This is a genomic window from Amaricoccus sp. (genome assembly GCF_047602525.1).
Classification (GTDB): domain Bacteria; phylum Pseudomonadota; class Alphaproteobacteria; order Rhodobacterales; family Rhodobacteraceae; genus Amaricoccus.
In genome coordinates, this window is record NZ_JASGHB010000001.1 from 140,001 (window position 1) to 252,196 (window position 112,196).

Consider the following 112,196-nt stretch of genomic DNA (forward strand, 5'->3'; position numbering starts at 1 on the left):
CGTTCGAGCGGCGTTCCCTGTTCAGCCGGTTCGTTTCTTCCGCATAAGCGCGCATGGCATCCTCGACGATCTCCGGCGCCATCATCCGATCCTTCAGGCCGGTGAGCACGCGGGCTTCCAGTTCGTCCTGACGGATGGTTCGGCTGTTGTGTTGTCGCAGGTGCCCTTGCTGATGTGGTTCGAGCAGGCGTAACGCTGCGGGCCGCGAAGCGAGTAGGGGCCGTCGCAGCAGCCGCAGAAGATCAGGCCGGACAGAAGCGTGCGCGGCCGACGCGCGCCGTTCAGCCGGTTCTTCTTGTGATGCGCGCGCACGGCCTCGGTGACATTGGCGAACTTCTCGGCGATCTCGCCTTGCCGCTCACGGACGGCCTGCCAGAGTTCGTCGTCGACGATGCGCAGGTCTGGAACGTCCTTGACGATCCATTCCGATTCCGGGTTGAGCCGCGAGACGCGCTTTCCCGTCGATGGGTCTTTGAGATAGCGCAGCCGGTTCCAGATGAGGCGGCCGACATAGAGTTCGTTGTTCACGAGGCCCGTGCCGCGCTTCACATGGCCGCGAATGGTGGTGTCGCTCCAGAGCCGACCTTCGGGGCCGGGGACGCCTTCCTCGTTCAGTGTGCGGGCGATGGTGCGCGGGCCGATGCCTGCGGCAAACTCGCGGAAGATACGCCGCACGACATTGGCCTCGGCTGCGTCGATCTCGCGGTCGCCCCGGATCGGATCGCCGCGCGCATCAAGCTGCTTCACGACCTTGTAGCCATAGCAAAGACCGCCGCCCGACTTGCCATCCTCGACACGGCCACGGATGCCGCGATGCGTCTTGGCCGCAAGGTCTTTCAGGAACAGCGCGTTCATCGTGCCTTTCAGCCCGACGTGAAGCTCACTGATCTCGCCTTCGGCCAGTGTGACGATGGGAACGCCGGCGAACTTCAAATGCTTGAACAGCGTCGCCACATCGGCCTGATCGCGGCTGATGCGGTCCAGCGCCTCGGCCAGCACGATATCGAACTGGCCCGCCTGCGCGTCCTGCAACAGCATCTGGATACCGGGGCGCAGGATCATGCTCGCGCCAGATATCGCCGCGTCCCTGTAGGCGCCGACCACCTTCCAGCCTTCGCGCTTCGCCTGTTCCCGGCAGATGCGGAACTGGTCTTCGATCGAGGCAGAACGCTGCTTCTCGTCGGAATAACGGGCGTAAAGCGCAACGCGGGTCATGGCGGCCTCCTTCATGCAACCTTGTCAAACCGGCTCGGCCGGATCAGCACCTCGGCCGAGATGCCGAGATGGTCATGCAACTGCCGGATCATCTCGATCGACAGGCCGCGCTTGCGGTTCAGCACATCGGCTACCCGGTTGCGCGGGCCAATCATCGGCTCCAGATCCCTGCGGGACAGTCCCTGCTGCTCCATGCGAAACCGGATCGCCTCGATCGGGTCCGGCGGGTCCATCGGATAGTGCTTCGCTTCATAGACCTCGATCAGCGTCGCCAGCACGTCGAGCCGGTCGCCTTCCACCGTGCCGCTCTTCGCGCCCCACAGCCGTTCCACCTCGGCAAGCGCCGCATCATAATCCGCCTCGGTGCGGATGGGTTTCAACTCAGTCGCCATGTCTAACCTCCGTCACGTCGATCCTGTCATAAGCCTTGTGGGTGCCGATCCACTTGATCCAGACGATAGCCTTCTCGAAGTCGACCGCCACCACGAGGCGATAGTCATTGCCCTTGATGTTGAAGACGATGCGCTCGGCGCTGACGATGCTGGCCGTCGCATAGAGCCGCTTCACATCCGCCGAACTTTTCCAGTCCGCCTTGCTCACTTCGTCGAACCAGGCATCGAGCGCGGCCTTGACCGCCGGCTGGTCCTTCTGCCCCGCGAGGCTGTCGATGAATTGCCGCAAGGTGCGTCGGGCAATGATCCTCATAGGTCACCTATATCATGGGACCAAAATGGTCACAAGGGGAATATGCAAATGCCCCGGCGCGGGTGTAGCGTCGGGGCGATAACCGACTTGCCGGGCGCTCTGATCGCCTACCGGAGCAAGGCGTCCAGCGGCGTGAACCCGGCGTCCATCTCCGCACATTCAACGGCGTCGATGACGACATCGACGGCTTCCGCCGTGCGGTGGCGCCGCTGCGCGGTAGCCCGGAGCCAGTCGTAGTGATCGACGGACATCAGCACGAACGCGCGCCGTCCGTGCCGGGCGATCTCTACTGGCTCTCGCTGCGCTCGATGCAGGAATTCTTCGGGACCGCGCTGGAATATGACAGAATCGACAGTAGGCATGGGGGCATCCTGAACAAATCCAGCGCCCGAAACCATAGGTGCTACGCATCCTCGCCTGCCGGGCGCTTCTTCTGCGCCCTCCGCTCCAGCGCCATCTTGCGCTCGAACTGCTCGCGGGCGATCTGGCGACCGAGCAACCGGGCGAGGGACCGGATGGCGGCGTCGGCGCGCGCAGGATCGTTCCGGCCCGTTTCCGGCTCGGCCGAAGGTCCGAAGACCTCGATGCTGATCCTGTCGCGTTTGAGCGCCATCGTCTCCAAAGTTCCCATGCCCGGAAGGGGCTGGAACCATCGAAGAACCGTCCGGCAGCAGAAGAAAAGACCCGCATCGTAGCCGTGCGGCATATGGGATACTGTAGCGTAAAACAGGGTTGGTCCGTGATCGGGAGACTACCGCGCCATGGAGGTCGACAAGGACAAGATCGACGACGCGATTCTCGCGCTGCTCTACCTGACGCTCGACCGCGACGGCTGCGCCTGGAAGGGATTCGACTGGAGCGCGATGAGCCGGCTGCACGAGAAGGGCTTCATCGGCGATCCGGTCAACAAGGCGAAATCCGTCTGGCTGACCGACGAAGGGATCGCGCGGTCGGAAAAGCTGTTCCGCGAGATGTTCACGGTCGAGAGGTGAGCCTGACGACCTCAATGCCGGTGGAGTTGCGTCTGCTCCTCGACGGCCTGTTCCAGAATCCGCCGATAGCCGGTTTTCGTCATCCACTTGGCGCGGGCGAGATGGCTTTCCCAGCAGCGCCACGTGCGCGCCGGATCGGCGGCGGGATCACGATGCAGCACGATCCGCGCCACCTCGGTCCAGTCCGCGCCTTCCTTGTCCGCATCGAGCAGGCGCAGATAGGTCACGAAATGCTCTTCGTCGTAGATGGTGATGTCGGGGCCGGTCGGCGCTTCGTCGTCGACATCGGGATCAAGTTCGGGCCGGATATGCATCGGCTTGTTTCCCCTGTCTGAAAGATGGTGTTCGCGGTGCGCCCCCGCAAACTATCCTCACTGACTCTTGGTGATCGGGAAGTTCGAAACCGTACCAGACGGCCCCGTGGCCTTTAGGCGGGCAGCCCTGGACATACGCCACGGGCTCCCCGACCATAGGTCAAGGAGTGTGGTGTCGTCACGGCCGACACCAACCGCTGGTAGGGGTTTCGACGCCCCGGAGCAGCGCGTCTGCTCCGGCTCCAATTTATCCAGTCGAGAGCGGAAAGTAATACCAACCCGCATTGATCAGAACCCTTGCGCCCAGTCCCGACGGCCGATGGATCGGATGCGCCAGGGTTGGTCGACGAGGTCGTTCCAAGCGGCGCAGCAGTGGGCGACGATGTCGTCGTAGCCCTTGAAGACCCGGTTCGAGAGCCAGTTGTCGCGCATGAACTGCCAGATGTTCTCGACCGGGTTCAGCTCGGGCGAGCGGGGCGGCAGTGGCAGGATGGTGATGTTCTTCGGCACGATGAGGGCGCGGGCGAGGTGCCAGCCGGCCTGGTCGAGGATGAGGATGGCGTGGGCACCCGGCGCCACCGCGGTGCTGATCTCCGCGAGGTGCGTCTGCATCGCCGGCGTGTCGCAGAACGGCATGACGATGCCGGCGCCCTTGCCCTCGGCCGGGCAGATCGCGCCGAAGATGTAGGCCCAGGCGGTGCGCTGGTCGTGCGGCGCCCGCGGTCGGGCGCCCCGCCGCGCCCATCTTCGGGTGAGCTTGTTCTTCTGCCCGATCCGCGCTTCGTCCTGGAACCAGAGTTCTATGCGCTTGCCGGGATGCGCGGCGCGGACCTCCGCCACGCGCTCCGGGAGACTTTTTTGAAAGCCGCCGCCGCCTCCGGATCCTGGGCGTAGTGCCGCGGCCGCGCCGAAAGCTTGCGGAAGCCGAGCGCCCGGAGTTCCCGTCCCACCGTCGCCTCGCTCACCGACACCCGGAACGCCTCCCAGAGCCACTGCACCAGGTCGATCCGCCGCCAGCGCACCACCCCGTCGCGCCAGGGCTCAGGTCCCGCCTCCACCACCTGCGCCAGCGCCGCCCGATGCTCTGCCGTCAGTGTCGGCGCCTTGCCGGGGGCATGCCGGTCGATCAGCCCCGACGGGCCTTCCGCGTTGAACCGCAGCACCCAGTCCCGCACGATCTGCAGCCCGACCCCGCCGACCCGCGCCGCCTCCGTCCGCGTGCCGCCCTCCGCGATCACCGCCAGCGCCAGCAGCCGACGCACCTGCTTCGCATCCCGGCTGTCCCGCGCCAGCCGGCGAAGATCGTCACCATCCAGATCACCCCGAAGCCCGATCGCTGCCGCCATGGAAAACCCCTTCGTTCTCCATGATGAATCACGACAACGCCCTCAGGGGAATCCCCCGCGTGAGTCAGGACCTATGCGCGCTGGTATAACCCGGTTTTTGAAGGCAGGAGCTAAGGGCGCTGCCCTTGCGCGCCGCAAGAAAACTCTTCGGCCTTTCGCGGCATAAACGGCCTGCTCCCCGCAAGCGGGTCCCCTCCAATTATTCCACGGTGCCAAAGACTTGTCTGGCGCCTTGCTACCCCGGTCTCGCCGACGGGCAGGGTTTCAGGAGCGGCGCTTCGCTGCCCTGAATCCCAACCCCAAAGGAAACAGAACCATGACCGGCAACGCCAACACCCCCCGCAACGTGATCTTCAATGCCGATTGCATCCAGGCGATGCGCTCTTTCGACCGGGCATCCGTGGACTTCATCCTGACCGACCCGCCCTATCTGGTGAACTATCGCAGCCGCGACGGCAGGAAGGTGGCGAACGACGACAACACCCGTTGGCTTCGCCCCGCGTTCAACCAGATGCACCGCGTCTTGAAGGATGGCGGTTTCGCCGTTTCCTTCTACGGCTGGAACAAGGTCGATCTGTTCATGGACGCATGGAAGGCGGCAGGCTTCCGCGTTGTCGGGCATATCGTGTTCCGCAAGCGTTATGCGTCATCGGCGAAGTTCCTACGCTACCAGCACGAACAGGCTTACTTGCTGGCGAGGGGCAATGTTTCCCTGCCCGAAAATCCCATCCCGGACGTGATCGACTTCCCCTATGCGGGCAACAAGCTGCACCCGACGCAAAAGCCGGTGGAGGCATTGCGCCCGTTGATCGAGGCTTTCACGAAGCCCGGCGACCTTGTGCTGGACCCGTTCAGCGGCAGCGGCTCCACCCTTGCGGCGGCGCAGCAGCTCGGCCGCGACTGGATCGGCGTTGAGCTGGACAGCCGGCACCACGCGACGGCCAGCAGGCGGCTTGCATGGATGCAGCAACAGCGCGGCAGGGCGGCGGCATAGGCCAGCCCGCAAAGAGCGCCCGCCAGCGCGGCGGGCGCCGCGACTCCACACGAACACGGAAAGGATTTCGATATGCGCTGGATTGTTACGGTTGACCATCATGGCGGTTGCCTTGGCATGGGAGAGGATGCGGACGGCGTGCCCGCCCGTGGGACGCCGGAGCGGGGCGACGCCCTGCCGATGGAGTTCCGGCTATATGAGGCGAACGGCAATCTGCTTTTCGAGGGCCGATGCGGTGACATAGACGCGGATTGGTGGAACGGCTTTGAGCCGTTGATCTACCTATGGCAGCCGTTCCGTTGCCGCCGTCTGCATTACCGCCGAGCAGGAACCAAAGAGCCTTGGCGGCCTCTGCGCCCGTAAGGTAAGTGTCAGACCTCAGCATCAGGGCCGCCGATCCAGATGGACCGGCGGCCGTCGCGCGTCCGGTTGAGGGCGTGCCAGAAAATCGCGCTCGCCGGGCATGGCGCCCGGCTCGCCGGCTCTTGCCAGAGCCGGGAAAGAAGCTGGCGCTGATAAGCCCACGCTTTCAATTGATAATGCTGGCCCTGCTAGTCCTGGCAGGGCGTTTCCCTGACTCTTAATTCTGGCGCACGCTTGAAGCGCCCGCATAGAGAGGTGACGCCATGCTGTCAGGCATAGATTGGCGTGCATCGGTGGCCTACAGGCACGCGAAAACGATCCCCGCCGCCGGTTTTGCCTGGGAATATCTCATACCAGCGCGCATAGGTCCTGACTCACGCGGGGGATTCCCCTGAGGGCGTTGTCGTGATTCATCATGGAGAACGAAGGGGTTTTCCATGGCGGCAGCGATCGGGCTTCGGGGTGATCTGGATGGTGACGATCTTCGCCGGCTGGCGCGGGACAGCCGGGATGCGAAGCAGGTGCGTCGGCTGCTGGCGCTGGCGGTGATCGCGGAGGGCGGCACGCGGACGGAGGCGGCGCGGGTCGGCGGGGTCGGGCTGCAGATCGTGCGGGACTGGGTGCTGCGGTTCAACGCGGAAGGCCCGTCGGGGCTGATCGACCGGCATGCCCCCGGCAAGGCGCCGACACTGACGGCAGAGCATCGGGCGGCGCTGGCGCAGGTGGTGGAGGCGGGACCTGAGCCCTGGCGCGACGGGGTGGTGCGCTGGCGGCGGATCGACCTGGTGCAGTGGCTCTGGGAGGCGTTCCGGGTGTCGGTGAGCGAGGCGACGGTGGGACGGGAACTCCGGGCGCTCGGCTTCCGCAAGCTTTCGGCGCGGCCGCGGCACTACGCCCAGGATCCGGAGGCGGCGGCGGCTTTCAAAAAAGTCTCCCGGAGCGCGTGGCGGAGGTCCGCGCCGCGCATCCCGGCAAGCGCATAGAACTCTGGTTCCAGGACGAAGCGCGGATCGGGCAGAAGAACAAGCTCACCCGAAGATGGGCGCGGCGGGGCGCCCGACCGCGGGCGCCGCACGACCAGCGCACCGCCTGGGCCTACATCTTCGGCGCGATCTGCCCGGCCGAGGGCAAGGGCGCCGGCATCGTCATGCCGTTCTGCGACACGCCGGCGATGCAGACGCACCTCGCGGAGATCAGCACCGCGGTGGCGCCGGGCGCCCACGCCATCCTCATCCTCGACCAGGCCGGCTGGCACCTCGCCCGCGCCCTCATCGTGCCGAAGAACATCACCATCCTGCCACTGCCGCCCCGCTCGCCCGAGCTGAACCCGGTCGAGAACATCTGGCAGTTCATGCGCGACAACTGGCTCTCGAACCGGGTCTTCAAGGGCTACGACGACATCGTCGCCCACTGCTGCGCCGCTTGGAACGACCTCGTCGACCAACCCTGGCGCATCCGATCCATCGGCCGTCGGGACTGGGCGCAAGGGTTCTGATCAATGCGGGTTGGTATAAGGGCGGAAGATTCCAGCTCGCAATGGTCCGGATACCGGGGGAAAGGTCAACACCGACCAGCCCTCGCCGCGCAGGAGCACGTGCAGGCGGCGATAGCCGAACCGCCGCCGCTGGTCGGCGAGCTCGCGCGGCCGGACGACGCAGGCCTGCGTCGTCCGGCCGCCGGCTTCGGTAGCGGACCACGCTCCGGTCCGCCGCGATCATCGTGCACGCCCGCCGCTCGCTCACCTCGAGGCTCTCCTTCAGGTGCGCGACCGCTTCCCGCCTGGCGGCGGGCGTCACCATTTTTTTGCCAGCAGCTCCTTCAGCCCGGCATTGTCGAGCATCGCGTCGGCATAGAGCCGCTTCAGCTTCGCGTTCTCTTCCTCTAGCGCCTTCAGCCGCTTCGCGTCCGACACGTCCATCCCGCCGAACTTCGCCTTCCACGCATAGAAGGTCGCCGACGACATCCCGTGCCTGCGGCAGAGCTCGGCCACCGCCGCACCCGCATCATGCTCGCGCAGCACCCCGATGATCTGCTCCTCGCTGAACCTGCTTCGCTTCATCTCCGGTCCCTCTTCCTCGGTCCGGATTCCAGCCACCTGCGGAGGAGAAACAAGGGGTCACGTCAACGTCAATCCAGGCCTCGTCGGTGGCGGCGTCGCGGTCGGGAAGTACGGCCCCGCACCGATGTGGGTAGGCGCTGCGCGTGCTCGACGTGGCGCGTGTAGTGCTTACCGTTAGAACAGCGGATTCATCACCACCCGGTCGTTGCGACTATCGACGGCTTCGCGCGCGGCCGCGCCGGTACATCGTCCTGGGCTCACCATCCAGCGCATCATCGCTCAGCCGCGCTGGCCACTTTTACCTAAACTTCACTCAGTAAGCGGAAATTTGCCGCGACTTTGCCTGTTTCGTGAGTAACGAGGGAAGAATGAACGGTTGGGCGCGAGCATCCATGCTCGATGCAATAGACACGCTTGTGCGATCGGGGCGGAGCGATCTTGCCAGCGACCTGAACCGCATCACAGCCAAGATCGACTTTGATACGCTGGACGTACTCAGGTGCCCCGGGACAGAGCGCATCGCGGACGCGATCCTGGGGGCGGATGACTTCTCGTCCCTCGTCAGTCAACTTGGCCGACTTGCACGAGCGTTGGGGGTCTCGCATTGCACGTTGCACGTGGTGGGGGAGGGGCCGGCGACGAACTTCGCGACAAAGGTTCTCACGACCTATCCCGACGAATGGATTACGCGGTATGTGGACCGGCGTTACTCGTTTGTCGATCCGATCGGCCCCGCGTGCCTGGCGTCCGCCCATTCTTTCTTCTGGGACTCTCTGCCCCGTAGCAGTCCCTGTCTTGCCGCGTTCTGGCAGGACGCGGCAGCTCACGGCGTCGGACCCTCCGGCTGCACCCAGCCCATCACGACGGAACGAGGCGATACGATCGGCATTTCCGTCTGTTCGGCGATGGATCCGGAGACATTCCGGAATCACTTCGAAGGCTACGAGAGCGACCTCCTCAGTCTCGGGATCTTTCTGTCGGACGCATTCTGCCGGCTCGCGTCCGATGATCGTCCGGACACGTTCAATCCCACCGACGATCAACTTCATATCCTTCGAGCCATCGCGGAGGGCGCATCTGACATGGAATTGCGGACCCGCATCTACCAACACAGCTCGTACGCCCACCTCGAGCGTTCGATCTGCGCCTTGTTTCGGACCCGAACAGTGGCTCAGGCCGCAGTCCTCGCAGCAAGGATCGGCCTTCTGGCCGAGGCGCCTCTCGTCAAGGCGGACGTCTTTACGTCTCCTGTCGAAGCCGCGACCGTGGTGGCAGCCCGGCCGAGCGGCGCGTCCTTGCGCCGCCTAGCCCGCATCCGCACACCAGTCATCGACGAGGATTCCACCGATGAGGACGCGCGTGTCATTGCGCCTAGTGGCTTCGGGGAGTCTCGGCCTGAGCCCATGAGGGGCTGAGGCTTGGCGTGCGGGGGGTTGCCGGCTCGACCACCCAGAGCGACCGGATTCTGCCGCGACCTAGAGGATGAAGTCCGCGGCGCCCAGCCAATGGCCGTCCGCGAGCTTGATCTGGAAGTCTGCGATCTTGTCACCGTTCTGGTCGCCGGAAATTGTGCCTTCCTTGTACTGCAGCTCCCCGGCGACGCCGCTGAACGACTGCGCCCCGATGAAGGTGAAGGTCTGGTTCCCCGCCACTTTGGTGCTCGCGTCGATATCGGTGAGATCGATACGGTCTCCCTGTGTCCGCCAGTAATCGGTCATGACGTCACCGTTGGCATCGGCCGCGGTCCCGAAGACGAAATGATCGGCTCCGGCCCCTCCCGTAAGCGTATCCGCACCGGCGCCACCGACGAGGACGTCATTGCCGTTCCCGCCCTTCAGGACATCTGTGCCCGCCCCGCCGACGAGCGAATCATCGCCGGCGCCCCCCTGGAGAGAGTCGTTGCCGGCGCCGCCGAGGAGGGTATCGTCGCCCTCGTTGCCGACCAGGATATCGTTGCCTTTAAGTCCTGCTAGCCTGTCCGCCCCGGCGCCCCCGGTCAGCAGGTCGTCGCCCGCGCCGCCCTTGGTCGAGGTGTCGGCGCCGGTGTCGATCGACTTGCTCCCGACCTCGTATGCGCCGAGGTCGACCGCGCCATCGCGGATGACCCCCAGGAGATCCTTGATCGACGCGCCGACGAATTTGATGCCGGCATCGACTGCCACGGAGTCCTTGCCGATTTGGAAGCCCTTCAAGGTATCGATGCCCGGATCGACGCCCAGCAGATTGCCATCGGCCGCGCTCGGCTTTGCGTTTCCGTTGGAGGTCATGATCGCAATATTCCCGACGACGCCGTTGTACGTAAGGTTGTTCCTGAAAGTGATGTCGTCATTGACGTCAGTATTGAAAGAGACGTTGGCGATCCCGGTATGATAGGCGAGGCTGCCGTCTGCAACCGTGACGTTATTGATGAAGTCGTTGCCGCTCGAATTCATGTTGGTGATCTCTCCCTTCCACGTTCCAGTGGCGAGAGAGTCGAGATTGTTGTGCCAGGCGGTATTGTTCAACACCGTCACGTTGTCGCTCCACGCCGTCTTGATGCCGGAGCCGCCATTGCCGTGGACGAGGTTGTTCTCCACCAGCACCGGGAAGCCGAAGGTCGTCTCCTTGTCGTTGCTGTCGATGATGATGCCGTTGCCGTCGCTGTGCGCCCCGGTCTTGGTGACGTTGTCGTAGGAGATATTCCCCCTGACGACGATGCGGTAGCCCTCGGTCGTGGTGTCGCCGGAGACGTTCTCGGAGTGGAAGATCGAAATGCCTGAGCGAGCGCCCTCGCGGGCATTGTGGTAAGTGGTGTTGCCCTCGACCAGCACGAACTCTGACCGGCTGACCGAGATGCCGTTGCCGAGGCTGTCATGGACTACGTTGTTGGTGATCTCGACGTGGTGAACAAGGTTGGCGGTAATACCGGCCTTGCCGCCGGACACCTCGAAGCCGTCAATCGTCACGTAGTTCTTGAGGATCGCGAAGCCATAGTCCTTGTCGGCCGGTGGCTCGATCTTGACGGTCCCGGGGACTTCGGCACGGATCGTGATGTTGCCCTCGGCAGAGCCACCCTTGGTGACAAGCACCTGTTCCTTGTAAGTTCCGGCCTTGACGACGATCTCGTCACCTGCATGGAGCTTGGCGCGCAGCGCCTGGGTGATCGACCTGAAGGGGGAGGAGGCGCTTCCGGTTCCGGAGTCGCTTCCAGTCGTCGCTACGAAGTACGTCGTCATCTCTCGGTTCCCTCTTCGCCGGCGTCATGCCCGCGGGACAGCCCCTAAGAGATCGAAGAACGCTTTCCATGAGATTTCCCGAAAGCATTTAAATGTATGTTTAAGGATGACTATTACAGACTACGTCATAACTGATTGTTTTAAGGGCGGATCCATAATGTAGTTTATAAATTATTCATATCAGTATTAACAACGTAATAGAATGTTCCTGATTGGTTCTTATAAAATTAGCCGAGCTTGGCCGAACATTGTAGGAACTTGTTAAATCTCATGCGGCTATAGTCGCTAGATGGCCCCCCATGAGGCAAGAATGTTTCTCGCAATCGACGGATCGGACCTGAATTCGATGCCGATGCTGCGCCGCTCGATGTTCGTCGATCGTGCCGACCAGTTCGTTCATCGACATGGTTGGCCGCTCCCGCTGGACGCGGGCGGTCTCGAGATCGACGAATACGACGGCAGTGGCACCACCTATTGCATGATGATGCGGGAGGGCCGGCACCTGGCATCGGTTCGCCTCCGGCCCGAGGCGGCCGGATCCATGGTGGAGCGCCACTTCCCTGCGCTTTGGCGAGAGGAGTTCCGCAATGGCACCGAGATCACCCGGTTCTGCGTGTCTCCCCGGGTCAGGAGCGATCCGCGGTCAACTCTTGTCCCGGAACTTCTCCTTGGGCTCTGCCGCCATTGCCAGCGAGCTGGTATCGACTCGGTATTCGGCGTCGTGTTCCCCTCCGTGTTGCGGGTCATCAAGCAAGCGGGCTGGAGTGGGAGCGTGCACGCCAAATCCGAGGACAAAAGAAATGCTCTGCTGCTGGTGGAGTGGATTCCGAGTTCAATCGTCGCTTGGAGGCTTCAGGAACAAATCGGGGCGCGTGAGGTCGTGCCGGCCCGCGGTACTGGCCTCCGAAATGTACTCGCAGCATAGCCTGCAGGACGGGCAAGTCAGGATCGTGCTGCAAGGTGGAGCGACAAAGATCGTGTCCCATTGCGTGGTGTAGCTGGCGGTGCCAGCGCGAGCTCCGGCGTGTTCGGGTCGATCAGTCTGCGATTGGCAGGCCGATGGCGGGATCATCGGCGACGGGGGCGATGGTCTCTGACCTACTCCCTTGCGATCCCTCGATCATTGCGAGAGCCCTTTGGATTGATAGCGGGGTTCTGGCCCCGACGGTAGCGGCCGGCCGTCGGAGCGGTTGGGGTGGCGGAGGCAGCCGGCCGCGGGGTCGTTGCGAACCGCGTCCGGAGTCAGGCCACCGTGGGCCGAGTGGGGCCGGACGAGGTTGTAGTCGAGCCGCCAGCGCTCGATGACGGCGCGGGCTTCGGCGAGGGTACTGGAGGCCCGCCGCCAGCGCGCGATCGGGGCGCTTGACCGGATCGTAGCTGTGCGGGCCTGTGCATTCGGCGAGCATGCAGAGGTCGAGGTGATCCTGAAGGTTCTCGCCAACCCCCGGCAGGTCGTGCACCACCGGAAGCCCGAGCGCGCGCAGGTGATCGGCGGGGCCGATGCCCGAAAGCAGGAGAAGCCGCGGGGAGCCGATGGCGCCGGACGAGAGGATCACCTCGCGGCTCGCGTTGATCCGCTCGCCCGACAGGAGCTCGATGCCGGTCACGCGGGCGCGCGACGTAACGAGCTGCCGGACGGCCGCCCCGGTCCGCACGGAGAGGTTCGGCCGGTCTTCGGCGGAGGCGAGGTAGGCCACGGCCGTGGAGGATCGGCGCACGTCGCGCTGGGTCAGCTGATAGAAGCCAGCGCCGGCTTGGGCCACGCCATTGAAGTCAGGGTTGTAGGGAAGGCCGTATTCCTGCGCCGCGCGCAGGAAAGCATCGCAGATCGGCAGTGTCGCCTTCGGCATCGAGACGCCGAGGGGCCCGCCGGTTCCATGGTAGGGGGCACCGAAGCGTTCGTTGTCTTCGGCGCGGCGGAAATAAGGCAGCACTTTCCGGTAGGACCATCCTGGGCAGCCGCACTCATCGGCCCAGCCGTCGTAATCCTGCCGGTTTCCACGCGCGTAGATCTGCGCATTGATCGTCGAGCCACCACCGATGACCTTGGCCTGGGTGAACCAGAGGGAGCGGTTGCCGAGGTGGCGCTGCGGCACGGTCGACCAGCCCCAGCTGCCCGCGCCCTTCGTCATGCGCGCGAAGCCGGCGGGCCAGTGGAAGAGAAAGCTTCGGTCGCGCTCCCCCGCTTCCAGGAGGAGGACGGTGGTGTGCGGGTCTTTGCTCAAGCGCGAAGCCACGACGCAGCCGGCCGAGCCGCCGCCCACCACGATATAGTCGTAAGTCCCTCCCATAGGGTGATTCCAGTATATAACCAGTTTGTTACTTAACTGCTGAACTCTGGCCATTGTTCTGTCAAGGGGCGAGGTTCGCGAGGCCGGAGTCCGCTAGTGTAGCTGGCCGGCCGCCCAAGCAAAAGTCTGCCTGCGCGGCCCCCGGAAGGGCCGCGTTTTCCAAAGGCGGCATGGCAAACGCCTCAGGTCGGGACGGGTGCATCCTCGCGCAGGAGGCCCTGATGCTTGAGATCCGCCCAGAAGTCGGGCGGGATCGGATGCGAGAACCAGGCGAGGTTCTGCTCGAGCTGCCCGACGGTGCGGGTGCCGGCGCAGAAAGACGGGATCGCGGGATGCGCCACGACGAACTGGAGCGCCGCGGCCGGCAGCGGCACGCCATGGTCGGCGCAGACCGCCTCGATCTTCGCGACCTTTTCCAGAATGGCGGCGGGGGCGGGAGCGTAGTTGTATTTCGCGCCCGACGTCGCCCCGGTCGCGAGGATGCCGGAATTGAACCCGCCGCCCACCAGCACGGCCGCGCCACGTTCCTCACAGAGCGGCAGGAAGGCGTCGAGCGCATCCTGTTCCAGAAGCGTGTAGCGGCCGGCGAGGAGAAAGGCATCGAAGTCACGCTGCTTCAACGCCTCAAGGCAGACTTCCCATTCGTTGACTCCGACGCCGATCGCCTTGACCACGCCTTCGTCGCGCAGGCGCTCCAGCGCGCGCCAGGCGCCATCCATCGCCTGCCGGAACACCTCGGGCTGGTCGGCGCCGCGGGTGAAGACATCGATGTCGTGGATGAAGACGATGTCGATATGCTCGAGCGCCAGCCGCTGAAGGCTGTCTTCGAAGGCGCGCATCGTGCCGTCGTAGCTGTAGTCGAATTCCATCTCGAAGGGCGCTGCGTTTACCCAGGGCGCGAAGTCGATCGACGTGCGGCGCGCGGGCTTCAAGCGGCGGCCGACCTTCGTCGCGAGTACGAATTCGTCGCGTGGGCGCCAGCGCAGTGCCTGGCCGGTGCGCAACTCTGAAAGGCCGTGGCCATACATTGGCGCGGTATCGAAGAAGCGCACACCCGCGTCCCACGCATGGTCCACCATCCCGGCCGCGGTTGCCTCATCGATCTCGCGGAAAATGTTGCCGATCGGCGCGGTGCCGAAGGCAAAGGCGGTCACGTCAAGGTCCGCGCGGCCGAAAGGCCGCTTGTCGCCCGGTTTCATATCCGGAATCCTCCCATTTGTAACTGTTTAGTTATCTCTATGCACGGATTTGCGGAGCGCGCAAGCTGGTCGTTCGTGGGGATCAAACATTGGGGGTTGACCGGTTCGCGGTCTCGATAATAATGTAACTAGATAGTTACAAAAATGGGAATTGGGGATGGACCTGACAGAGACGCAGGCGCAGGCGCGCGACATGGCGCGGGCCTTCGCTGACGAGGTGATCCGCCCGGCCGCGGAGGGGCTCGATCGTGAGGAGCGTTTCCCGGCTGAGATCTACGACGAGATGGCCAAGCTCGGCCTCTTCGGCATCGGGGTACCGGAGGAACTGGGCGGGCCCGGTTTCGACACGCTCACCTATGCCCTGGTGATGGAGGAACTGGCGCGCGGCTATGCCAGTGTCGCCGACCAGTGCGGCCTTCTGGAGCTTATCTCGACGCTGCTCGTCCGGCACGGGACCGAGGCACAGAAGGCCCTGCTCCCCGACATTCTCGGCATGCGGGCCAAGGTCGCCTACTGCATCACCGAGCCGGAGGCGGGAACGGATGTCTCGGGTATCCGCACCACGGCGGTCCGCGATGGCGCGGGCTGGGTGCTGAACGGCGGCAAGATCTGGATACACAACGCGCCGGTCGCGGATCTCGGCTTCGTGCTAGCGCGGACCGACAAGGAGGCGGGCAACCGCGGCATGTCGATCTTCGTCGTCGACCTGCATGCCGCCGGCGTCGAGCGTGGGCCGAAGGAGCACAAGATGGGCCAGCGCGCGAGCCAGGTCGGCGCGCTCACCTTCACCGATGTGCGCCTGCCAAGCGAGGCGCTTCTTGGCACCGAGGGACGCGGCTTCCACATGATGATGAGCGTGCTCGACAAGGGCCGCGTCGGCATCGCCTCGCTCGCTGTTGGCATCGCCCAGGCGGGGCTTGAGGCCGCCGTCGACTATGCCGGGACGCGCAAGCAGTTCGGAAAGGCGATCGCCGAGTTTCAGGGCGTGCAGTGGCTGCTCGCCGACATGGCGAAGGACATCGAGGCCGCGCGGCTTCTGGTCCGGTCCGCAGCAGGGCATATCGACGCGGGCAGGGACGCGACCAAGGCCTGTTCGATCGCCAAGTGCTTCGCGGGCGACATGGCGGTGGCACGCACGGCAGATGCCGTGCAGGTCTTCGGTGGCTCGGGCTATATCCGCGGCTTCGAGGTGGAGCGGCTCTATCGGGATGCGAAGATCTGCCAGATCTACGAGGGTACCAACCAGATCCAGCGAATGATCATTGCCCGCGAACTCCTCAAGAAGGGCGCCAGGGCGTGAGCGGGGTTGCGCTCGTCACCGGCTCGTCGCGCGGCATCGGGCTCGCGGCGGCCGAGGCGCTGGCGCGCGAAGGGATCGCAGTCGCGCTGAACGGGCCGGCCGACGATGCCGAGCTTTCCGCCGCCGCCGACCGGGTTGCGGCCCTCGGCGTGCCGGTCTTTCGCGCGGCCTTCGACGTGACCGACATCGCCGGCCACGATGCGCAGCTTGCCGCGATCGAGGCGGCGCTCGGGCCGCTCACCACGCTCGTCAACAACGCGGGCGTCGGTGTGCTCCGCCGCGGCGATCTGCTGGAGGTGGGCGAGGAAAGCTGGGATCGCTGCCTTGCGGTCAATGCCAAGGCGCCTTTCTTCCTGTCGCAGGCCTTCGCCCGGCGGCTGCTGGCGCGGGACCGGCCGAAGGGCGTCTTCCACGCGATCGTCAATGTCACCTCGTCCAATGCGGTGGCGGTGGCGGTGCAGCGGGCGGAATATTGCGCGTCGAAGGCCGCCGCCGCGATGGTCTCGAAGGCGCTCGCGGTTCGGCTCGGGGCGGAGGGCATCGCCGTCTATGACGTACAGCCCGGCCTGATCGCCACCGGGATGACGGCGCCGGTCATCGACGCCTATCGCGCCCGCGCAGAGGGAGGGCTGACGCTTTTCCCCCGCATCGGCACACCCGAGGACATGGGCGCGATCATCGCCGCCCTTGCCACCGGGCGGCTGCCCTACACCACCGGACAGGCGATCTCCGCCGACGCCGGGATGCTCGTTCCCCGTTTCTGAGGGTTCTCCGATGCAGATCCTGCTTCCTGACAGCGGCGGCGCGCGCCGCGCCTATACCCTCGTCGGCACGCCGGTCGCCGGGGCGGTGCTGCCGCCCGATGCGGTGCGGGTCGTCTATTCCGCCGCGCATGTGGTGGCCGATCCCTTCACGGCCAATGACCCGACCGGGCCCGCGACGATCGACTGGGAGGCGACGATGGCGTTCCGGCGCCACCTCGCCGGTCTCGGGCTCGGCATCGCGGAGGCAATGGATACGGCGCAGCGCGGCATGGGGCTCGACTGGCCCGGCGCGCTGGAGCTGATCCGGCGGACGCGCACCGAGCTGCCCGAGGCGCGGGTGGTCAACGGCTGCGGCACCGACCAGCTCGATCCGGGCGCGGCCCGGGGCATCGACCACGTGCGGCGTGCCTATTTCCAGCAGCTGGAGGCGATCCAGAAGCTCGATGCGCGGGTCATTCTGATGGCCTCGCGAGCCTTGGCGCGCGTGGCGTCGGGGCCGCAGGATTATGTCAACCTCTACCATGAGTTGCTTGCGGCGAGCGACGCGCCAGTCGTGCTGCACTGGCTCGGCGAGATGTTCGATCCGGCGCTGGCCGGCTACTGGGGGGCCGCGACGTTCGAGGATGCGCTCGATACGGTGATCGCGATCATTGCCGAAAACCCCGTGAAGGTCGACGGCATAAAGATCTCGTTGCTCGATAAGGATAAGGAGATTGCGCTCCGCCGCCGCTTGCCGGCGGGGGTCAAGATGTTCACCGGCGACGACTTCAACTATCCCGAGCTGATCGAAGGCGACGCGGAGGGCTTCAGCCACGCGCTTCTCGGCATCTTCGACCCGCTGGCGCCGGCGGCTGCGCAGGCGGTCGCGCGGCTGGGGCAGGGGGATGGGCCTGGATTCCGCGCCGTGCTTGACCCGACCGTTCCGCTGGCGCGCACAATCTTCCGGGCACCGACGCAGTATTACAAGACCGGGGTCGTGTTCCTCGCCTGGCTGAACGGATTCCAGGAGCATTTCGTAATGCTGAACGGGGCGCAGGCCGCGCGGTCGCTGCCGTATTTCACTGAGGTGTTCCGGCTCGCCGATAGCTGCGGCCTGCTTCGAGATCCTGAACTGGCGGTGGACCGGATGCGGAAGCTGCTGGCGCTCTACGGGGCTTGAGGGATGCGGGACTTCGGATCGGACCTGTCGGCGGTCGCACTCAACACCGCGACCCTCGGCCACAACATGGCGAGCGCCGGCGCGGGCTGGTCGCCGGAACGCACCATCGACGCCTGCGCGGCACGCGGTTTCGGCGGCATCGTCTTCTGGCGCCGGGAAATCGGGGACCGTGCTGTGCAGATCGGCGCGCGGGCGCGGGCCGCGGGGGTGGCGGTGGCGGGCCTTTGCCGCGCGCCGTTCCTCGTCGGGCCGCTGGCCCCGCCGGGACGGGCGGCGGTGATGGATGAATTCCGCGCGGCGATCGACATGGCGGCGGCGCTGGAGGCGCCGGTGCTCACCATCGTGACCGGCGGTGTCGAGCCCGGGACGAAAGGTGTGACCGAGAGCCTGCGGCTGGTGGCGGACCGGGTGGCGGAGGCCGCCCCCTACGCCGCGGCGCGGGACGTGTGGCTGGCGCTGGAGCCGCTGAACCCGGTCTATGGCGGCGACCGATCCTGCCTGACGACGCTGCGCGATGCGCTCGATCTTTGCGACACTATCGCCGCGCCGAATGTCGGGGTCGCGGTCGATGTCTATCACGTCTGGTGGGACACCGATCTGTCGCGACAACTGGTTCGGGCGGGTGCGCGAATCCTCGGGCTGCATCTCTGCGACTGGCTGGCCGAGACGCGCGACGTGCTGCTCGACCGGGGGATGATGGGCGAGGGGGTCGCGGATATCCGGGCGATCCGTAGCGCGACGGAGGCGGCAGGCTATGCCGGCCCTTGCGAGGTCGAGATCTTCTCGGCGGAAAACTGGTGGAAGCGGGATCCGGCCGATGTGCTCGACGTGATGGTCGAACGCGTACGGACGGTCTGCTGAGGGAGGAAGGCGATGAAGATCCTCGTGCCCGTTAAGCGGGTGATCGACTACAACGTGAAGGTTCGGGTGAAGGGCGACGGGAGCGGGGTGGATCTCGCGAACGTCAAGATGAGCATGAACCCCTTCGACGAGATCGCCGTCGAGGAGGCGATCCGCCTGAAGGAGAAAGGCGCCGCCACCGAGATCATCGCCGTGTCGATCGGCGTGAAGCAGGCGCAGGAGACGCTGCGCACCGCGCTCGCCATGGGCGCCGACCGGGCGATCCTCGTCGTTGCCGCCGAGGACGCCGGCACGGACATCGAGCCGCTCGCCGTCGCGAAGATCCTGAAGGCGATCGTCGATGCCGAAGGCCCGGGTCTCGTGCTCGCCGGCAAGCAGGCGATCGACAACGACATGAACGCGACCGGCCAGATGCTGGCCGCGCTGCTCGGCTGGGGCCAGGCGACCTTCGCCTCGAAGGTCGAGGTCGGCGACGGCAAGGCGACCGTCACCCGCGAGGTGGACGGCGGGTTGCAGACGATCGCCGTCGCGCTGCCGGCGATCGTGACCGTGGACCTGCGCCTGAACGAGCCGCGCTATGCGAGCCTGCCGAACATCATGAAGGCGAAGAAGAAGCCGCTGGAGGAGAAGACGCCGGCCGATTACGGCGTCGACGTCACGCCGCGGCTGACGGTGGTGAAGACCGTGGAGCCCGCGACGCGCAAGGCCGGGGTCAAGGTCGGCTCGGTGGACGAGCTGATCGCGAAGCTCAAGTCCGAGGCGGGGGTGCTCTGATGGCGGTTCTTCTGATTGCCGAGGTGAACGAGGGTGCGCTGGCCACCGACGCCGTGGCCAAGGCGCTGAGCGCGGTCAAGCCGCTGGGCGAGGTTCATGTCCTCGTCGCCGGTCAGGGCGGCGACGCGGCGGCGGCCGAGGCGGCGACGCTCGACGGCGTGGCCAAGGTGCTGTTCGCCGGGGACCATGCGCTGTGCCACGGGATGGCGGAGCCGACGGCCGCGCTGGTCGTGGCGCTGGCGCCCGGCTATGGCCATATCGCGGCGGCCTCGACGGCGTTCGCCAAGAACCTGCTGCCGCGGGTGGCGGCGCTTCTCGACGTGATGATCCTGTCGGACGTGACCGGCGTCGTCGATGCCGACACCTTTGAGCGGCCGATCTATGCCGGCAATGCCATCCAGACGGTGAAGTCCGCCGATCCGGTCAAGGTGATGACCATCCGCACCGCGAGCTTTGCCGCCGCGGGGGCCGGTGGTTCGGCGCCGGTGGAGCCGGTGGCGGCGCCCGCCGATCCGGCGCTGTCGTCGTGGGTCGAGGACAAGGTTGCGGCCTCCGACCGGCCGGAGCTGACCAGCGCGAAGATCGTCGTCTCGGGCGGCCGCGGCGTCGGCTCCGAGGAGAATTTCGCGATCATCGCCGGGCTCGCCGACTCGCTCGGCGCCGCGGTGGGTGCGAGCCGGGCGGCGGTCGACAGCGGCTTTGCCCCGAACGACTGGCAGGTCGGCCAGACCGGCAAGGTCGTGGCGCCGCAGCTCTACATCGCCGTCGGCATCTCGGGCGCGATCCAGCATCTCGCCGGCATGAAGGACAGCAAGGTCATCGTCGCGATCAACAAGGACGAGGAGGCCCCGATCTTCCAGGTGGCCGACTATGGCCTCGTCGGCGATCTGTTCACGCTGGTGCCGGAAGCTCAAGCAGAAGCTGTGAGCAGGGGGAAGTCCAGGCATGCTCATTTCTCAGGTTGCCGTTTCAAGCGCGACCGCCCTGCGCCTCACCGCAGCTGCCGTGGCGGAAGCCGAGCGGCAGGGGTGGCGGATCGCCGTCGTCGTGGTGGACCGGGCGGGAGTCCCGCTCGCGCTTGCGCGGATGGACGAGGCGACCCCGCCAGTTCTCGAATTCGCGGCAGACAAGGCCTATACCGCCGCCACGATGCGCCGGAGCACGGAGGCGTTCTTCGAGCGGATGACGAGTTCGCCCTCGCTGGCGCTCGGCTTCCAGAACCGGCCGCGGCTGATGGTCTGGGGCGGCGGGCTGCCGATCGTCCACGAGGGCGCGGTCGTGGGCGGGATCGGCGTCTCCGGCGCGCAGGATTTCGAGGACATCGCCTGCGCCAAGGCTGCGTTGGCGCAGGAAGGTCTCGGCTGGGAGTCCTGACCCTCAGGTCGGATCAGCGGGCGACCAGGCGAAGGATCGTGTCGATGTTGAAGTGGATGCGTTCGGCGAGCGCCTCCTTCGCCATCAGGTCGCGCTCGAAGACGATCGAGCCGGTGAAGCGGTTGGTCAGGTAGTAATAGCTGATCGCCGCGATCGTGATGTTGAGCTGGACCGGGCTCACCCCCTCGCGAAAGGCGCCCGAGGCGACGCCGCGGTCGAGGATATCGGCGACCATGCCGACGAACTTCCGGCTGACGACCTTCACCACCTCGGACTTCTTCAGGTGCTTGGCGCGGTGGAGGTTTTCGCTGTTGACGAGCGTCAGGAACTCCGGGTTGCGCAGGTAATAGTCCCAGGTGAAGCGCACCAGGCGCGCCAGGGCTTCTGGCGGATCCAGATGGTCGAGGTTCAGCTTCTGCTCCGCGCTGCGGATGTCGACGTAGGCCTCCTCTAGCACCGTCTGGAAGAGGTCCTCCTTGCTGCCGAAATAATGGTAGATCATCCGCTTGTTGGCGGACGCCTTGGCGGCGATGTCATCGACCCTGGCGCCCCCGAACCCGTTGCGCGCGAATTCGCGTTTCGCGGCAAGGAGGATGCGCGCCTTCGTGGCCTCCGGGTCGCGGGTGCGGGTCTTCGTGGCAGGCTTTTCGGCCGGCTCCGCGTAGCCCGTTTCCCGGGACAGTGTCTCGTTCTCGGACCCGTCTTCCATGCTGTTCACCCATGAGGGGCGGGCGTCATTGCCGCGCCTATCCGCGGCCATCATGGAGCGACCCTGTCGGTTTGTCCATTAAGACCCTTGACTCACGTCCGGTCAAGAAAGTAACCAGTTAGTGCATAATGTGAGATGGGCAAGGGCCTGCGAGTGTCCGACGCCCACCGGAGATCGCGGCCACGCCGTGGGCCAAGGGGAAGGAAAAGACCATGTCCACTTTCATTCGGGATACCATCGAGCGCGCGACGGTCAGCCGTCGCAACCTCCTGCTCGGCGCCGCGGCCGGGGTCGGGGCGATGGCCCTGCCCATGGCTCTCGGGCGCGGGGCCGCACACGCCGCCTTGACCGATCCGGCCATCGCCTGGAGCTATCGCGACCGCGCCTCCGCCTACTGGAACGCTATCGTCTCGGGCGGCGAGAGCTTCGTCGAGTCGATCGGCCGGCCGAAGGACACGCTCGTCAATCTCATCAACGAAGGATCGTCGGAGAAGTCGCTCGCTGACATCAAGGCATTCCTGAGCAAGACCGGCGGCAACTGCGCCATCGCCTGCGACCCGAATGACAGCCCGAATGCCCGGCCGGTGGTCGAGGCGGTGGCCGCGCAGAACGCCTTCATCTCGACGATCTGGAACAAGACCGACGACCTGCATCCCTGGGATTTCGGCGACAACTACGTCTCGCACATGACCTGGTCGGACGTGAAGCCGTCCGAGCAGACGGCGGAGATCCTGTTCAAGGCCATGGGCGGCAAGGGCGGCATCGTGCATCTCGGCGGCATCCCGGCGAACAACCCGGCGGTGCAGCGGCTGCAGGGGCTGAAGAACGCGCTGGCCCGGAACCCCGACATCACGCTGCTCGACGCGCAGCCGGCGGACTGGGACACCCAGAAGGGCGCGGCACTGATGGCGAGTTTCCTCACGCGCTACGGCGACGAGATCAAGGGCGTGCACTGCGCCAATGACAACATCGCCTATGGCGTGCTCGAGGCGCTTCGCGCCGAGGGGATCGAGGGGATGCCGATCGTCGCCTATGACGGCAATCCCGAGGCGGTGAAGCTCGTCATGGACGGCAAGCTGCTGGCGACGGTCTTCACGAACCCCTACTGGGGTGGCGGCATCACCGCGTCGCTCGCCTATCACGCGGCGATCGGCAGCTTCAAACCGTCGGAAGAGCCGCGCGACCACCGCGAGTTCTACGGGCCGACCGTGCTCGTCACCGCCGAGGACGCGGCGGCCTTCAAGGCGAAGTACATGGATGCGACTCCGGCCTATGACTGGTCCGACTTCTGGGGCCCGTCGAACGGCGGCATCGCCTACAACTGATCTCCCGAGGCTGGGTCCGGCGCCCGCGGGGCGCCGCGCCAGCCCGCATCCCCACAACCGTAAACGATAGGGAGCTGGGCCGTGCCACGCCTTCCCCGTGAAGTGCTGACCAAATGGGCGCCGGTGCTGGTGCTGCTCACGCTGGTGATCCTGTTCACCGCGATCAACCCGACCTTCTTCTCGGTGCGGAACTTCGCCCGCATCGCCATCGCTTCGGCGCCGGCGCTGATGGTGGCGATCGGCGTCACCTTCATCATTGTCATGGGGTCGATAGACCTTTCGATGGAGGGGACGATCTCGCTGACCGCGGTGCTCTTCGCCTACATCTTCCTCGGGCTCGGCGGCACGCTGCTGCCGCTCGGCTGGCTGGCGCTGCCGGCGGTGCTGGTGCTCGGTGCGCTCATCGGCGCGGTGAACGGCTTCATCCATGTGCGCCTGCGCATTCCCTCCTTCATGGCGAGCCTCGCGCTCGGTTTCGTCGGGACCGGGGCCGCGGTGCTGCTGACCGGAGGGGACATCGTACGCATCGAGGACGAGTCCTTCCGTGGCCTCCTGACAGTGCGCTGGTTCGGCTTTCCCCTGATGGTCTATGTCGCCGGGCTCGGCCTTCTTGTCGCCTGGTTCATCCAGGAGCGCACGACGCTTGGCCGGAACTTCTACGCGGTCGGCGGCGGCGAGGATCTCGCCCATGCCTCCGGCGTCAACGTGAAGCGTGTCCGCATTCTCGGCTTCGCGCTCGCGGGGGGCTTCTACGCGGTCGCCGCAGTGCTCGTCCTCGCCCGGATCGGGCAGGCCGAGAGCGTCACCGGCGCGAATTTCATGTTCATCTCGATCACCTCGGCGGTCGTCGGCGGCGTCGCGCTCTCGGGCGGGGTCGGCGGGGTCTGGAACGCCCTCGTCGGCGTGCTGATCGTCGGCGTCATCAACAACGGCATGGTGGTGATCGGCCTGCCCGACTTCCTGCAACAGGGCGTCCTCGGTGTGCTCGTGATCGTCGCCGTCGTCCTCTCGACCGATCGCCGGTCGGTCTCCTTCGTGAAGTGAGGGCAGGGGCCATGTACGAACTTCGCAATGTCGAGAAGCGCTTCCCCGGCGTCCATGCCCTGAAGTCGGTCAACCTTGAGATCCGGCGCGGCGAGGTCGTGGGCCTCGTCGGCGAGAACGGCGCCGGCAAGTCCACGCTGATGAAGGTGATCTACGGCGCCTATCAGCCGGACGGCGGCCAGATCCTCATCGACGGCAAGCCCGTCGCCTTCGCCAATCCCCGCCAGGCGATGGAGAAGGGCATCGGGATGGTGTTCCAGGAACAGTCCCTGATCCCGAACCTGACGGTGATGGAGAACATCTTCCTCGGCTATGAGGCGCAGTTCGTGCGCTTCGGCGTGATCGACTGGAAGGCGATGGCGGCGGCGGCGCGGGCGCAGCTCGCCAAGGTGAAGCTCGACATCGACCCGGGTGTTACCACCTCGACCCTCTCCTTCGCCCAGCGCCAGCTCGTCGAGCTCGCCAAGGTGCTGACCTTGGAGGAGCGGGTGAAGGGCGATCTCGTGATCCTGCTCGACGAGCCGACCTCGGTCCTGAGCAAGGAGGAGGTGCAGCTCCTGTTCAAGCTGGTGCGCGAGCTGACGACGCGCGCCTCCTTTATCTTCGTCTCGCACCGGATGGACGAGGTGCTGGAGCTCTCCGACCGGGTCTATGTGATGAAGGACGGGCAGGTCGTCGACGTGGTGGCGCGCGCCGAGGCGAACGCCGAGTTGATCCAACACAAGATGGTCGGCCGCGACGTCGACCGGGAATATTACCGCGAGCGGCGGCAGAAGCCCTACGACCCGGACCGGGTGCTGGTGGAACTCGACCGCGCGGTCTTTCCTGGCCGCGGGATCGCCACCTCGCTCAAGCTCCACGCCGGCGAAGTGCTCTGCCTCGTCGGCACCGAAGGCTCGGGCCGGGCGGCGATCGTGCGGGCGATCTACGGGATGCTTACGCCGCGTGCCGGTAGCGTCGCGATCAAGGGCCAGCGGATCGGCCGCTTCTCCGCCGAGAAGTCGGTCGCGCTCGGGGTCGGCTACGTGCCCCGCGAGCGCAAGATCGAGGGGATCGTGGCCGGCATGTCGGTCTATGAGAACATGACCCTGAGCCAGCTCGACAACTACGCCACCGGGGGTGTGCTCCGCGTCGCCGCCGAGAAGGCGCTGGCGCGAGACTGGATCAAGCGGCTCTCGATCAAGGCGCATTCCGAATATGCCGACTGCGGGAATCTCTCCGGCGGCAACCAGCAGAAGGTCGTGCTCGCCAAATGGCGGTCGGGCGGGTCCGACATCATGTTGCTCGACCACCCGACCCGCGGTCTCGACATCGGCGCGAAGGAGGATGTCTACGATATGGTGCGCGACATGAGCGACGACGGCGTTGGCATCCTCCTCGTTGCCGACACGCTGGAAGAGGCCATCGGACTCTCCCATACGATTCTTGTGCTGCGCGACGGGGAGGTGCGCCAGCGCTTCGACTGCGCGCCCTGCGCCAAGCCGACCCCGTTCGATCTTCTGCACTACATGGTTTGAGGGCCCCGATCATGGACATGACCCGTCTCAAGCCGCATCTGCCCTGGATCACGCTCCTCGTCCTCGTGGTGATTGTCGGCATCGCGCAGCCGGCCTTCCTGCATCCGGCGAACCTCCTGTCGCTCGCCGGCGACATCGTGCCGCTCTTCATCATGGCGCTGGGGCTCACCTTCGCCATCTACATCGGCGGCATCGACCTTTCCGCGCAGTCGATGGCGAACATGATCACCGTCATCGCCTCGCTCTATCTTGCGCATCTCGGAATCTGGGTCGGGCTGCTCTGCGTGCTGGTCGGTTTCCTGCTCGGAACGCTTTCGGGCGTCGTCACCACCCGGCTCAGGGTGCCCTCCTTCATCTCGACGCTGGCGGTCGGCGGCATCTGTTTCTCGATCGCGCAATGGCTCTCGGGCAACCGCGCGCTCAATATGGACGCGGCCGAGCGCAACGCGCTCTTCGGCTGGATGATCGGGCGCACCGGTATCGTTCCGAACGAGCTCTTCATCGCGCTCGGCCTGCTGATCCTCTGCCTCTTCATCGAGCGGCGGACCGTGCTTGGCCGCGTACTGAAGGCAGTCGGTGCCGGCGAGCCCGCGGCGGCGGCGGCCGGGATCAACGTCCGGCGCTACAAGGTGCTCGCCTTCGCGATCTCCGGCGCGCTCGCCGCCGTCGCGGGGCTCCTCTTCGCGGTGAAGCTCTCGGGCGGCGCGCCGACGATCGCGAATGGCTTTCTCCTTCCGGCGATCGTCGCGGTGCTGGTCGGCGGCACGCCGCTGACCGGCGGTGTGGGCGGCGTGCTCAACACCGCGATCGGCACGCTGATCGTCGCGGTGATCCGGGCGTCGATGCTCTATTTCGGCGTCGAGGCGACGCAGCAGCAGATGCTGTTCGGCCTCGTATTGATCCTCGCCATCGCGCTGACCATGGACCGTGCCAAACTCCGGACGGTGAAGTGATGGAACGGATGCGCGCCGCAGTTCTCATCGAGCCCCGCCGCTTCGAGATCCGCGAGGTGCCGGTGCCGGCCATCGGCCCGCGGGATGCGCTCGTCCGCGTCAGCCGGACCGGCATCTGCGGCACTGATATCCATATCTGGAACGGGCACTATGCCGCCGACCGCCTGCCGCTCGTTCCCGGCCATGAATTCTGCGGGACGGTCGCGGCGGTGGGCGATGCCGTGCGCCACCTTGCACCGGGCACGCGCTGCGTCGCCGACATCAATATCGGCTGCGGCACCTGCTTCTGGTGCCGGAGGAACGAGATCCTGAACTGCCCGGAGATGGCCCAGGTCGGGATCGGCCGGGACGGGGCCTTCGCCGAGTATGTCGCGCTGCCGGCGCGACTGGTGATCTCGCTCCCCGACACCCTGCCGGACGCCGTCGCCGCCCTGACCGAGCCCGTCGCCTGCGTAGTGCGGGCGGCCGACAAGGCCGGCATCCGGCCCGGCCAGTCGGTCGTCGTGCTCGGCGCCGGGCCGATCGGGAACCTGCATGTGCAGATGCTGCGGCTCGCGGGGGCCGCGCCGATCCTCGTGGCGGATCTCTCAGAGGACCGCTGCAGGATGGCGCTGGAGGCCGGCGCCGATGCTGCGATCTCCGACCCAGCGGCGCTGGCCGCCGAGGTGGGCCGCCTGACCGGCGGGCGCGGCGCGGATGTGGTGATCGAGAGCGTCGGCAGCGAACGGCTCTATGCACAGGCCTTCGACTTGATCCGCAAGGGCGGGCATGTCGCCTTCTTCGGCCTGACGGGGCCGGAGGCTTCGGTTCCCGTCGGTATCCTGCGCACGATCCTGGAGGAGACGAGCCTCAAGGGCTCGGTCGCCGGAATGGGTGAGGACATGCACACGGCGCTGACGCTCCTCGCCCATGGGCGCTTCCGCACCGAGGCGTTCACGCGGGCCGAATTCCCGCTCGAGGCGATCACGCAAGCCTTCGAGACGCTGGCAAGCCGGCCCGAAGACCTGAAGACACAGATCAGGATTGGCCGCGATCCGGCCGTTGCCTGACGAGATATGTGGAGGATGTCATGAACAAAGTCAGCCGGATTCTGACCCTGCCCGAGACGCCGCGCACCTTCGGCTTCTTCGTGGATGGGGAATGGCGAGAGGGCGGTGATCTCTTCGAGCGCGCCTCTCCGGGTCACGGCGTAGCGGTGACGCGCATTCCGAAATGCACTGTTGCCGATCTCGATGACGCGGTCGCCGCCGCGCGCCGGGCCTTCGAGGACCGGCGGTGGTCGGGCCTCTCTGGTGCGGAACGTGCGGGCGTGCTGTTGCGGGCCGCCGCGATCCTGCGGCAGCGGCGCGACGAGATCGCCTATTGGGAGGTGCTGGAAAACGGCAAGCCGATCACCCAGGCGCTGGGCGAGATCGACCATTGCATCGCCTGCTTCGAGACCGCCGCCGGCGTGGCGCGGCTGCTGCATGGCGAGAGCTTCAACAGCCTCGGGGACAAGCTCTTCGGCCTGACCCTGCGCGAGCCGATCGGCGTCGTCGGGCTGATCACGCCGTGGAACTTCCCTTTCCTTATCCTCTGCGAGCGGGTGCCCTTCATCCTCGCGAGCGGCTGCGCGCTGGTCGTGAAGCCGTCCGAGGTGACCTCTGCGACGACGCTCCTCCTCGCCGAGGTGCTGGCCGAAGCGGGCCTGCCGGCCGGGGTCTACAACGTCGTCACCGGATCGGGCCGGACGATCGGCCAGGCGCTGACCGAGCACCCGGACGTCGACATGTTGTCATTCACTGGCTCGACCGCGGTCGGGCAGTCGTGCGTCCAGGCCTCGGCAGCGTCGAACTTCAAGAAGCTCGGGCTGGAACTCGGCGGCAAGAATCCGATCGTGGTCTTCGCCGATAGCAACCTCGAGGACGCGGCCGACGCCGCCGCCTTCGGCATCAGCTTCAACACCGGCCAGTGCTGCGTCTCCTCCAGCCGGCTGATCGTCGAGGCCTCTGTCGCCGACGCGTTCGAGGCGCTGCTGGCCGAGAAGATGGCGCGGATCCGCGTGGGCGACCCGCTGGACGCGGCGACGCAGGTCGGCGCGATCACCACCGAGGCGCAGAACGCCACGATCCTCGGCTTTATTGACAAGGGCCGGTCCGAGGGCGCGCGGGTGGTGACCGGCGGGGCGGCGGTCGATCTCGGGCGCGGCAGCTACATCGCGCCCACGCTCTTTTCCGGCGTCACCCGCGACATGGCGATCGCCTGCGACGAGATCTTCGGCCCCGTCCTCTCGTCCTTCCGCTTCGAGACGGTGGAGGAGGCGGTGGCGCTGGCTAACGACACCGTCTACGGCCTCGCCGCTAGCGTCTGGACCCGCGACATCGACAAGGCTCTGACGGTGACGCGCCGGGTGCGCGCCGGCCGCTTCTGGGTAAACACGATCATGGCGGGGGGCCCGGAGATGCCGCTCGGCGGCTTCAAGCAGTCGGGCTGGGGCCGTGAGGCAGGCATGCTCGGTGTGGAGGAATACACGCAGGTGAAGTCGGTCCATATCGAGACCGGCCCCCGGGCCCGATGGATCGCGTGATGGCACGGGAGCCGGCCGATGCGTTCGATTATGTGATCGTCGGCGGTGGCTCGGCCGGCTGCGTACTGGCCGCGCGGCTCTCCGAGGATTGCGATGCCCGCGTCTGCCTGCTGGAGGCCGGCGGGCGGGACACGAACCCGCTCATCCACATGCCGGTCGGCTTCGCGCGGATGACGACCGGCCCGCTCACCTGGGGCCTAACAACGGCGCCGCAACGCCACGCCTTCGACCGCGAAATCCCCTATGCCCAGGCTAGGGTGCTGGGTGGCGGCTCCTCGATCAACGCCGAGATCTTCACCCGCGGCCACCCCTCCGACTACGACCGATGGGTGGAGGAGGGCGCCGAGGGCTGGGGGTTCAAGGACATCCAGCCCTATTTCCTGCGCTCGGAGGGCAATGCGATCCTATCGGGCGACTGGCACGGGACGGACGGGCCGCTCGGCGTCTCGAACATCCCCGATCCGAACCCGATGACGCGGGCCTTCGTCCAGAGCTGCCAGGAGGCCGGGATGCCTTACACCCCCGACTTCAATGGCCCGGTGCAGGAGGGGGCGGGGGTCTACCAGACGACGACGCGGGACAACCGCCGTTGCTCGGCCGCGGTCGGCTATCTGCGGCCGGCGCTCAAACGCCCGAACCTGACCGTCATCACCCGCGCGCAGGTGCTGCGTCTGCGCTTCGACGGGCGGCGGGCGGCCGGGGTCGACTACGCGGTCGATGGTCGGGTGGCGACGGTGCAGGCCGCGCAGGAGATCCTCGTGACCGCGGGCGCGATCGGCACCCCGAAGCTCCTGATGCTGTCGGGCATCGGGCCGGCGGCGCATCTCGCAGAACACGGGATCGCGCTCCTTGCCGACCTGCCCGGCGTGGGCGAGAATCTCCAGGACCATTTCGGTGTCGATATCGTCGCCGAGTTGAACGCCCACCGCAGTCTCGACCGCTACAACCGGCCGCACTGGATGGTCTGGGCCGGGCTCGAATATGCGCTCTTCCGCTCCGGGCCCGTTACCTCGAACGTCGTCGAGGGCGGCGCATTCTGGCGCGCCGACCGCCAGCGGGGAGAGCGGCCGGACCTGCAGTTTCACTTTCTCGCCGGCGCGGGCGCCGAGGCGGGGGTGCCCTCGGTCCAGAAGGGCGCGTCCGGGATCACGCTCAACAGCTACACGCTGCGCCCCGCCTCGCGCGGGACGGTGCGCCTGCGCTCCGCCGATCCGCGCGACACGCCGGTCGTCGATCCGAATTTCCTCGCCGAGCCAGAGGATTTGCGCATCTCGGCCGAGGGCGTGCGGATCAGCGTCGAGGTCTTCCGCCAGTCCTCGCTCGCCCGGCACATCCGCGCGATCCGCTTCCCCGATGCCGGCGTGACGACGCAAGTCGACTTCGAGACCTACACCCGGCGCTATGGTCGCACCTCCTATCACCCGACCTGCACCTGCAGAATGGGACAGGACGCGATGTCGGTGGTCGACCCGAAGCTCCGCCTGCACGGTTTCGACGGGATCCGCATCTGCGACAGTTCGGTCATGCCCTCGCTTGTCGGCTCGAATACCAACGCACCAACGATCATGATTGGCGAGCGCGCCGCCGACCTGATCCGGGGGAATCGCTGAAGTTGCCGCAAAGGGAAAGACCATGCTCCGCCACATCGTCACGCTTCGCTTTCGCGAAGGCACGTCGCCGGAAACCCGGAACGCGATCTATCGCGACCTCGCCGGTCTGTCGGACGTCATCGAAGGCATCCTCGACTTCCGGCACTTCGCGAATGTCTCCGTCGAGGTGCCGCTGGTGCGCGGCTTCCGGGATGTGTTCTGGTTCGATTTCCGCGACGAGGCCGTCCGGGATGCCTATCTGGTCGACCCGACGCACCGGGCGATCGGCGAGCGGATCGTCGCCGAACTCGAAGGCGGCGCTGACGGGGTGCTCGTGATGGACGTAATCCTCTAACTGGAGCGGACTCCGTCCCGGCAGAGCCGGGCCGTCCGCTCCGGATGATTGTTTTCGCGGCGTCTTAACCACCAGACGATCCCCTCTGGTCGGATATCGCTCTACGCTGCTGCCCTGACCACGCATCCTCCCTACTGCGGGGACGGCTCCGCGCCGTCCCCGCCTTTTTCTTCAGTCCCACTCGGGAGCCCAGGGAGCGAGGTCCTTGTGGACGACGCGAAATCCCGTCCCCGTCAACGCCTCGATCCGCGCCATATCGACCGATGACAGGGTGAAATCCATCACGTCGAAGTTCGCGCGGATGTTCGCGGGCTTCGTAGACATGGTGTTGATGCTGACGCCCTTCTGCAGGATCCAGCGCAGCACCACCTGCGCCGCCGATTTGCCGTAATCCGCGCCGATCTCCGCGAAGAGCGGATACTTGAACACCTCGCCGCGCGCGACCGAGCAGTAGGAGGCGAGCGGGATGCCGGTCTCGGCGGCGGCGGCGAGCAGGGCGCTCTGGTCGAGCAGCGGGTGGAACTCGACCTGATTGATGGCGATCGGGGCATCGGTCAGCCCGCGAAGCTCTCGCATCATCGCCGCGTTGAAGTTGGAGACGCCGATGTTGCGGGCCAGTCCACGCTCCTGCGCGGAAAGGAGAAGCCGCGCCGGTTCCGCGATATCGCCGCCGATCGGCGGCCAGTGCAGGAGCAGGAGGTCCACCGCCTCGACGCGCAGCGCCGCGAGGCTCGCCTCGACGGAGGGCAGGAAGGCAGCCTCGGAGTAGTTGTCGGGATGCGCCTTCGTCACGACGCAGAGTTCTTCGCGCGCAACCCCGCTCTCGGCCAGTGCCGCGCCGGTATCGGCCTCGTTGCCGTACATCTGCGCGGTGTCGAAGGCACGGTAGCCCGCCGCGAGCGCCGCCGCCACGGCATCGCGCAAGGCCGCGCCCTTCAGCGGGTAGGTTCCGAAGGCTCGCTGGTAGGTCTTCTGAAAGCAGATGCTCATCTGTCCCTCTCCGGTCTCCGGCGTGGTCATGCCGGCGTCTGCCCCCTTGAAGGTCGGGGCGTTTCGTGGTTATAAACATAACCATCCAGTTACTTAAAACATATCGTCGGAGGATGCGCCATGGCAAAGATCAAGACGGCCGCGGAGGCCGCCCGGATGGTTCCGGACGGTGCGACCGTCGCCGTGAACGCGTCCTCTGGGCTGCTCTGTCCAGACGCGGTGCTCGCTGCACTTGGCGCACGTTTCGTGGAGGAGGCGGCACCATCGGGCCTCACAACGGTGCATCCAATCGCCGCCGGTGACATGTTCGGCACCCCGGGCATCGACCACCTGGCGCATCCCGGCATGATTCGCCGTATCATTGGCGGCTCCTATCCCTCCGGCCCGACCAACGCCGAGCCCCCCCTTGTCTGGCAGCGTATCCTTGCGGAGGACGTCGCAGCCTGGAACCTACCCTCGGGTGTCGTGTTCGACATGCTGCGCGAGGGCTCGGCACTCCGACCTGGCGTTCTGACCAAGGTCGGCATGGATACTTTCGTCGACCCCGCGCTGGAGGGTGGCGCGATGAACGCCAGCGCGCGCGCCGAGCCGCTGGTACGGCGGGTTGATTTCGACGGCGAGGACTGGCTCTTCTATCCGGCGATCCGGCCGGAGGTGGCGATCATCCGTGCGACCACAGCCGACGAGAACGGGAACCTCACCTTCGAGCAGGAAGGCGCTCTGCTCGGCGCAATGGAGATGGCGCTGGCCGCGCACAACTGCGGCGGCCTCGTCATCGCTCAGGTGAAGCGCATCGCCGCCCGCGGCTCGCTCCGTCCCCATGGCGTGCGGGTGCCGGGCATCCTTGTCGATGTGGTTGTCGAAGCGCCGGAGCAGCTCCAGACCACGGCGACGCCCTATGATCCCGCTATCTCGGGCGAGATCTTCCTGCCGCTCGCAAGCTTCGCCGCGCCTGAACTCAACCCCGGCAAGGTCATCGCCCGCCGGGTGGCGCGGGAAGCTCCGCGACGGCTGGGCGGTCAACCTCGGCTTCGGCATCTCGGCGAACGTGCCGCGAATCCTGATCGAGGAAGGCCGCCACGGAGCCGTCACCTGGGTGATCGAGCAGGGCCCGGTCGGCGGTGTGCCGCTCCTCGACTTCAAGTTCGGCTGTGCGTCGAACGCCGAGGCCTTCGTGGCCTCGCCGCATCAGTTCCTCTATTTCCAGGCGGGCGGCTTCGACTCCTCGCTGCTCTCCTTCCTCGAGATCGGTGCCGACGGCAGCGTCAACGTCTCCCGCCTGCCCGGCACCCCGCACCGTACCGCCGGGGCGGGCGGCTTCATCGATATTACCACGCGGGCGAAGCGCATCGTCTTTTCCGGCAACTTCAATGCCGGGGCGAAGATGCATGTCGAGGACGGCCGGCTCGTCATCGACCGCGAGGGCAAGGTCGCGAAGATCGTCCCCGCCGTCGCGCAGGTCAGCTTTTCCGGCCGCCGCGCCCGCGCCCAGGGGCAGGACGTCACCTATGTCACCGAGCGCTGCGTCCTGAAGCTGGAGGCGGACGGCCTCGTCGTGACGGAGATCGCGCCGGGCATGGACCTGCAGCGTGACATCCTCAATCAGGCTGCGACGCCGCTCCGGGTCTCCGACGGGCTGGTCGAGATGGACTCGGCGCTGTTCCGGCCCGAACCGATGGGGCTCGCGCTGTGACCGATCCCCGGCTTCGCCTCGACATCGACGGGGCGGTCGCGCGCCTGACGATCGCCCGGCCGGAGAAGCGCAATGCGCTTGACGCGGCAATGGTCGAAGCGCTCCGCGCCCATTGCTGGACGATCGAGCGATCCCCGGCGCGGGTGGTGCTGCTGACGGGAGAGGGGGATCACTCCTTCTGTGCCGGCGGCGACATCGCTGCTTGGTCGGGCCTGTCACCGGACCAGTTTACCCGGACATGGCTGCGCGACGGCCATGATGCCTTCGACGCCCTCGCCCGGCTGACGCAGCCGGTCGTCGCGCTGCTCAACGGCGACGCCTTCGGCGGCGGGCTGGAGCTCGCCGCCTGCGCCGACGCCCGGATTGCCGAGGCCCACGCCCGCTTTGCCTTGCCCGAAAGCGGGCTCGGCATCATCCCCGGCTGGTCCGGCACGCAACGCACCGTCCGTCGCTTCGGCGTGCAGGTCGTTCGGCGGATGGCGCTCTTCGGCGAGGTACTGACCGCCGAGGCAGCGCTCGCGGCCGGGATTGCCGACGCGGTCGTGCCGCGCGGCGAAGGTGTCGCAGCTGCGAACCGGCTGATCGAGCGTTTGACTGGCCGGGCGCCGCGGGCGACGGAATTCGTGAAGCTGCTGCTGAACGCGGCTGAGGGAGAGGAGACCGAGCGCGTGCTTGAGACCTTGGCCGGGGCCCTTGCGGCCGGTTCGGCCGAGCTTGCCGAAGGGCTCGCGGCCTATCGGGAGCGGCGCGTGCCGTCTTTCGCGCAACCGGCGGGGGAGGAAGCCTAGGATGAACGGGAACGATCGCGCGCTTCTGGAACGGCTGTTCCGCGTGGCCGTCATGGCGGCGGACCCGGAGACCGCGCTTCGCTCCACCCTGCCGGCGCGGCCCAGGGGGCGCACCATCGTCGTCGGGGCCGGCAAGGGTGCCGCCCAGCTCGCGGCGGCCTTCGAGCGGCTGTGGGACGGCCCGCTCGAGGGCGTCGTCGTCACCCGCTATGGCTATGGCTGTCCGACGCGGCGCATCCGCGTGCTGGAAGCCGCCCACCCGGTGCCCGACGCCGCCGGGCTCGCGGCCTCCCGGGCGCTCTTCGAGGCGGTGCGCGGCCTCGGGCCGGAGGATCTCGTGGTGGCGCTCGTCTGCGGCGGGGGCTCCTCGCTCCTGCCCTGCCCGCCGGGGCCGCTGACGCTTGAGGACGAGGCCGACCTCAATCGCGCGCTCCTCGCCTCCGGCGCGCCGATCTCGGTCATGAACGCGATCCGCAAGCATGTCTCCGGCATCAAGGGCGGCCGGCTGGCGGCGGCGGCCCATCCGGCACGGGTGGTGAGCCTCGTTGTCTCGGACGTGCCGGGGGACGATCCGGCGCAGGTGGCTTCCGGCCCGACCATCCCCGACCCGCTCGACCGCGCGGCGGCCCGGGCGCTCGCCGCCTCCTGGCGCATCGCGTTGCCGCCCCGGGTCGCCGCCTGGCTGGACGGCGCCGAGGCCGCCGCCCCCGATCCCGCCGACCCGCGCTTTGCGCGCACCGAGACCCGCGTGATCGCCTCCGCCCGCCTGTCGCTCGAGGCCGCGGCCGCAGCCGCGCAGGCCGGCGGGGTGCCGGCCGTCATCCTCTCGGACGCGATCGAAGGCGAGGCGCGCGATGTCGGTCGCGTCCATGCCGCCATCGCCCGCGAGGTCGCGACCCGCGGCCGCCCCTTCGCCCGGCCGGCGGTGATCCTCTCCGGCGGCGAGACCACGGTGACGCTGAGGGGCGCGGGCGGCCGTGGTGGGCGCAATGCCGAATTCCTGCTCGCCTTCGCCATCGCCGCCGAGGGGTTGCCCGTGGCCGCGCTTGCCGCCGACACCGACGGCATCGACGGATCGGAGGACAACGCCGGTGCCTTCGCCTGCGGCACCAGTGCCGGGCGGCTCCGCGAGGCCGGTCTTGACCCGGTGGCCTGCCTTGGCGCGAACGACGCCTGGGGCGCCTTCGACCGGCTCGGCGATCTATTTGATACTGGTCCAACAGGCACGAACGTCAACGACTTTCGGGCGATCCTCGTGCGGTGATGACGCGGGGCGCCACCCTGTCCTCACCGAGGACGGCGCGAAGGTGCGGCGTCATGACGTCGAGGGCCCAGACCTTGGTGGTCAGGACGATGTCGCGCCCCGCGGCAATTCCGGATGCGGCGATGCCATCTTTGGATCATGGTCAGGCGGCGGCCTGGCTGGACGACGTCGGGTGGCCGAGGTGCGGCAGCACATCGCGCGCGAGTTCGTCGATCACCTCGGGCAGCGGCCGGCGCGACGGGCGCAGCAGCATGGCGAGGTGATCGCCCCCGGCGTTCCGCAGCCCGTCCAGATGATCGAGCAAGGGCTTGCGCCCGGCGCGTGCGCCGAAGCGGCGCGGCGTCGGCGCTTCGCCGGGATCGTCGGCGAGGTCGAGGTGGAAGGCGCTGATGAACACGCCGCGATCGCCGCCGGCCTCTTTGCGCAGCCGCCGGTAGTCGGACGCCTGTTGCGCCATTCTGGACAGGTCGCCCGGATAGACGAAGCGCCCGTCAATGTTGGCGGCGATCCATTCGTTCGATTGCTGGCCGTTGCCGGCGATGATTGAGGGGATCGGCCGCTGGAGCGGTTTGGGCAGCAGGTCGAGATTGGGAGCGATCCGGCCTTCGCCCATCGGCAGGCCGCCATCCTTCCTCGCGTCGCGCAGATAGGCGAAGCTCCGGCGGAAGGTCTCGCCGCGCCGCTTGAAGTCGAGGCCGAGCAGCGGATACTCAACCGGCCGGTCGCCCGACGCCAGCCCGAGGATCAGCCGCCCGCCGGAGAGATGACCGACCGAGGCGGCGGCTTTCGCCACCATCATCGGATGGCGTAGCGGCAGTACGATCCCTGCGGTGCCGAGCGCAATGGTTCGCGTCACCCCGGCGAGGAAGCCGAGATTGACGAAGGGATCGTAGACCGATCCGGCATCGCCGAGATTCCTCGGATCGAACACCGGCACGTCGCGCATCTGGGTCAGCATCATCGCGATCTTCCGCGCCGACGGGCACTTTCGAGGACCGGAAGCCTGGGCCGCCTCCGCGCGTCGGCGACGGGTGGCCCACTCGGTGACGACACGCAGGCCGCCGCCGAAGCCGGCGCCCCGGAGGCGGCGCCAGAGCTCGGCGCCATTGTGGCATCCACCGCGCCAGGCCTCGTCGAGTTGGGCGAGCCAAGGCTCGAGCGAACTTACGCGGACGCGAAAGACGTCATCGCGTTCGTCGCGGAGAATGCGTCGGACGGTTTGTCGTCCACAGCCGGTTCGCGCGGCGATCCGCCTGATTGGCACGCCTTCATCGGCCAGTGTCCGGATGGCCGCGTTCATCTCCTCGCGACGCAGGAAACCTTCATACTGGAGCCGTTCGGCGCAGGTCAGCAACTCAGGGTTCACGATGCCCGCGCCGAGCGCGCGCCGGATCGGGGCCATCGACCGCCGAGCCACGCCTAGGAAGGCCTGGCTCGCGTTCTCTATCAAATGCCAGCGATCGGCGACCTGGATCGCTTCTGGCGCTGCACGAGCGACAGCATGGCCGTAGCCGCCCCCGCGATCGCGCGAGACGATCTCGACCTCAGGATGATCCGCCAGCCAGGCCTCGACGGTGGCGCCCTCTCGATCGGGAAGGACATCGACGATCTCGCGCCGCTCCAGGTCGCAAACAATGCTGCCGTAACGATGCCCGCGCTTCCACGCCCCGTCGTCGATGCCGATTACTCGCGGAGTTGGTCGCGCCGCCGGTGCGCGCGCGCGAACGGTCCGTAAGAGCGTATCCTTGCTCACTGGCATCAGCAGGCGTCGCGCAAGCCCCTGGCCGGGGCGGCCGCCGAGCGCCAGGCCGAGATGGTGAGCGATGGTTTGCAGCCGCGCCGTGCGGCGGGCGTAAGGGGCGACGATGTCCTCGCCGAACCGCTCGGCAAAAATCACCCGCGGGCAGATGTCGGTGCCGCATCGGAACCGCCGCACCGTGAGCGCGATACTGACGCGCCGGCCGTGGGCAGGGAGATCGGAAAGTGACTGAACGTAACGGCTGTGGACCCGCCGCGAGAGCTTGCCGCAGCCTGGGCAGGCCGATCCGACATCGCGGGACCGCGCGACCGCCGCCACGCCGCTCTCCTCTATCCGCACCCGCTCGATGATCAGTCCCGGCGGCAACAATGCCGCCGACGATCAGTCTCGACCCATCCCCCGCTCCCCTTTGGTTCGGAACCGGAGACTATCCGCCAGGCCGATGGCCTGCACCGAGATTGAGTCAGAGCCCCTTTTGGACGCCGATCAGGGGTCCCGATCCCGAGCCGATTGACACGCCGGGAAAGCCGCAGCAGAACGGCTTCGTCGAGAGCTTCAACGGCCGGCTGCGCGACGAGTGCCTGAATGAGGATGTGTTCGCCAACCTCGCCGAGGCCCGCACGACCATCGAGCGCTGGCGGCTCGACTACAACCTCGTCCGGCCCCACTCGGCGCACGGCGGCCTGACACCGGATGCGGTTCGCCAGGACCCCGCGGCCGGCCGGCTCCGCCACACCAACCGCTCCGCCGGCCGCCCGCTACCGTCGGCGACGGAGGTCCGCTATCAAAACCAAGGGCTCTCACAATGATCGAGGGACCGGAGCGGGGCACGTCACCGATGACCTGCTGGCAATCCAGCGCCGCAATTTCTACCAGCTCCGCGCCGATGTCAGTCATCGGGGCCACTATTCCCATGAATATTGCATGGCGACCTCGGTCGAGCGGGACAGCCCCACGTATCAGGACATGACCGGGGACGCGGAGGACGCCGTGATCGAGGCGCTGCGCGATCTCGCCCGCTGGCTCTACCGGCAGCTCGAACGCGAATACGAATATCTCAGTTCGGACGAGGCCGTGGACGAGACGATCATCGCCAACCAATACACGTTCACCGAAACCGGACGCCGGTTCGGTTGATCTCGGCGGCTACAGGGGCGGCTACAGGACCGGGCGCACGTCCGTCTGCACGAAGTCCTTGCCGACATAAAGCAGCGGGCAGTCGTGCTCGCTCGCGACCTCATAGGAGAAACAGTCGCCATAGTTCAGCGAAGCCGGGTGGATGCCTTTGCCCCATCGGCCATAGGCATCCGCAACCCGGCGCGCGGAGGCGGCCGTGACCGATATGACCTCGAAGCCGAGGCCGGAAATCAGCGCGCCAATCTCTTCGCCGACATTGCGCCGTCCTGCCACGATCAAGGCTTCCGCTACAGTCCCGGCGGAGATCAGCAACCCATCAGCCTGCTCGATAGCCGTCATGCAGGCTTCGCCCTGCGGCTCGTCCAGCACGATCGCCATGAGGGCCGACGTATCGACGGCGATCACGCGGGCATCCCGTCATCGCCATAAAGAAAGTCCTGGCTGCGCGCGGCATCCGGTCCCGGCAGAGCCTTGGCCGCAGCCGACGCCCTGACTTTCTCCATCAATGCGCGCCGCCCCTTGACGCCGGGCGCCGCCGCGACGGCGACCAAGCGCACGATCTCATGGCCGCGACGGGTCAGGATGACCTCATCGCCGGCTTCGGCACGCTTCACCAGTTCGGTGAGCTGCCCCTTCGCCTCGCTGACAGACACGCGCATCGCACACGCTCCTTTGAATTCTTCCCGCATTTCCATTGCAGAAGATGGTCCATGATATGGTCCAAGTCAAGAATGGAAGTGAGAGGGAGAGAGTGGCCGGGACGGGTTTGAGCCCGTCCGGTCCGAGAGAGAGCGCCGGCGGGCTTGCCCGTTTCCGCTCTCCCGAGGACTTCCCAATGAACACTTTGCTTCCTCTCGCCGATACGCTGCCGGCGACGCCGCTCGCTGCGCCCGGCGACACCGCCGCCGCTGTCCATGCTGCCGCCCTCCTGAAGCCGGCGCGAACCTCAAGGATATCGGCCTGCGCGTCCTGCAGCGGATTGACGCTCTCGAACTTCGGCGGTCCCCATTCGGCGAGGATCTCGACGCCATCCGGCAGCAGGCCCTGCGACTGCGCCCGCTCGATGAACCAGCGCCAGATCGGTTCGCAGAACATGGGGATCACGGTCTGCCACTGGATCTGCTCGACCATGCGCCGGAACTCGTTCAACCCGGCGCGGGTGGATGAGAAATTCGCCTGGCTCAGGTCGCCGGTCATCAGCGCGTAGGGTGCCCGGAACCCGGCCGCGATGATGTGAAGCTGGGTGCGGTGCCACTCGTAGACGCCCGCCGTCGAGGCGGGCTGGTTGAACTTGATATCCTTGCCGCCGCGGGCATAGGCGATCAGGCCCGGCTCGAACTGCTCGACCCGGTTGCCGTCGGCATCCTGAATGACCGGGGCGATGCCCTGCTGATCCTCGTCCGCGCCGAACACGATTCCGACCAGACAGGCTTCGGTCTTCTTCCGCACCAGTTCGGCGGTCTGCCAGTCGTCAACGTCGCGGATCGCCCGCATGGCGGGCGTTCCCCATGGGGTGCCCCGGCTCTGGACGCGCTGGCGCTCGAACAGGTGCGCGACCTGAGCGGCATCGACCCGCACCGATTCCAGCCGCCGGGTGAAGATCGGGGAATTGCCACCCGGATGGTCGGGGAACATCCAGTAGGCCCGCCGCCGCCCGTTGCTGTCGAACTCAATGCCCTGGTCGATCCTGACGCCATCGGCGCGATTGTCGAACTTCGCGCCGTCGAGGTGAGGGTGAACATCTTCACGTCGGCATAGCGCATGCGTTTGTAGATGCTGGCAATGTCTTTCTGATCCCGGCTGATCCGATCCAGCGCCTCGGCCATGATCAGGTCGAAACGGCCGCGGGCGGAATCCATGATCAGCGCCTGGATGCCAGCGCGCTGGATCATGCTGGAGCCGGAGATGGCGTGGTCGGAATATTCTTCGACCACCGTCCAGCCCTCCCTCTCGGCCCGCAAGCGACACATGCGGAACTGGTCGGCGATGGGTGCCTCGCGCTGGTTGTCCGAGGAATAGCGGGCGTAGATCGCGACCTTCATTGCACGCCTCCCTGAAGCATCAGGAGGTGCGGGCCCGAAGTCGCTTCGTCATCTGAACTTCTTCGGCGTAGCACTCCCGCGCCGCCTGCCTTGCAAGGAAGTCGACCAGACGCAGCAGGCGCGGATCGGGGGTGCCGCGCGACGTAAACGTCAGCTCCGGTTCTTCCAGCATCAAGGATTCGAGCAGCGCTTCGCGCGCGCTCCTCTTCATCATTGCTCTGTTTCCGGGGGCTCGCAAGGTCATACCTTGCAGAATTCGCCGGAAGATCAGTATAATCAATTGAAATAAAAGGCGTATTTTCGGCGGAAAACGGCGCATTACCGGAAGCTGCCGCGAAGTCTGGCGAAGTCCTTCGCGCCACAGCATACGGAACATGCTCAGGGTAATCCGTGGCATTTCCCGGTTTTGCTGTGCTCTGGCGCGTGACTGGCGGCATCGCCGCATCCCTTGTTTGCAAGGCAGATATCGGCTATATGTCAGGATATAATACGGAGGTTCGCCATGAGCAACGCCGCACAGAAGAGAGCGATCGAGAATTACCGCACGCGCCTGACGCAGCGCGGCTACAAGCGCTTCGAGGTTCTGGCGCTGGAATCCGACCGCGAGCTGATCAGGTCGCTTGCGCGCCATCTGGCGGAGGAAGGGCCGGAAGCGGAGCAGGCCCGGCAAGCCGTCAGGGCGCTGGTGTCCGGTGAGCCGCCGAAGTCCGGTGGCATCCTCTCCGCGCTCCGCCGATCGCCCCTGGTCGGGGCCGACCTCGACCTGTCGCGCCCGCGCGAGGAAGGGCGCAGGGTCGACCTGTGACGCGCTATCTTCTCGACACCAACATCATCAGTAACGTCATCAAGCCGCAGCCATCGGAACCGCTGCTGGCATGGTGGGAAGAGCAGCGCGATGAAGACTTCTTCATCTCCACGCTCACCATAGCCGAAGTCCGGCGTGGTATTCTGGAAAAGCCGCGCGGCAAGAAGCGGGATGCGCTCGAAACCTAGTTCGCCGGACCGGAAGGCCCTCAGTCGCTGTTCGCCGGCCGCATCCTTGCGTTCGACGACAAGGCGGGCCTGATCTGGGCGCGGCTGATGGCGGAGGGCAAGGCCGCGGGCCGCCCGCGCAGCGCGCTCGACATGATCATCGCCGCCAGCGCAGGCGCGAACGACTGCGTGATCGTTACGGACAACGAAAAGGACTTCGCCGGGCTGGAGTTCATCAATCCCATGCGCGCCGGTAGTTGAGTCCAGCTCTTCCCGAAAATGATTAATGCAGCGCGCTACGGCGCGCTTCTTTGTTTCTGGAGGTTGCTCAGGGCGCTGCCCTCGCGCGGAACAAGAAAACTCTTCGGCCTTTCGCGGCATAACCGGCCCGCTCCCCGCAAGCGCGGGCCCCTCCAATTATTCCACGGTGCCAAAGACTTTCCTTGCACCTTGCTTCCCCGGTCTCGCCGACGGGCAAGGGTTCAGGAGCGGCGCTTCGCTACTCTGAATCCCGACCCCAAAGGAAACAGAACCATGACCGGCAACGCCAACATCCGGCGTCGGTCCGCCGCCGATGATCACGGCTTCCATCTTCTCCGGCATGCTGACGGCGCCCGTGCTCGCGGCCCGCGCCCCGAACGGCGCGCGCGCCGTTCGGCCGGCACGATCGCCGGCCATCGACCATCGCCCTCCCGCTGACGTCCGGCGGCCACCCCATGCCGACCTCCGCACAGACGTAGCCAGAGCCGCTCACCACGGGAGCGCCCGGTTGCATCGCATCGCCGACAGCGATCGACGCGGCAGCCAGCGTCCCGAGACACTCCGCCCATAGCGCAAGACCCACCGCGGCTTCGCTCAATCCGGCTTCTATGACGCGTCGACCACCGTCGCGCTCGCCGCCAACGTCTCGCCGCGCCTCACAGAACCCTCCAGATTTTCTCTTCGTCATGGCTCCAGTCTCTCAAGAGTTGGAGCCTCCGGGAAACCCGGCGCGGTTCATCGTGTGCAGCGAGGAGGCCCAGCGGCAACCCGACCTGCAACTGGTGCTGGGGCCTTGGCCGGGTCGCCCGTCTGCTTACCGGCCGAGCGCCGATCATGCGTGGTCGCCATGCCGAACCTTTCCGTCGCCACCGATGGCGGCGTGCCCCCCCGCGCAAGGCCCTGCGCGAAAGCTGACCAAGCCGCCGCCGCGCATAGGGCGAACCTCTGACTGTTCCAGCAGATATTGCAAGCCTCTCAATCCGTATTCTGGGAAAGTCGGATCGGTGTATGGTCTTCTCGACGAGAGTGATCGGCGGTCCGCCATGCCGGCTTGCGGGCATCGTCGGCCCTACCGGCCGCTGATGTCGTGCAGCGATCACCGTCGCGGCGCAATGACGTTCAGGGAGGTAGAGTGAGCGACATCATTTTATCCGCACGGGGTCTGACCAAGAGCTTTGGGGGGTTCAAGGCTGTGGACGGCGTGGACCTGGATGTGCGTCGCGGCACGATCCACGCACTCATCGGTCCCAACGGGGCGGGCAAGACGACCTGCTTCAACCTGTTGACCAAATTCCTGCAACCCACGTCCGGCACGATCACCTATGACAGTCAGGACATCACGCAGGACAAGCCGGCGGGCATCGCCCGGAAGGGGTTGATCCGCTCATTCCAGAATCTCGGCGGTTTTTCCGCACCTGACCACGCTGCACAACGTGCGCGTCGCCTTGCAGCGCAGCCGGGGCGACTCCTTCGACTTCTGGCGGTCGGAACGGGTGCTGAACAGCTTTAACGCCCAAGCGTGCGAATTGCTGGATGCCGTTGGCCTGTCCGAGTTCGCAGGCCGCACAGCGGTCGAGCTGTCCTATGGCCGCAAGCGCGCGCTGGAGATCGCGACCACCCTGGCGCTCGACCCCAAGGTCATGCTGCTCGACGAGCCGATGGCCGGCATGGGGCGAGAGGACGTCGAGCGGACCGCGGACCTGATCCGCCGCGTGTCCAAGGATCGCACGATCCTGATGGTGGAGCACAACCTGTCGGTGGTGGCGTCTCTTTCCGACCGTATCACCGTGCTCGCGCGCGGCAGGGTTCTGGCCGAGGGCGACTATGCCACGGTCTCGAAGGATCCGCGCGTGATCGAAGCCTATATCGGATCCGGGGGTGGCCATGCGCACTGAAGACGGGGGCGGGACCCCCCTGCTTAAGGTCAGCGGGCTCGAGGCCTGGTATGACGAAAGCCATGTGCTGCACGGCATCGACTTCGAGGTCTACGAGGGCGAGGTGGTCACACTGCTGGGCCGCAACGGCGCGGGCAAGACCACCACGCTGAAGTCGATCATCGGCGTGATGGGCAAGCGCAAGGGCTCGATCGTGTTCGACGGCGTCGAGACGATCGACATGCCGTCGCGCAAGATCGCGCGACTGGGCGTCGGCTTCGTCCCCGAGGAACGCGGCATCTATTCGTCGCTTTCGGTCGAGGAGAACCTGATGCTGCCGCCGGTGGTCAAGCCCGGCGGCATGGCGGTCGACCAGATCTTCCAGTTGTTCCCGAACCTGAAGGAGCGCATCAACAGCCAGGGCACCAAGCTGTCGGGAGGCGAGCAGCAGATGCTGGCCATCGCCCGCATCCTGCGCACCGGCTCGCGCTTCCTGCTGCTGGACGAGCCGACCGAGGGCATCGCCCCGGTCATCATCGACCAGATCGGCGCGACGATCCGCAAGCTGAAGGCCGAGGGCTACACCATCATCCTAGTCGAGCAGAACTTCATCTTCGCGCAGACCGTCGCCAGCCGGCACTATGTCGTCGATCAGGGAAAGGTGATCGACATGATCGCGAACGAGGACATGGAGCGGAACATGGACAAAATTCATTCCTATCTGGGGGTCTGACCGGTGTTCGAACTGTTGGGAATTCCGCCACAGGTCCTGTTCGGCCAGTTGCTTCTGGGACTGATCAACGGATCGTTCTATGCCCTGCTGAGTCTCGGGCTGGCGGTCATCTTCGGGCTGCTGAACATTGCGAATTTCGCCCATGGCGCGCTCTACATGCTGGGCGCCTTCGTCGCCTGGATGGGGCTGACCTGGCTGGGCATCAACTACTGGTTCGCGCTGATCTTCTCGCCGCTGGTGGTCGGGGGGATCGGGATGGCAATGGAGCGGTTCCTGCTGCGCCGCATCGCCGGAATGGACCACCTCTACGGGCTGCTCCTGACCTTCGGCATCGCGCTCATCATCCAGGGAGTGTTCCGCAACTACTTCGGCGCCTCGGGGCTCCCCTACGCGATCCCGCAGGCGCTGCAGGGCGGATTCAATCTCGGCTTCATGTTCCTCCCCACCTATCGCGGCTGGGTGATCCTGATTTCGGTCGTGGTGTGCTTTGGCACCTGGTACCTGATCGAAAAGACGTCGCTCGGGGCCACGATGCGCGCAGCGACGGAGAATCCCGTGCTGACCCAGGCGCTGGGGATCAACGTGCCGCTGCTCGTCACGCTGACGTACGGCTTCGGCGTCGGGCTCGCGGCGCTGGGCGGCACGCTGGCGGCGCCGATCTACTCGGTCAACCCCAACATGGGCAATGACATCCTGATCGTCTGCTTCGCGGTCGTGGTCATCGGGGGCATGGGCTCCATCCTCGGCGCGATCGTCATGGGCTTTCTGCTCGGGCTGCTCGAGGGCCTCACCAAGGTGTTCTACCCCGAGGCCTCGGCGATGGTCATCTTCGTGGTCATGGTGCTGGTCCTTCTGGTCAAGCCCGCAGGCCTATTCGGCCGCGCCGCCTGAACTCCGGCAAGCAAGGACAAAGATATGGAACCCATTGCATCCGCCGAGGCACTTTCCGAGGAAACTCAGGGCACCGCTGCACTGCATCGCAACGTCATGGTCGGCATCGCCATCGCGCTGCTGGTCGCGCCGTTCCTGCTCTATCCGATCGTGGTGATGAAGGTGCTGTGCTTCGCGCTGTTTGCGCTCGCCTTCAACCTTCTGCTGGGCTACGGTGGGCTGCTGTCCTTCGGACATGCCGCCTATTTCGGGCTCGCCAGCTATACCTGTGCCTATACGGCCAAGAACCTAGGCCTGAGCCCAGAATTGTCGATCCTGTCCGGGACCGTGGCGGCGGGCGTTCTCGGCGTGATCTTCGGAAGCATCGCCATCCGCCGCCAAGGCATCTACTTCGCCATGATCACCCTGGCTCTGGCGCAGATGGTCTATTTCCTATCGCTGCAGAATCCCCAACTGACCGGGGGCGAGGACGGGATTCAGGGCGTGCCGCGGGGCAGGCTGTTCGGGCTTGTGGACCTGAACAACGACATGAACATGTACTTCGTCGTCGCCGTGATCTTCATGGCGGGCCTGCTCCTGATCTATCGGACCATCCACTCGCCGTTCGGTCAGATCTGCAAGGCGATCCGTGACAACGAGCCCCGCGCCACCTCGCTCGGCTACTGGACCAACCGCTACAAGCTGATGGTGTTCGTCCTGTCGGCGACCCTGGCCGGGCTCGCAGGCGCCACCAAAGCGCTGGTTTTCCAACTCGCCTCGCTGACCGACGTCTACTGGGCGATGTCCGGCGAGGTGATCCTGATGACGCTGATCGGCGGCCTCGGCACGATGTTCGGCCCGATCGTCGGCGCGATCATCATCATCGCGCTGCAGACCTACCTGGCCCCGCTGGGAGCCTGGGTGACGGTCATCCAGGGCGCGATCTTCGTCGCCTGCGTGATGGTCTTCCGCGACGGCATCGTCGGCCGGATAGCCCAACTCATTCGGAAGCCGCTGTGACGGCGCATGCACATCGCGACGCACACACACCTGCAGGGAGCAAGAACATGATGGGAAGATACCTACTGGCGACGGCCCTGGCGACGATGGCCGCAACGGCCGGGCAGGCCAGCTCGGTTGATGGAGAAGTCCGGCTCGGCGTGCTGACGGACATGTCCGGCACCTATACGGACGTGGCCGGGACCGGCTCCGTGGTCGCGGCGCAGATGGCGATCGAGGATTTCGGCGGCGAGGTCCTGGGCAAGCCGATCCAGTTCATGTCGGCCGATCATCAGGGCAAGCCCGACCTCGGCTCGTCCATCGCCCGCGAGTGGATCGACAGCAACAAGATCGACATGATCTCGGACCTGTCGAACTCCGCCGTCGCGCTGGCCGTGCAGGGACTGGCCAAAGAGAAGGGCGTCATCAGCATCATGTCCAACGGCGCCACGGAGCTGGCGACGGGCGAGCAATGTTCGCCGACGGGGGTGCAATGGACCTATGACACCTATTCGGCAGGCAAGACCATCGCGACCGCGCTGGTCAAGGAGCCGGGCGACAGCTGGTTCTTCGTCGTGATGGACAACATCGCCGGGGAATCGCTCCAAAAGGGGACCGAGCGGTTCATCATTCCCCTTGGCGCAACCGTCGCAGGGTCGGTCAAGCATCCCATCAACACGGCCGACATGTCGTCCTATCTGCTGAGCGCGCAGGCTTCCGGGGCCAAATACGTCGCCTTCGGCAATGCCGGGGCCGATCTGGTCACGGCGGTCAAGCAGGCCAATGAATTCGGCCTTACCGCCGGCGGCCAGAAGCTGGTCGGCATCGTGACCTTCCTGACCGACATCAAGGCCATCGGCCTGGACCTGGCGCAGGGCATGGTCTATGCGACCGCCTTCTTCCCCGACCAGAGTCCCGAGGCGCGGGAATGGTCCGACCGCTTCTTCGAGCGTCACGGCGCCATGCCGAATGACGGGCAGGCGGGGGTCTATTCCTCGGTCCTGCATTACCTCAAGGCGGTCGAGGCGGCGGGCACCGACGAACCGGCGGCAGTAATGGCGAAGATGCGGGAGATGCCCGTCAATGACATGTTCACCAAGAACGGTGTCCTGCGCAAGGATGGCCGGATGGTGCACGACACCTTCCTGGTTCAGGTCAAGACGCCCGAGGAATCCACCGGACCCTGGGACCTGGTGAAGCTGGTCGAGACCATTCCGGGCGACCAGGCGTTCCGCCCGCTGGAAGAGGGCGGCTGCCCGCTGGTCACGCAGTAACGAAAAGGGGGGGACTGCCCCGGCCAGCCACCCTGAGCAGTCCCATGTCGAAAGGCAAAACGTGAGCGACGCGACAACTCATAGGCAGGGTCGGTTCATTCGCCCGGCGGTCCACGAGGTTCGCTTCGGATCGGGCTGCATCGGCCAGCTGGGGCAGGTGCTGGAACGTGACGGCATCCGCCGCGCCGTGGTCGTCACCGGGCGGACGCTGGCGAATACGCCCGCGCTTCTGGATGCGGTGGCGGGGGCGATGGGCGACCGCTGCGCCGGGGTGTTCTCGGACACCCGGCCTCATGTGCCGCGCGACACCGCTCTGGCGGCCGCCGCGTTCATGCGGGAACGTGGTGCCGATGCGGTGATCAGCTTCGGAGGCAGCACGCAAAGCGATACGGTCAAGGGCGCGGTCTGGGCGCTGGCCGACGATCTGCGCGCGCCTGCCGATTTCGATGCCTGCGCCATCCGCTTCGAATACCCTTCGACCAGGATCGCGCCCCCGATGAAGGGGGCGGCTCTGCCGATCTATGCCGTGCCGACGACACTCTCGGCGGGCGAGTTCACCGACATCTCGGGCCTGACCGATGCAACCCACGGGGAAAAGCACCTCTATCAGGACCGCAAGCTGGGTGCCCGCACGGTTCTGCTGGACCCCGAACTGACGCTGGGAACGCCGGAATGGCTGTGGCTGTCCTCGGGCGTGAAGGCCGTCGATCATTGCGTCGAGGCCTGGTTCTCGATCACGGCGCAGCCGATGACCGACGCGCTGGCCGCCGAGGGGCTGGCCGCGCTGATGCGCTGGCTGCCCGTGACCCGCCAGCGGCCTGATGATCTGGAGGCGCGGCTGCACTGCCAGATCGCGGCTTGGCTGTCGGTTTCGGGCCTTGCGAATGTCAGCTTGGGCCTCAGCCACGGGTTGGGGCACCAGCTGGGCGGGCGCTGCAAGGTGGCCCATGGCCATACCTCCTGTGTGTTTCTGCCGCAGGTTATCGGCTTCAACGCCGAGGTGACCGCTGTGCGCCGCGCCGAATTGTGCCGGCGGCTGGAGGGCGCGCTGGATCAGTCGCTGCCGGCGGAGAGGCTGCAAGACCGCCTGCGCGCTCTGATCGGGGGCGAGCTTGGCCTGCCGACCCGGCTGCGCGAACTGAATGTCTCGCGCGAGGATCTGCCCTTTGTGGCGCGATCCGCCCTGCGCGATCCGATCGTGGCGACCAATCCTCGGCCGATCCGCTCGGCCGAGGAGGTCCTGTCCGTCCTTGAGGCGGCGTGGTGAAACGCAGGGAGAATACCATGTCTGACCGTCCCGTGGATACGCTGACGCCGCTGAGCGGCATGCAGTGGAACCCGCTGCCAGGCTTTCCGGGGATCGAATCCCTGACACTTGCCGACAATCTGGACGAGGCGAAGAAAGTCGGCCATCGCACGCGGCTGGTCCGTTTCGCGCCCGGCGTCGAGACGACAAAGCCGCTGATCCATGACTATCACGAGGAAGCCATGCTGCTGTCGGGCGATCTGTCGGGCATCCGCGAGGCGGAACGCTTCGGGCGCTTTACCGAAGAGGCCTATGTGCATCGCCCGCCCGGAACCCCGCATGGCCCGATCCGCTCGGAGGGCGGCTGCGTCCTGCTTGAGGTCCAGTATTACGCATGACCGGTCGGTCTGAAACGAAGTCGCATTGAAGGAAGGTCGTCGATGGAATCCAGGGACAGTGAGCCGCAGCGCGTCGGTCTTACAGGCCTTCGCGTGCTTGACCTTGGCCGCTACATCGCCGCGCCCTTCTGTGCCCAGATGCTGGCCAACGAAGGGGCCGAGGTCATCCGTGTCGAGCCGCCCGAAGGGGCGACCGACCGCGAAGTGATGCCGGTGGGTATCAGCGGGCGTGGCGGTCTTTATCTGCAAGTCAACAACAACAAGAAATCTCTGACTCTGGATTATGCCAGGCCCGAGGGCCGTGCGGTGCTGGAGGATCTTATCCGCACGGCCGATGTGCTGGTGGTCAACCTGCCGGGCAATGCCTTGAAGAAACTGCGGCTGGACTATGAGACGCTGCGGCAGATCAAGCCCGACCTGATCCTGACCACGATTTCCGCCTTCGACCCGGAGGGCGAAAGCCGCGACAAGGTGGGTTTCGACGGCACTGGGCAGGCGCTGAGCGGGGCAATGTATCTGACCGGCGCGGGCGAGCGGCCCTATCGCGCCTCCATCTCTTATGTCGACTATGCCACCGCCATGTCGGCGGCCTTCGCTACCATGGCCGCGTTGCTTGAACGCCGGATCACCGGGCAGGGCCAGCATGTCCAATGCTCGCTTCTCGGCACGGCGATGACGATGATGAACCCGATGCTGATGGAGGAAGCCTCGGGCTTCCGTTCGCGCAGACCCATCGGCAACCGCAGCCCCATCGCCGGACCATCGGACCTGTTCCGCACAAAGGACGGCTGGATCATGGTGCAGGTCATCGGCGACGTGATGTTTAAACGCTGGGCCGAATTCATCGGCAAGCCCGAACTGGTGGGTGATCCGCGCTTTGCCACGGATTCCGACCGGGGTGAGAATGGCGAGGTCCTCAGCGCGATCCTGGCCGAGTGGTGCGCCGAGCGCAGCGCGGACGAATGCCTTGCCGCATTGGCCGAGCGGCGTCTGCCGGCCTGCCGTTGCCTCTCCCCGGTCGAGACTTTGGAACTGGACGCCTTCCGCGACTATGTCGAGCCGATCCCGCTGGATGGGGCGGGCAAGACCGTGCCGCTGGTCACGCGCTCGGTCCTGACGGCGATGACGGGGCGCAACGACCGCCTGCCCGCGCCGCATCTGGGGGCCGATACCGCCGAGATTCTTGGCTCGGTCGGGATTGACACCAGCGAGATGGACCGGCTGCGCGCGGCCGGAACTATCTGAAATCACCGAGGGGAGAGACGAGATGGGTAGATTGGACGGCAAGGTCGCTTTCGTGACCGGCGCCGGTGGCGGAATCGGCACCGAAATCTGCAAACTGTTCATCGCCGAGGGCGCGTGCGTTCTGGCGGGCGACGTCCGGCTGGACATTGCCGAGGCTGCCGCCGAGGCCAGCGGAGGCGGCGACCGGATCATTCCCGTCGCGCTGGATGTGACGGATGGCGACAACGTCCGCGCCGGACTGGCGCGCGCCGCCGAGGCGTTCGGCAAGATCGACGTGCTGTGCAACGTGGCCGGCGGCTCGACCCCCCACGACGCGCGGGTGACCGACGCGCCGGAGGAAGAGTTCTGGCGGGCGATCAAGCTGGACCTGTTCGGCACCTTCCTCGTCTGCAAATACGGCATTCCCTATCTGCAAAAGGCCGGAGGCGGATCGGTCATCAACTTCTCGTCCATGGTGGCGATCATGGCGCTGACCGACCGCGATTGCTACACGGCAGCGAAGGGGGGCGTGCATGCGCTGACCCGCTCGATGGCGCCGGAATATGCGCCCGACCGCATCCGTGTGAACGCCATCGCGCCGGGCTTGACGGTTTCCGAACGGGTGCGCGGCCTGATCGACGAGCGTGAGGAGTTGCGCAAACTGGCCGACCAGTGCCTGCTGGGGCCGTGCGAGCCGATCGATATGGCCCATGTCGCGGTCTATCTGGCTTCGGACGAGTCGCGGCACACGACAGGGCAGGTCATCCCGGTGGACAGTGGCGTCACCATCTACTGAGCGGCTTTCCCTGCCCGCCATGCCGGGCAGGGAGACATGGGGGGGAAGCCTTGAAGAACAGGACAGCACTGGTGACCGGCGGGGCGGGAGGCATCGGCAAGGCCATCGGCGTCGCATTGAAGCGGGACGGCTGGGATGTCGTCCTGACCGACCTGTCGGACAATCTGGAATCCGCGGCTGCCGAGATCGGCGCGGATTTCCGCCATGGCAACGTGACCGACCGCGAGGCCATGCGCGCGATGGTCGAAAGCTGCGACCGCCTTGGTGCGCTGGTCAACTGCGCCGGGATCGCGACGCTGACTCCGTTTCTGGAGATGGATCTGGCCGTCTGGCAGCGCATCATGGAGGTGAACCTGAACGCGCCGCTGCATCTGTCGCAACTGGCGGCGCGGCGGATGGCCGAACTCGGCGGGGGGGCCATCGTCAACATCACCTCGATCTCGGGACTGCGGGCGGGGGCTTTGCGGACCGCCTATGGCACCTCCAAGGCCGCGCTGATCCACCTGACCCGGCAGATGGCGCTCGAGCTGGCGCCGCTGGGCATCCGCTGCAACGGCGTGGCGCCGGGGCCGGTGGATACCGAACTGACCCGGGGCCATTACGACGAGGCCGCGCGCAACGAATACCTGCGCGCCATCCCGCAGGACCGCTTTTCCTCGACCGAGGATATCGCGGAGGCGGTGGCCTTCCTGTGCTCGGACCGGGCCGCCAGCATTACCGGCCAGAATCTTGCGGTCGACGGCGGTTACAGCTCTGCCGGGCTGGGCGTGCCGACGGCGCAGGGCATGTATCATCAGGCGTAAAGGTTGGCGGCATTTGGGATGGTTCGGTCGGCGTGGATAAAACGAACGTAAGGTAGTTCACTGGCGGGGAGCCGGTGGATATCGGGGATGAGAAATGCTGAGAATAGTCGCGGGGGTTGATCGGATCAGCCGTCGTCGCGCATCTGCACGCGACCCCGAGTTCATGGAAGAGTTCCAGTCGGCCAAGGCGGAACTGGAAGCCGCCGTCGCGGCAAACGAACCCGTGGAAACATGCCCGCAGCCATAGGAATAGGCATCTGCTGATAATGAACGGATTTGTGGCGGGTCGAGGGCCGGTCGCACTTGATCGCATCAAGGAACGGGTAACATGCCGGACAATCAGCAACTCAAGGATAAATTCGTCGGCCTGCATGGCTACTGGACCGACGACCTGGCGGTCGCGCTGGAAACGGATGCCGATTTCTTCGGTGATTACCTGCAAATGGCGGAGGTCGCGCTTGGCGCGGAACATCTGGACCTCAAGATCCGGCATCTGGTGCTGATCGCGGCCAATGCCGCGGTCACGCATCTGAACGGCGATGCCGTTTCGCAGCATGTCGGGGCCGCGCTGGACGTTGGCGCGACCAAGGAGGAAATCCTCGAAACGTTGCAGATCGCATCGGTTCTGGGCATCCATTCCTATACCGAGGGTGCGCCGCTGCTGCTGGATATGCTGGCGCAAAGCGATGACCCCAAGCTGAAAGACGCCTTTCCGCGCGGCGAAGCCTATCAGGCGGTCAAGACGGAGTTCGCCGACAAGCGCGGCTACTGGAATGATCTGCTGGACGCGATGGTCCGTACCTCGCCGGAGTTCGTCATGGGCTATACGGCGTTTTCCTCGACCCCGTGGCGCAAGGGCACGCTGTCGCCGATGGTGCGCGAACTGCTCTATGTCGCGATCGACAGCTCGACCACCCATCTCTACAACCCCGGCAGCCGCATCCACGGCAACAATGCCCTGCGCTACGGCGCAACGCCCGAGCAGGTGCTTCAGGTCATGCAACTGGTGGTTCTGATCGGAATGCAGAGCTTCCTTGTCGGCACGCCGCGCCTGTTGGCCGAGATAGAGCGGCGCGGCAAGAGCTGAGCCGTGAGAAGGAGACTGCATCGCCTGTCAGCCGAATGACAGCCACCCTCTCCCAGTTTCCCAAAAGGTGAACAGCATGAGCAAGGGAACCGCAATCGTCACCGGCGGCGCGGGCGGCCTGGGGCTGGCGATCAGCGTCGCGCTGAGAGACGATGGCTGGAGTGTCGTCATCCTCGATCGCGCGGAGGCGCTGGAGGGGTTCACCCCGCCTGAGAGCATTCGTGCCGAGGCGCTGGATATCACCGATTTCGACGCCTGCCGGGCCTGGTTCGCGGGGCTGGAGGAACTGTCGGTGCTCATCAACAACGCCGGCATCGCCAAGCTGGCGCTGGTGCGCGAGATCTCGATCGAGGAGTGGCGGCGTGTGCTGGACGTCAACCTGACCGCGCCGATGCTGCTGACGCAACTGGCCGCCGACCTGCTGGTGAAAAGCGGGCATGGCGCCATCGTCAACATCGCTTCGATCGCGGGCGTCCGGGCCAGCTACGGGCGCGTGGCCTATGGCGCGTCGAAGGCGGGTATGCCTTGCCGAGGCCGGAGAATGCGTCGACCGCAACGGAGCAGACATGAAACATACATCCCGCACGCTTGCCGACCGCGCCTCGATCAAGGATGCCATGACGCGATATGCAAGGGGCATCGACCGTCGGGACTGGGAACTGGTGCGCACGGCGTTCTTCGAGGATTTCGACCAGCCATCATGGTGACTTCAACGGCAGCCGCGACGAATTCATCGAGTGGATCAGCGCGTCACAGGACAATCGCGCGCTCGGCCCACTACCTGTGCAATTGCACTATGGATTTCCAATCCGATGACCGGGCCGTGGTCGAAACCTATTTCATCGCCAGAATGCGGATGGGTCCCGAGGCCGGGGGGCATCGCGCCATGCTGGTCGACGAGGGCAACGACAAGGCGCAATCCGACCTGATCGTCGAGGTCTGCGGCCGCTACGCCGACCGCTTCGAGAGGCGCGACGACGAATGGCGCATCGCGCGGCGCATCACCATCTTCGATTTCTCGGAGTCGCGGCCCGCGCCTCCCGCGCAGGACAACCAGACCTGGGCGCATGGCGTCCGTGGTCCCGCCGACCCGCTTTATCGGCACTACGATCCGGCGTCCTGAAAAACCCCGCGTGCTGCGGCGAATCTCGATTGCCTTGCATCGTGGCCGGCTTTCGGTCCTGTCTCGACCCCCGCTTCGAGTTGTCCGGCAGTGGAAAGGGTGGCCGCGGCGCGCAGCGGGATGCTGGTGCAGTCGAGATCTGCGGACAATCGGAGCGAAGCGCCAAACTTCAGGAGGGTAAAGGCTTGGCCGATGGCAGGTATTGCGGCTTCCGTGATAGGCTGTGCGGCAAACTGCGCTATCGATTTTTACCTATACGCGCCGGCAGACCATCGGCGCGCCTTTATCGTCGCGGGCAAGGGGGTGGCACATGACTGACAGGATTGGTTTCATCGGGTTGGGCCAGATGGGCGGCTCGATGGCCGAGCGTTTGATCCGCGACGACACGGAACTGCATGTCTATGACGTGTCGCCCGAGGCCCGGGATCGCTTCGTCGCTTTGGGGGCTATCGCCCATGGTTCGCCCAAAGAGGTCGCGGATGCGGCCCCCATCGTTCTTGCCTGCCTTCCCAAGCCAGAGATCAGCGCAGAAGTCGCCCATGGCGCCGACGGCGTGATCCACGGCGGCGCCATCCGCGTCTATGCCGAGATGTCCACCATCGGCAAAACCGTGATCGAGGAACTGGCGGAAAAGCTGGCCGGCGCGGGGATCGTCATGGCCGATGCCCCGATCAGCGGCGGCCCCCCCGCCGCGCGCGAGGGACGGCTGGCGATGATGCTGTCCGCGCCGCAGGACGCCGTCGATCAGGTCTCGCCGCTGCTGGCGCGGATCGGGCGGCAGGTCTATGTGGTCGGCGACCGCGTGGGCCAGGCGCAGATCATGAAGATCGTGAACAACATGGTGATGGCCGCGAACATGGTCGTGGCCTCGGAAGGGCTGGTGATCGGGGCGAAGGCGGGGCTCGATGCCGGGGCGATGATGGAGGTCCTGCGCGCGGGCACCGGCCACAGCGCGGCGGCCAGCGACATCCTGGCCCGCGCGGCCCTGCCCGGAACCTTCGATTTCGGCGCCCATCTCTCCATCGTGGAAAAGGACATGCGCCTCGCGGTGAAGGAGGCCGAGGCGCTCGGCGTGCCGATCCCCACCATTGGCCGGGCCGGGCAGGTCTGGACGGATGCCGTCAAGGATGGCCGGGGCAGCGAGGATTTCAGCGCGATCATCAAGTCGGTCGAAATTCCGGCGGGCGCGGTCGTGCGCCTTGCGGGCGCGCCGCGCTGAGGCAAAAGGAGGCTGATATGCTGGATCCCGCAATCGCTGCCGTCGTCGAGCAACTGAAATCCCAAAAGGCGCTGCATGATCTGACGCTGGAAGAGATGCGCTCGTTCATGCCGCCCCTGCCGATGGAGCAGCGCCGCCCCGTGGCCTCGGTCCGCGACACCGTCACGACAGGAGGTGTCCCTGTCCGCCTGTATCAGCCCACCGAACGCCGAAACGACTGGCTGCTGGTCTATTTCCACGGCGGCGGCTTTTCCATCGGGTCGATCGAGACGCATGACAACGTAGCGCGTGATCTGTGCGAGACGCTGGGCTGCACGGCGATGTCGGTCGAATACCGGTTGGCGCCCGAGCATCGCTTTCCCGCCGCGCCCGACGATTGCCTCGCCGCCGTTCGCTGGGCGGCAGAGAATGCGGCGGAACTGGGGATTTCGCCCGATCATATCGTGCTGGCGGGCGACAGCGCCGGGGGCAACCTTGCCACGGTGACCTGTCTGCGGCTGCGCGACGAAGGCGGGCCGAAGCCACTTGGGCAGATCATGATCTATCCGGTGACGGATCACTACGACCCCGCGACGCAATCCTATACCGATTTCGCCACGGGCTATCTGCTGACGCGGCAGGCGATGATCCGGTTCTGGGACCTCTATCTCAACGACGCCTCGGAAAGGCATCATCCCCACGCCGCCCCGATCCGGGCCGACGACCTGTCGGGCCTGCCCCCGGCGCTGGTGATGACAGCCGGATACGATCCGCTGCGCGACGAGGGTGAAGCCTATGCCGCCCGGCTGCAAGAGGCCGGCGTTCCGGTCAAGGTGATCCGCTATGACGGGTTGATCCACGGCTTCACCCGGATGACGACCACGATTTCGGCGGCCACGGCGACGCTGGAGGACATTCGGGCCTGGGCCGAAACCCTGCCCGACGGACGCACGACACGAAAGGACCGACCCGCTTCGATGGACGAGCCCACGCTTGCCTTGCTCGAGGCCGTGCGCAATCAGCCGGTTCCGCGCTATCTGTTGCCGATTGCGGAAAGCCGGGCCGCGATGGAGGGCTTCGTCAACTTGTTCTCGAAGGGGGCAGATGTCGCCCGGCGCGAGTTGTTCGACATCCCCGTCGAAGGGGGCAGTATCGAGCTGCGCCTTCTGGTTCCCAACGCTGCGCCGCGCGCGGTCATTGTCTATATCCATGGTGGTGGCTGGGTTGCCGGAAGCAATGCGGTGTTCGAGCCGATGGGGCGCGACATGGCGGTGGCAACGGGCTGCGCGGTGGCGATGGTCTGCTATCGCAAGGCGCCCGAACATGCCTATCCGGGGCCGCTGAACGATGCCTGGGCCGGGTTCAACTGGGTCGCGGAACGGCGGGGCGAGCTGTTCGGCTCGGAGCTGCCGATGGTGGTCGGCGGCGACAGCGCCGGGGCCAATCTCGCGACCGTGGTCGCGATGCGCGATCTTGCGACGGGTGCACCGCGCCTTGTCGCGCAGGTTCTGATCTATCCCGTGACGGACTCCGATTTCGAGACGGCTTCCTACCTGGATCCGGAAAGCCAGCTGATGCTGCCGCGCGACGCGATGATGACCTACTGGAACCATTACCTGCCCGACGAAGCCCGGCGGAGCGAGCCGGAAGCCTCGCCCTTGCGAGCGCCGGACCTGACCGGGATGCCGCCCACCGTCCTGCTGACCGCCAGCACCGATGTCCTGCGCGATGAGGGCGAGGCCTATGCCCGCCGCTTGCGGGAGGCCGGGGTTCCCGTGGCTTTCCGCGAATTCGAAGGCCAGATCCATGGCTTCGCGATGATGGTGGGCCTGCTGCCCGGAGCGGCGGACGCCATCGCCTATATCGCGGAGGAACTGGATAGAATTCTCGCGCGATAGGTTTGGGATCTCCCGATGGACATGAATGGAGCCATGCACGAATGTAGCTGCTCTGTGATGAAAAGAAGTGGTTAAGAGATGGATATTGCGGCACCGATCGTGGCGGAGGGCGGAAAGACCCGCCGGCGCAAACGCGACAAGGCGACGCGCGATGAGATTCTTCTCGCCGCGGCCAACCTGATTGTCGACAAGGGCTTCATGGCCTGTACGATGCGGTCCATTTCCGAGCAGGTGAATATCCAGGCCGGCAGCCTCTACCATCATTTCGCCTCAAAGGACGAGATCGTGGTCGAGATCATGAATTCGGGCACCGCCATGCTGCTGGAGCAGGTCCGCCAATCGGTCGAGGAACTGGACCCCGGCACGCCTTTCGCACGGCGGCTGGAGATCGCCATGCGGACACATCTTGTCTGCAAGCTGGACCGCGATCTGCCCTTCATGCGGGTTTACGAACAACTCATGCCGGTCACCAAGCGTCAGGGGCGGCAGATGCGCCGGAAATATGCCGAACTCTGGATCGACATGATCGAGCAGGGCAAGCGTTCGGGCGAGGTGCGCCGCGACATCGACAGCGTGCCCTTCGTGTCCTATCTGCTGAGTTCGCTGAACAGCACCCCCGACTGGTTCAGCGCCGAACAGCTGCCGCGCGAGGAACTGATCGACATGATCCAGACCGTCGTCGAACGCGGAATCCTCGTGCAGGATCTCGGCGGCTGAAACGACCTTCCCTGGCCGGCAAGGCCACCTGCACGGTCATGTTTCCACAGTGGAAAGGCGCCGCATGATGCGGCGCCTTTTCGTACCCCTCCGCGGAGGGCCGTCTGACCGGGTTCGGATGATGGTGATAGGTACCCTTCCGGCGGGGGCCGCCGCCTGCACTCGGCGCCCGGATATCGCAGCCCAGCCCAGTTCGAGGAGGAGAACGCCCGGCCGCCGGTCAAAACCGCAGCCTGAGAATCCGTCCGCCCCGAGCGGCCCACTCCACGAGGTGGTCACCGAAGAGCGGGAGAAGACCGACCTCCCGGTCGAGCTCTGGGCGACGGACGAGCACCGGCTCGGCCTGAAGCCGGTGCGGCGCCGCATCTGGGCGCCGAAGGGGGAACGCCCCGTCGCCCTCGGCCACCATCGCTTCGAGTGGCTCTACGTCACCGCCTTCGTGGCGCCGGAGAGCGGCGAGACGGTCTCCCGATGCCGCCAATAGCCCCGATCACATGTTCGGGTAGTTCGGCCCGTCGCCGCCCTGCGGGGTCGTCCAGACGATGTTCTGGCTGGGGTCCTTGATGTCGCAGGTCTTGCAGTGCACGCAGTTCTGGAAGTTGATCTGGAACCGCGGCCCGCCCTCGCCCTCCAGCACCTCGTAGACCCCGGCCGGGCAATAGCGTTGCGCGGGCTCGGCATATTCCGGCAGGTTCACCGCAATCGGGACCGCAGGGTCGCGCAGCTTCAGGTGGCAGGGCTGGCTTTCCTCGTGGTTGGTGAAGGAGAACGCCACATTGGTCAGCCGGTCGAACGACAGCTTGCCGTCCGGGCGCGGGTAGTCGATGGGCTGGAAATCGGCGGCCTTGCCGGTCGCCTCGGCATCCGTCTTGCCGTGCTTCCAGGTCCCCAGCGGGTTCCAGCCGGTCACGTTCGCCACCCACATGTCGAAGCCCCCCAGCGCCAGGCTGGCCCAGAGCCCCAGCCGCGACCACAGCGGCTTGACGTTGCGCACCGGCTTCAGGTCCTTGGCGATCGGGCCCGAGCGCAGGTCGGCCTCGTAATCAGTCAACTCGTCGCCCTCGCGCCCCGCCGCGATGGCCGCCGCCGCCGCCTCGGCCGCTGCGATCCCGGACAGCATGGCGTTGTGGTTGCCCTTGATGCGCGGCACGTTCACCAGCCCGGCCGAGCAGCCCAGCAGCGCCGCCCCCGGCACGGTCAGTTTCGGGATCGACTGCCAGCCGCCCTCGGAGATCGCGCGGGCGCCGTAAGCCACGCGCTTGCCGCCCTGAAGCAACTCGGCGACCAGCGGGTGATGCTTGAAGCGCTGAAACTCCATATAGGGATACAGATAGGGATTCTTGTAGTTCAGGTGCACGACGAAGCCCACAAGCACCTGATTTCCCTCGAGATGATAGATGAAGCTGCCGCCGCCGGCATTCTTGCCGAGCGGCCAGCCCATGGTGTGGGTGACTGTGCCGGGGCGGGCCTTCTCGGCCGGGATCTCCCAGATCTCCTTCATGCCGATGCCGAATTTCTGCGGCTCATGGCCGGCGGACAGGTCGTATTTGTTGATGAGTTCCTTGGCGAGCGAGCCCCGAACCCCCTCGCAGATCAGCACGTATTTGCCGCGCAGCTCCATGCCGGGCTCATAGGCCGGGCCGGGCGTGCCGTCGGCCTCGAGGCCCATCTCGCCGGCGACCACGCCGGCGACGCGGTCACCCTCGTAGACCAGCTGCGAGCAGGCCATGCCGGGAAAGATTTCCACTTCCAGCGCCTCGGCCTGCTCGGCCATCCAGCGGCAAACATTGCCCATGCTGACGATATACTTGCCGTGATTGTTCATCAGCGGCGGCATCGGCCAGTTCGGCACGCGCACCTGGCCGGCCTCGCCGAGAATGTAGAAATTGTCCTCGGTGACTTCGGTGGTGATCGGCGCACCCTTTTCCTTCCAGTCGGGGATCAGCCGGTCGAGGCCCGAGGTGTCCAGCACCGCTCCCGACAGAATATGCGCTCCGATCTCGGACCCCTTCTCCAGCAGCACCACGGAAATCTCCGGGTTCACCTGCTTCAGACGGATCGCCGCCGACAGCCCCGAAGGACCGCCCCCAACGATCACCACATCGTAGTCCATCGAACTCGCGGGCGGTGCTGGCATCCTGATCGGTCATGGCTGGCCTCCCGGCTTACGAGTTCCATCTTCCCGGCTGATCCTGATGCCGGAGAATGCGAGTGATCACTGAAGTCCTTCGGCCAGTTCACGTTCCAGTTGCTCGCGGTGATCGGGATGGGCGATGGCGATCATGGCGCGGGTGCGGGCTGCGACGCCCAGCCCGCGCAGATCCGCCGCGCCATGTTCGGTGACGACGACGCAACCGTCACTGCGCGCCACGGTGGTGGGGCCGGAGAGCCGCGACACGATGCGGCTGCGTCGCCCGCTCGTCGAGGGCAGCGCCACGACCGGCACGCCGCCGGCGCTGTTGATCGCGCCGCGCAGGAAATCGTCGATGCCGCCCACCCCGCCCAGATAGCGCCCGCCGGCCTGTTCCGAATTGACCTGGCCGGTCAGATCGACCTCGATGGCCGAATTGATTGCGACGAAACGGTGCTGCGCCGCCAGGACGTTGCGGTCATGGGTATGATCGGTGCCGTGCATGACCAGTTCGGGGTTGCGATGGGCGAAGCGCCGTGCCGGCTCGCCGCCGATCAGAATGCCGCAGGTGCTGATGCCGCGATCCATCGGCTTGAAGCTGTTAGTCACGGCGCCCGAAGCGCAAAGCGCGGCCATGCCGTCGCCGAAGCTGCCGGTATGGACGCCCAGGTCGCGCCGGTCGTGCAGCGCGGAAAGCACGGCATCGGGAATGGCGCCAACGCCGGTCTGCAAGGTGGCGCCGTCCTCGACGAAATTGCCGACATTGCGGCCGATGGCTTCCTCGACCGGGCCGATCCGCGCCGGCGCGGATCCGGGCATCGCGGCGTCGGACTGGACGATCAGGTCGAAATCGCTTTCCCGCAGATAGGGGCCGCCGAAGGTCCAGGGCGCATCGCGCTGCACTTCGGCCAACACGACGCGGGCATGCTCGACCGCCGTGGTGACATATTCGCGCGCCATGCCCAAGCTGTAGCGACCCAGTTCGTCGGGTGGCGGAACCTGCAACATCACCACGTCGATTTTCAGCGCACCGCTGCGGATCAGCGCCGGCAGATGCGAATAGTGCACCGGCAGGATGTCCAGAACCCCGGCCTTCGCCAGGTCGCGATTGGTGCCGCTGCCGCAATAGGCGACCAGATCGAAATAATCCGCATGCTGCGGCTGGACGAGGCTGGACAGGCCGATGCCGAGGAACAGCCGGGTTCGCCCGATCTTCTCGCGATGCGCGATCAGGGCCCCGATCAGGGTCAGGGGCTCGGCATGGGACTGACCCCAGAGGATCGTGTCGCCGGGCCGGATCAGGCCGGAAAGATCGGGAAGGGTCATGCCGCAACCTGTGTCAGCGAAAAAGGGTGCCCCGCGTCATGCGGGACACCCGAAGATCATGCGTCAGGGTTCAGGCGTCCACCTTGGCCGGCGTCTTGGTAAAGCCGCGATAGTCGTTTTCCGACACCTCGTCCAACTTGGCGCGATAGCCGCCCGCGCCGCCCAGATAGGGGATGAACACGCGCGGCTTGCCCGGCACGTTGGCGCCCAGATACCAGGAATTCGCCTTGAGATACAGGGTGTTGCCGACCAGCTCCTGCACGTGGTCGAACCATTCCCGCTCGGGGCCGGGCTGGGCCTCGATAACGGCGATGTCATTGTCGCGCATGTATTGGATGCAGTCGGCGACCCATTCCACATGCTGCTCAATCGACACGGCCATGTTGTTCAGCGGTCCAGGGCTGAGCGGCCCGGTGAGCATGAACAGGTTCGGGAATTCGCTGGTCGCGATGCCCATATAGGCCTGCGGGCCGTCCTTCCACTTGTCGGTCAGCTTGCGCCCGCCGCGCCCTTCGACGTTCAGCTTCAGGATCGCGCCGGTCAGCGCGTCGTAGCCCGTCGCGAAGATCATCGCGTCGAACTCCATCTCCTCGCCGTTCTCAAGCAGGATGCCCTTCTCGGTGATCCGCTTGATCGGCGTCTCGTAGAGCGACACCAGCGAGACGTTGTCGCGGTTGAACGCCTCGTAGAAGGCGATGCTGAGGCAGGGCCGCTTGGTGCCGAAGGGATAGGTCCGGGGGATCAGCCGCTCGGCAATCTCGGGATCCTTGACGATGGAGCGGATCTTCTCGGCGAGGAAGTCGGCAACGGTCTTGTTTGCGGCCTCGTCGGCCAGCACGTCGGCATAGGTCATGCGGAAGGCCAGCAGGTGCCCCTTTTCACCCCACGCGGATTCGTATTTCGCCCGCCGCTCTTCCTCGGATACCTCGAATGCCTTGGTGGTCGGGAATTCCGCCGGGATACCATATCGGTTCTCGCGCGAGATGGCGCGGCGCTCGGGGTAGGTCGCCTTGACCTCGTTCAGCAATTCCTCGGTCAGCTTGTAGTTGTCGGTCGGCACGCAATAGACCGGCGTGCGCTGGAACACGGTCAGATGGCTGGCCTGCTGCGCCACGATCGGCGTAACCTGAATACCCGACGAGCCGGTGCCGATCTGGGCAACCCGCAAGCCGGTGAAGTCGACCGGCTCGTGCGGCCACTGCCCGGTGTGATACCACTTGCCCTTGAAGTCCTCGAGGCCGTCGATCTCCGGGGGCTTGGGCTTGGACAGCACGCCGACGGCGCTGATCAGGAATTGCGCGTCGACCGTGTCGCCTTCCTCGGTCGTCACCGTCCAGCGACCCGTCGCATCGTCGAATTTCGCCGAATTGACGCGGGTGTTGAACTTGAAATGCGGCCGCAGATCATAGCGGTCGGCGACATGGGAGAGATAGCTGAGGATCTCGGGCTGAGCAGCGTAGCGCTCCGTCCAGTTCCATTCCTGTTGCAGGTCGTTGTCGAAGGAAAACGAATAGTCGAAGCTTTCCAGATCGACGCGCGCACCCGGATAGCGGTTCCAGTACCAGGTGCCGCCGACGTCGCCGCCCGCCTCGAAACCCTGGATCTTCAACCCCATGTCGGTCAGGCGCTTGGTCATGTACATGCCCGACATGCCGGCACCGATGATCACCGCATCGACCGAAGCCGTAATGATGTCCTTAGCCATCGTTATCCTCCTCTGGTTAGCAGCTGCGCCAGTCTGACAGGCGCATCGTGTCTGTAAACAGGCCTTCCGATCCGGCATCCCGCGCGTCACCTGTTGCCGAAATCCGGCGTGCGTTTCTCCAGATGCGAGTTGAGCCCTTCCTTGACCTCGGGGCCGCCGAAGCCCAGAAGCTCCAGCGCCAGCGAGGCATCGAACGCGGGACCGGCCGAACGCATCCAGTTGTTCAGCGAATGCTTGGTCCAGCGGATCGCGGTCGGCGCGCCATTGGCCAGCCGGATCGCGACATCCATCGCCTTGTCCTGCAATTCCTCGGGTTCGACCGCCAGCGACACCAGGCCGATGCGCTCTGCTTCCTCTCCCGTCAGCGGCTCGCACAACATCAGGTAGTATTTCGCCTTGGCGATCCCGCAGAGCAGGGGCCAGATGATCGCGGCATGGTCGCCCGCCACGACGCCGAGGCGCGTATGGCCATCGACCAGCTTCGCCTTTTTCGAGGCGATGGAGATGTCCGCCAGCAGCGCCGCCACCAGCCCCGCCCCAACCGCGGGTCCCTGGATGGCCGAGACGATGGGCTTCTCACAGTCGAGGATATTGTGGACCAGTTCCCGCGCCTCGTGCCACATGCGCACGCGGGCCTGAAAGTCGTCGATCAGCTCCTGCACCAGACTGAAATCGCCGCCCGCCGAGAAAGCCCGTCCTTCGGCACACAGCAGAACCGAGCGCACCGCATCATCCTTGTGGATCTGCCCCCAGACATCGGTCATCTCGGCATGACCCATCTTGTCCAGCGTGTTCAGGCTGTCGGGCCGGTTAAGCGTCAGGCGCAGCACGCCGGGATGGGGCATGTCGGCGGCGAAGGCAGTGTAGTGCGAGTAGGCGTCCATCACGACCTCACTTGCCAAGGGCGGCGATTTCATCCAGCGCGCCGGGATTGTCCAATGAGGACAGGTCGCCCAGCTTTTCCGCACCATAGGCCTGCCGGATCAGGCGGCGCATGATCTTGCCGGATCGGGTCTTGGGCAGTTGCTTTACAACATGCACCTTGGACGGCTTGAAGGGCTTGCCTAACCGGTCGCCCACTGCATTGGCCACGCGCTTGGTCAGGTCGTCCTTGTCGCCGTCAAAGCCCGGCATGGGCAGCACGAAGACAATCAGCTTCTGCCCCTTTAGTGCATCGGCAAGACCGACGGCGGCGGCCTCGCTGATCTCGGGCATTTCCAAAACGACTTCCTCAACCTCGGCCGGCCCCAGGCGCTTGCCCGCGACCTTGAGCGTGTCGTCGGACCGGCCCATGACCACGAAAGCGCCATCGGGCGATTTCACCGCCAGGTCGCCGTGGACCCAACAGCCGGGGATCGTGGACCAGTAGCTGTCGATGTAGCGTTCATCGTCCTGCCAGAAACTGGCGGTCATGCCGATGAAGGGGGCGCGGATCACCACCTCGCCCACTTCGCCGATGATCGGGTTGCCCTCGGGGTCGGTCACGGTCACGTCGATGCCTGGCGACGACGTGTTGAAACCTCCCGGCGCGATCGGCTTGACCTGCACCGAGGCCAGCAGCGCGCCCGAAACCTCGGTCCCGCCGGTGTAGTTGATGACCGGGCTGCCGTTGCCGGCAAAGACGTTCTGATACCACTGGAAATGCTCGGAGTCGATCACCTCGCCCGCCGTGATCAGCAGCTGCACGGTCGAGCGGTCGTGCTTCAGCGTCAGCTCCTCGTTGGCGGCAAAGCCGCGGATCAGCGTTGGGGCGGAACCGTAGTGGGTGATCTTGTGGCGCTCGACCAGGCTGCCCATGCGCGACCAGTCGGGGAAATCCGGCGCGCCGGAATACAGCACCAGCGTCGCCCCGCGCAGCAGCGCCGTGGACAGGACCAGCGTTCCCGCGATCCAGCCCATGTCGGCGGGCCAGCAGAAGACGTCGCCCGGCCCCACGTTGAAATGCACCGCCGAGTCATGCGCGATGCGCAGCGGGAAGCCGCCATGGGTATGGACCGGTCCCTTGGGCTTGCCGGTGGTGCCCGAGGTGTAGATCACCATGAAGGGATCCATCGGCCCCATGCTCTCGGCGGGTCGGCTGTCGTCCTCGGCCTCGGCAACCTCATTCCAGGTCAGGTCGCCGTCCGGGATGGTCACGCCGGGCGCGTCCTTCCAGATGATCCGCTGGACCGAGGGCAGGTGCTTGCGGGCCTCCTGCATCACCGACTGCATGTCCACGTACTTGCCGCGCCGCCCGAAGCCGGTGGTGGCGATGACCGCCTTTGCCGCGCTCGGCTCCAGCCGCGATATCACCGCCTCATGCCCGAAGCCCGAGAACAGCGGCACCATGATCGCGCCGATATAGGGGATGGCCAGCGCGGACACCGTCGCCTCGATGCCGTTGTCCATCAAGAGGCCGACCCGGTCGCCGCGCCCGATCCCCTGCTGGCGCAGCCCGTGCGCGAAGCGGCGCACCAGCACGGCCAGTTCAGCGAAGGTCAGTTTGCGGACAGAGCCGTCCTCGGCCTCGTCGATGACGGCGATGCGGTCGGGCGTCGTTTCGGCATTGGCCAGAACGGTATTGACCCAGTTCAGCCTTGCCCCCGGCCACCATTGCGGGAACTCCTTGCCGCGCGACAGGTCCACATAGCCGTCGGGTGCCGTGTCCCACTTGATGCCCAGAAAGTCTGCGGCGGCCTGCCAGTAGACGTCGGGCTTTTCCACCGACAGCGCCAACAGCGCGTCATAATCGGGAACGCCCAACTTCTGGGCCAGCTTCAGGACGTGGGCGCTGTCGAAATGGCGCTGTTCCGGGGACCAGGGTTGCGGATTCATCGTTCCTCCTCCGGTTGCCACGGCGGCCTGCGGCCCTCTGCGCGGCGTCTTTCCAGCCATACATATCCGCTTGCCACACCGGCAAGGATCTCGCCTCCGCCAAGTTCCGCCATGTCATATAGGCTGGCCCTATATGCCGACCTTGTCCGCCAGCGCGTAAACGCCGTTGGCGGCCATGATGATGGCGATCAGCCAGGCAAGCGACCACAGCCCCACGCCCGAGGAAGCTAGCCCCAGAGTCTGCATCAGGTTGGTCAGGGCAGTGCAGACCCCTAGCGATTCGTTGACCCTCCCGTCGGGCGCGGCGCTGTAGATCAGCATCAACGCGACGAAACTGCCGTTGATCCAGAACGCGACGCTGCCCGACCGTCTCAGCCGCGCAGGAACGCGCTTTCGCTGTCGATCCAGTCCTGCCGCGGCGGGGTGAACATGTCATACTCCAGCGTATCCTCCAGCGCCTCGACGGCATGGAGCAGGTCCGATGGAATGACGATGACCTCGCCCGCCGCGACGACCACGGTATCCTCGCCCTTATCGCCAAGCGTGAACTTCAGGCACCCGCGCAGGACATGGGTGAACTGCTCGTTCTCGTGTCGGTGCGGCGGCACGCTGTCGCCCTTCTCGAAGGTGACCTCGCCCAGCATCATCCTGTCGCTGGTCACATAGCGGCGCGTGATGTTGCCGCGCAGGGCTTCAAGCGGGCGTTCCCGCCAGATGTGATGACTGGCCTTGCCGTTCATGCTGCCCCGTCGTGCTGGATGAGGCAAAGGCTAGTCCCGCGCCCCTCCCGCCACAACTGCGGCTGGCGGCGCGCAGACGCGGCATAGGAAAACCCTTCACCCCCGCAAGGGCGTGGCAATCGCCTGAGGGAACCGGCCCCATTGTCTGAAATGGTGTTTGACTGTTCATTTTCAGCGGCAACCCGACGTCGTGCAACGCGCATGTCGCGCGCGGGGCCGGGATATTCACCCACGGAGGACATAGGATGCTGATCGAGAACAAGACCGCCGTCGTCACCGGCGCCGCCTCGGGGATCGGCGCTGCGATCGCCGAGCGCCTGGCCGAGGAAGGCGCGCATGTGATCCTGACCGACGTGGACGACGCGCGCGGCGAGGAACTGACGCAACAGTTGGTCGGGCGCGGGCTGAAGGCCGAATACATCCACTGCGACAGCGGAGATTTGGAGTCCATCGCGGCGATGACGCAGCGGGCCATCGACAAGCATGGCCGGATCGACGTGCTGGTCAACAACGCCGGCGTGACGCGCAAGATCAAGTTTTTGGACCTGACGCCGAAGGATTGGGACTGGATCCAGAACATCAATACGCGCGGGCTGTTCTTCACCATGCAGGGTTTTGCCCGCCACATGGCCGAGAAGGGTGGCGGAGTCGTCGTCAACATCGCCTCCATCGCGGGCAAGGGAGCGAAGGCGACCTCCAACGCCTCCTATGCCGGCTCCAAGGCCGCGGCCGTGGTGATGTCGCGCGTGGCCGCGACGGAGATGGGTCCCAGCCGCGTGCGCGTGAACTCGGTCTGCCCCGGCGCGACCCGGACGCCCCTGCTGGACGACCTGGAAAAGGCCAATCCCTCCGGATTCCAGAAGATGCTGGACGAGACCGCGCTCGGCCGCTTCGCCACGCCGCGCGACATTGCCGATTGCGTGCTGTTCCTCGCGTCGGACTTGTCGAGCAGCATCACCGGCCAGTCCATCAACGTCGACAACGGCATGATGTGGGATTGACGCCTGCCGAATAACGGAGGGAAACCAATGTCCGCCGAATTTCAGAGACTGATCGACAAGGACCAGATCCGCGACGCGATGTTGCGCTACTGCCGCGGCGTTGACCGGCGCCAATGGGATCTGGTGCGCGACGCGTTCTTCGAGGATGCGACCGACCATCACGCGGACTTCAAGGGCGCGATTCCCGACTTCATCTCTTGGATCGAGCCCCAGCATGCGCAGGTGGCCAAGTCCTCGCATGTGCTGGGCAATATCCTTATCGAATTCGCCAGCGACAGCGTCGCCGTGGTGGAATCCTACTTCGTCGTCAACCTGGAGCTCGGACCCGAGGCATCGGGCCACCGCAGGCAATTCGTCGACGACGGGTCCAAGGACGCCCCGGGGCGGGTCAAGCTGGACGTCCATGGCCGCTATGTGGATCGCTTCGAGAAGCGGGACGGCGAATGGCGCGTGGCGAAACGGCAGACGGTATTCGATTCTCAGCATTCGCGCCCGCTGCTCGGCAATGTCGACGAGAACACGCAATGGGCGTTGGGCCGCCGCGACGCCGAGGACGCCGTCTTCCAGGCCCGCCGCGACGCGGGCCTTTGACGCAAAATGCGGGAAACCCGGCTGTTCAGCCCCTTCCGGCTGCGGGATGTGACGTTCCGCAACCGGATCGCGATCTCGCCCATGCAGGTCTACATGGCCGGCCAGGATGGGCTGGCCAATGACTGGCATCTGCAGCATCTAGGGAAGTTCGCCGCCGGCGGCGCGGGCCTCGTCTTTACCGAAGGGCTGATCATCCATCCGCTGGGGCGCAGCAGCTATGGCGATTGCGGGATCTGGTCGGACGACCATATCGCGCCCCTACGCCGCATAACCGACCTGCTGCATGCCGAAGGCGCCGTGGCCGGGGCGCAACTGCACCATGCCGGCGCCAAGGCCGCGCGCCGCCGCGCCTGGGACGATTTCCGCGCGCTGGACGATGAGGACGCGGCCAGGGGCGAGCCGCCCTGGCAGCCGATGGGCGTCAGCGCCGCGCGTGTCGTGGCCAAATACCACGCCCCTCGCGCGATGAGCGATGCCGAGGTGGCGGCGGTCCCCGGCCTGTTCGCCGACGGCGCCCGGCGGGTCGATGCCGCGGGCTTCGACGTGGCCGAGATCCATGCCGCGCACGGCTATCTGATCCATTCCTTCCTCAGCCCGATCTCGAACGACCGCACCGGCCCCTATGGCGGCGACATGGCCGGGCGCATGCGCCTCGCGCTGGAGGTGGCCGAAGCCGTCCGGGCGGTCTGGCCCGAGGGCAAGCCGCTGTTCTTCCGCCTGTCCTGCATCGACGGGCTGGAGGGCGGCTGGAGCATCGAGGACAGCATCCGCCTTGCGACCGAGCTGCGCCTGCGCGGCGTCGATCTGATCGACTGCTCCTCGGGCGGCATCCGCTCGACCAGCTCCATCGCCGCGGCGGGCAGCCCGCCCCTGGGTTATCAGGTGCCGCACGCCGCCCGCATCCGCCGCGAGGCCGGGATCGCCACCATGGCAGTGGGTCTGATCATCCAGCCGGAACAGGCCGAGATTATCCTGCAGCAGGACGACGCCGACCTGATCGCCATTGGCCGGGTTGTGCTGGAAAACCCGAACTGGCCCCTGACCGCCGCCTATCGGCTGGGCTCTGATCCCGACCGGAAGACATGGCCGAAGCCCTATGGTTGGGCCCTGCGCGGACTGGATGCGGCAAGGTCGGACAATGCGGAGGAAACCGGTGCTTGAAGATCAGGTCCGCGAGCTTGTCGCCGAAAGCCGCATCAGGCAGGCGATGTGCCGCTATGCCCGTGGCGTGGACCGCATGGATCCGGACCTGATTCGCTCGGCCTTCCACGACGATGGCTGGGACGATCACGGCCCGTTCCGGGGCAATGTCGAGGGGCTGGTCGACTGGGTGATGCGCCGCCATGTGCATCTGCCCAATGCCGTGCATTTCCTTGGCAATTGCTCGATCGAATTCGCCGGGCCGGATGTCGCGCTGGTCGAAAGCTACTACATCGCACTGCTGCGCTATTCGCGCGAGGCGGGGGAATCGCACCGCTTCCTGAACGGCGAGATGCCGAACGGAGAAGTGGATGTCACCATAACCGGCCGCTACATCGACCGCTTCGAGTGCCGCGACGGCGAATGGCGCATTGCCCGCCGCAAGAACGCGTTCGACAATATGCGCATCGCCAAGGCCACCGCCGATCCCGGCACGACGACCGAAAACTGGGCTGCTCGCGACAGGTCGGACCCGCTGTATGAGATGATACGGGACGTATTCGAAGAAGAGTGACGGCCCCGATCTGCAGCCGGCCCATAGGTCGATGCTATGGGTTTGAACAATTGCCCACAATCACTTTCGATGGAAAACGGGCATAGGCTGTGGGAACAGTCGGACAACCCCTTGCGGGCTTGGCCAGAGGCCGCGTCTCGGGGGTGTCTGGCCGGATAAGCGCGGAGTTGCGAATGGCATCGGACATCGGAAGCGGGGCACTGCGCAGCCTTCTGTTCTGCCCCGGCTCGGACGACCGCCGGATGGGCAAGGCGATGGCGGCCGGCGCGGATGCGGTGATCTTCGACCTTGAGGATTCGGTCGATCCCTCGGCCAAGGAGAAGGCGCGCGAATTGACGGCGCGGGTCCTGGCCGGACCGCGCGAACTGCCGGTCGTGGTGCGGGTGAACGCCGCCGACACCGGCTGGCATCTGGCCGATCTTGCCGCCGTGGTCCGTGGGCACCCCGATGCGATCATGTTGCCGAAATGCGCATCGGCGCGGGACTTGCAGCAACTCGCCGACCGGCTGGACGTGCTGGAAGCCGCCTATGGCATTGCGCCGGGCAGCATCGCCATCCTGCCGTTGATAACGGAAAGCGCCGCCGCGCTGCATGAGCTTGATTACCGCGACGCGACACCCCGGTTGGTCGCGCTGTGCTGCGCGGGCGAGGACCTGGCCTCGGACCTGGGCGTACAGGCGCGCGCGGATGGGCAGATGAACGGCTTGCTGGTGCAGGCCCGCCGCATGGTCGCCATCGCCGCCGCCGCCGCGGGCGTGCGCGCCATCGACACGCCCTTTCCCGACCCCCGCGACCCCGAGGGGCTGGAGAACGAGACCCGCGACGCGGCGTCGCTGGGCTTTGCCGGCAAGCTCTGCATCCATCCCGGCCAGGTCGCCGCGGTGCACGAGGCACTGCGCCCCACGCCCGAGCGCGTCGCCTGGGGCCACGCGGTTATCGCGGCGCTGGAGGGCGCGTCGCAGGGCGTCGCAACGGTGGACGGCAAGATGGTGGACATCGCCCATCTGCGGCTGGCGCATCGCTATGTCCAGATGGCCGGAACGCAGGAGGGCGCGGCATGACCGCAATCGACATCGAGCGTCTGCAAACCTGGATCGGCCGGACGGAGGAAAGCCGCGACATAGTCGCCCCCGGGCACGCCGCGCGCCTCGCGGCACTGCTGGACCGCGGTGCCCCGCAACCGGGCGAGGCGCTGCCGCCCCTGTGGCACTGGGCCTATTTCACCCCCACCGCGCCGCAATCGCAGATCGGTCCGGACGGGCACCCCAAGCGCGGCGGCTTCATGCCGCCCGTGCCGCTGCCGCGACGGATGTGGGCGGGCGGGCGGCTGACCTTCCACGCGCCGCTGCACGTCGGCGAGGAAGCCCATCGGGAGACCGAGATCCTGTCGCTGACCGAGAAAACCGGCCGCCAGGGCGCGCTGGTCTTCCTGACGCTGAAGCACAGCCTGTCGAACGCGGCGGGCCTCGTCATCGAGGAAGAGCAGGACATCGTCTATCGCGAACCCTCGACCACCAGCCGCCCCGCCGCTGCGGCCGATGAGCCTGCGGCCGACTGGCGCGACCCGCTGGATCCCGATCCGGTGTTGCTCTTCCGCTATTCGGCGCTGACCTTCAACGGCCACCGCATCCACTACGACCTGCCCTATGCGACGGCCGAGGAAGGCTATCCCAGCCTTGTCGTCCAGGGGCCGCTGACCGCCACCCTGCTGATGGAGGGGTTTGTCCGCCATACCGGCATCTTGCCTCGCACCTACAGTTTTCGCGGTCAGGCGCCGCTGTTCGTGGACGGGCCGATGCGCATCTGCGGCCGCAAGACCGCCGAGGGCCATGACCTCTGGGCCGAGGGACCGGGCGGCTATACCGGCATGAGCGCCAGGGTGACCGCATGAGCATCGACATCGACAAGCTGATGCGCCTGCCGATTCCGGTGGTGCGCCAGACGTTGACCCCGCGCGACATCGCCTTCTATGCGCTGTCGATCGGCATGGGGCGCGATCCGCTGGATGCGCGGCAGTTGCCCTATGTCGATCCGCTGCAAGGGCCGAAGGTGATGCCCGCCATGGTACTGGTCATGGCGCATCCGGGCTTCTACCTGGGGCATCCCGACTCGGGCGTGGACCCCAAGGGCGTGCTGCACGCCGACCAGGCCATCGAAATCACCGGCACGATCCCGGCCGAGGGCGAGGTCGAGAGCCGCACCCGCATCACCGAAGTCATCGACAAGGGCGAGGGCAAGGCGGCGCTCATCCTGGCCGAGACCGAGCTTTCCGCCGAAGGCGCCGTCTTCGCGCGGCTGAACCGCACCACCTTCATCCGCGGCGGCGGCGGCTTCGGCGGACCTTCCGCCCCTGCCAACCCGGCCCCCGTGCGCCCCGCGCCGGAAGGTCCTCCCGACTATGTCGTCGATCTGGACACCGGGGGCGAGCAGGCGTTGCTCTATCGTCTGAACGGCGACCTGAACCCGCTGCACAGCGACCCGGAACTTGCCCGCAAGCTGGGTTTCGAGCGCCCGATCCTGCACGGGCTTTGCACCATGGGCGTAGTCTGCCACGCGCTCCTGCGTGCGCTTGGCGACTATCGTGCGGACGCGATGCGCAAGGTCTCGCTGCGCTTTTCAAAACCCGTCTCTCCGGGCGAGACGATCCGCACCGAAATCTGGAACGACGGCGCGTTTCGCGCCAGCGTTCCTTCCCGCGACGCCATCGTGATCGAGGGTGGCCTTGCCATCTTCGACAAATCCAACCCCTGACCGGAGCAGAGCATGATCGACGCCGATATCCTCTCCTCGCTGGACATGATCCGCGACTCGGCGCGCGGCATCGTGACCCGTGGCGACCTGAGCCGTATCCGCAACCTGCGCTATGAGGCGCCCGGCTTCGACCGCGCGGTCTGGTCGGAGATGTGCGAACTGGGCTGGCCCGCCCTGCGCCTGCCCGAGGACAAGGGCGGGGTCGAACTGGGCCTGCTGGCCTATGCCGCGCTGGCTGAGGAACTAGGCCGGGGGCTGGTGCCGGAGCCGCTGATCCCCGCCCTGCTGGCATCGAGCCTGCTGGAAGGCGAGGCGCTGGAGGCGCATCTGACCGGAGAAAAGCTGGTGATCCCAGCTTGGCAGGATGCGCGCGGCACGCTGGCCCCGCAAGGCCCGTTGAGTATGGCGGACGGCAAGCTGACGGCAACGAAGCTCTATGTGTCGGCCGGGGCCGATGCGTTCCTGGTCATCGGCGAGGGTCAGGCCGCACTGGTCGAGGCCGACGCGCCGGGCGTCACCGTGGAAAGCTTCGGCGCGCAGGACGGCAGCAGCATGGTCACGCTGAAGATCGACGCCGCGGCCTGCACCGCATGGGATGCCGATGCCGCCCCCGCGCTGGCCGAGGCCGCGCTGGCCAGTGCGGCCTATCTGCTGGGCACGATGCAGACGGCGGTCGAGATGACGGTCGACTACCTGAAAACCCGCGTCCAGTTCGGCAAGACCATCGGCAATTTCCAGATCCTGCAGCACATGGCCGTGGACATGAAGCTGGAAACCGAAGTGGTCTCGGCCAGCATCGAACAGGCGGCGCTGCAATGGGACGAGGAAGGCCCGACCGCGGGTGCCTATGCCTCGATCTCGCGCGCCAAGGCGCGGGCGGCGACGGCCGCGATGAAGGTCGCGCGCAACGCGGTGCAACTGCATGGCGGCATCGGCTTCACCGATGAGCATGATATCGGCCTGTGCCTGCGCAAGGCGATGGTGATGGCCCCGGCCTTCGGCGGCGCCAGGCAGCACCGCGCCAATTTCGCCCGGCTGACACCCATAACCGAGGAGGCGTGATCAATGGCCTATGAGGAATTCCGCCGCGAGGATTACAACGCGCTCTCCGACGACGAGTTCCGCGTGCTGATCCGCCGCTTCCTGACCGAGTACCACCCCGCGAACATCCGCCATCCGGCCAAGCGGCTGCACTGGGAGGACGCGGAGCCGTGGTACATGATCCTCTCGCAGGTCGGCTGGCTCGCCCCGAACTGGCCCGTGAAATACGGCGGCATGGGGCTGAACCCCGGCAAGCAGCTCATCTATGTCGAGGAATTCGAGGGCTTCGGGGCCGCGCGCACCCCGGACCACGGCATGATGCTGCTGGGGCCGCTCCTCATCAACTACGGCTCGGAGGAGCAGAAGGCACATTTCCTGCCGAAGATCCTCTCGGGCGAACATATCTGGTGCCAGGGCTATTCCGAGCCGGGCGCGGGCTCCGACCTTGCCGGGCTGCGCACCGAGGCGGTGCTCGACGGCGAGGAATGGGTGGTGAACGGCCAGAAGATCTGGACCACGCTGGCGGGCGACGCCGACTGGATCTTCTGCCTCGTGCGCACGGACAAGACCGGCAAGAAGCAGGAGGGCATCAGCTTCCTGCTGATCCCGCTCGATACGCCCGGCATCACCATCCGCCCGATCATCAACCTGGAGCTGGACGACGAATTCTCGGAAGTGTTCTTCGACAACGTGCGCGTGCCGAAGGGCAATATCGTGGGGGAGGTCAACCAGGGCTGGACGATGGCGAAGAACCTGCTCGGCTTCGAGCGGATCTTCCTCGGCGGGCCGCGTCAGTCCTCGGGCGCGCTCAGCAAGCTGCGCCGGCTGGGTCAGCATTACGGGCTGCTGGAGAATCCGGGCTTCATTGATGCCTATGCCGGCTTCCGCATGGAGTTGGAGGACCATCAGGCGATCTTCTCCCGCGTGGCCGACAAGCTGCGCCGGGGCGAGCGTCTGGGAGCGGAGACGAGCTTCCTGAAGCTGAACCAGACCAGCCTCTACCAACGCATCACCGAATACGGGCTAGAGTTGATGGCCGAGGATGGCGGGCGGCTGGAGCCGCTGGAGGGCTCGAACGACCTCGCCATGCCGATGCAGTTTCTGAACGCCCGCGCATCCACGATCTATGGCGGCACCACGCAGGTGCAGAAGAACATCCTGGCCAAGGCCGTCCTTGACCTGCCCTGAGGGAGAGAAGGCATGAGTGGAATTCTGGAAGGCAAGGTCGCGCTGGTCACTGGAGCGGGGGGCGGCATCGGCAAGGCCATCGTGGTGGCAATGGCCCGCGCGGGCGCCTCGGTCGTGATCAACGACATCGGCGTGTCGCTCTCCGGCGAGGGCGGATCGGCCAGCCCGGCCGAGGAGGTCAAGGCCGAGATCGAGGGCTTCGGTGGCAAGGCGGTCATCAGTACGGAATCGGTGTCCGAATGGGAGGCCGCGCAGCGCATGGTCGGGCTGGCGAAAGACAGTTTCGGCCGGCTGGACATCGTGGTGAACAACGCCGGCATCCTGCGTGACGCGATGTTCCACAAGATGACGCCGGAGCAATGGCTGTCGGTCGTTGGCGTCCACCTGAATGGCGCCTTCTTCGTCAGCCGCGCGGCGGCGGAAATCTTCCGCGAGCAGGAAACCGGCTCGTTCATCCACATGGTCTCGACCTCGGGGCTGATCGGCAATCTGGGGCAGTCGAACTATTCGGCGGCCAAGCTGGGCGTGGTCGGCCTGTCCAAGTCGATCGCGCTGGACATGAAACGCTACAACGTGCGCTCGAACTGCATCGCGCCCTTCGCCTGGGGCCGGATGACCTCGAACATCCCGGCGGAAACTCCGGACCAGATCGCCCGGGTCGAGAACCTCAAGAAGATGACCCCGGAAAAGAACGCGCCGCTGGCGGTATTCCTGGGCTCTGATGCGGCGAAGGACGTGACCGGGCAGATCTTCTCGACCCGGATGAACGAGCTGTTCCTGCTCAGCCAGAACCGCCCGATCCGCTCGGTCCACACCGCCGGGGACTGGACGCCGGAAACCGTCCGCGACCACGCCATTCCGGCGTTGCGATCCTCATTCTTCCCGCTGGATCGCAGCCAGGACGTGTTCACCTGGGACCCCTGCTGACACGGGGGCGGGCGCTGCCCCACCCGGTCACAACCCACCGTTTCATCGAAAGATAAGCCCATGCGCCGTGCCGCCATCGTCAGCCCGCTTCGCACCGCCGTCGGCGGTTTCGGAGGCGCGCTTCGCCCCGTCCCCGTCGAGGTTCTTGGCGGCACCGTCACCAAGGCGGTGCTGGAAAAGACCGGCCTCGACCCCGCGCTGATCGAGGACGTGGTCTTCGCCCAATCCTATGCCAATTCGGAAACTCCCTGTGTCGGCCGCTGGATCGCGCTGGATGCGGGCCTGCCGATCGAGGTGCCGGGCCTTCAAACCGACCGGCGCTGCGGCGGCGGCCTCCAGGCGCTGGTGACGGCGGCGATGATGGTGCAGACCGGCGCCTGCGACGTGGTGCTGGCGGGCGGCGTCGAGTCGATGTCGAACATCGAGTTCTACACCACCGACATGCGCTGGGGCCGCCGCTCGGGCACGACGCAGCTCTACGACCGGCTCGACAGGGGGCGCGAGCGGTCGCAGCCGGTGCATCGCTTCGGCTATATCTCGGGCATGATCGAGACGGCCGAGAACCTGGCCCGGAACTACGGCATCACCCGCGAGGAAACCGACGCCTTCGCCGCCGAAAGCCATCGCCGCGCCGCCGCCGCATGGGCCGACGGGCGCTTCGCGCAGGAGGTCGTGCCGGTCTCGGTCCCGCAGCGCAAGGGCGATCCGGTGATCTTCGCGCGTGACGAGGGCATCCGCCCGGACACCACCCCCGAATCGCTGGCCAAGCTGCGCGTGATCCAGAAGGACGGCACGGTGACAGCAGGAAATGCCGCGCAGCAGAACGATGCCGCCGCCGCCTGCCTGATCGTGGCCGAGGACAAACTTCAGGAACTGGGCCTGACCCCCATCGCCTTCCTGAACGGCTGGTCAGCGGTGGGCTGCGACCCGGCCTGCATGGGCATCGGCCCGGTGGGCGCAGTGGCCAAGGTGATGCAGAAGACCGGCCTCAAGCTCTCCGACATGGACCTGGTCGAGATCAACGAGGCCTTCGCGGTTCAGGTTCTGGCCTGCCTGAAAGGCATGGACTGGGACGACCGCGAGAAGCTGAACGTCAACGGCTCGGGCATTTCGCTGGGCCACCCGATCGGCGCGACCGGTGTGCGGATCATGACGACGCTGGTCCATGAGATGGCCCGCCGCGGCTCTCGCTATGGGCTGGAGACCATGTGCATCGGCGGCGGTCAGGGCATGGCGGCCGTGTTCGAGCGGGCCTGACGCCCGAGCCGCCCTAAGTGCGCAAGGCCCTGCCATGACAAAGGCAGGGCCTCCAACGTATCTCAGGCGGCGACGTTCTCTCTGCCGGTCGCCAGCATCCGCGCATTCAGACCGTAACGGTCGAGCATCTCGTTCATGATCTGCAACACGATCTTTTCCGTGCGCAGACTGATCATCGAAATCGAACGCGCGCGCGTGCGGATCATGTAGATGGTGCGCAGAAAGGTGGGGTTCTTGATGCGCACCAATGTCAGCTTTCTGGCATTGACCATTTCCGCCACCGCCGCATGCGGAAGAATGGTGTAGGCGCTGGCCCGGTTCACCATTTCCAGGATCCGGGGTAGCGAATCCAGTTCGATGACGATGTTGAGTTCCACGCCGTTCGCCTTGGCGAACTGGTCGATGCAAAGCCGCGCGGTATGAGGCGGGCTGGGCATGACAAGAGGCAGGCTGCCCAGTTGTGCGGCGTCGATGACATATTCGCCGTTCTCGTCGGCGGGCACGGGAATATCGTCAGAGGCCGCAACGAGGAACATTTCCTCTTCCATGACGGGCTCTGCCTGGAAGCCCGCGCTCGGCGGAGCAGTATAGACGAAGCCCAGATCGATCTTTTCCTGCTCCAGCCATTCCATGAGATGCCCGCTGAGTCCTTCTGAGATGTGCAGGCGGACATCGGGCATCTCGAGCCGCACCGTCTCGGTCAGGGGAATGCTGAGCAGATGGCTCAGCGAAGGGGGCAACCCGATCGAGACATTGCCGCGCAGATCGTTCACGATGCCGCGGATGTCGTCGGTCAGTGTCCTCGCGGCGCCGACCAGGATACTTCCCTCGCGCGCCAGATAATGCCCCGCCTCGGTCATCGTGATGCCGCGCGGACCGCGGATGGCCAGCTTGGTGTTCAACCGGGCTTCGAGACGCGCGATGTGTTCCGACAGGGACGGCTGTGCCAACCCGAGAGCATTTGCGGCCTTCGAGATCGACCCGTGCTTCGCGAGCATCAGGAAGTAGTGAACGTGCTTGATATCGATTTCCGGCATTCCGGCGTGGTTGACGTCCAGCATGGCATTCTCCCCCTTTGCGGCCGCCATTCTTTCCACAGGCGGGCCATAGGATTTATCTATACGCCTGTCCGGCCCTGGAAGCAACAAAGATACCTAACGTTTGTTTTGTACGGCTCCTGAGCGGACGTCGAGCAAAGGCCTTGGGATCATTAGCACAGTGGCCCGGCGGGAGATGCGTCCCCCTCGCTTTGGTTCACCGGCGGACATGACGGGCGGAGCCAGATGGAATCAGCCCCGCACCCGACGAGTGTGCCGGCCAAGGCCATAGGATGGGCCTATATGTTGTAAAATTTCAGAGGGTTTGACTTTCGTTCGCGCAGGGGAAATTTTCTGGCTCAAACTGAGCCGGCTTCCTCCCGACAGCATCAGCAGAAAACACTCTCATGAAAAAACACGTTGCAGACCAGCATCAGGATATCCGTGACGCCGTGCGCGCGCTTTGTGCGGAGTTCCCGGATGAGTATCACCGCAAGGTCGATGAGGCCCGCGCCTATCCCGAGGAATTCGTCGATGCGCTCACCAAGGCCGGATGGATGGCCGCGCTGATCCCCGAGCAATACGGCGGGTCCGGACTGGGCTTGACCGAGGCATCGGTCATCATGGAGGAAATCAACCGCTCGGGCGGCAACTCCGGTGCCTGCCACGGGCAGATGTACAACATGAACACGCTGATCCGGCACGGGTCCGAGGAGCAGCGCCAGAAATACCTGCCCAAGATCGCTACCGGCGAATTGCGCATGCAATCCATGGGCGTGACCGAGCCCACCACCGGCACCGACACCACCAAGATCAAGACCACCGCGGTCAAAAAGGACGGCCGCTGGGTCGTCAACGGCCAGAAGGTCTGGATCAGCCGCGTCCAGCATTCCGAGCTGATGATCCTGCTCGCCCGCACCACGCCGCTGTCCGAGGTCGCGAAGAAGACCGACGGCATGTCGATCTTCATCGTCGACGTGCAGGAGGCCATGAAGTCGGGCATGACCGTCCGCCCGATCCTGAACATGGTCAACCACGAGACCAACGAACTGTTCTTCGACAACCTCGAAATTCCCGAGGAAAACCTGATCGGCGAGGAAGGCAAGGGTTTCAAATATATCCTGACCGGGCTGAACGCCGAACGCACGCTGATCGCGGCGGAATGCATCGGCGACGGCTACTGGTTCACCGAGCGCGTGTCGAAATATGTCTGCGAGCGCAACGTCTTCGGCCGCCCCATCGGCCAGAACCAGGGCGTGCAGTTCCCCATCGCCGAGGCCTACATCGAGATCGAGGCGGCGAACCTGATGCGCTTCGAGGCCTGCCGTCTGTATGACGCGCATGAGGACTGCGGCGCGCAGGCGAACATGGCGAAATACCTCGCCGCCAAGGCGTCGTGGGACGCTGCGAACGCCTGTCTGCAATTCCACGGTGGCTTCGGCTTCGCCTGCGAATACGATGTGGAACGCAAGTTCCGCGAAACGCGGCTCTATCAGGTCGCGCCGATCTCGACCAACCTGATCCTGTCCTATGTGGCCGAACACGTCCTCGGCCTGCCGCGCTCGTTCTGACACGGGTCAACCGCGGGGCGGACGATGCCGAATGTCCAACTGCCGCTGAAGGTATACTAGGGAGATGCCAATGAAGGTCCTTGTGGCTGTGAAGCGGGTGATCGACTTCAACGTGAAGGCGCGTGTGAAGGCCGATGGCAGCGGGATCGACCTCGCGAACGTCAAGATGTCGATGAACCCGTTCGATGAGATCGCGGTTGAAGAGGCGATCCGCCTGAGGGAGAAGGGCGCGGCCTCCGAGGTGGTCGTGGTCTCGATCGGCGTCAAGCAGGCACAGGAGACGCTGCGCACGGCGCTGGCGATGGGCGCGGACCGGGCGATCCTGGTCGTGGCGGCCGACGATGTGTCGACCGATATCGAGCCGCTGGCGGTGGCCAAGATCCTGGCGAAGGTCGTCGAGGCCGAGGGTCCGCAGTTGGTTATCGCCGGCAAGCAGGCCATCGACAACGATATGAACGCCACCGGCCAGATGCTGGCGGCGTTGCTGGGCTGGGGTCAGGCGGCCTTCGCCAGCAAGGTCGAGATCGAGAGCGGGGCCGCGAAGGTCACGCGCGAGGTCGACGGCGGCTTGCAGACCATCGAGGTCCGGCTGCCCGCCATCGTCACCGCCGACCTGCGCCTGAACGAGCCGCGCTATGCGAGCCTGCCCAACATCATGAAGGCCAAGAAGAAGCCGCTGGAAGAGAAGACGCCCGCCGACTACGGCGTCGACGTGACGCCACGGCTCGAGGTGATCTCGGTGCGCGAACCCGAGGGCCGCAAGGCCGGGATCAAGGTCGGCTCGGTGGACGAGCTGGTGTCGAAACTCAAGGAAGCGGGGGTGGTCTGATGGCTGTTCTGTTGCTCGGAGAGGTCACGGACGGCGCGCTGAACCGCGATGCGACCGCCAAGGCCGTGAATGCGGTCAAGGGCCTCGGCGAGGTGACGGTGCTCTGCGCCGGGGCGCAGGCCCGCGCGGCGGCCGACGAGGCCGCGAAGATCGCCGGCGTCGCCAAGGTGCTGGTGGCCGAGGATGCGCGCTATGGCCACCGCCTGGCCGAGCCGACGGCGGCGCTGCTGGCGGCACTGGCGGGCGACTACGACCATGTCGCCGGTCCTTCGACCACGGACGCCAAGAACGTGATGCCCCGCGTGGCCGCGCTTCTGGACGTGATGGTGATCCCCGAAGTGTCGAAGGTGATCGACGCCGATACGTTCGAGCGCCCGGTCTATGCCGGAAACGCGATCCAGACGGTGCGTTCGCGGGACGGCAAGAAGGTCTTCACGATCCGCACCGCCAGCTTCAACGCGGCGGGGGATGGCGGCTCGGCGGCGGTCTCGGACGCGGCGCTGGCCGAGGATCCGGGGCTGTCGTCCTGGGTCGCCGACGAGGTGGCGGCCAGCGATCGGCCCGAGCTGACCTCTGCCGGGCGCGTCGTCTCGGGCGGGCGCGGCGTGGGCTCCAAGGAGCAGTTCGCGATCATCGAGGCGCTGGCCGACAAGCTGGGGGCTGCGGTTGGCGCGTCGCGAGCCGCGGTCGATTCGGGCTATGCCCCGAACGACTGGCAGGTCGGGCAGACCGGCAAGGTGGTAGCGCCTGAGCTTTATGTCGCGGTCGGCATCTCGGGCGCGATCCAGCACCTCGCGGGGATGAAGGACAGCAAGGTCATCGTGGCGATCAACAAGGACGAGGAAGCGCCGATCTTCCAGGTCGCCGATTACGGCCTGGTGGGCGATCTGTTCACCGTCCTGCCGGAGCTGACCGAAAAGCTCTAGGGGGCCAGCACGGGGAACCGCCAAAGCCCCCCGGCCCAGTGCCGGGTGGCTTCTTACCCCGATGAATTTTGGCACAGTAGTTCATCATCTTCCCGATGCCTGATGCGTGATCGCCCGGATCAAGGCTGGTCGGGGCGTCGGGGACGGCATCGAAAAAAAGGGTTGGGACATGGATCTTGGTCTGCGCGGCAAGCGCGTTCTTATCACCGGCGCATCGCAGGGAATCGGCGAGGGACTGGCCGAGGTCTTTGCCGAGGAAGGCTGCGACCTGCACCTGACCGCGCGCCAGGCCGACAAGCTGCAACTCCTGGCCGACCGGCTGTCGGGCGAACATCGCGTCACCGTCACTGTCCAGAGCGCCGACCTGTCGCTGCCCGAGACGGCGCAGGCCATCGTCGAGGCCGCGGGCGACATCGACGTGCTGGTCAACAACGCCGGCGCTATTCCCGGCGGCGATCTGTGGCAGGTCGACGCCGAAACCTGGCGGCGCGGCTGGGACGTCAAGGTCTTCGGCTATATCGACATGACCCGGCTGGTCTATGCCCGGATGAAGGCGCGGGGCGGCGGCGTCATCCTCAACAACATCGGCAATGGTGGCGAGAACCCCGATTTCCGTTATGTCGCCGGCTCGACCGGCAACGCGGGTCTGATGGCGTTCACCCGCGCCATCGGCGGGGCCAGCCTCGACGACAACATTCGCGTGGTGGGTGTCAATCCAGGGCCGGTGGCGACGAACCGGATCATGAAGATCATGATGTCCCGCGCAAAGGAGAAGTGGGGCGACGAGGGGCGCTATACCGAACTGATGGCCGATTATCCGCTGGGCCGCGCCGCCTCGGTGCGCGAGGTCGCGGACCTGTTCGCCTTCCTCGCCTCGTCTCGGTCAGGCTATACTTCGGGCGCGATCTTCACCGTCGATGGAGGCATCACCTCGCGCCGATCCATCTGAACCCACGGCAGCATCCAGGCGGAGCCCAGATGACGACCCGATACAAGCACGCCATGTCGCCCCTGCAAATCGGGCAGGTGACGATCCCCAACCGGGTGGTGCGGACCGCGCATGGAACGCTGTTCTCGCGCGGGGATGTCACGGACGTCCATACCCACTACCACCTCGCGCGGGCCAGGGGCGGGGCCGGGCTGTCGTTCGTCGAATGCTCCTCGGTCCACCGGTCCTCGAACTTCTCGCTGACCATGACCGACGACGCCTCGATCCCGCCGCTGCGCCGGCTGGCCGACACGATCCGGCCCACGGGGATGAAGCTGTTCGCGCAGCTCTGGCACGGCGGCCAGGTGGAGCCGGCGCCGAACGGCGGGCCGCCCTGGTCGGTCACGACGCTGCCGGGGCGCTATTCCCGCATGCGGCCCATCGCCATGTCCACCCGCCAGATCGCGGAGCTGGTGCGCGCCTATGGCGACGCCGCGGTGCGCCTGGCCGAAGCCGGGCTGGATGGCGCCGAAGTCCTCGCCGGCGCGGGCTATCTGCACTCGCTTGTCCTGTCGCCCGTGCTGAACACCCGCACCGACGCCTATGGCGGCAGCTTCGAGAACCGCGTGCGCTTCCTCGAGGAGGTGCTGACCGAGATCCGCTCGCGCGTGCCCGCCTCCTTCGCCCTCGGCGCGCGGATGGGGTCGAGTTCCGACCAGTCGCTGCTTTCAACCGCCGATGTGAACCGCGCGATCCTGCATCTCGAAGGCAAGGGGCTGCTCGACTACATCAATGTCACGCAGGGCGACTATTTCTATCACGTCGAGCGCTACGCGGCGATGGACAAGTCCGTCGGCTACCAGATGGACGCCGTGCGCGAGACCTTGAAGGGCGTCGGCATCCCCCGGCTCGTGACCGGCCGGTTCGGCACGATGGACGACGTCGAGCAGACCCTGCGGGCCGGCGACGCCGACATGGTCAGCCTCGTCCGCGCGATGATCGCCGACCCCGACCTGGTGCGCAAGGAAGTCGAGGGCCGCGGGACCGAGGTCCGGCCCTGCATCGGCTGCAACCAGGGCTGCATCGGCGGGCTGTTCTCGGGTCGGATGAGCTGCGCGGTGAACCCGACGGTCGGGCTTGAGGGGATACTGGGCGAGGATCTGATCGTGCCCGCGGCCGAGCCGCGCAAGGTCGTCGTGGTCGGCGGCGGCCCAGCGGGGATGGAGGCGGCGCGGGTCGCCGCGCTGGCGGGCCACAAGGTGACGCTGTTCGAGGCCGCGCCCGATCTGGGCGGGCAGATCAACCTGGCCAGCCACCTGCCCCACAACCACGGCATCGGCGATATCGTGAAGTGGCAGGAGCGCGAGATCTTCCGCCTCGGCGTCGAGGTCAACCTCTCGAGCTATGTCGAGGTGGACGAGGTGCTGGCCCTGAACCCGGATATCGTCATCCTCGCCACCGGCTCCATGTCGGTCGGCGCCGAGGAGCTGGTCCAGACCGCCGCGCCGCATCTGGAAGTTCCCATCGACGGCGCGGCGCAGGTCCTGACCCCGGAGGATCTGATCGTCGGCAACCACCGCGACCTGGGCAAGACGGCCGTGGTCTTCGACGATGTGGGCCACTACGAGGCCATCGGCTGTTGCGAGCACCTGCTGGAACAGGGGCTGGACGTCACCTATGTGACGCGCCACACCACATTCGCGCCCGAGATCGACAAGACCGGCCGGGCGCAGGCGGCGTTGCGGCGCTTTTACCGGATGGACGGTTCCCACGACCACGGCAACGCTCCGGTGAGTTTCCGCATCTGCGGCAGTTCGCTGATCACCACGATCCGCAAGGGCGAGGTCGAGTTCCGCCCCCTCGACGGCATCCACCCCGAGACGGTGCCAGCCGATACCGTGGTTCTGGTCACCTTTCGCGAAGCGTTCCGCGAATTGTGGGACGATTGCGAGGCGGCGGGCGTCGAGGTCTATGCCATCGGCGATGCGCTTTCCGCCCGCGACCTTGTCGTGGCGATCCGCGAGGGGCATCTGTGCGCGCGGTCCATCGACAACCCCGACCTGATGGCGCGCTGGAACAACATGTAACGATCCGCCGCAAGGAAATGCGCATAAGGGGTATCGGCCAAACCGTTGGCCTGACGTACACCCCGCAATTGCCTTGCGGGGACGCGGCTTGTATTTTTCCGGGCAACCCGTCGTCGTCGACAATCGTCAGAGCCGGCACCGGACGAACCGCCCTGCATCGACATGAGGCTGCGCGCGGATTCGGGATGTGGGGAGCAGACGCACATACCCGTTTCAAGGAGGAACTGATGGAGCACCGGAATCGGATTCTTCGCGCCTTGGCGGCAGCGGCGGCATGTTCGGTCGTGATGACCGCTGCCGCCCATCCGCAGGATGGCGTGGTCAAGGTCGGCGTGCTGACCGACATGGGCGGCACCTTCGCGGATGTGGCCGGGCAAGGCTCGGTCACCGCCGCGCAGATGGCGATCGAGGATTTCGGTGGCAAGGTCCTCGGCAAGCCGATCGGGCTGATCTCGGCCGACCATCAGGCCAAGCCCGACGTGGCCATCGCCGTTGCGCGCCAATGGTATGACACCGAGGGTGTCGATGTCATCGTCGATCTGCCCAATTCTCCCGCTGCGCTGGCGGTCCAGAACCTGGCGAAGGACAAGAAGAAGATCACCATGATCTCGGGCGGGTCGACCGAGGCGCTGACGATGGACCAATGTTCGCCCTATGGCGCCAACTGGACCTTCAACAGCTATTCCAACGGCAAGGTGCTGGCATCCGCGCTGGCGACGCCGGATTCGACCTGGTATTTCCTGACCGTGGACAATATCGGCGGCCATTCGCTGGAGGAAAGCCTGACGCGCTTTCTCGAGGAAGCCGGCGCCAAGGTCGTCGGCAGTTCTCGCCATCCGCTGAACACTTCGGACATGGCCTCCTATCTGCTGATGGCCCAGGCATCGGGGGCCGAGCATATCGTCTTTGCCAATTCCGGCACCGACCTGGTCAACGTGATGAAACAGGCGAGGGAATTCGGCCTGACCGGCGGCGCGCAGCAACTGGCGACCATGGTGATGTTCATCAGCGACCTGAAGGGCGTCGGCCTGGACACGGCGGCAGGCATCATCTTCCCGACCAGCTTCTCGCCCGAATCCAGCCCCGAGGCGGGGGAATGGGCGAAACGCTTTCTCGAGCGTCGGAAGGCCGCGCCCAGCGATGTGCAGGCCGGCGTCTATTCCAGCGTGCTGCATTACCTCAAGGCGGTCGAGGCGGCCGGCACGGACGATGCCGATGCGGTTATGGCCAAGATGCGCGAACTGCCGGTGAACGACACCTTCGCCAAGAACGGGGTATTGCGCGAGGACGGCCGCATGGTTCACGACATGTATCTGGTGCAGGCCAAGACGCCCGATGAATCCGAAGGCCCCTGGGACCTGGTCAAGCTGGTCAAGACCATTCCGGGTGACGAGGCGTTCCGCCCGCTTTCGGAAAGCACCTGTCCCCTTGTGAAGGCGCAATGATGATCGGCCGGGCCACCGCATCCGTTGGCGGCCCGTCCGGAACACGCCGCGAAGAAGGCCCGTCCGCTTTCCCCGCGGCGCCGCCCACGGACTTCGGCCGGGGACACGGGCAGCACATTCACATCGAAAGGACGTATTGCAATGACTGGGAATGACACAGCCAGAACTCACGTTGACGTCGTCGTGGTCGGTGCTGGCTTCGCCGGAGTCTATTCGCTTCACAAGCTGCGCGGCATGGGGCTTTCGGTTCGCGGCTTCGAGTCGGGCACCGATGTCGGTGGAACCTGGTACTGGAACAAGTATCCGGGCGCGCGCTGCGACGTGGAAAGCATTGAATATTCCTTCGGATTCTCCGACGAGATCCAGCAGAAGTGGGACTGGAGCCACCGCTTCTCATTCCAGCCCGACATCCAGCGATATATCTCCCATGTCGCGGACAAGCTGGATGTCCGCAAGCTGATCGACTTCAGGACCAAGATCGTTTCGATGACCTATGACGGGGACAGCCAGACCTGGACCGTCACCACCGACAAGGGCGAGGTCATCACCTGCCGCTATTGCGTGATGGCGACCGGCAACCTGTCGATTCCGCTGTTCCCGGCCATCCCCGGTCTCGACAGCTTCGAGGGCGAGAAATACCACTCGGGCCGCTGGCCGGCGGAGAAGGTGGATTTCACCGGCAAGCGCGTGGCGGTCTTCGGTACCGGCGCGACCGGCATCCAGATCGTCCCCGAGGTCGCGAAGGAAGCCAGCAAACTCTACGTCATGCAGCGCTCTCCCAACTTCTCGCTGCCCGCCGGCAACCGTCCGCTGAGCAAGGAATACCTGGACGGGGTCCGCAAGACCTATCCCGACCTGCGCCAGCGCGCCAAGCACCACGTCTTCGGCACGGCGGCGATCCCGGAACCCACGCAATCGGCACTGGAACTGTCCGAGGATGAACTGTTCCAGAAGTTCGAGGAACTCTGGGCCAATGGCGGCAGCATCAACTTCCAGATGGCCTTCACCGACTTCATGCGCAACGAGGAGGCCAACAAGCGGCTCTCCGACTATGTGCGCTACAAGATCCGCCAGACGGTGAAGGATCCCGAGACCGCCGAGAAGCTCTGCCCGAAGGATCACCCCATCGGATCGAAGCGGATCTGCATCGACACCGACTACTACGAGACCTTCAACCGCGACAATGTCGAGCTGGTCAGCCTGCGCGAAAACCCGGTCGTCCGCATCACCCCGCACAGCATCGTGTTGCAGGATGGCGAGATCGAGGTCGATGCGCTGGTCTTCGCCACCGGTTTCGACGCAGTGACCGGCTCGCTGACCAATATCGACATCACCGGGAGGAACGGGCTCAAGCTGGCCGACAAATGGGGCAAGCGGCCCTCGTCCTACCTGGGTTTTGCCATCGCCGGCTTCCCGAACATGTTCCTGATCACCGGCCCGGGCAGCCCGGCGGTGAAATCGAACATGGTGCTGTCGATCGAGCAGCATGTCGATATGATCGGCGAAACCATCGCCTACATGCAGAAGACCGGCAGCGGCGCCATCGAGGCTCAGGTCGAGGCCGAGGACAAATGGGTCGAGTACGTCACCGAGGTGGCGAACCAGACCCTCTACGTCAAAGCTGACTCCTGGTATACCGGCGCGAATGTGCCCGGCAAGGCGCGGATGTTCGTGCCCTTCGTCGGCGGCGCGCAGAACTACCGCAAGATCTGTGAGGACGTGGTGGCGGACGGCTTCCGCGGCTTCACGCTGGAACCGGAATCCACACCCGAAAAACGCTCGGCCTGAACGAAAAGGCATAACCGTCCGCCGAAGCTTTCAGGTGTTGATCGGCGTGTCTACTGACCCCATTTGGGCGTCCAAGCGTGACCCTTATTCTGACCTACACTCTTCTGGAAGACCCGGGATTTGGAGGCCGATGTATGGGGTCACGGTTCGGAGCCGATAGGGGTCATCCGACGGCGCCGATCCACATTGCAGCCAGCTAACCCAGGGTTGATGGAGAAAAGTTTTAGAATAGACGCAAATAAATCCATGTATATACACGGATTAACTCAATCATTGTTTAAAATTTCTCTGAGGCGGTGGTTTTTTGATTGGGGAAGATGTCGCAACTTGAATATTGATAGGTAAGTATTTTTTCCGTGAGCCTATACGCCTTGCGAGTATTCATCACATGTTGTGAGACTAGGAGTTTCCGCCAGGCGGGGGATCGGCTGCGAGTCCAAGAATCGAGCGTCAGCAGACGCATTCGTGACCTTGAGGCCGGCCTAGGAACGCCCCTCTTTTTTCGTCGCGCCAGTGGCGTAATACCACCGGCCGCGCTTTCTGACTCTCTTGGGATTCCCAATTCGGCTGATCTCTGACTCACTGCGGTCGAGGCAGGAGGAGGCTGGGGATGTCAGCGGCGGTGCAGGTGACAAGAAGGGAGCTGACGGCGGCGGAGCTGAGGCGCGCGGCTGTCAGGAGCCGGGATGCGAAGGCGGCGCGGCGGATGCTGGCGATCGCGCTGGTACTGGAGGGGGTCGATCGGCAGACCGCGGCGGAGACCTGCGGGATGGACCGGCAGACGCTGCGGGACTGGGTGCACCGCTACAATGCCGAGGGGCTGGCGGGGCTCTCGAACCATCGGGGCGGGGCGCAGCCGCGACGGCTGTCGCCGGCGCAGATGGCCGAGTTCGCCTCCTGGGTGGAGGCGGGTCCCGACCCGGCGCCCGTTCCAGTGGGGGACGGGGTGGTGCGGTGGCGGCGGCAGGATCTCGGGCGACGGATCGCGGAGCGGTTCGGGGTGGAGGTGCACGAGCGGACGGTGGGCAAGTATCTGGCGGCGCTCGGCTACCGGCGCCTGTCGGTTCGTCCGCGGCATCCGAAGACCGATCCCGAAGCCCAGGAGGGGTTTAAAAAAGCTTCCCCGACGCGGTAGCCGCGGCGCTGCCCGAGGCGGCACGGGGCAAGCCGCTGGAGATCTGGTTCCAGGACGAGGCAAGGGTCGGCCAGCAGGGCACGCTCACCCGCATCTGGGCGAAGCGTGGCACCCGGCCAAGGGCGCCGCGCGACACCCGCTTCCAGTGGGCCTACATCTTCGGCGCGGTCTGCCCGGATCGCGGCGTGGCGGCGGGCCTCGTCATGCCCTTCGCCGACACCCCCGCGATGAACGCCCACCTCGCCGAGATCGCCGGCGCCGTCGCGCCCGGCACCCACGCCGTGCTCGTCCTCGACGGTGCCGGCTGGCACGGCGGAGGCGGCCTCGTCGTCCCCGACAACATCTCCCTCCTCGTGCTGCCGCCCTACAGTCCCGAACTGAACCCCGTCGAGAACGTCTGGCAATACCTCCGCGCCAACTGGCTCGCGATCAGCGTCTTCGACGACTACGACGCCATCGTCGATGCCTGCTGCGACGCATGGAACCGCTTCGCGACACAGCCAGCAGTCATCGCATCGATCGCATCAAGGGAGTGGGCGAAGGTCAATCCATAAGGCCGGTGGTATAACACTCACGTTCGCGGGGCAGCGTTTGCTCCCAAGAGCGCAGGCGATCCTTCGCCACGTGGTCGAAGCCACTGAAGAGGTGGCGTCAATCGGTCGGTCCAAAGAAGGATTTGTCCGGATTGGAGTTATACCAGCGCGCATAGGTCCTGACTCACGCGGGGGATTCCCCTGAGGGCGTTGTCGTGATTCATCATGGAGAACGAAGGGGTTTTCCATGGCGGCAGCGATCGGGCTTCGGGGTGATCTGGATGGTGACGATCTTCGCCGGCTGGCGCGGGACAGCCGGGATGCGAAGCAGGTGCGTCGGCTGCTGGCGCTGGCGGTGATCGCGGAGGGCGGCACGCGGACGGAGGCGGCGCGGGTCGGCGGGGTCGGGCTGCAGATCGTGCGGGACTGGGTGCTGCGGTTCAACGCGGAAGGCCCGTCGGGGCTGATCGACCGGCATGCCCCCGGCAAGGCGCCGACACTGACGGCAGAGCATCGGGCGGCGCTGGCGCAGGTGGTGGAGGCGGGACCTGAGCCCTGGCGCGACGGGGTGGTGCGCTGGCGGCGGATCGACCTGGTGCAGTGGCTCTGGGAGGCGTTCCGGGTGTCGGTGAGCGAGGCGACGGTGGGACGGGAACTCCGGGCGCTCGGCTTCCGCAAGCTTTCGGCGCGGCCGCGGCACTACGCCCAGGATCCGGAGGCGGCGGCGGCTTTCAAAAAAGTCTCCCGGAGCGCGTGGCGGAGGTCCGCGCCGCGCATCCCGGCAAGCGCATAGAACTCTGGTTCCAGGACGAAGCGCGGATCGGGCAGAAGAACAAGCTCACCCGAAGATGGGCGCGGCGGGGCGCCCGACCGCGGGCGCCGCACGACCAGCGCACCGCCTGGGCCTACATCTTCGGCGCGATCTGCCCGGCCGAGGGCAAGGGCGCCGGCATCGTCATGCCGTTCTGCGACACGCCGGCGATGCAGACGCACCTCGCGGAGATCAGCACCGCGGTGGCGCCGGGCGCCCACGCCATCCTCATCCTCGACCAGGCCGGCTGGCACCTCGCCCGCGCCCTCATCGTGCCGAAGAACATCACCATCCTGCCGCTGCCGCCCCGCTCGCCCGAGCTGAACCCGGTCGAGAACATCTGGCAGTTCATGCGCGACAACTGGCTCTCGAACCGGGTCTTCAAGGGCTACGACGACATCGTCGCCCACTGCTGCGCCGCTTGGAACGACCTCGTCGACCAACCCTGGCGCATCCGATCCATCGTCCGTCGGGACTGGGCGCAAGGGTTCTGATCAATGCGGGTTGGTATTACTCCCCCTCTCGCTTCGGGGATTCTTTCAAAGCTTCTACATAGGTTCCCCCTAGAGAGCAAGATATTTTAAATCGAAGTACTGGACGGAAGTTCTAGTAATCTGTTCGCGATCGACAACCAGAGAGTAGACGTAGCGTTCCTAGCAGATACGTCGACGTCTCTGGATTGCGATGCCATGAAGCTCTGGTCAGAGCGCGTCATCCTAACCGTTCCGAAGGAACATAAGCTCGCCAAGATCGACGAAGTCCGCTGGAACGATTTGCTCGATCAGACCCTTCTCGAAACCGACCGATCGGGCAATGAGGAACTCGGGCTTCGCATTCGGATGCGCTTCGAGGAAGCAGGCAGATATCCGCATGTCCGCTCGCATAGCATAGGACAAGAATCCCTCATCTCCCTCGTGGCGATGGGATGGGGTTTGACGCTCGTCGCCGAAGCAATGACCGCCCTGCACGTCCCTGGTATTGTGTATCGTCCAATGGTCGACGAAGCGGTCACTTTCAGCGCCGTCTGGTTACGGGAGAATAGCAATCCTGCGCTGCGACATCTACTGGCGATGGCAAGAGCTATGTCAGCCGTTCATGCGGCCCGGTGACCGGAGCGGCCCCATCGGTCTCGCGCGCGAGGATCTCTGCATAAGCGAGGAGGTCCCGGTGGAGCACCGCCGGCAGTTCCACCGTCACCTTCACCGGCTTGTCGTCCGCGATTGGCCCGAGCTTCAGCTTCACCATCGTCACCCCTGCGCCGGTCCGCGTACCAAATCCCTCGTGACGATCACCCGGAGCGGGAACCCTGGCCGGATCGTCAACGTCGGCTTCACGTCGAGCTGGCGCCGGACGATCTGCTGCCCGGCGTCGTTGATGGTATCCGGCGCTCCGTCGCGCAGCGCCCGCGTCAGACGATCGCCATCGTCGGTCGCGAGTTCCGCGCCGGCGCCGAGCAGCGCCGAGAGCGCTGCCGCCGCCGCCAGGTTGCGCCAGTGATAGTCGACCCCGTCCTCGAGCCCGGCATAGCCTCTCGGATCCGCCCCCGGCAGGCGTTCGAGGACGATCGAGCTGCCGTCGGGATAGATCAGCCGGTTCCAGACGAGGAGCACCCGCCTCTGCCCAAAGCCGACGTCGCTCGAATACTCGCCGATCAGCCGGGCGCCCTGGGGGATCAGCAGGATCTGCCCGGTCGGGCTGTCGTAGACGCTCTCGGTGACCTGGGCGACGACCTGGCCGGGCAGGTCCGAGCGGATACCGATGATCAGCGCGGCAGGGATCACCGCCCCGGCCTGCAGCAGGTAAGGCGACGCCGGCGCGGCGATCCGGTTCGGCGCGACGGTGCGCCGATCGACCGGCCCGTCGAGGAAGGCGGCCTGGCTGCCCTGCATCGACGCGCCGCCACCCGCCGCTGACCCGGCGCCGCCGAACCCGAGACCTACGCCGGACGTCGCGCCCGCGGACATGCCCCCCGTGGGTCCCGTCGCGAAGAACACCTTGCTGACGCGCGCGGCCTCCTCCTCCGCGAGCCGCCGCTGCTCCGCCGGATCGACCTGCGGAGCCAGCGCCGCCGGCGGCCGGGCCTGGGCGTTCAGGATCGGCTCTCCGAGATCGCCGGGCAGCGGCGGGCCGAGGACCGGCCCGGTATAGTCGCGCGGCAGCCCGGCCAGCCCGTCGGCGCGGGTGCGGTTCTCGGTCGAGTAGAACTCCGGTCCGCCGCCCTCGCGGTGAGGGGCCTGCAGCGCGTAGATCAGCGAGGCGCCGACGCCGATCGAGGCCGCGAGGCCGAGTCCCGCCAGCACGCGGCGCAACAGGCGGGTGACGCGCGGCGGCTCCGCGCGCAGGCGCATTGGCGCGGCGAGGCCGGGGGCGCCGGTCGCCGTCTCGGTTTCTTCGGCACTCCGCCCGGGCGCGGCGTCGGCATGGAAGGCGCCGCTGGCGCGCGGCGTTCTGCTCGGCGCCTTGCCGTCGGTGCGGACGATGCGCACGGTCTGCTGCCGCCGGCCTTCGGCAGCGATGACGCGCAGGGTCTCGGCGGCGGCGCGGAACAGGATGGCGTAGACCGCCGCCCTGTTCTGGAACGCGATGGCCGCCACGGGGGCCGGCAGGGTGAAGACGACGTGGAAGTAGGGAACCGGCAGCAGCTCCGCACACCGCGCCGCCACCCAGGCCGCCCGCGCCGCTCCCTGGCACTTCGGGCAGTGACGGTTGCGGCAGGAATTGTAGGCGATCGCGGTGTGGCCGCAGTCGGCGCAACGACGGACATGCCCGCCGAGCGCCGCGGTGCGGCAGGCTCCGATTGCGCCCATCGCCCGGCGCTGGTCGCGGTCGAGGTGCTCGCCGCGCGTGGCGCGGAATGCCGGGCCGTGGCGGCGGAAGACATCCGCCACCTCGAGGCGCAGCTTCTCCAGCGGGTTCGCCGTCCGGCCGATGAGACCCTGCGAGACATGGGTGTAGCGCGCCGTCGTCGACAGGTGCGCGTGCCCCAGCAGCACCTGGATCACCCGGATGTCAACGCCGCTCTCCAGCAGGTGGGTGGCGAAGCTGTGCCGGAGGATATGGACGGTCACCTTCTTGTCGATCCCCGCCGCCGCCCGCGCCGACCGGCAGGCCGCGTGCAGCGTCGTCGGCTCGATCGGGCGGGTCGCGTCGCGCCCCGGAAACAGCCAGTGCGCCGGGCGGGCGAGCCGCCAGTAGGTCCGCAGGATCGCCAGCAGCTGCGCCGACAGCATCACGTAGCGTTCCTTGCCGCCCTTGCCGTGCTGGATGCGGATCATCATCCGGTCGCTGTCGATGTCGGCGATCCTGAGGCCCGTCACCTCCGAGACGCGCAGGCCCGCAGCGCAGGCGGTCGTCAGCGCGGCGCGCGCCTTCAGCCTCGGAACGGCCTCGAGGAACCGCACCACCTCATCCGCGCTCAGCACCACCGGCAGACGCCGCGGCTCGCGAGCGTAGGCGATCCGCTCCGGGATCTCCGCCATCTCCAACGTCACGCCGTGGAAGAACCGCAGCGCCGCCACCGTCTGGTTCAGGCTCGCCCGGGCCACGCCCTTCGACGCCAGGTGGACCTGCCAGGTGCGTACGTCCTCCAGCGTCAGCGTCTCGGGAGATCGACCGAAAAACCGGCTGAACTTCGATACCGCATGAACGTAGGATCGCTGCGTCGCCGGCGAGAGATTGCGGATCGTCATGTCCTCGATCATGCGGCGGCGCAGAGGACTGGTCTCGGCCATCGGAAGCTCCTGTCTGGAAAGGGGTCTCAGCAACCCAATCCTTCCAGTCAGGAGCACCAACCGCGAAGCAGTCCCCCTGCCGCGCAGCGGCTTCGTTCAATCCCAATTCTCAAACGGTCAGTCAGTCGCCGGTTTTCATCGCGACCCAGAAACAGAGCTGAGCCAGAACGCCGGCCCCCGTCATTACCAGCGCCGCCGCCAGTGCCGGATCGCCCCCGACCGCGCTGAGGGCCGCGCAAACCGCGCCGATCACCATCTGGATGCAGCCATAGAGCCCCGAGGCCGAGCCTGTCGCGGCCGGATTGACGTTCAGCGACTTGGAAAGCGCCATCGGGGAGGAAATCCCCGCGCCGTAGCTGAACAGGAGCATGGTCGAAACGGTGGCGAACACGCTCAGGTCGCCAGTCAGCACCACCAGCAGATAGACCGCCGCGCCCAGGCAGCTCACTAGGTTGCCGGCGACCAGAAGCTGCCTCGAGCCGATCCGCCCCGCCAGACGGTTCGCGGTCAGACTGCCAAACCATGCGCCAAGGATATTGAATGCCAGCCAGGCCGCGACCTCGCCCACCGGGCGGCCCAACTGATCGACAAAGATGAAGGGGGCGGCACCGACATAGGCATAGAGCGCCGTCGTTGCGAGGCCGCCGCCCACGGCATAGCCCAGGAAAGGGATGGATCGCAGGAGTTGGAAGTAGTTCCGCATCACCACGCGAAAATCCTTGTCGGCGGCGCGCGGCTTTCGCGGCACATGGCGCCAGACGAGGCTGAGGTTCACCAACCCCAGCAGACACAGGACGAGGAAGATGGCGCGCCAGCCCGTCAGCGCCGCCAGCGCCGCCCCGACCAGCGGGGAAATGCCGGGCCCGGCGAGCACGATCAGGTTCAGCAGGGATTGCCGCCTGACCGCTTCCGCGAAGCTGGCGCCATCGCGCACCATGGCACGGCCGAGGACCAGGCCCGAACCACCCCCGATGGCCTCGAAGAAGCGTGAGACGATCAGCACCTCGATGGTGGGCGAGAAAAATGCCGATGCTCCGGCGATGGCATAGATCGCCATCCCAACCAGCAGCACGGGACGCCGCCCGAAGTGATCCGCGACGGGACCATAGATGACCTGCGCCAGCGCCAGGCCGACGATGTAGGCGCTGAGCGTCATCTGTGCCGCGCCGGTCGTGGTGCCGAAGGCTTCCACCACCCTCGGCAGGGCCGGCACGAAGATATGGATCGCCATGGTTCCGCTGAGGGTGAGCAGCGCCAGCAGCCACAGCGGTGCACGCGTTGGCGCGGCATGCGCGATACCCGGCTCTGAATCCGTCGAAATGGTCATTGAAAGCCGCCTTTGTCGCGTCGGGCCGGCTCCAGCCGGCTCAGGATGTGTTGCAGGATGGTCCGGGCAACGTGGATCCGGTCTTCGTCGAGACCTGCCAGGACCTCGGTCTCGAGGTCGTTCGAGATGGCGATGGCGCGCGTGGCCAGCGCCCTGCCCGCCGGGGTCAGGCTGAGCGCCTTCGCACGCCCGTCGTGCGGATCGGTCTCGCTGTGCAACAGGCCGTCCGCTTCCAGCCGGGCAACGACCCGCACAAGCGATGAATTGTCGAGAGACAGCGCGGCGGCCAGGTCCTTCTGCCGGACGGGCTCCTTCACGCGGGAAAGCTGCACGAGCGGGGCGAGGCCCGCGTCCGTCACCCTGACGTCCTGGAGGCGCTGGTCGATCGCGTGGCGCCAGCGTCGGCTCACGTGAGTGATCAGCCTGCCCAGACCGGGCGGCCGGTCCGGTAACGTGTCTTCGGACATGGGGATTTCCCGCCGTTGCGGTAAATTGGATGACATGCCATCTAATTCACCGCAATTGCGGAAATCGCAACGGCGCCATGCGCCTGGAGCAAAACGAGTTGAGAGCGGGCTCACCCTCAACACCGCCGACGTCGCGAGCGTCGCCGCGCTCCCCGGCGTCGCCAGCGTCGCCGCCGCCCGCACCGCCCGCCTGCCCCGGCGCCGCTGGCACGCCTTCGCGGCGTTCGCCGCCGCTTTCGCCACGCCGTGGATCGTGGCTGCCTCGGCCCCGTCTTCAGATCCTCGACCGATACCCGCTTGCGCCACTTCGCCACCGTCTTCGGGTTGATGCCCAGTTCCCGGCTCAGCTGCGCGAGCGAAGCCTGCGATCGCTGTATTGTAGCTCGGACGGCGCGCGTGGTCGTGGCGCTCCCATGGCGAACCTGTCCCATACGGCGTCCTTCCATTCCAACGAAAGGATCCCACCATCAAACCATGGGAGCAAACACCTAGACCACCGCGAGGTCGGTCAGCATCCTCTCCCCCGAGGAGAACGCGATCTTGACCGTGATCATCATCTGCTCGATGGCGCTGACGCCGCTGATGGTGATCCTGCACGACCGCTTAGCGCCGGGGGCCGCCTTATCGGCCGACGGCGTCGAGGCGCCGAAGGACCTCAAGGCCCGCATCCTGCTGATCGGCTTCGACCGCGTCGGGCAGATCGTCAGCCAGCCCCTGCTGGCGCGCGGCCACAGCCTGTCGATCATCGAACCGACCCCGGCATGATCGCCGAGGCGAACAAGGTCGGCTTCAAGGTCTGGTACGGTGACGGCTCCCGGCTCGATATCCTGCACGCCGCTGGCGCGGCCGAGGCCAGCCTGATCATCGCCGCGGTCGACGATCCCGAGTCCGGGAGAGGATCGTGGAGCTCGTGAAGCACGCGTTCCCGCTGGTGCCGGCTCTGGCGCGTGCCCGTGATCGGCAACACGCCATCGAACTGATCGACAAGGGCGCCGATTTCCAGATGCGCGAGGCCTTCGAGTCCGCGCTGGCGATCAGCCGCGATGCCTTGGTCCGCCTCGGCGACACCCCGGATGCCGCCGACGCGCTGGTCGCCTCGATCCGGGTCCGCGACACCGAGCGCCTCGGCATCGAGGCGGTGGAGGGGCTTCACGCGCGACGCGGCGACGTGCTGCTGGTGAACACGCCCGACCCGAAAGGGAACTCGCGGTAGCGGAGGATGAATCGCCGCGAGGCGGGCGCTCGCCTCGGATGGTCAATCCTTCCGCGTCGCTTCCGGCATCTTCCAGGTTGAAGTCGCCACCACCGCGAGGCGATCCGCCTCGTCGTAGAGCCGCGACTCCACGAACGCCAGTCTGCGGCCGCGGCGCAGGAACTGCGCTTCGGCACGCACGGTGCCGCCGGTGATGGCGCGCAGGTACTGCACTTTCATTTCCAGCGTGGCGCCGCCGACACCGTAGCTGTGGCGCAACAGGTGGCCCATGGAGATATCCATGACCGTGGCGATCATGCCGCCATGCAGGCAGCCGATGGGGTTGAACTGGAAATCCCGCACCGGCATGCGCACCACGCATTTCCCCTCCGGGTAGGTGATGTCGAGATCAAGCAGGCGTGCGAGGAAGTAGGTTCCGAAACCGGGCGCATGGGTCTGCAAGGCCCGCTCGAAGGCGTCTCTGGCGGCGGTTTCGTCCATGTCGCGTCCTTTATTTGCTGGCCAGCAGGGCTTCCAGATGGTGGGTGGTCGGCCCACCTTCGCGCACTTTCGGGTCCTGCAACAGGCGGCGGTGGAAGAGGATGTTGGTGCGGATGCCCTTGATGACGGTTTCCGCCAGCGCCCCCTCCATCCGGCCGAGCGCGTCGGCGCGGTCGGCGCCATGGGCGATCAGCTTGCCGATCATCGCGTCATAGCTGGGCGGCGATCGCTCGCTCGATCTGAACCCGCCACCCCGCGGAAGCGCACCGCCCGGCCGGCGCTCATGACGATGGTGCCGCCGAGCGCGCCGATCGCGTCGGCGACCGCCTCGCGCTCGGCCGGCTCGTGGCAGATCGCCTCGAAGCGGCCGGCGGTGACCGGGCCGGGATCCGGGGCGCTCTCGAGGACGGCGCCGCCGGGGCCAGCGCGACGGACCGCGAGATTCCGGGTGCCCGGCGGCGCACCGTCGGCCTGCTCCTCCGCCAGGGCGAGGGTCAGGCCTGGGACTGGTATCTGCGATGGCGGGAGCGGCGCCGGGGCTTCTATACGGCCCCGAGTCCGCAGGCGTCGGCCTTCACCACTTCGGCGCTGCCGGCCGCGCCGAGGCGCCCGGCGAGCAGTCGCCAGTTGGCCGCGGCCGCGTCGAGGTCGATCTCGAGCCGCCCGCCCGCGTAGCCCGCCCGATGCGCCTCCGTGAGGGGGCGGATTTCACTGAGTAGGTCGGTTTCGTTGACCGGAGGGCAGGGCGCCGGCGGGCTCGTGGTCCGCCGGCAGAGGGATGCGCTCGTCAGAGCGGGTTGGTGTAGGCGGTCTTCGAGGCGGTGAAGAATTCACGCGCCGCGCGGCCCTGTTCCCGGCTGCCGTAGGACGACCCCTTCTTGCCGCCGAAAGGCACGTGGTAGTCGACTCCCGCCGTCGGCAGGTTGACGAAGACCATCCCGGAGGTGGAGCGGCTTTTGAAGTCCTCGGCGTATTTCAGCGACCGGGTGCAGATGCCGGACGACAGACCGAGGGGGAAGTCATTGGCGATGGCGAGTGCGGCGTCATAGTCGGGCGCCTTCAGCACGCTGACCACCGGCCCGAAGATTTCCTCGCGCACGTGGGTCATGCTGTTGTCGCAGCCGGCATAGACCGCGGGCGACAGGAAGAAGCCCTTCGTCTCGCGCTCCAGAACCTCGCCGCCGCAGAGCCGGGCCGCGCCCTCGCCATCGGCGATGCCGAGGTAGCGCAGGTTCACCTGCATCTGCTTGTCGTCCACGACCGGCCCGATCTGGCTCGCCGCGTCCAGCGCATGGCCGACGCGCAGCCCACGGGTCCGCTCCGCCATGCCCTCCGCCAGCGCGTCATGGATGCCCGGGGTCGCGATGACCCGGGTGTTGGAGGTGCAGCGCTGCCCGGTGGACATGACCGAGCCGCCGATGGCGCAGTCGATGGCGTTGGCGAGATCCGCGTCGTCGAGCACGACCAGCGGGCTCTTGCCGCCCATTTCCTGCTGGATCTTCGCCCCCCGGCCGGCGACGATCTCCCGGATGCCGCGGCCCGTGCTCTCCGAGCCGGTAAAGGTCACGGCCGCCACGTCCGGCGACCGGGCGATCACGTCGCCGACCACCGAGCCCCGGCCCATGACGAGGTTGAAGGCGCCCGCCGGCAGGCCAGCCCGCGACAGGATTTCCGCCAGCTCCCAGCCGCAGGCGGGGGTCAGGTCCGCCGGCTTGAAGACGACGGTGTTGCCGTAGGCGAGCGCCGGGGCGATCTTCCACGCCGGGATGGCGATCGGGTAGTTCCAGGGGGTGATGATGCCGACGACGCCCACGGGCTCGTACCGCACCTCGACGCGGATGCCGGGGCGGGTGGAGGCGATGGCGATCCCCTCCACGCGGAGCGCCTCTTGCGCGTAGAACTTGAAGATCTGGCCGGCGCGGACCACCTCGCCGATGGCCTCGGCCCGGACCTTGCCCTCTTCGCGGGCGAGAAGCTCGCCGAGCTCCTCCCGCCGCGCCAGAAGCTCGACGCCGACCGTCTCGAGGATGTCGGCGCGAACCTGCGGCGAGGTCGCGGCCCAGGCCGGCAGGGCAGCGCCGGCGGCGGCGATCGCCGCCTCCGCCTGGTCGAGGCTGGCACGGGTATAGAGGCCGATCACGTCATCGGTGTCGGACGGGCTGCGGTTTTCCGCCGCATCCGTGCCGCCGACCCATTCGCCGGCGATGAAGTTCAGCTTTTCCCTGGTCTTCACGAGAACGTCGGTCATTTCAGGCCTCGGCCTCCACTTCCTTGAGGGCTGCGACGGCGCGGTCGAAGAGATCGTCCGCCTGCGCGGCCGTGATGATCATCGGCGGGCAGAAGGCGACCGCGTCGCCGAGGTTGCGCGTGATGACGCCATTGCGCTGGAGCGCGGCGTTCCATGCGCCGCCGAGCTTGCCGGCCGGGCCGGTGACCGACTTCGTGGCCTTGTCGTCGACGAGTTCCACCGCGGCGATGAGGCCGACGCCGCGGACCTCGCCGACGAGCGGGTGATCGAGGAGGGTTTCGAGCTTGCCGCGGAAGCGGCCGCCGACTTCGCGGACGTTGCCGACCAGATCGCGCTCCTCGATGATCGCGATGTTCTCCAGCGCCACCGCCGCGCCGAGCGGATGGCTGCCGCCGGTGTAGCCATGGCCGAAGACGCCGATCCGGGCGCTTTCCTCGGCGATCGGGCCGAACACCCGCTCATTCACGAGGATGGCGGAGAAGGGCACGTAGGAGGACGTGATCTGCTTCGACAGCACCATGACGTCGGGGCGCATGTCATAGGTGATGGTGCCGAACATGTTGCCGGTGCGGCCAAAGCCGCAGATCACTTCGTCGGCGACGAGCAGGATGTCGTACTTCGCCAGCACCGCCTGGATCTTCTCCCAGTAGGTCGCCGGGGGGGTGACGACGCCGCCCGCGCCCATCACCGGCTCCGCCCAGAAGGCGGCGATGGTGTTCGGACCCTCGCGCTGGATCAGCGCATCGAGGTCGTTGGCGCAGCGCGTGGCGAACTGCTCCTCGGTCTCGCCGGCCTGGCCCTCTTTCCAGTAGTGCGGTGCCGTGGTGTGGAACACCCGGTCGATCGGCATGTCGAAGGAGCGGTGGTTGTTCGGCAGGCCGGTCAGGCTGCCCGAGGCGATGGTGACTCCGTGATAGCCGCGGTTGCGGGCGATCACCTTCTTCTTTTCGGGCTGGCCGAGGGCGTTGGAGCGATACCAGACCATCTTCAGGACGGTGTCGTTCGCTTCTGAACCGGAGTTGGTGTAGTAGACCTTGCTCATCGGCACGGGGGCCATGGAGATCAGCTTTTCGGCGAGGTCGATGGCCGGCCCGTGCGACTTGTGTCCGAAGTTGTGGTAGAAGGGCAGCTTCTGCATCTGCGCGGTGGCGGCGGCGATCAGGCGGGGCTCGTTGAAGCCGACGCCGACGCTCCACAGGCCGGACAGGCCCTCGATGTAGCGATTGCCCTGGTTGTCGAAGACGTGGACGCCCTCGCCCCGCTCGATGACCATCGCGCCGACTTCGAGATGGCGCTTGGCCTCGGTGTAGCCGTGGAAGTGATAGGCGGCGTCCCGCGCTTCGGGAGAGCCCTCGAAGTTCTTCATGTCGTTCATGGTCTTTTTCTCGCGCAAGGAGGGCGATCAGATGTGCTGGCCGCCGTTGATCGGAATCTCGGAGCCGGTGACGTAGGAGGATTGCCGTCCCGCGAGGAAGGTGACGACCTCGGCCACCTCCTCCGGGCGGCCGAGCCGTTTCATCGGAACCTGTTCCTCGACGATCCGGTCGGTGCCGGGAGAGAGGATGTCGGTCGCGATCTCGCCCGGTGCGACAGCGTTCACCCGCACCCCGAAGGGGGCGAGGTCGTGGGCGAAGCTCTCGGGTCAGCGCCGACAGCGCGGCCTTGGACGCGGCATAGGCGGCCCCGGCGAAGGGGTGTACGCGGGAGCCGGCGATGGAGCTGATGTTGACGACCGCGCCCTTGGCGGTCTTCAGCGGCTCCAGCAGCTCCTGGCAGAGGACGAGCGGGGCGACGAGGTTGACCGTCGTCACGTCATAGAACGTCTCGACCGGGGTGGACAGCGCGTCCATGCGGCTGCCGTCGGGCGTCTTGGGCGAGATGCCGGCATTGTTGACGAGGGCGGACAGGCCGCGCTCGTCGAGCATGTCGCGGAGGGACGCCGCGGCGCGGCGCACGGAGTCGAGGTCGGAGAGGTTGACCTCGATGTGCTTCACGATGCCCTCGGCCCAGGGGCAGACGGTCGAGAACGGCGTCCGGGCGAGGGTGATGACGTCCCAGCCCCTGGCGTAGAACTGGCGGACAATGGCGTGCCCGATGCCGCGGCTGGCACCGGTGACGGCGACGACGGGCTTCGGGGTCTCGGGGGTGGCAGTCATGATGTGCTTTCGCGGCTCAGGAAAGGGCAAAGGCGCGGCCGTCGGACTGGCCGAAGGCGAGCCGTGCCGCCGCCCCCGGTTCCAACGCCAGCAGCGGGCTTCCGGCCCGGAGCTGGGCCGCGACCGTCGTGCCGCCGCCGAGCCGGAAGATCATCCGCGCCGTCGCGCCATGATAGATCGTCTCGACCAGCGTGGCGGGCATCTGGTCCGGCGTCTCGGGGGCGGGATTGACCGCCAGCCGCTCCGGGCGGACGGAGACGAGGGTGCCGGCGCCCCGGCTGAGGGTGTCGACAGCGGTGGCGCGCACCCGGCCGCCGTCCTTGAGCGCGACCACGAGAGCGCCGGCCTCCTCGCCTGCGACCTCGCCCGGCAGCATGTTGGTGTCGCCGAGGAAGCCCGCGACGAACTGGTTCGCCGGGCGCTCGTAGAGGGCGGCGGGGGCGTCGATCTGCTGAATGCGCCCGTCGTTGAAGACGGCGATCCGGTCCGACATGGTCAGCGCCTCGTCCTGGTCGTGGGTGACGAAGACCATGGTGATGCCGAGCCGCCCGTGGATGTGCTTGATCTCGACCTGCATTTCCTCACGGAGCTTCTTGTCGAGCGCGCCGAGCGGCTCGTCCATCAGCACCAGAGCGGGATCGAAGACCAGTGCGCGGGCGACGGCCACGCGCTGCTGCTGGCCGCCGGACATCTGTCGTGGATAGCGGTCGGCGAAACGGCCTAGCTGCACGAAGTCGAGGGCGCGCTTCACCCGCTCGGCGATCTCGGGCTTCGCCATCTTCCGCACCCGGAGCGGATAGCCGATGTTCTCGGCCACCGTCATGTGCGGGAAGAGCGCGTAGTTCTGGAACACCATGCCGATGTTGCGGTCGTGCGGCGCCACGCTGTTCAGCGTCCGGCCGCCGAGGCGGATGGTGCCGGACGTCGGCTGCTCGAACCCGGCGAGCAGCATGAGCGCCGTGCTCTTGCCCGAGCCCGACGGGCCGAGCAGGGTGACGAACTCCCCCTTGGCGATGTCGAGGTTCAGGTCCTTGATGACGAGGGATTCGCCGTCATAGGTCTTCTGCACGCCGGAGAACTGGACGAAATCACGCATCGGGGATGATCCTTTTTCTGAGGCGGGCCGCCATGACCTGCGCGAGCAGCAGGATGGCGAGGGAAACGACGATCATGATCGTCGCCACGGCCGCGATGGTCGGGTCGAGGTTCTCGCGGATGCCCGCGAACATCTGGCGGGGCAGGGTGATCTGCTCGCTGCCGGTCAGGAACATCGCGACGATCACCTCGTCGAAGGAGGCGACGAAGGCGAACAGGGCGCCGGAGATCACGCCCGGGGCGATCTGCGGCATCGTCACGGTCAGGAAGGTGTAGAGCGGCTTCGCCCCGAGGCTGGAGGCGGCGCGGACCTGGTTGTTGTCGAACTGCTCCAGCGTCGCCGTCACGGTGATGACGACGAACGGCGCGCCGAGGATGGCATGGGCGAGGATGATCCCGGCATAGGTGTTGGCGAGCCCGAGGCGGCTGTAGAAGAAGTAGGACGCCACCGCGGTGATAATGACCGGAACGATCATCGGCAGCATCAGCATCGCGGTGATGATCCCCCGGCCGGGGCAGGCCCGCCGGTTGAGCCCCACCGCCGCCAGCGTGCCGAGCAGTGTGGAGAGGAGGGTGGCGAAGACCCCGATGATGAGGCTGTTCCTGAGTACCGTGCCCCAGATCGGGTTGTCGAGCAGAACCCGGTACCAGCGCAGGCTCCACTCCTTGATCGGATAGGCGAGGATGCTCTCGGCGTTGAAGGACAGGGGCACGATGGTCAGGATCGGCAGCACCAGGAAGGTGATGACCAGGGCGGAGAAGGCGAAGGTCAGCGTGACCGAGATGCGTTCGGAGCGGGTGAGGGACTGGTCGAACATCACGCACCCCCCATCCCGCCCGCGGGGGCAGTCAGTCGGCGGTAGAGCGCGTAGAGTACCAGCGTCACGGCGAGCAGGTTCAGCGCCAGCGCGGAGGCGAGCCCCCAGTTGATCGTGTTGTTGGTGTAGAAGGCGATGAAATAGCTGATCATCTGGTCGTTCGGGCCGCCGACCAGTGCGGGCGTGATATAGTAGCCGATGGCCATGATGAACACCAGGACCGCGCCGGCGCCGAGGCCGGGCAGGGTGAGGGGGACGTATGCCGTCAGGAAGGCGCGCGTCGGCTTGGCGCCGAGGCTTTTCGCCGCGCGCAGATAGTCGCGCGGGATGCCGCGCATCACCGAGTAGAGCGGCAGCACGAGGAACGGCAGCAGGACGTGGGTAAGTGCCACCATGACGCCGAAGCGGTTGAAGACCAGCGTCAGCGGCTCGGAGATGATCCCGAGCTTCATCAGCAGGCTGTTGATCGGGCCTTCCTTTTGCAGGACGATTACCCATGCGGCGCTGCGCACCAGGAGCGAAGTCCAGAACGGAAACAGCACGCCCGTCAGCATGATCCGCCGCCACCCCGCGCTGGCATTGACCAGCGCCCAGGCCAGCGGATAGCCGAGCACGCAGCAGATGAACGTCACCCCGAGGCTGATCGTCAGCGTGCGGAGCAGCACCTGGCGGAACAGCGCCTGATCGGGCGGAACCGCGGTGATCTTGCCGGCGGTGTCGCGCTGCAGGTCGACGGACTTCAGCAGGAAGAAGTCGGTGTTCGTCGCCGCCGAGCGGGCGATGGCGGCCTGATACTCGGGATCGACCCAGCGCGGATCGGCGCTTTCGAACCACGCCTTGGCCTCGCCCGGCGCCGGGGCGCCTTCGCGGGCCTTGCGCGTCGTCTTCTTCAACATGGTGGTGAAGCCCGCCATGTCCTGATTGAGACGGCGAGCGCCGGCGCCGGTATTCTGCGCCGCGTCGGCTTCGCTGATGTCGGCGAAGAGGGCGGCGTAGAAGCCCTCGTCGAATGTCGTGCCCTGCGCGACCAGCGCGGCCGACCGCGGAAAGCTCGAGGCATAGTCCGGGCTGTGCACCGCGCCGGTCAACAGCGAGGCGATCGGCAGCAGAAAGAAGATCGCCGTCACCAGCGCCAGCGGCAGGAGCAGAGCCACGGCGCTCCAGCTTTCACGCCGGCGGGTCCGCCGGAGCGCGCGTTTCAGACGACGACTTTCGCCGGCGTCGCCGGGGAGGATCCCCCCGGCGGTCGTGAGAGTGAGGTCGGTCATGGGCGCGTCTCCGGCGTTATCGCGTCAGTTCGACGCCCAGTTGTTGAACCGCTCGTTCAGCTCCTCGATGTTGTCGATCCAGAAGGCATCGTCCTGATGGACGGCGACCTTCATGTTGTCCGGCGCGGTCGGCAGCGAGGCCAGCACCTCGGCCGAGACCAGCGACGGCGCGTTGACGTTCGACGTGCCGTAGGGGATCGCGGTCGACAGAACCGCCTGGTTCTTCGGATCGACGGTGATCTTCAGGAAGTCATAGGCACTGTCGAGGTTCGGCGTGCCCTTGATGATCGCCCAGCCGTCGAGGGTGTAGACCTGGCCGTCCCAGACGATGCGGAAATCCTGCCCTTCCTTGATCGCGGTCGAGATGCGGCCGTTGTAGGCGCTCGACATCACCACGTCGCCGGCGGCCAGCCACTGCGGCGGCTGCGCGCCCGACTCCCACCACTGGATGCTGCCCTTGATCTCGTCGAGCTTTGCGAAGGCGCGATCGACGCCCTCGGGGGTGCCCAGCACCTCGTAGACCTGATCCGGCGCCACGCCGTCGGCGAGCAGCGCGATCTCCAGCGTGAATTTCGCCGACTTGCGCAGCGCCCGCTTGCCCGGCCACTTCTTGGTGTCCCAGAAATCCGCCCAGCTCTTCGGGCCGTCGTCGCCGAGCTTGGCGTGGTCATAGGCGAGGACGACCGAATAGAGGATCGAGCCTATTCCGCAGTCGCCCATCACCGCGGCGGGGATGATGTCCTTGGTGCCGCCGAGCTTGTCCCAGTCTAGCCGCTCGACCGTGCCGTCGGAACAGGCGTTCTCGAGCTTCCGGGGCCTCCATCTGCACGACATCCCAGGTGACGTCATTCGCTTCGACCATCGCCTTGATCTTGGCGAGTTCGCCATTATAGGCTTCGTCGGTCATCGGACCGTGCTCGGCGATGAAGGGCTTGAACAGCGCCTCGCGCTGCGCGTCCTGAAGCGCGCCGCCGAAGCTGACGACGGTCAGGTCGCGGGCGAGGGCCGCGTGCCCCGAGAGGGCGGTGGCGGCGACGAGAAGCGCGGTGGCGCGAGTGAGTCGGATCATTGTCATTTTCCTGTCCTGTTGAATGCTGTTGTTGAAGGGGCGTCAGGCGGCGATCTTGGCGAGGGCCTTCGCGCCGATCTCCTCCCCGATCGGGAAGGCGGAGGTCGCGGCCGGCGACGGGGCATTGCAGACATGGACGGTCCGCGCCGTCTCGCGGACGAGGAAGTCCTCGATCATCTTGCCGTCGCGCCCGACCGCCTGCGCGCGGATGCCCGGCGCGTGCGGCTCCAGATCGTCGAGCGTCAGCTCCGGGCAGTAGCGGCGGCAGCGCTCGAGATAGGCGCGCCTGGAGAGGGTGCCCTTCAGCTCGTGCAGGCCGGGGCCGAGCGAACGGGCCATCAGCTTCCAGAAGCCCGGGAAGCTGAGGCTGTCGAAGGCGTCGCGCGCGACGATGCGGTTGCCGTCGTAGGTCTCGCGACCGAAGGAGAAGATCGCATTCGGCCCGACGGTGGTATAGCCGCCGATCATCCTGGTCAGGTGCACGCCGAGGAAGGGGAGCGACGGATCCGGCACCGGGTAGATGAGACGTTGCACGAGGTCGCCGGCCCGCGGCGACAGGCGGAAGTACTCGCCCCGGAAGGGCACGATGCGGAAGTCGTTGGCGAGGCCGGACAGCGCCGCGATCCGGTCGGCGGCAAGCCCGGCGCAGCCGACGGCGACCCGCGTCGCGACATCGCCCCCCGTGGTCTCGACCCGGATTTCCGCGGCGCCCTCGACGAGGCCCGCGACCTTGGTCCCGAAGCGGAACTCCACGCCCTCGGCCCAGAGCCGCGCCTTCAGCGCCCGGCAGATCGCGCCATAGTCGACGATGCCGCTCTCCGGGCTGAGGATCGCGCGCAGCCCCGCGACCTTCGGCTCGACCTCCGCCATCTCGGCCGCGTCGAGCATCCTGAGGTCGAGGCCGTTCGCCGTCGCCCGGCTCATCAGGGCTTCGAGCCGGGGCAGCTCCGACTCTTCCGTCGCGACGATCAGCTTGCCGCAGCTATCGAACCTGACGCCGTTCTCGGCGCAGAAGGCCCGCGTCCGCGCCGCCCCGGCGGTGCAGAGCCGCGCCTTCAGGCTGCCCGGGGCATAGTAGACGCCGGCATGGATGACGCCGGAGTTGTGGCCGGTCTGGTGCTGCCCCGGCCCGTCCTCCTTCTCGATGACGAGAAGACGGAGGCCCGGACGGGCGCGGTGCAGATGGTCGGCCGTTGCCAGCCCGACGATCCCCGCTCCGATGATGACTGCATCAAACCTGGGCACCATCGCTCCCCCGTGCACGATTTGGGCAGGGACCCGGATAGCCCGCGTGTCGGGGCTGTTCGATAGGGACGTGCTTGACTAAGGTTTGGCGGTAGCAAAACCTTCAAGCGCGAGCCGCCCGAATGCATCCTCTCCCCAGCCCGTTCCGCGGAACGCTCTCGGACATCGACCTCGCCTTGCTGCGCGACTTCGCCGAGATCGCCGCCGCCGGCGGGATCACCGCCGCCGAGGGGCGGCTCGGCAAGGGCAAGTCCGCGATCAGTCTCGGTTTGACCAAACTGGAGAGCCGCCTCGGTCTCCGCCTCTGCGAACGCGGCCGTTCCGGCTTCCGCCTGACGGAGCGGGGCGAAGCTCATCCACTCCGCCGTGCTTGAGCTCCTGTCCGAGATCGGCCGCTTCACTGATTTCGTCGGCGCCGCCACCCGCCAACTCGAAGGCGCGATCAACGTGATGGCCGACGACAGCTTCGCCTTCGAGCTGGAGGTGCCGCTCGCCCGTACCATCGCGCGCGTCCACGAACGGTTCCCCGGCCTCCAGCTCAACCTCCGCATGACCGCGCCGGATCGAATCTTCGCTTCGGTGCTCGAGGGCAGCGCCGACCTCGGCTTCACCGCGCTGATCCGCCCGAGCGACGCATTCGAGGCGGTGCCGGTAGGCCTCGAGGAGATGGGCCTCTTTTGCGGTCGCGGTCACCCGCTCTTCGACGCCGCCGACGAGACCCTTACCGAAGACGACCTGCGCCGCTACGATTTCGTCGCGGCCGAGGTGACGCAAGGCCCCGAGGTCACGGCCTTCGTCAGCGGCCTGCGCATCCGCGCCGCGGCGCCGACGATCCTGTCGCGGATGCTGCTCATCATCTCGTCGCGCTACCTCGGCTTTGCCCCGGTGGAGTTCGCGCAATACTGGGTTCGCAAGGGCTCGATCCGCGAGATCACCATGCCGGCCGGACGCTACACCAACCAGTGCTACGTCATCCACCGTCGCGCCCGCCCCCTGGGCATCGGGGGCGGCATCTTCCGCGGCATCCTGCTCGACGAGCTGCGGTCGCGAAAATTGGCATGAGGATCGCCGACGGGGTCACGTCACGATGGTGGCGCAGCACTACGGGCGCTTCCTGCCGCAGGACAAGGCGGAGATCGCCGCCCGCATCCTCAATCAGGTGTGGGAAGCGGCCTGGCTTCGGGTCACCGTCGACGCCGCGCGGTCAGAGCTTGCCCTGACCGCGATCCGATAGCAGGGCGAGCAGGGCGGGGTTGATGTAGAGGTTCTCTCGCCCGGCCTTCACCTCCCGCAGCAGGCCTTCCGAGACCAGGGCCTTGAGGTAGACCGCGGCCGTCTGGCGCTTGGCGACGCCGGAGTCGACCAGATCGCTGATCCGGCAGTAGGGGTTCACGAAGACGAGCTCGGCCAACTCCCGGGAATAGATCTTGGGCAGGTCGTGGCGGATATGGGCGGCGGTCTGCTCCAGGAGATCGCGGATCGCGAGGAGCCTCGCAGTGGTCCAGGTCGCCGTCGACCTCACGGCCTCCAGCATGAACAGCACCCACTGCTCCCAGGCCTCTCCGGTCGTGACTTCGAGCAGGTACCGATAGTAGAGAGCCTTGTTCTGGATGATGTGCCGGCTGAGGTAGAGCACCGGGATGTCCAGCAGCCCCTGGTCCACCAGATAGAGAAGGTTCAGCACCCGGCCGGTGCGGCCGTTGCCATCGACGAAAGGGTGGATCGCCTCGAACTGGTAGTGCATCACCGCCAGGCGGACCAGCGGGTCGATCTCCTCGGCCTCGTGGATGTAGCTTTCCCAGTTGGCGAGCTTGCCGCGCAGCAGGTCTTGCCCCTCCGGCGGGGTGTATATCATCGCGCCGGTCGCGTCGTTCACCAGCGCCGTGCCGGGCGTGCTGCGGATGTCGAGATCGACGCCCTTGATCGTGCGGCAGACCTCGACCGCGACGGCCGTCGATAGAGGGCGCTGATCCAGCATCTCGAAGCCCCGATACAGGGCGGTGCGGTAGCGCAATGCCTCCTTGGTCGCCGGGTCGGCCTGACTCCCCGCGTCATTGGCGAAGCGGAACAGCCGGTCGGTCGTCGTGACGATGTTCTCGATCTCCGAACTCGCCTGGGCTTCGAGCAGGGGGATCGAGTTGATCAGCACCGCCTGATTGGGGATGAGGCGCCCGGAGATCCGAAGCTCTGCAAGGGCCGCCCGCGCCTCGATACAGGCTTTCAGAACGGCCCGGGTCTCGACGTCCCGCGCCGGCGGCAGGGGAGGGAGGTCATTGAAGGGACGATCCGGGCTGAAAGGCATGTCGATGATCCTTCGTCAGATCGACATGGCCGCAGCGATATGTCGATGGGGTCGACATACCTCAGGGTCATGTCGATCATATCGGATTCTATCGACACATCTAGGGTGAAGCAACCAGGTCAACGCTGCGGCCATCCTTCCCGGCCTAGCCGATCGCGAAGGGCGGGCAGCGGATGTTCACTGCGGTGCTGCCGGTTGGTCGCGACAAGGGGGTTCCGCGGCCCTTCACGGGACCGTCCGCGCCCGCTCCTCGAAGCGGGCACGAGATCGACCGCCGTAGGGGTCGCGCCGGCGAGGCGTGCCGGCGGCGCAGGCCGCGCCGTTCACCAAGGATGGTCCTCGTCCTTGAGGCGGGACCGGCCGGCCTTCAGGGCCCCCGGTTGATCCCGGTCGAAAGATTGATCCGGTCGCCGGGTTCGAACCCGTCGCGTGCTGCACCGAGATCGCCGCCATGGTCACGCATCGGTGCCTCCGATCCTGAATTGCAGCAGCTCATCTATCCCTTCCCCAGCGAAGGCCGAGGGTCGTGTCGGATCAGCGCCTCAAGGTGGGCGCAGGCCTCGAACAGCTGGCTCTGATCAGATGGGGCACCGATGACAAGCCGGACCGCATGAGGGATCTGACGGCGACCTACTACGAATGTATGGGTCGAGGCGATGCTGATCGCATGATCGCGGGCGGCATATTCGACCAGATCCTCGGCCCGCCAGGGCTCGGGCAGTTTCAGCCAGACATGGGAACTGGTCGGGCTGCCCGTCGCCTGTGACAGCAGCGGAAAGCCGCGCAGGGTCTGAAGGCGCGTCTCATTCTCGGCCCTTTGCCAGACCACCATTTCGGCGAGCTTGCCATTGGCGATCATCTGGTAGGCCAGTTCGACCATCAGGGGGCTCGCGACGCCCGTGCTCATCGCGACGCCGATCTGGACGCTGCGCGCCTCGCCCGGCGGGGTGACGATCCAGCCCACCTTCATCCCCGCGCCGAGAATCCGCCCGAAGCTGGAAATGTAATAGCTGCGCTCAGGCGCGAGCTCGCGGATCGCGAGCGGGGCCCCCTCGTCCAGGGTGCCGTAGATATTGCTTTCGATGATCTTCAGCCCATGGGCGCGGGCGACCGCGACAATGGCGGCGCGGCGCCCGGCGGGCATGGTGACATTGGTCGGATTCTGGTGGCGCGGCGTGATGTAAAGCGCGCTGATCCTTTCGCGCTGGCAGGTTGCGTCAAGCTGGGCCGGGATCATGCCCTCGGCATCGCAGCCGACCCCGATCAGCTTGCGGCCAAGGAAATGCGCGACCGCCTTCATCCTCGGATCGGTCAGCTCTTCGGTGGCGACAGAGGTGCCGGCCTCGGTCAGCCCGGAAAGCGCCGCCATGACCGCATGTTGCCCGCCATTGGTCAGGACCAGATCCTCGGGATCGGCTTCGATGCCAAATCGGCGGCTCCAGATCGCCACCGCCTCGCGGTGATGCCTGAGGCCCGCCGTCGGCGCGCTGCCCAGAAGCCCGGCGGGCTCTGACGAGGCGGCGATGCTGCGCAGCAGGTCGGGCAGCCGCAATTCGAGGCCGGGCAGGGGGGCGCGATAGGTGCCAAGCTCGATCGGTTCGATGCCGCGCCCGCCCTGTCTGGCCCCCGCCATATCGGCGCCGGCGGCAGGGGCCGGCGGGTTGAAGATCACGAAAGTGCCGCGCCCGACATGGCTTGCCACAAAGCCGCGCTGTTCAAGCTCATTATAGGCGCGCCCCACCGTCGCCACCGCAACCCCGATATCCTGCGCCAGGTCCCGCTGCGGCGGAAGCTTTTCGCCGGGCGCCATTTTCCGCGAGGCGATGGCCTCGATCACGGTCTCGACGATCACGCGATAGCCGGGCTTCTCGCTCAATTGTCTCAGTTCTGCGACGATCATGTAGGTCAATGTTTTTATTGTTGGGTGTCAATTCAAGGGTTAGTCTTTCTAATGTGGTAGGTCAACCTGGATCATGCGGGAGGCATTGATCGGGGGTTGCGCGCAAAGACGCTGGCCACTCTCTGGGAGGAGACTGATATGATTCGACTGAAGAAGCGTTCAGCTGTGGACGAGTTTGCGCTGGATCATTTGTCCGGCATGGATACCGGCGGCCTAATTTCCCGCCGCGAACTGTTGCGCCGTTCAACCGCTTTCGGGGCGGCGGCGACCCTTGGCACCTTTACCGGGGTGCTCAGGGCGGGGGCTCAGACTGCGGGTGGCAAGGTGACGGTCGGGCTTGATTCCGGGGCCTATACCCCGATCCTTCAGGTCTTTGCCCCCGAATTCCGCGAGGCGACCGGGCTTGAGGTGGAGTTCGTCTCCTATCCTCTGGGCAATATGTATGACCAGAACCTTCTGGCCTTGCGCCAGG

At 66.3% G+C, this 112,196-nt stretch carries 111 protein-coding genes and 15 pseudogenes (2 of these 126 cut by a window edge); 78 read left to right on the forward strand and 48 right to left on the reverse strand.

Annotated features, from left to right (window positions below; all coding sequences use genetic code 11):
- Window positions 1-193: the 3' end of a hypothetical protein gene (locus QM699_RS00840; protein WP_415009392.1), read on the forward strand. 341 nt of this gene lie to the left of the window's left edge; 193 of the gene's 534 nt are visible here — the last part of the coding sequence; its start codon lies beyond the left edge, outside the window; the stop codon is at window positions 191-193.
- Here the strand turns inward: QM699_RS00840 and QM699_RS00845 are convergent.
- From QM699_RS00845 to QM699_RS00865, 5 genes are all read right to left on the reverse strand, one after another.
- Window positions 94-1,215 carry a recombinase family protein gene (locus QM699_RS00845; protein WP_415009393.1) on the reverse strand — a complete coding sequence of 374 codons (1,122 nt, stop codon included), beginning with the start codon at window positions 1,213-1,215 and terminating at the stop codon, window positions 94-96. The genes QM699_RS00840 and QM699_RS00845 overlap by 100 nt on opposite strands.
- Window positions 1,216-1,226: 11 nt before the next feature.
- Window positions 1,227-1,607, reverse strand: coding sequence for a helix-turn-helix domain-containing protein (locus QM699_RS00850; protein WP_415009394.1), 381 nt, complete (start codon window positions 1,605-1,607; stop codon window positions 1,227-1,229).
- Window positions 1,597-1,896 carry a type II toxin-antitoxin system HigB family toxin gene (locus QM699_RS00855; RefSeq protein WP_415009395.1) on the reverse strand — a complete coding sequence of 100 codons (300 nt, stop codon included), beginning with the start codon at window positions 1,894-1,896 and terminating at the stop codon, window positions 1,597-1,599. The genes QM699_RS00850 and QM699_RS00855 overlap by 11 nt, the downstream gene beginning before the upstream one ends.
- 131 nt (window positions 1,897-2,027) lie before the next feature.
- A complete protein-coding gene (locus tag QM699_RS00860; protein ID WP_415009396.1) occupies window positions 2,028-2,282 on the reverse strand; it encodes a type II toxin-antitoxin system prevent-host-death family antitoxin in 255 nt (84 codons plus the stop codon).
- Between the two features lie 41 nt (window positions 2,283-2,323).
- Entirely contained in the window at window positions 2,324-2,533 is a 210-nt protein-coding gene (locus QM699_RS00865; RefSeq protein WP_415009397.1) for a hypothetical protein, read from the reverse strand.
- Between the two features lie 148 nt (window positions 2,534-2,681).
- Between QM699_RS00865 and QM699_RS00870 the strand changes: the two genes are divergently transcribed.
- Window positions 2,682-2,912 (forward strand): DUF6429 family protein, encoded by a 231-nt coding sequence (locus tag QM699_RS00870; protein ID WP_415009398.1) that lies wholly within the window; start codon window positions 2,682-2,684, stop codon window positions 2,910-2,912.
- Between the two features lie 11 nt (window positions 2,913-2,923).
- Here QM699_RS00870 and QM699_RS00875 read toward each other — a convergent pair whose 3' ends face one another.
- Together QM699_RS00875 and QM699_RS00880 are read right to left on the reverse strand one after the other, a co-directional pair.
- On the reverse strand, window positions 2,924-3,226 hold the full coding sequence (locus QM699_RS00875; RefSeq protein ID WP_415009399.1) for a DUF2285 domain-containing protein: 303 nt from the start codon (window positions 3,224-3,226) through the stop codon (window positions 2,924-2,926).
- Window positions 3,227-3,514: 288 nt separating this feature from the next.
- Window positions 3,515-4,572 (reverse strand): IS630 family transposase gene (locus tag QM699_RS00880; RefSeq protein ID WP_415009400.1). Its coding sequence is split into 2 segments (ribosomal slippage): window positions 3,515-4,092 and window positions 4,092-4,572, totalling 1,059 coding nucleotides; the frame shifts between segments, so codons are not numbered across the junction.
- 346 nt (window positions 4,573-4,918) lie between these two features.
- On the opposite strand from QM699_RS00880, the gene QM699_RS00885 reads away from it, so the two are divergent.
- The 3 genes from QM699_RS00885 to QM699_RS00895 all read left to right on the forward strand — a co-directional run bounded on the left by QM699_RS00885 (window position 4,919) and on the right by QM699_RS00895 (window position 7,424).
- Complete coding sequence (locus QM699_RS00885) at window positions 4,919-5,566, forward strand: DNA methyltransferase (RefSeq protein WP_415012657.1); 648 nt, start codon at window positions 4,919-4,921, stop codon at window positions 5,564-5,566.
- Window positions 5,567-6,192: 626 nt separating this feature from the next.
- Window positions 6,193-6,324 (forward strand): transcriptional regulator domain-containing protein, encoded by a 132-nt coding sequence (locus QM699_RS00890; protein ID WP_415009401.1) that lies wholly within the window; start codon window positions 6,193-6,195, stop codon window positions 6,322-6,324.
- A 42-nt stretch (window positions 6,325-6,366) separates the two neighbouring features.
- A protein-coding gene (locus QM699_RS00895) for an IS630 family transposase (protein ID WP_415009400.1) occupies window positions 6,367-7,424 on the forward strand; the annotation gives its coding sequence in 2 pieces (ribosomal slippage) (window positions 6,367-6,847 and window positions 6,847-7,424; 1,059 coding nt in all).
- Between the two features lie 78 nt (window positions 7,425-7,502).
- Here QM699_RS00895 and QM699_RS00900 read toward each other — a convergent pair.
- A pseudogene (locus QM699_RS00900) lies at window positions 7,503-7,988 on the reverse strand (transposase); the annotation flags it as partial.
- Window positions 7,989-8,380: 392 nt separating this feature from the next.
- On the opposite strand from QM699_RS00900, the gene QM699_RS00905 reads away from it, so the two are divergent.
- Entirely contained in the window at window positions 8,381-9,403 is a 1,023-nt protein-coding gene (locus QM699_RS00905; RefSeq protein ID WP_415009402.1) for an autoinducer binding domain-containing protein, read from the forward strand.
- Window positions 9,404-9,463: 60 nt separating this feature from the next.
- On the opposite strand, the gene QM699_RS00910 is transcribed toward QM699_RS00905, so the two are convergent.
- The gene (locus QM699_RS00910; protein WP_415009403.1) at window positions 9,464-11,203 is read right to left on the reverse strand and encodes a right-handed parallel beta-helix repeat-containing protein; all 1,740 of its coding nucleotides are present in this window, start codon (window positions 11,201-11,203) and stop codon (window positions 9,464-9,466) included.
- 310 nt (window positions 11,204-11,513) lie between these two features.
- Between QM699_RS00910 and QM699_RS00915 the strand changes: the two genes are divergently transcribed.
- A complete protein-coding gene (locus QM699_RS00915) occupies window positions 11,514-12,128 on the forward strand; it encodes an acyl-homoserine-lactone synthase (RefSeq protein ID WP_415009404.1) in 615 nt (204 codons plus the stop codon).
- A 195-nt stretch (window positions 12,129-12,323) separates the two neighbouring features.
- On the opposite strand, the gene QM699_RS00920 is transcribed toward QM699_RS00915, so the two are convergent.
- The 3 genes and pseudogenes from QM699_RS00920 to QM699_RS00930 form a co-directional block, all read right to left on the reverse strand.
- Entirely contained in the window at window positions 12,324-12,644 is a 321-nt protein-coding gene (locus QM699_RS00920; protein WP_415012658.1) for an integrase core domain-containing protein, read from the reverse strand.
- Window positions 12,645-12,678: 34 nt separating this feature from the next.
- Window positions 12,679-13,548, reverse strand: a pseudogene (locus QM699_RS00925) (GMC family oxidoreductase); the annotation flags it as partial.
- A gap of 128 nt (window positions 13,549-13,676) precedes the next feature.
- Window positions 13,677-14,693, reverse strand: a complete 1,017-nt coding sequence (locus tag QM699_RS00930) for an aldo/keto reductase (RefSeq protein WP_415009405.1) — start codon at window positions 14,691-14,693, stop codon at window positions 13,677-13,679.
- Window positions 14,694-14,850: 157 nt separating this feature from the next.
- Here QM699_RS00930 and QM699_RS00935 point away from each other — a divergent pair, with 157 nt between their 5' ends.
- The 7 genes and pseudogenes from QM699_RS00935 to QM699_RS00965 all read left to right on the forward strand — a co-directional run bounded on the left by QM699_RS00935 (window position 14,851) and on the right by QM699_RS00965 (window position 20,925).
- Entirely contained in the window at window positions 14,851-15,993 is a 1,143-nt protein-coding gene (locus QM699_RS00935; protein WP_415009406.1) for an acyl-CoA dehydrogenase family protein, read from the forward strand.
- On the forward strand, window positions 15,990-16,757 hold the full coding sequence (locus QM699_RS00940) for a 3-ketoacyl-ACP reductase (protein WP_415009407.1): 768 nt from the start codon (window positions 15,990-15,992) through the stop codon (window positions 16,755-16,757). Before QM699_RS00935 ends, QM699_RS00940 begins: the two co-directional genes overlap by 4 nt.
- A gap of 10 nt (window positions 16,758-16,767) precedes the next feature.
- Entirely contained in the window at window positions 16,768-17,916 is a 1,149-nt protein-coding gene (locus QM699_RS00945) for a dihydrodipicolinate synthase family protein (RefSeq protein ID WP_415009408.1), read from the forward strand.
- A 3-nt stretch (window positions 17,917-17,919) separates the two neighbouring features.
- Window positions 17,920-18,777, forward strand: coding sequence for a sugar phosphate isomerase/epimerase family protein (locus tag QM699_RS00950; protein WP_415009409.1), 858 nt, complete (start codon window positions 17,920-17,922; stop codon window positions 18,775-18,777).
- 12 nt (window positions 18,778-18,789) lie between these two features.
- Entirely contained in the window at window positions 18,790-19,551 is a 762-nt protein-coding gene (locus QM699_RS00955) for an electron transfer flavoprotein subunit beta/FixA family protein (RefSeq protein ID WP_415009410.1), read from the forward strand.
- A pseudogene (locus tag QM699_RS00960) lies at window positions 19,551-20,459 on the forward strand (electron transfer flavoprotein subunit alpha/FixB family protein); the annotation flags it as partial. The gene QM699_RS00955 and the pseudogene QM699_RS00960, both read left to right, overlap by 1 nt.
- 37 nt (window positions 20,460-20,496) lie before the next feature.
- A complete protein-coding gene (locus QM699_RS00965; RefSeq protein WP_415012659.1) occupies window positions 20,497-20,925 on the forward strand; it encodes a GlcG/HbpS family heme-binding protein in 429 nt (142 codons plus the stop codon).
- Window positions 20,926-20,938: 13 nt separating this feature from the next.
- On the opposite strand, the gene QM699_RS00970 is transcribed toward QM699_RS00965, so the two are convergent.
- Window positions 20,939-21,634, reverse strand: coding sequence for a TetR/AcrR family transcriptional regulator (locus tag QM699_RS00970; RefSeq protein WP_415009411.1), 696 nt, complete (start codon window positions 21,632-21,634; stop codon window positions 20,939-20,941).
- Window positions 21,635-21,846: 212 nt separating this feature from the next.
- Between QM699_RS00970 and QM699_RS00975 the strand changes: the two genes are divergently transcribed.
- From QM699_RS00975 to QM699_RS01010, 8 genes are all read left to right on the forward strand, one after another.
- Window positions 21,847-22,959 carry a sugar ABC transporter substrate-binding protein gene (locus QM699_RS00975; RefSeq protein ID WP_415009412.1) on the forward strand — a complete coding sequence of 371 codons (1,113 nt, stop codon included), beginning with the start codon at window positions 21,847-21,849 and terminating at the stop codon, window positions 22,957-22,959.
- An 81-nt stretch (window positions 22,960-23,040) separates the two neighbouring features.
- A complete protein-coding gene (locus QM699_RS00980; RefSeq protein WP_415009413.1) occupies window positions 23,041-24,003 on the forward strand; it encodes an ABC transporter permease in 963 nt (320 codons plus the stop codon).
- Window positions 24,004-24,014: 11 nt separating this feature from the next.
- Window positions 24,015-25,520 (forward strand): sugar ABC transporter ATP-binding protein, encoded by a 1,506-nt coding sequence (locus QM699_RS00985; RefSeq protein WP_415009414.1) that lies wholly within the window; start codon window positions 24,015-24,017, stop codon window positions 25,518-25,520.
- Window positions 25,521-25,537: 17 nt separating this feature from the next.
- Window positions 25,538-26,473 (forward strand): ABC transporter permease, encoded by a 936-nt coding sequence (locus QM699_RS00990; protein ID WP_415009415.1) that lies wholly within the window; start codon window positions 25,538-25,540, stop codon window positions 26,471-26,473.
- A complete protein-coding gene (locus QM699_RS00995; RefSeq protein WP_415009416.1) occupies window positions 26,473-27,522 on the forward strand; it encodes a zinc-dependent alcohol dehydrogenase in 1,050 nt (349 codons plus the stop codon). The genes QM699_RS00990 and QM699_RS00995 overlap by 1 nt, the downstream gene beginning before the upstream one ends.
- 20 nt (window positions 27,523-27,542) lie before the next feature.
- Window positions 27,543-29,039, forward strand: a complete 1,497-nt coding sequence (locus QM699_RS01000; protein ID WP_415009417.1) for an aldehyde dehydrogenase family protein — start codon at window positions 27,543-27,545, stop codon at window positions 29,037-29,039.
- Entirely contained in the window at window positions 29,039-30,649 is a 1,611-nt protein-coding gene (locus QM699_RS01005; protein WP_415009418.1) for a GMC family oxidoreductase, read from the forward strand. Before QM699_RS01000 ends, QM699_RS01005 begins: the two co-directional genes overlap by 1 nt.
- A 22-nt stretch (window positions 30,650-30,671) precedes the next feature.
- Window positions 30,672-30,983, forward strand: a complete 312-nt coding sequence (locus tag QM699_RS01010) for a Dabb family protein (protein ID WP_415009419.1) — start codon at window positions 30,672-30,674, stop codon at window positions 30,981-30,983.
- Between the two features lie 171 nt (window positions 30,984-31,154).
- Here QM699_RS01010 and QM699_RS01015 read toward each other — a convergent pair whose 3' ends face one another.
- Window positions 31,155-31,973, reverse strand: coding sequence for an aldo/keto reductase (locus QM699_RS01015; RefSeq protein ID WP_415009420.1), 819 nt, complete (start codon window positions 31,971-31,973; stop codon window positions 31,155-31,157).
- 156 nt (window positions 31,974-32,129) lie between these two features.
- Here QM699_RS01015 and QM699_RS01020 point away from each other — a divergent pair.
- The 4 genes and pseudogenes from QM699_RS01020 to QM699_RS01035 all read left to right on the forward strand — a co-directional run.
- Window positions 32,130-32,780, forward strand: a pseudogene (locus QM699_RS01020) (CoA-transferase); the annotation flags it as partial.
- A gap of 241 nt (window positions 32,781-33,021) precedes the next feature.
- Window positions 33,022-33,666 (forward strand): hypothetical protein, encoded by a 645-nt coding sequence (locus QM699_RS01025; protein ID WP_415012820.1) that lies wholly within the window; start codon window positions 33,022-33,024, stop codon window positions 33,664-33,666.
- The gene (locus QM699_RS01030) at window positions 33,663-34,454 is read left to right on the forward strand and encodes an enoyl-CoA hydratase/isomerase family protein (protein ID WP_415009421.1); all 792 of its coding nucleotides are present in this window, start codon (window positions 33,663-33,665) and stop codon (window positions 34,452-34,454) included. The genes QM699_RS01025 and QM699_RS01030 overlap by 4 nt, the downstream gene beginning before the upstream one ends.
- A 1-nt stretch (window position 34,455) precedes the next feature.
- A complete protein-coding gene (locus tag QM699_RS01035; protein ID WP_415009422.1) occupies window positions 34,456-35,718 on the forward strand; it encodes a glycerate kinase type-2 family protein in 1,263 nt (420 codons plus the stop codon).
- Between the two features lie 142 nt (window positions 35,719-35,860).
- Here the strand turns inward: QM699_RS01035 and QM699_RS01040 are convergent, their stop codons facing one another.
- Window positions 35,861-37,795, reverse strand: a complete 1,935-nt coding sequence (locus QM699_RS01040) for an ISL3 family transposase (protein ID WP_415009423.1) — start codon at window positions 37,793-37,795, stop codon at window positions 35,861-35,863.
- Between the two features lie 200 nt (window positions 37,796-37,995).
- Here QM699_RS01040 and QM699_RS01045 point away from each other — a divergent pair.
- Together QM699_RS01045 and QM699_RS01050 are read left to right on the forward strand one after the other, a co-directional pair.
- Window positions 37,996-38,286: pseudogene (locus QM699_RS01045) on the forward strand (integrase core domain-containing protein); the annotation flags it as partial.
- Window positions 38,287-38,314: 28 nt separating this feature from the next.
- A pseudogene (locus tag QM699_RS01050) lies at window positions 38,315-38,614 on the forward strand (antitoxin of toxin-antitoxin stability system); the annotation flags it as partial.
- Window positions 38,615-38,635: 21 nt separating this feature from the next.
- Here QM699_RS01050 and QM699_RS01055 read toward each other — a convergent pair.
- The 5 genes and pseudogenes from QM699_RS01055 to QM699_RS01075 form a co-directional block, all read right to left on the reverse strand.
- Window positions 38,636-39,019, reverse strand: coding sequence for a type II toxin-antitoxin system VapC family toxin (locus QM699_RS01055; RefSeq protein WP_415009424.1), 384 nt, complete (start codon window positions 39,017-39,019; stop codon window positions 38,636-38,638).
- Window positions 39,016-39,273 (reverse strand): type II toxin-antitoxin system Phd/YefM family antitoxin, encoded by a 258-nt coding sequence (locus QM699_RS01060; protein WP_415009425.1) that lies wholly within the window; start codon window positions 39,271-39,273, stop codon window positions 39,016-39,018. Before QM699_RS01060 ends, QM699_RS01055 begins: the two co-directional genes overlap by 4 nt.
- Window positions 39,203-40,318: pseudogene (locus QM699_RS01065) on the reverse strand (phage portal protein); the annotation flags it as partial. The gene QM699_RS01060 and the pseudogene QM699_RS01065, both read right to left, overlap by 71 nt.
- Window positions 40,319-40,392: 74 nt before the next feature.
- Window positions 40,393-40,656: pseudogene (locus tag QM699_RS01070) on the reverse strand (recombinase family protein); the annotation flags it as partial.
- 19 nt (window positions 40,657-40,675) lie between these two features.
- A complete protein-coding gene (locus tag QM699_RS01075; protein WP_415009426.1) occupies window positions 40,676-41,032 on the reverse strand; it encodes a hypothetical protein in 357 nt (118 codons plus the stop codon).
- Window positions 41,033-41,158: 126 nt separating this feature from the next.
- Here QM699_RS01075 and QM699_RS01080 point away from each other — a divergent pair, with 126 nt between their 5' ends.
- The 21 genes and pseudogenes from QM699_RS01080 (at window position 41,159) to QM699_RS01180 (ending at window position 58,613) form a co-directional block, all read left to right on the forward strand.
- A complete protein-coding gene (locus QM699_RS01080; RefSeq protein ID WP_415009427.1) occupies window positions 41,159-41,461 on the forward strand; it encodes a hypothetical protein in 303 nt (100 codons plus the stop codon).
- On the forward strand, window positions 41,458-41,649 hold the full coding sequence (locus QM699_RS01085) for a PIN domain-containing protein (RefSeq protein WP_415009428.1): 192 nt from the start codon (window positions 41,458-41,460) through the stop codon (window positions 41,647-41,649). Before QM699_RS01080 ends, QM699_RS01085 begins: the two co-directional genes overlap by 4 nt.
- Window positions 41,650-41,736: 87 nt before the next feature.
- Window positions 41,737-41,889 (forward strand): type II toxin-antitoxin system VapC family toxin, encoded by a 153-nt coding sequence (locus QM699_RS01090; RefSeq protein WP_415009429.1) that lies wholly within the window; start codon window positions 41,737-41,739, stop codon window positions 41,887-41,889.
- Window positions 41,890-43,021: 1,132 nt separating this feature from the next.
- Window positions 43,022-43,784, forward strand: a pseudogene (locus tag QM699_RS01095) (ABC transporter ATP-binding protein).
- Complete coding sequence (locus QM699_RS01100; protein WP_415009430.1) at window positions 43,774-44,496, forward strand: ABC transporter ATP-binding protein; 723 nt, start codon at window positions 43,774-43,776, stop codon at window positions 44,494-44,496. Before QM699_RS01095 ends, QM699_RS01100 begins: the two are co-directional and overlap by 11 nt.
- A gap of 3 nt (window positions 44,497-44,499) precedes the next feature.
- Window positions 44,500-45,387, forward strand: coding sequence for a branched-chain amino acid ABC transporter permease (locus QM699_RS01105; protein ID WP_415009431.1), 888 nt, complete (start codon window positions 44,500-44,502; stop codon window positions 45,385-45,387).
- Window positions 45,388-45,411: 24 nt separating this feature from the next.
- Entirely contained in the window at window positions 45,412-46,386 is a 975-nt protein-coding gene (locus QM699_RS01110) for a branched-chain amino acid ABC transporter permease (RefSeq protein WP_415009432.1), read from the forward strand.
- Window positions 46,383-47,639, forward strand: a complete 1,257-nt coding sequence (locus tag QM699_RS01115; protein WP_415009433.1) for an ABC transporter substrate-binding protein — start codon at window positions 46,383-46,385, stop codon at window positions 47,637-47,639. Before QM699_RS01110 ends, QM699_RS01115 begins: the two co-directional genes overlap by 4 nt.
- A gap of 61 nt (window positions 47,640-47,700) precedes the next feature.
- Window positions 47,701-48,906 (forward strand): iron-containing alcohol dehydrogenase, encoded by a 1,206-nt coding sequence (locus QM699_RS01120; RefSeq protein WP_415009434.1) that lies wholly within the window; start codon window positions 47,701-47,703, stop codon window positions 48,904-48,906.
- Between the two features lie 17 nt (window positions 48,907-48,923).
- The gene (locus tag QM699_RS01125; RefSeq protein ID WP_415009435.1) at window positions 48,924-49,283 is read left to right on the forward strand and encodes a cupin domain-containing protein; all 360 of its coding nucleotides are present in this window, start codon (window positions 48,924-48,926) and stop codon (window positions 49,281-49,283) included.
- Window positions 49,284-49,325: 42 nt separating this feature from the next.
- Window positions 49,326-50,528 (forward strand): CaiB/BaiF CoA transferase family protein, encoded by a 1,203-nt coding sequence (locus QM699_RS01130; protein WP_415009436.1) that lies wholly within the window; start codon window positions 49,326-49,328, stop codon window positions 50,526-50,528.
- 31 nt (window positions 50,529-50,559) lie between these two features.
- Entirely contained in the window at window positions 50,560-51,303 is a 744-nt protein-coding gene (locus QM699_RS01135; RefSeq protein WP_415009437.1) for an SDR family NAD(P)-dependent oxidoreductase, read from the forward strand.
- Window positions 51,195-52,106: an SDR family NAD(P)-dependent oxidoreductase gene (locus QM699_RS01140; RefSeq protein ID WP_415009438.1), complete on the forward strand. Its 912-nt coding sequence runs from the start codon at window positions 51,195-51,197 to the stop codon at window positions 52,104-52,106. Before QM699_RS01135 ends, QM699_RS01140 begins: the two co-directional genes overlap by 109 nt.
- A 328-nt stretch (window positions 52,107-52,434) precedes the next feature.
- On the forward strand, window positions 52,435-53,193 hold the full coding sequence (locus QM699_RS01145; RefSeq protein WP_415009439.1) for a carboxymuconolactone decarboxylase family protein: 759 nt from the start codon (window positions 52,435-52,437) through the stop codon (window positions 53,191-53,193).
- Between the two features lie 76 nt (window positions 53,194-53,269).
- A pseudogene (locus QM699_RS01150) lies at window positions 53,270-53,704 on the forward strand (SDR family NAD(P)-dependent oxidoreductase); the annotation flags it as partial.
- A 106-nt stretch (window positions 53,705-53,810) separates the two neighbouring features.
- Entirely contained in the window at window positions 53,811-53,900 is a 90-nt protein-coding gene (locus QM699_RS01155; protein WP_415012660.1) for a hypothetical protein, read from the forward strand.
- Complete coding sequence (locus QM699_RS01160; RefSeq protein WP_415012661.1) at window positions 53,894-54,316, forward strand: nuclear transport factor 2 family protein; 423 nt, start codon at window positions 53,894-53,896, stop codon at window positions 54,314-54,316. The genes QM699_RS01155 and QM699_RS01160 overlap by 7 nt, the downstream gene beginning before the upstream one ends.
- A 310-nt stretch (window positions 54,317-54,626) precedes the next feature.
- Window positions 54,627-55,535, forward strand: coding sequence for an NAD(P)-dependent oxidoreductase (locus QM699_RS01165; protein WP_415009440.1), 909 nt, complete (start codon window positions 54,627-54,629; stop codon window positions 55,533-55,535).
- A gap of 17 nt (window positions 55,536-55,552) precedes the next feature.
- A complete protein-coding gene (locus QM699_RS01170; RefSeq protein ID WP_415009441.1) occupies window positions 55,553-57,412 on the forward strand; it encodes an alpha/beta hydrolase in 1,860 nt (619 codons plus the stop codon).
- 78 nt (window positions 57,413-57,490) lie between these two features.
- On the forward strand, window positions 57,491-58,129 hold the full coding sequence (locus tag QM699_RS01175; protein ID WP_415009442.1) for a TetR/AcrR family transcriptional regulator: 639 nt from the start codon (window positions 57,491-57,493) through the stop codon (window positions 58,127-58,129).
- Window positions 58,130-58,400: 271 nt separating this feature from the next.
- Window positions 58,401-58,613 carry a hypothetical protein gene (locus QM699_RS01180; protein WP_415009443.1) on the forward strand — a complete coding sequence of 71 codons (213 nt, stop codon included), beginning with the start codon at window positions 58,401-58,403 and terminating at the stop codon, window positions 58,611-58,613.
- 6 nt (window positions 58,614-58,619) lie between these two features.
- Here the strand turns inward: QM699_RS01180 and QM699_RS01185 are convergent, their stop codons facing one another.
- The 7 genes from QM699_RS01185 to QM699_RS01215 form a co-directional block, all read right to left on the reverse strand.
- Window positions 58,620-60,266, reverse strand: a complete 1,647-nt coding sequence (locus QM699_RS01185) for an electron transfer flavoprotein-ubiquinone oxidoreductase (RefSeq protein ID WP_415009444.1) — start codon at window positions 60,264-60,266, stop codon at window positions 58,620-58,622.
- Window positions 60,267-60,344: 78 nt separating this feature from the next.
- Window positions 60,345-61,586, reverse strand: a complete 1,242-nt coding sequence (locus tag QM699_RS01190; protein ID WP_415009445.1) for an acetyl-CoA hydrolase/transferase family protein — start codon at window positions 61,584-61,586, stop codon at window positions 60,345-60,347.
- Between the two features lie 70 nt (window positions 61,587-61,656).
- Window positions 61,657-63,369, reverse strand: coding sequence for a flavin-containing monooxygenase (locus QM699_RS01195; protein WP_415009446.1), 1,713 nt, complete (start codon window positions 63,367-63,369; stop codon window positions 61,657-61,659).
- A gap of 8 nt (window positions 63,370-63,377) precedes the next feature.
- On the reverse strand, window positions 63,378-64,175 hold the full coding sequence (locus tag QM699_RS01200) for an enoyl-CoA hydratase/isomerase family protein (protein ID WP_415009447.1): 798 nt from the start codon (window positions 64,173-64,175) through the stop codon (window positions 63,378-63,380).
- Window positions 64,176-64,182: 7 nt separating this feature from the next.
- Entirely contained in the window at window positions 64,183-66,105 is a 1,923-nt protein-coding gene (locus tag QM699_RS01205; protein ID WP_415009448.1) for an AMP-binding protein, read from the reverse strand.
- 129 nt (window positions 66,106-66,234) lie between these two features.
- Complete coding sequence (locus QM699_RS01210) at window positions 66,235-66,426, reverse strand: hypothetical protein (protein WP_415009449.1); 192 nt, start codon at window positions 66,424-66,426, stop codon at window positions 66,235-66,237.
- Window positions 66,427-66,476: 50 nt separating this feature from the next.
- Window positions 66,477-66,845, reverse strand: a complete 369-nt coding sequence (locus QM699_RS01215) for a cupin domain-containing protein (RefSeq protein ID WP_415009450.1) — start codon at window positions 66,843-66,845, stop codon at window positions 66,477-66,479.
- A gap of 245 nt (window positions 66,846-67,090) precedes the next feature.
- Here QM699_RS01215 and QM699_RS01220 point away from each other — a divergent pair, with 245 nt between their 5' ends.
- From QM699_RS01220 to QM699_RS01270, 11 genes are all read left to right on the forward strand, one after another.
- The gene (locus QM699_RS01220; protein WP_415009451.1) at window positions 67,091-67,846 is read left to right on the forward strand and encodes an SDR family NAD(P)-dependent oxidoreductase; all 756 of its coding nucleotides are present in this window, start codon (window positions 67,091-67,093) and stop codon (window positions 67,844-67,846) included.
- A 27-nt stretch (window positions 67,847-67,873) separates the two neighbouring features.
- Complete coding sequence (locus tag QM699_RS01225) at window positions 67,874-68,437, forward strand: nuclear transport factor 2 family protein (protein ID WP_415009452.1); 564 nt, start codon at window positions 67,874-67,876, stop codon at window positions 68,435-68,437.
- 6 nt (window positions 68,438-68,443) lie between these two features.
- Window positions 68,444-69,598 (forward strand): NADH:flavin oxidoreductase/NADH oxidase, encoded by a 1,155-nt coding sequence (locus QM699_RS01230; RefSeq protein WP_415009453.1) that lies wholly within the window; start codon window positions 68,444-68,446, stop codon window positions 69,596-69,598.
- The gene (locus QM699_RS01235) at window positions 69,591-70,151 is read left to right on the forward strand and encodes a nuclear transport factor 2 family protein (protein WP_415009454.1); all 561 of its coding nucleotides are present in this window, start codon (window positions 69,591-69,593) and stop codon (window positions 70,149-70,151) included. Before QM699_RS01230 ends, QM699_RS01235 begins: the two co-directional genes overlap by 8 nt.
- A 173-nt stretch (window positions 70,152-70,324) precedes the next feature.
- Complete coding sequence (locus QM699_RS01240) at window positions 70,325-71,212, forward strand: HpcH/HpaI aldolase/citrate lyase family protein (protein WP_415009455.1); 888 nt, start codon at window positions 70,325-70,327, stop codon at window positions 71,210-71,212.
- A complete protein-coding gene (locus QM699_RS01245) occupies window positions 71,209-72,042 on the forward strand; it encodes a MaoC family dehydratase N-terminal domain-containing protein (RefSeq protein WP_415009456.1) in 834 nt (277 codons plus the stop codon). The genes QM699_RS01240 and QM699_RS01245 overlap by 4 nt, the downstream gene beginning before the upstream one ends.
- Complete coding sequence (locus QM699_RS01250) at window positions 72,039-72,902, forward strand: MaoC/PaaZ C-terminal domain-containing protein (protein ID WP_415009457.1); 864 nt, start codon at window positions 72,039-72,041, stop codon at window positions 72,900-72,902. The genes QM699_RS01245 and QM699_RS01250 overlap by 4 nt, the downstream gene beginning before the upstream one ends.
- A gap of 12 nt (window positions 72,903-72,914) precedes the next feature.
- Window positions 72,915-73,964: an acyl-CoA dehydrogenase family protein gene (locus QM699_RS01255; protein ID WP_415009458.1), complete on the forward strand. Its 1,050-nt coding sequence runs from the start codon at window positions 72,915-72,917 to the stop codon at window positions 73,962-73,964.
- Window positions 73,965-73,967: 3 nt separating this feature from the next.
- Window positions 73,968-75,131, forward strand: a complete 1,164-nt coding sequence (locus tag QM699_RS01260) for an acyl-CoA dehydrogenase family protein (RefSeq protein WP_415009459.1) — start codon at window positions 73,968-73,970, stop codon at window positions 75,129-75,131.
- Window positions 75,132-75,143: 12 nt separating this feature from the next.
- Window positions 75,144-76,058: an SDR family NAD(P)-dependent oxidoreductase gene (locus QM699_RS01265; protein ID WP_415009460.1), complete on the forward strand. Its 915-nt coding sequence runs from the start codon at window positions 75,144-75,146 to the stop codon at window positions 76,056-76,058.
- 60 nt (window positions 76,059-76,118) lie between these two features.
- Window positions 76,119-77,315 carry an acetyl-CoA C-acetyltransferase gene (locus QM699_RS01270; protein ID WP_415009461.1) on the forward strand — a complete coding sequence of 399 codons (1,197 nt, stop codon included), beginning with the start codon at window positions 76,119-76,121 and terminating at the stop codon, window positions 77,313-77,315.
- A gap of 62 nt (window positions 77,316-77,377) precedes the next feature.
- On the opposite strand, the gene QM699_RS01275 is transcribed toward QM699_RS01270, so the two are convergent.
- A complete protein-coding gene (locus QM699_RS01275; RefSeq protein WP_415009462.1) occupies window positions 77,378-78,376 on the reverse strand; it encodes a LysR family transcriptional regulator in 999 nt (332 codons plus the stop codon).
- A 383-nt stretch (window positions 78,377-78,759) separates the two neighbouring features.
- Between QM699_RS01275 and QM699_RS01280 the strand changes: the two genes are divergently transcribed.
- From QM699_RS01280 to QM699_RS01330, 11 genes are all read left to right on the forward strand, one after another.
- Window positions 78,760-79,923 (forward strand): acyl-CoA dehydrogenase family protein, encoded by a 1,164-nt coding sequence (locus QM699_RS01280; RefSeq protein WP_415009463.1) that lies wholly within the window; start codon window positions 78,760-78,762, stop codon window positions 79,921-79,923.
- A gap of 70 nt (window positions 79,924-79,993) precedes the next feature.
- A complete protein-coding gene (locus QM699_RS01285; RefSeq protein WP_415009464.1) occupies window positions 79,994-80,752 on the forward strand; it encodes an electron transfer flavoprotein subunit beta/FixA family protein in 759 nt (252 codons plus the stop codon).
- Entirely contained in the window at window positions 80,752-81,678 is a 927-nt protein-coding gene (locus QM699_RS01290) for an electron transfer flavoprotein subunit alpha/FixB family protein (RefSeq protein WP_415009465.1), read from the forward strand. The genes QM699_RS01285 and QM699_RS01290 overlap by 1 nt, the downstream gene beginning before the upstream one ends.
- 169 nt (window positions 81,679-81,847) lie before the next feature.
- Window positions 81,848-82,627 (forward strand): SDR family oxidoreductase, encoded by a 780-nt coding sequence (locus QM699_RS01295; protein ID WP_415009466.1) that lies wholly within the window; start codon window positions 81,848-81,850, stop codon window positions 82,625-82,627.
- Window positions 82,628-82,656: 29 nt separating this feature from the next.
- Window positions 82,657-84,693 (forward strand): FAD-dependent oxidoreductase, encoded by a 2,037-nt coding sequence (locus QM699_RS01300; RefSeq protein ID WP_415009467.1) that lies wholly within the window; start codon window positions 82,657-82,659, stop codon window positions 84,691-84,693.
- A 227-nt stretch (window positions 84,694-84,920) separates the two neighbouring features.
- On the forward strand, window positions 84,921-86,138 hold the full coding sequence (locus QM699_RS01305; protein WP_415009468.1) for an ABC transporter substrate-binding protein: 1,218 nt from the start codon (window positions 84,921-84,923) through the stop codon (window positions 86,136-86,138).
- A 24-nt stretch (window positions 86,139-86,162) separates the two neighbouring features.
- A complete protein-coding gene (locus tag QM699_RS01310; protein WP_415009469.1) occupies window positions 86,163-87,926 on the forward strand; it encodes a flavin-containing monooxygenase in 1,764 nt (587 codons plus the stop codon).
- 356 nt (window positions 87,927-88,282) lie between these two features.
- A complete protein-coding gene (locus QM699_RS01315) occupies window positions 88,283-88,504 on the forward strand; it encodes a helix-turn-helix domain-containing protein (protein WP_415009470.1) in 222 nt (73 codons plus the stop codon).
- Between the two features lie 32 nt (window positions 88,505-88,536).
- A protein-coding gene (locus QM699_RS01320) for an IS630 family transposase (RefSeq protein WP_415009471.1) occupies window positions 88,537-89,615 on the forward strand; the annotation gives its coding sequence in 2 pieces (ribosomal slippage) (window positions 88,537-89,044 and window positions 89,044-89,615; 1,080 coding nt in all).
- 226 nt (window positions 89,616-89,841) lie between these two features.
- A protein-coding gene (locus tag QM699_RS01325; protein WP_415009472.1) for an IS630 family transposase occupies window positions 89,842-90,899 on the forward strand; the annotation gives its coding sequence in 2 pieces (ribosomal slippage) (window positions 89,842-90,322 and window positions 90,322-90,899; 1,059 coding nt in all).
- A gap of 99 nt (window positions 90,900-90,998) precedes the next feature.
- Window positions 90,999-91,514: a LysR family substrate-binding domain-containing protein gene (locus QM699_RS01330; RefSeq protein ID WP_415012662.1), complete on the forward strand. Its 516-nt coding sequence runs from the start codon at window positions 90,999-91,001 to the stop codon at window positions 91,512-91,514.
- A gap of 7 nt (window positions 91,515-91,521) precedes the next feature.
- Here the strand turns inward: QM699_RS01330 and QM699_RS01335 are convergent.
- From QM699_RS01335 to QM699_RS01365, 7 genes and pseudogenes are all read right to left on the reverse strand, one after another.
- Window positions 91,522-91,650 (reverse strand): annotated as a pseudogene (locus tag QM699_RS01335) (DUF2274 domain-containing protein); the annotation flags it as partial.
- 2 nt (window positions 91,651-91,652) lie between these two features.
- The gene (locus QM699_RS01340) at window positions 91,653-92,753 is read right to left on the reverse strand and encodes a TrbI/VirB10 family protein (RefSeq protein ID WP_415012663.1); all 1,101 of its coding nucleotides are present in this window, start codon (window positions 92,751-92,753) and stop codon (window positions 91,653-91,655) included.
- Between the two features lie 150 nt (window positions 92,754-92,903).
- Window positions 92,904-93,314, reverse strand: a pseudogene (locus tag QM699_RS01345) (transposase zinc-binding domain-containing protein); the annotation flags it as partial.
- A gap of 42 nt (window positions 93,315-93,356) precedes the next feature.
- Window positions 93,357-94,136, reverse strand: a pseudogene (locus QM699_RS01350) (tyrosine-type recombinase/integrase); the annotation flags it as partial.
- A 121-nt stretch (window positions 94,137-94,257) separates the two neighbouring features.
- Window positions 94,258-95,463 carry a multidrug effflux MFS transporter gene (locus QM699_RS01355; protein ID WP_415009473.1) on the reverse strand — a complete coding sequence of 402 codons (1,206 nt, stop codon included), beginning with the start codon at window positions 95,461-95,463 and terminating at the stop codon, window positions 94,258-94,260.
- Complete coding sequence (locus QM699_RS01360) at window positions 95,460-95,930, reverse strand: MarR family winged helix-turn-helix transcriptional regulator (RefSeq protein ID WP_415009474.1); 471 nt, start codon at window positions 95,928-95,930, stop codon at window positions 95,460-95,462. Before QM699_RS01360 ends, QM699_RS01355 begins: the two co-directional genes overlap by 4 nt.
- A gap of 245 nt (window positions 95,931-96,175) precedes the next feature.
- Window positions 96,176-96,361: pseudogene (locus QM699_RS01365) on the reverse strand (IS481 family transposase); the annotation flags it as partial.
- Window positions 96,362-96,470: 109 nt separating this feature from the next.
- Here QM699_RS01365 and QM699_RS01370 point away from each other — a divergent pair.
- Genes QM699_RS01370 through QM699_RS01380 form a run of 3 tightly spaced genes read left to right on the forward strand, consistent with a single transcriptional unit; the run spans window position 96,471 to window position 97,143 of the window.
- Window positions 96,471-96,695 carry a hypothetical protein gene (locus QM699_RS01370; RefSeq protein WP_415009475.1) on the forward strand — a complete coding sequence of 75 codons (225 nt, stop codon included), beginning with the start codon at window positions 96,471-96,473 and terminating at the stop codon, window positions 96,693-96,695.
- Window positions 96,692-96,844 (forward strand): NAD-binding protein, encoded by a 153-nt coding sequence (locus tag QM699_RS01375; RefSeq protein ID WP_415009476.1) that lies wholly within the window; start codon window positions 96,692-96,694, stop codon window positions 96,842-96,844. The genes QM699_RS01370 and QM699_RS01375 overlap by 4 nt, the downstream gene beginning before the upstream one ends.
- A complete protein-coding gene (locus QM699_RS01380; protein WP_415009477.1) occupies window positions 96,832-97,143 on the forward strand; it encodes a hypothetical protein in 312 nt (103 codons plus the stop codon). The genes QM699_RS01375 and QM699_RS01380 overlap by 13 nt, the downstream gene beginning before the upstream one ends.
- 42 nt (window positions 97,144-97,185) lie before the next feature.
- Here the strand turns inward: QM699_RS01380 and QM699_RS01385 are convergent, their stop codons facing one another.
- The 11 genes and pseudogenes from QM699_RS01385 to lhgO all read right to left on the reverse strand — a co-directional run bounded on the left by QM699_RS01385 (window position 97,186) and on the right by lhgO (window position 107,525).
- Window positions 97,186-97,623, reverse strand: a complete 438-nt coding sequence (locus tag QM699_RS01385) for a PaaI family thioesterase (protein ID WP_415009478.1) — start codon at window positions 97,621-97,623, stop codon at window positions 97,186-97,188.
- Between the two features lie 10 nt (window positions 97,624-97,633).
- Entirely contained in the window at window positions 97,634-98,143 is a 510-nt protein-coding gene (locus QM699_RS01390) for a hypothetical protein (RefSeq protein WP_415012664.1), read from the reverse strand.
- A gap of 267 nt (window positions 98,144-98,410) precedes the next feature.
- Window positions 98,411-99,871 carry an aldehyde dehydrogenase family protein gene (locus tag QM699_RS01395; protein ID WP_415009479.1) on the reverse strand — a complete coding sequence of 487 codons (1,461 nt, stop codon included), beginning with the start codon at window positions 99,869-99,871 and terminating at the stop codon, window positions 98,411-98,413.
- Between the two features lies 1 nt (window position 99,872).
- On the reverse strand, window positions 99,873-101,237 hold the full coding sequence (locus tag QM699_RS01400) for an aspartate aminotransferase family protein (RefSeq protein WP_415012665.1): 1,365 nt from the start codon (window positions 101,235-101,237) through the stop codon (window positions 99,873-99,875).
- Window positions 101,238-101,273: 36 nt separating this feature from the next.
- Window positions 101,274-102,027 (reverse strand): annotated as a pseudogene (locus tag QM699_RS01405) (SDR family NAD(P)-dependent oxidoreductase).
- A 16-nt stretch (window positions 102,028-102,043) separates the two neighbouring features.
- On the reverse strand, window positions 102,044-103,123 hold the full coding sequence (locus QM699_RS01410) for an ABC transporter ATP-binding protein (RefSeq protein WP_415009480.1): 1,080 nt from the start codon (window positions 103,121-103,123) through the stop codon (window positions 102,044-102,046).
- On the reverse strand, window positions 103,116-103,940 hold the full coding sequence (locus tag QM699_RS01415; protein WP_415009481.1) for an ABC transporter permease: 825 nt from the start codon (window positions 103,938-103,940) through the stop codon (window positions 103,116-103,118). The genes QM699_RS01410 and QM699_RS01415 overlap by 8 nt, the downstream gene beginning before the upstream one ends.
- Window positions 103,940-105,208: an ABC transporter permease gene (locus QM699_RS01420; RefSeq protein WP_415009482.1), complete on the reverse strand. Its 1,269-nt coding sequence runs from the start codon at window positions 105,206-105,208 to the stop codon at window positions 103,940-103,942. Before QM699_RS01420 ends, QM699_RS01415 begins: the two co-directional genes overlap by 1 nt.
- A gap of 24 nt (window positions 105,209-105,232) precedes the next feature.
- Window positions 105,233-105,946 (reverse strand): extracellular solute-binding protein, encoded by a 714-nt coding sequence (locus tag QM699_RS01425; protein WP_415012666.1) that lies wholly within the window; start codon window positions 105,944-105,946, stop codon window positions 105,233-105,235.
- Window positions 105,876-106,277: a hypothetical protein gene (locus QM699_RS01430; protein ID WP_415009483.1), complete on the reverse strand. Its 402-nt coding sequence runs from the start codon at window positions 106,275-106,277 to the stop codon at window positions 105,876-105,878. The genes QM699_RS01425 and QM699_RS01430 overlap by 71 nt, the downstream gene beginning before the upstream one ends.
- Window positions 106,278-106,319: 42 nt before the next feature.
- Window positions 106,320-107,525, reverse strand: coding sequence for an L-2-hydroxyglutarate oxidase (gene lhgO, locus QM699_RS01435; RefSeq protein WP_415009484.1), 1,206 nt, complete (start codon window positions 107,523-107,525; stop codon window positions 106,320-106,322).
- 119 nt (window positions 107,526-107,644) lie between these two features.
- On the opposite strand from lhgO, the gene QM699_RS01440 reads away from it, so the two are divergent.
- The 3 genes from QM699_RS01440 to QM699_RS01450 are packed head-to-tail and all read left to right on the forward strand — an operon-like array spanning window position 107,645 to window position 108,756.
- Entirely contained in the window at window positions 107,645-107,896 is a 252-nt protein-coding gene (locus QM699_RS01440; RefSeq protein WP_415009485.1) for a helix-turn-helix domain-containing protein, read from the forward strand.
- Window positions 107,889-108,584: a substrate-binding domain-containing protein gene (locus tag QM699_RS01445; RefSeq protein ID WP_415009486.1), complete on the forward strand. Its 696-nt coding sequence runs from the start codon at window positions 107,889-107,891 to the stop codon at window positions 108,582-108,584. Before QM699_RS01440 ends, QM699_RS01445 begins: the two co-directional genes overlap by 8 nt.
- A 25-nt stretch (window positions 108,585-108,609) precedes the next feature.
- Window positions 108,610-108,756: a hypothetical protein gene (locus QM699_RS01450; protein WP_415009487.1), complete on the forward strand. Its 147-nt coding sequence runs from the start codon at window positions 108,610-108,612 to the stop codon at window positions 108,754-108,756.
- On the opposite strand, the gene fic is transcribed toward QM699_RS01450, so the two are convergent.
- Together fic and QM699_RS01460 are read right to left on the reverse strand one after the other, a co-directional pair.
- Window positions 108,727-109,824: a protein adenylyltransferase Fic gene (gene fic / locus QM699_RS01455; protein WP_415009488.1), complete on the reverse strand. Its 1,098-nt coding sequence runs from the start codon at window positions 109,822-109,824 to the stop codon at window positions 108,727-108,729. The genes QM699_RS01450 and fic overlap by 30 nt on opposite strands.
- Window positions 109,825-110,320: 496 nt before the next feature.
- On the reverse strand, window positions 110,321-111,724 hold the full coding sequence (locus QM699_RS01460) for a PLP-dependent aminotransferase family protein (protein WP_415012667.1): 1,404 nt from the start codon (window positions 111,722-111,724) through the stop codon (window positions 110,321-110,323).
- A gap of 138 nt (window positions 111,725-111,862) precedes the next feature.
- Between QM699_RS01460 and QM699_RS01465 the strand changes: the two genes are divergently transcribed.
- Window positions 111,863-112,196, forward strand: the 5' portion of a protein-coding gene (locus tag QM699_RS01465; RefSeq protein ID WP_415009489.1) for an extracellular solute-binding protein. The gene runs 1,163 nt beyond the window's last position; the window shows 334 of its 1,497 coding nt (coding positions 1-334); its start codon is at window positions 111,863-111,865; the stop codon falls past the right edge of the window.

Bases quoted from the DNA above. Each gene is read 5' to 3' on its own strand.
- QM699_RS00845 (WP_415009393.1), bottom strand. From the start codon at position 1,215: ATGACCCGCGTTGCGCTTTACGCCCGTTATTCCGACGAGAAGCAGCGT.
- QM699_RS00850 (WP_415009394.1), bottom strand. From the start codon at position 1,607: ATGGCGACTGAGTTGAAACCCATCCGCACCGAGGCGGATTATGATGCG.
- QM699_RS00860 (WP_415009396.1), bottom strand. From the start codon at position 2,282: ATGCCTACTGTCGATTCTGTCATATTCCAGCGCGGTCCCGAAGAATTC.
- QM699_RS00865 (WP_415009397.1), bottom strand. From the start codon at position 2,533: ATGGCGCTCAAACGCGACAGGATCAGCATCGAGGTCTTCGGACCTTCG.
- QM699_RS00870 (WP_415009398.1), top strand. From the start codon at position 2,682: ATGGAGGTCGACAAGGACAAGATCGACGACGCGATTCTCGCGCTGCTC.
- QM699_RS00875 (WP_415009399.1), bottom strand. From the start codon at position 3,226: ATGCATATCCGGCCCGAACTTGATCCCGATGTCGACGACGAAGCGCCG.
- QM699_RS00890 (WP_415009401.1), top strand. From the start codon at position 6,193: ATGCTGTCAGGCATAGATTGGCGTGCATCGGTGGCCTACAGGCACGCG.
- QM699_RS00905 (WP_415009402.1), top strand. From the start codon at position 8,381: ATGCTCGATGCAATAGACACGCTTGTGCGATCGGGGCGGAGCGATCTT.
- QM699_RS00910 (WP_415009403.1), bottom strand. From the start codon at position 11,203: ATGACGACGTACTTCGTAGCGACGACTGGAAGCGACTCCGGAACCGGA.
- QM699_RS00915 (WP_415009404.1), top strand. From the start codon at position 11,514: ATGTTTCTCGCAATCGACGGATCGGACCTGAATTCGATGCCGATGCTG.
- QM699_RS00930 (WP_415009405.1), bottom strand. From the start codon at position 14,693: ATGAAACCGGGCGACAAGCGGCCTTTCGGCCGCGCGGACCTTGACGTG.
- QM699_RS00935 (WP_415009406.1), top strand. From the start codon at position 14,851: ATGGACCTGACAGAGACGCAGGCGCAGGCGCGCGACATGGCGCGGGCC.
- QM699_RS00945 (WP_415009408.1), top strand. From the start codon at position 16,768: ATGCAGATCCTGCTTCCTGACAGCGGCGGCGCGCGCCGCGCCTATACC.
- QM699_RS00950 (WP_415009409.1), top strand. From the start codon at position 17,920: ATGCGGGACTTCGGATCGGACCTGTCGGCGGTCGCACTCAACACCGCG.
- QM699_RS00955 (WP_415009410.1), top strand. From the start codon at position 18,790: ATGAAGATCCTCGTGCCCGTTAAGCGGGTGATCGACTACAACGTGAAG.
- QM699_RS00965 (WP_415012659.1), top strand. From the start codon at position 20,497: ATGCTCATTTCTCAGGTTGCCGTTTCAAGCGCGACCGCCCTGCGCCTC.
- QM699_RS00970 (WP_415009411.1), bottom strand. From the start codon at position 21,634: ATGGAAGACGGGTCCGAGAACGAGACACTGTCCCGGGAAACGGGCTAC.
- QM699_RS00975 (WP_415009412.1), top strand. From the start codon at position 21,847: ATGTCCACTTTCATTCGGGATACCATCGAGCGCGCGACGGTCAGCCGT.
- QM699_RS00985 (WP_415009414.1), top strand. From the start codon at position 24,015: ATGTACGAACTTCGCAATGTCGAGAAGCGCTTCCCCGGCGTCCATGCC.
- QM699_RS00990 (WP_415009415.1), top strand. From the start codon at position 25,538: ATGACCCGTCTCAAGCCGCATCTGCCCTGGATCACGCTCCTCGTCCTC.
- QM699_RS00995 (WP_415009416.1), top strand. From the start codon at position 26,473: ATGGAACGGATGCGCGCCGCAGTTCTCATCGAGCCCCGCCGCTTCGAG.
- QM699_RS01000 (WP_415009417.1), top strand. From the start codon at position 27,543: ATGAACAAAGTCAGCCGGATTCTGACCCTGCCCGAGACGCCGCGCACC.
- QM699_RS01005 (WP_415009418.1), top strand. From the start codon at position 29,039: ATGGCACGGGAGCCGGCCGATGCGTTCGATTATGTGATCGTCGGCGGT.
- QM699_RS01010 (WP_415009419.1), top strand. From the start codon at position 30,672: ATGCTCCGCCACATCGTCACGCTTCGCTTTCGCGAAGGCACGTCGCCG.
- QM699_RS01015 (WP_415009420.1), bottom strand. From the start codon at position 31,973: ATGAGCATCTGCTTTCAGAAGACCTACCAGCGAGCCTTCGGAACCTAC.
- QM699_RS01035 (WP_415009422.1), top strand. From the start codon at position 34,456: ATGAACGGGAACGATCGCGCGCTTCTGGAACGGCTGTTCCGCGTGGCC.
- QM699_RS01060 (WP_415009425.1), bottom strand. From the start codon at position 39,273: ATGCGCGTGTCTGTCAGCGAGGCGAAGGGGCAGCTCACCGAACTGGTG.
- QM699_RS01075 (WP_415009426.1), bottom strand. From the start codon at position 41,032: ATGTTCCGTATGCTGTGGCGCGAAGGACTTCGCCAGACTTCGCGGCAG.
- QM699_RS01080 (WP_415009427.1), top strand. From the start codon at position 41,159: ATGAGCAACGCCGCACAGAAGAGAGCGATCGAGAATTACCGCACGCGC.
- QM699_RS01090 (WP_415009429.1), top strand. From the start codon at position 41,737: ATGGCGGAGGGCAAGGCCGCGGGCCGCCCGCGCAGCGCGCTCGACATG.
- QM699_RS01100 (WP_415009430.1), top strand. From the start codon at position 43,774: ATGCGCACTGAAGACGGGGGCGGGACCCCCCTGCTTAAGGTCAGCGGG.
- QM699_RS01110 (WP_415009432.1), top strand. From the start codon at position 45,412: ATGGAACCCATTGCATCCGCCGAGGCACTTTCCGAGGAAACTCAGGGC.
- QM699_RS01125 (WP_415009435.1), top strand. From the start codon at position 48,924: ATGTCTGACCGTCCCGTGGATACGCTGACGCCGCTGAGCGGCATGCAG.
- QM699_RS01130 (WP_415009436.1), top strand. From the start codon at position 49,326: ATGGAATCCAGGGACAGTGAGCCGCAGCGCGTCGGTCTTACAGGCCTT.
- QM699_RS01145 (WP_415009439.1), top strand. From the start codon at position 52,435: ATGCCGGACAATCAGCAACTCAAGGATAAATTCGTCGGCCTGCATGGC.
- QM699_RS01155 (WP_415012660.1), top strand. From the start codon at position 53,811: ATGACGCGATATGCAAGGGGCATCGACCGTCGGGACTGGGAACTGGTG.
- QM699_RS01160 (WP_415012661.1), top strand. From the start codon at position 53,894: ATGGTGACTTCAACGGCAGCCGCGACGAATTCATCGAGTGGATCAGCG.
- QM699_RS01165 (WP_415009440.1), top strand. From the start codon at position 54,627: ATGACTGACAGGATTGGTTTCATCGGGTTGGGCCAGATGGGCGGCTCG.
- QM699_RS01170 (WP_415009441.1), top strand. From the start codon at position 55,553: ATGCTGGATCCCGCAATCGCTGCCGTCGTCGAGCAACTGAAATCCCAA.
- QM699_RS01175 (WP_415009442.1), top strand. From the start codon at position 57,491: ATGGATATTGCGGCACCGATCGTGGCGGAGGGCGGAAAGACCCGCCGG.
- QM699_RS01185 (WP_415009444.1), bottom strand. From the start codon at position 60,266: ATGCCAGCACCGCCCGCGAGTTCGATGGACTACGATGTGGTGATCGTT.
- QM699_RS01190 (WP_415009445.1), bottom strand. From the start codon at position 61,586: ATGACCCTTCCCGATCTTTCCGGCCTGATCCGGCCCGGCGACACGATC.
- QM699_RS01195 (WP_415009446.1), bottom strand. From the start codon at position 63,369: ATGCCGGATCGGAAGGCCTGTTTACAGACACGATGCGCCTGTCAGACT.
- QM699_RS01200 (WP_415009447.1), bottom strand. From the start codon at position 64,175: ATGGACGCCTACTCGCACTACACTGCCTTCGCCGCCGACATGCCCCAT.
- QM699_RS01205 (WP_415009448.1), bottom strand. From the start codon at position 66,105: ATGAATCCGCAACCCTGGTCCCCGGAACAGCGCCATTTCGACAGCGCC.
- QM699_RS01210 (WP_415009449.1), bottom strand. From the start codon at position 66,426: ATGCTGATCTACAGCGCCGCGCCCGACGGGAGGGTCAACGAATCGCTA.
- QM699_RS01215 (WP_415009450.1), bottom strand. From the start codon at position 66,845: ATGAACGGCAAGGCCAGTCATCACATCTGGCGGGAACGCCCGCTTGAA.
- QM699_RS01220 (WP_415009451.1), top strand. From the start codon at position 67,091: ATGCTGATCGAGAACAAGACCGCCGTCGTCACCGGCGCCGCCTCGGGG.
- QM699_RS01225 (WP_415009452.1), top strand. From the start codon at position 67,874: ATGTCCGCCGAATTTCAGAGACTGATCGACAAGGACCAGATCCGCGAC.
- QM699_RS01230 (WP_415009453.1), top strand. From the start codon at position 68,444: ATGCGGGAAACCCGGCTGTTCAGCCCCTTCCGGCTGCGGGATGTGACG.
- QM699_RS01240 (WP_415009455.1), top strand. From the start codon at position 70,325: ATGGCATCGGACATCGGAAGCGGGGCACTGCGCAGCCTTCTGTTCTGC.
- QM699_RS01245 (WP_415009456.1), top strand. From the start codon at position 71,209: ATGACCGCAATCGACATCGAGCGTCTGCAAACCTGGATCGGCCGGACG.
- QM699_RS01250 (WP_415009457.1), top strand. From the start codon at position 72,039: ATGAGCATCGACATCGACAAGCTGATGCGCCTGCCGATTCCGGTGGTG.
- QM699_RS01255 (WP_415009458.1), top strand. From the start codon at position 72,915: ATGATCGACGCCGATATCCTCTCCTCGCTGGACATGATCCGCGACTCG.
- QM699_RS01260 (WP_415009459.1), top strand. From the start codon at position 73,968: ATGGCCTATGAGGAATTCCGCCGCGAGGATTACAACGCGCTCTCCGAC.
- QM699_RS01265 (WP_415009460.1), top strand. From the start codon at position 75,144: ATGAGTGGAATTCTGGAAGGCAAGGTCGCGCTGGTCACTGGAGCGGGG.
- QM699_RS01270 (WP_415009461.1), top strand. From the start codon at position 76,119: ATGCGCCGTGCCGCCATCGTCAGCCCGCTTCGCACCGCCGTCGGCGGT.
- QM699_RS01275 (WP_415009462.1), bottom strand. From the start codon at position 78,376: ATGCTGGACGTCAACCACGCCGGAATGCCGGAAATCGATATCAAGCAC.
- QM699_RS01280 (WP_415009463.1), top strand. From the start codon at position 78,760: ATGAAAAAACACGTTGCAGACCAGCATCAGGATATCCGTGACGCCGTG.
- QM699_RS01285 (WP_415009464.1), top strand. From the start codon at position 79,994: ATGAAGGTCCTTGTGGCTGTGAAGCGGGTGATCGACTTCAACGTGAAG.
- QM699_RS01290 (WP_415009465.1), top strand. From the start codon at position 80,752: ATGGCTGTTCTGTTGCTCGGAGAGGTCACGGACGGCGCGCTGAACCGC.
- QM699_RS01295 (WP_415009466.1), top strand. From the start codon at position 81,848: ATGGATCTTGGTCTGCGCGGCAAGCGCGTTCTTATCACCGGCGCATCG.
- QM699_RS01300 (WP_415009467.1), top strand. From the start codon at position 82,657: ATGACGACCCGATACAAGCACGCCATGTCGCCCCTGCAAATCGGGCAG.
- QM699_RS01305 (WP_415009468.1), top strand. From the start codon at position 84,921: ATGGAGCACCGGAATCGGATTCTTCGCGCCTTGGCGGCAGCGGCGGCA.
- QM699_RS01340 (WP_415012663.1), bottom strand. From the start codon at position 92,753: ATGCGCCTGCGCGCGGAGCCGCCGCGCGTCACCCGCCTGTTGCGCCGC.
- QM699_RS01355 (WP_415009473.1), bottom strand. From the start codon at position 95,463: ATGACCATTTCGACGGATTCAGAGCCGGGTATCGCGCATGCCGCGCCA.
- QM699_RS01360 (WP_415009474.1), bottom strand. From the start codon at position 95,930: ATGTCCGAAGACACGTTACCGGACCGGCCGCCCGGTCTGGGCAGGCTG.
- QM699_RS01375 (WP_415009476.1), top strand. From the start codon at position 96,692: ATGATCGCCGAGGCGAACAAGGTCGGCTTCAAGGTCTGGTACGGTGAC.
- QM699_RS01385 (WP_415009478.1), bottom strand. From the start codon at position 97,623: ATGGACGAAACCGCCGCCAGAGACGCCTTCGAGCGGGCCTTGCAGACC.
- QM699_RS01395 (WP_415009479.1), bottom strand. From the start codon at position 99,871: ATGACCGACGTTCTCGTGAAGACCAGGGAAAAGCTGAACTTCATCGCC.
- QM699_RS01400 (WP_415012665.1), bottom strand. From the start codon at position 101,237: ATGAAGAACTTCGAGGGCTCTCCCGAAGCGCGGGACGCCGCCTATCAC.
- QM699_RS01410 (WP_415009480.1), bottom strand. From the start codon at position 103,123: ATGCGTGATTTCGTCCAGTTCTCCGGCGTGCAGAAGACCTATGACGGC.
- QM699_RS01415 (WP_415009481.1), bottom strand. From the start codon at position 103,940: ATGTTCGACCAGTCCCTCACCCGCTCCGAACGCATCTCGGTCACGCTG.
- QM699_RS01420 (WP_415009482.1), bottom strand. From the start codon at position 105,208: ATGACCGACCTCACTCTCACGACCGCCGGGGGGATCCTCCCCGGCGAC.
- QM699_RS01430 (WP_415009483.1), bottom strand. From the start codon at position 106,277: ATGATCCGACTCACTCGCGCCACCGCGCTTCTCGTCGCCGCCACCGCC.
- lhgO (WP_415009484.1), bottom strand. From the start codon at position 107,525: ATGGTGCCCAGGTTTGATGCAGTCATCATCGGAGCGGGGATCGTCGGG.
- QM699_RS01440 (WP_415009485.1), top strand. From the start codon at position 107,645: ATGCATCCTCTCCCCAGCCCGTTCCGCGGAACGCTCTCGGACATCGAC.
- QM699_RS01450 (WP_415009487.1), top strand. From the start codon at position 108,610: ATGGTGGCGCAGCACTACGGGCGCTTCCTGCCGCAGGACAAGGCGGAG.
- fic (WP_415009488.1), bottom strand. From the start codon at position 109,824: ATGCCTTTCAGCCCGGATCGTCCCTTCAATGACCTCCCTCCCCTGCCG.
- QM699_RS01460 (WP_415012667.1), bottom strand. From the start codon at position 111,724: ATGATCGTCGCAGAACTGAGACAATTGAGCGAGAAGCCCGGCTATCGC.